Here is a 115343-nt window from a genome sequence, read left to right as displayed (position 1 = left end):
CTCAACCATCTTAGCTTCCCCTCCTCCGACGTCGACGCGACCGCCGCATTCTTCGAACGTTACCTTGAATGCAGGATCACGACGTCGGGAAACGGCCGCTACCTGACACGACGCGATTTCGACATCGTGATCGAACAGGCGGAAGGCCGTCACGACGAATGGCCGAAAAATTTCCACATTGGAATCGAGCTTCCGACGGTACAGGAAGTCGAGGCAATGTATGAGCGTCTGGTGGCGGACGGGATAAAAATGCAAACCAAAATGATCAAACATCCACGCGGCTCGCGGTTCTTCTGCTGGATTCCCGGCAGCTTCATGCTGGAGGTCAACACGCGCGTGGACGTCGAGGAGCGTTACCGCCCGATGTTCGCCGGCGAGACAAAGCTGAGCGCGGACACCGCGCAATAACCGGCAAGCCACGGGCGCGCCATCGCGTCCGCTAGTCCGGATAACGCCCGTGGTTTCGCATGCCGGAATGCATGAACCTGGCCGGCTTGGAGTTCGCGCCGGGTTGAGTCTATGCTTGTTTCACCGCCGCGCCGCCCAGCGCGCCGTGCTGCGTTTCGCGCTGGGCGCAACCGCCGACGGTGCTTGCAAGGTACACGCCTCGCAAGCCAAACCTCAGAACGGAGAAAACCAAATGACAGTTTCGATCTCGCGTCGCGCTCTCCTGCTTCTCGCCGGCCTCGCTCTCGCCGGCACCGTCTCGCTCGCGCAAGCGGCGCCGGTCGCCTTTACCGTCCCGCTCACCGGCGACCAGCAGGTGCCGCCGGTCCAGACGCCCGGCAGCGGCACGGCGAACCTTACCTACGACCCGAGCACACGGGTCGTCACCTGGAATATCACCTTCAGCGGCCTTTCCAGTGACGCCACCATGGCGCATTTCCACGGTCCCGCTCCGGCCGGTAAAAACGCCGGCGTAAAAGTGTGGATTTCGCAGAAAGGCACGATGTCGGTGACCAGCCCGCTGAGCGGTCAGGCCACTTTATCGCCTGAGGATGCGCAGGAATTCCTTGCCGGGGACATGTATATCAACGTGCATACCAAGACCAACCCCGGCGGCGAAATCCGTGGCCAGGTTGTGCCGCCCAAGTAAGACCGGGTTGCTCTGAAGGAATCCACTGCCGCAGGCTCATAGATAAGCGGCGAGCAGTATCACTACGACCGCGCCCGCGACCAGCATCAGCAGCGCCAGCCACGCTGGCGTCTGCCGCGGCGCGGCGACCGATGCCGGCAGCGGCTTGTAGCCGGTCAGCATCGGCCGGACCAGGTTGTGGCCTTTCACCAGCGCATAGAGCGTGATCACCAGCAAGTGCAGTGCGACCGCGGCGAGCAGCGCATCCCACACCAGCCCATGCAGCATCGAAATGGCATTGGCGATCCAGGCGGGCACCCATTCGCTCAACGGACCTTCATCGGCGACTTCGTTGTAGACGTAGAGTCCGCTCAGCGTCTCCAGCAACAGCAGGCTGAGCAGCAGCAGGACCATCCAGCCGCCCGCCGCATTGTGGCCCACCTGCACGTCCGGTTCGCGGCGAAACAGGTGGCGCAGATGCCGCAAGGCCGCTACGGGCGATGCCACGAAACTCCGGAAGCGCGCCGTCTCGCTGCCGAAGCAGCCCCACAGCACGCGAAACAGCAGTAACGCCAGCAGCGCTTCGCCGACGCGCACGTGCCAGTCGATCCAGTTGAGCTTGAGGGTCGCGTAAGCGGCGGCGACCAGCGCCACCACCAGCCAGTGGAACAGGCGGGTTGGCGCATCCCATACGAGCACGCGGCGGCGCACCGGTTGCTCCGCGGGAGGAGCGGGATCGTCAGCGTTCATACGTCGCGCCTCCGGGAACTGGATGGCTTTAACCAGACGAGGTCTGGAACAAGTCTAGAACAGATACAGACCCGCGATGAACACGACGCCCGAGAACAGCAGCGCCGTGACGCAATAGCCCATGATGTCGCGCACGCCAAGCCCGGCAATCGCCAGCGCCGGCAGCGCCCAGAACGGTTGCGCCATATTGGTCCAGGCCTCGCCGTAGGCGATCGCCATCGCCGACTTGCCGAGGTCGGCGTGCAGGGCTTGCGCCGCCGGCATCACGAACGGTCCCTGCACTACCCAGTGGCCGCCACCGCTCGGCACCGCGAAATTGATGACCGCCGAGCTGAGGAACGCGAGCAGCGGGAAGGTATGCACATTGGCGATCTCCACGAACCACGTAGTGATAATGCCGGCCAGCCCCGAATGATCCATCAGCGCCTGAATTCCGGCGTAAAACGGAAACTGGATCATGATCGAGGACGCGCCCTTCGCTGCCGCGCCGACGGCCCGTGCATACGCCATCGGTGTCTTGTGCAGCACCATGCCGGCAGCGAGGAATACAAGGTTCACGGTGTCGATATCGAGTGTGAATCCCTTCTGCACGGTACGCACCACCAGATACAGCGCGCACACCAGCGCCACCAGCAGCGCGAGAACGCGGCTCTCCTCGAGCCGCTCGGCGAGCGTCGCATTGGCCGGCAGCGTGCGTTCGACCGAAGGCGGGTCTTCGAGCAGCGCCGGGTCCACCGCCACCACCTCGTCAGGCTTGGGCATCATCAGGCGCGCGAGGATGGGCAGCAGCAGAATCAGTCCAAACGTGATGAAGGCGTTGTAACCGGTGAAAATCGTATGCGACACCGGGATCAGTCCAATGGTCTTTTCCATCGGATTGCCCTTGGTGGCGGCAACCAGCGGCACCGAGCCGGACAGCCCGCCATGCCACGTCAGAAAGCCCATATATGCGCAGGCCACCAGCAGACGGTAATCGGTGCCCTTGACGCGGCGCGCCACTTCACGTGCAAGCATCGCGCCGAGCACGAGACCGAAGCCCCAATTGACGGCGCATGCCACCGCCCCGCAAAACGCCACCAGCATCACGCCTTGCGCGGGCGTGCGGGCCGAACTGGCGAGCCCGACCAGCAGACGTTTGACCGGTCCCGAACTGGCAAGCGCATGACCGGTGACGAGAATCATGGCCATCTGCATCGAGAACGCCAGCAGATTCCAGAAGCCGCCGCCCCACATGACGACCAGCTCCGCGGGCGCTTTGGGCGTGAGCCCGAACGCAAGCGCGAAGGTCGCAATGGTCAGGAAAATCGCGAAAATTAAGGGGTCAGGCAGGACGCGATGCACCACCTGCGTGAAAAAGCCCGAGATACGCTGAATCAACTGTCTACTCCTCGTCACCAATGATATTTTTAATGGGCGCGGCGCGATGGCCGTGGTGCTGCCTCGGTGTGGTCCTGGTATGGCCTTCTGGTGGCGGCCCGCCCGTCATGCGCAGCCTTACCCATTGCTCCGGCCGCGATTTTTGCATGAACCCCGGGTTTTTGCTGCGACGCGGGCAAGCGCGCTCCGCGCGCCGTTCAATGGCACGTCACGCTGGAGCGAAATGGTGGAACGAAAAGGTGGAACGAAAAGGTGGAGCGAAAAGGCGGGCGGCTGTCTGTCTGGACAGGGGCCTGAATCGCGGTGCCTAGACAGAAGCCCCTTGCGCGCGCCGATAGTGAATATGCGCCGGCACCTGCAGCGACTCAGGATGCGCATTGCCCTCGAGCATCGCAAACACGGAACGCAAGCTATGCTCGGCCAGTTGCCGGCTGTCCTGCACGATGGCGTCAATGGCGAGCGGCAGGCAATCGAGCAGTTGATGATCGTCGAACGACATCAGCAGATCGGGCGCCTGAGCCAGCTTGTGCGCCTCGCTCATAAACGACAGGGCGCCTTCGAGCAAGGTGATCGAGCCGGCGAACAGCGCCTGCGGATAGCGCCCATGCGTGGCGAACCACTCCTGCATCAGCGCGCGGCCGGACTCGCGCTGGAAGTCGCGTTGATGCACCCAGTCGCCCTGCTCGGCCAGACCATGCGCCGCCAGCGCCTGACGGTAGCCGGCCAGGCGATCGCGGCTGGCCGACAGGTCCGGCCGGCCGCCGAAGTACACCACTTCGCTTGCGCCCTGCCGGAGCGCGTCGCCCACCAGGATGGCCACAATCTCTGTTGCATCCGTGACCACGTAGGGAATCTCGCTGTCCTCGACACGGCGGTCGGCGAACACGAGCGGCAGACGTTTCACCCACTTCTGATAGCGCTCCGCCTCGGTCGTGCACGGCACCACCACGAGGCCGTCGACCTGATGCGAAACGAGGTGGGCTATCCCTTCGGTTTCCCGCACCGGGTCTTCATCGCTCGTCACGACCACGAGCTGGCAGCGATACTGTTCGCGGCATTGCCACTCCATCGCCTGGGCGAACGCGGAGTGTACGGAATTGGTGATATCGGGAATAACGAGGCCGATCGTATTGCTGCGGCGCGAACGCAACGCCCGGGCCGATTGTGACGGCGTGAAATGATGCTCTTTGGCGACCTGCAGCACCCGTTCGACCGTGGCGGCGGAAATCCGGTAGCGTTCCGCATAGCCGTTCAGCACCATGCTCGCGGTCGTGCGCGAAACTTTCGCGAGACGTGCGATATCGTCAATGGTCAGGCGCTCGAACTTGGTCACGCTGGCTTCCTCGCTGCAGTAGGTCGATGCCCCTCGCTAACGCGGGCCGGGTAGGCCCGGTAACGGCGGCTGCCGCACGATGCCGGCAGCCCAGGGCCTATGCGGCATGCACCAGTCAGGTATTGGCGGGAGACGCCGCCACGCCGGTGCATACCGGGTGGCGGGCGGCACTGCATCGACATTGATTTCAGTGCCAGATGGTACTACGGGGATAAGCTGCTGAGAACTTGCAGTTTCTAGAGGTTATTGTTTATACAGGTTCAGCGGAACCGGGATGAACTTGTCCACGGGCTGGCCGTCGACCAGCTTCTTCGCGGTCTGCACGCCGTACTGGCCGATCAGTTCCGGCTGCTGCTGCACCGTGGCCGCCATCGTGCCGGCCTTGACGGCGGCAATCGCGTCGTCGGTAGCGTCGAAGCCCACCACGGCCACGTTCTTCAGACCCGCCGCCTGCAGCGCCTTGAGCGCGCCGAGCGCCATCTCGTCGTTCTGCGCGAACACGCCCTGGATGTCCTTGTTGCTCTGGATGATGTTTTCCATCACCGAGAGGCCCTTGGCGCGGTCGAAGTCAGCCGGCTGCTTGGTGACGATCTTCACGCCGCCCTTTGCTTCCACTTCGGTGTCGAAGCCGGCGCCGCGCTCATTCGCAGCCGACGAACCCGGAATGCCCTGCAGCTCGACCACATTGCCCTTGCCGCCCAGCTTGTCGACGAGGAAGTCCGCGGCCATCTTGCCGCCGGCCTTGTTGTCGGAAGCGATGTGCGAGCTGACCTCGGCGCCGTTCACGCTGCGGTCGAGCGAGACCACCTTGATGCCCTTGTCGGTGGCTTCCTTGACGACGTTGGCGACAGCCGACGAATCGGTCGGGTTGATCAGGATCACGCTAACCTTCTTCTGGATCAGGTCTTCGACGCTCGCCTGCTGCTTGGCCGGGTCGTTCTGCGCGTCGACGGTGATGAGCGTCACGCCTTCCTTCTTCGCCTCGTCTTCGGCGCCCTTGCGCAGCGAAACGAAGAACGGATTGTTGAGCGTCGAAATCGACAGACCCACCGTCACGGGGCCGCTCGCGGCCGGCGCGGAAGCGCCGCTCGCGGGCGCGGCGGCGGTGGTATCCGGGCCCTGCTTCGAACAGGCGGCAAGGCCGACCACCAGCAGGGCGGCAAACAGAGGTGAAAACAGCGGCGAGATCGATTTCGTAAGCATTTTCTTCATGGTCGTCTCCTGAGTCCTATAGATAGAGTGTGACGTTCATCATTTAGTCGTACTACACGGCTTGCGCCGCTTCTGCGGTAAAAAAATCCTTGCGGCCGCCTGGTTTCGGGTTCATGGCACGGGGGCGAGATTCGCCGGGGCGGCCGCGTCAATCGTCGTTACTTCTTGTTGCCCCGGTCGATCAGCACGGCGAGCAGGATCACCCCGCCCTTGATCACCTGCTGGTAGAACGACGACACGTCCATCAGGTTCAGGCCGTTGTTCAGCACGCCGATCAGCAACGCGCCCACCAGCGTGCCGAAAATCCAGCCGCGCCCGCCCGTCAGGCTGGTGCCGCCGAGCACCACGGCGGCGATGGCGTCGAGTTCGTAACCGGTGCCGGCGGTCGGCTGGGCGGAGTTCAGGCGCGAGGTCAGCACCACGCCGGCTATCGCCGCCATCACGCCGGAGATCGTGTACACCCACAACTGGACGCGATCCACCTTCACGCCGGAAAGCCTGGCCGACTCGGCGTTGCCGCCGGTCGCATAGACGTGACGGCCGAACACGGTCTTCTTCAGCACGAACCAGAAGACGGCGAACATCACCAGCATCAGCACCACCGGAATCGGCACGAGCCTCGCCACATAGCCGCCGCCCAGCATCGAGAAGAAATCGCTATTGAAGCTGCTGATCGGGCTGCCGTTGGAGACCACCAGCGCGAGGCCGCGCAGCACGGTCATCGAGCCGAGCGTGGCGATAAACGGCGCCACCTTGCCTTTGCTGATGACCAGCCCGTTGAAAAGGCCCATCACGCCGCCGGCGACAAGGCCGGCGAGCGTTGCGAGCGCCGCCGGCGTGCCGCTTTGCATGAGCGTTGCAATGATCACCGACGAGAGCGCCAGCACCGAACCGGCGGACAGGTCGATGCCGCCCAGCAGGATCACGAGCGTCATGCCAAAGGCGATCAGCGCATTGATCGACGCCTGGCGCATCACGTTGAGCAGGTTGTCGAGCGTGAGGAAGCTGGGGCTGATAATGGCAAGCCCCACCGCGATGATCAGAAGCGCGATAAACGGCCCGAGCTTTTGCAGCGTGGCCTTGGTACTGGGTGTCATGGTCAATTGCGCCATTTCGTTTCTCGTTCGGGTCTCGATTGCCGGTTGTCCGGGCCGTCGGCAAGCGGCTTGAACCAATGCGTTGCCGCTTGAGCCTTTTCTGGCGGTTTCAGGCCGCCTCGGGTCGTGTTAAGCCGTAGCCGCCTTGCCGCCGGTGGCGGCCGTCATCAGTACTTCCTGGGTGGCGCCGGCCGCCGCGAAGATGCCGTTCTGCCTGCCCTGATGCATCACCAGAATGCGATCGCTCATCGCCAGCACTTCCGGCAACTCGGAGGACACCATCACGATCGCCACGCCCTGCGAGGCCAACTGATTGATGATGGTGTAGATCTCGGCCTTGCCGCCCACGTCGACGCCGCGGGTCGGCTCGTCGAGCAGCAATACCTTGGGCGGCTCGGCCAGCCATTTGGCAAACACCACCTTCTGCTGGTTGCCGCCGGAAAGCGACTTCACGTCCAGCTCCGCATCGCGGGTGCGAATGCGCAACTGCCTGATCAGATCGGCGACCGCCGCGCGTTCGGCGCTGTCGCTCACCACGCCCAGGCGCGCGTAGCGGTCAAGGTGGACCAGCGTCGCGTTCTCGCGCACCGACATGCCGAGCACAAGGCCCTGGCTCTTGCGGTCTTCGGTGACAAAGCCGATGCCGGCCGCAATCGCGCCGGATGCATCGCGCACCTCGAGCGTGCGGCCGTCGAGCGTTACCGAGCCTGCCGTCCTGCGGTTCAGGCCGAACAGCGTGCGCAGAATTTCGCTGCGGCCCGCGCCCATCAAGCCGGCCACGCCGAGCACTTCGCCGGCGCGCACGTCGAATGAAATGCCGGAAATGTTGCCGTCGTCGGCGAGGCCCGACACAGCGAAGCGCACTTCGCCGGGCGCATGGTTGCGCTTCGGAAAGCGCTCGCCCAGCTCACGCCCCACCATCAGGCGCACCACCTCATCGAAATTCGTCTCTTTCACCGCGCGTTCACCGACAAAGTGGCCGTCGCGCAGCACGCTGACCTTGTCGCAGATGCGGAAGATTTCTTCCATCCGGTGCGAGACGTACACCAGCGCCACGCCGCGCGCCTTGAGCGCCAGCATGATCTCGAACAGCGTCTCGATCTCGCGATGCGTGAGCGCCGCGGTCGGCTCGTCCATCACCAGCACGCGCGCATCCAGCGAGAGCGCCTTGGCGATTTCCACCAGTTGCTGCTGGCCAATCGAGAGCTGCCCCGCTTCCGTCTGCGGATCGATGCTTTGCGCGCCGACCATGTCGAGCCATTTGCGCGACTGCCTGCGCATGGCGGCCGAATCGACCACGCCGAAACGGCTCGGCTCGCGGCCCAGAAAGAGGTTCTCCATCACCGATAGCTGCGCAATCAGGTTCAATTCCTGATGGATGATGGCAATGCCCGCGCGTTCGGCGTCGACGGTGTTGCGGATCTGCACGGCCTTGCCGTCGATCAGGATCTCGCCCGCATCGGCCTGATAAACGCCGCTCAGAATCTTCATGAGCGTCGACTTGCCGGCGCCGTTCTCGCCCATCAGCGCGTGAATTTCCCCCGCGCCGATCCTGAAGTCGACACCTTCGAGTACGCGCACCGGTCCGAACGCCTTGCCGATGCCCCGCATGGTCACTTGCATGACACGCCTCTTTCAGAAAACATCGCACCGCCAGCAGCCCGTGCGGTGCTCAAAAACGCCGTGCTCAAAAACGCGGTGCTCAAAAAATCACGCCCGAATGCAGGATCACATTCGCGTAGGGACTGCACTCGCCGGTGCGAATCACGGCCTTTGCCTGCTGGCAGAGGCGCTTGAACTGCTCATGCGGAACGTCCTCGACAACCACCTCTGCGGCACGCATCTGCGTCAGGCGCTGCGCCACGGCGGCGTTCTGCGTCAGGCTTTCGCTCGCGAACACCGCGCGCTCCACCTTGAAATCGGCCAGCACGCTGTCCAGCACGTCGAAAAAGCCCGGCACGCCGAGCGTGAGCGAGACGTCGATGCATTCCACGCCGTCGGGAACCGGCAGGCCGCAATCGGCAATCACGACGCTGTCGGTATGTCCCATGCCGGCCAGCACGCGGGCGATATCGCGGTTCAGGTGTCCGAGTCTTTTCATGCTTGAATCATCAAAAACTGTTCGAGTTCGGCAAGCGTGGGCATACCGCCCTGCGCACCCGCGCGGGTGACGGACAGTGCGCCTGCCGCATTGGCGCGGCGCATGGCCTGTGCCGCGCCCAGATGCCAGAAGGCGGCGAGCGCGCCGTTGAAGGTGTCGCCGGCGCCGGTGGTGTCCACGGCCTCGACTTCGAAGCCCGCCTCATGAACCAGTTCGCCATCCTCACCACTGGTGTAGGCGCCGTCCTTGCCATGGGTCATCGCAATGCGCCCCGGCATGCGCCGCAACACCTCGGCCCACGGCTCGCCCGCGGTTTGCAGCGCGGTGGCGAGTTCGTGCTCGTTCGGTGTGAGTAAGGTAGTCAGCGCGATCAGCTCGGCAGGCAACGCCACCGCGGGCGCCGGATTCAGGAAGAACGGCTTGCCGAAGCGCTTGGCGAGCCTTGCCGCATGCAGGACGGTGGCGAGCGGCACTTCGAGTTGTGCGAGGATCACGTCGGCGCGAGCGAACGCTTCGTGCGCAAGATCGAGATCCGCAGCGGACAGCTCGTGGTTGGCGCCGGGCACCACCACGATGGCGTTGTCGCCGCCGGTTAGCGTGATCGAAGCAATCCCGGTGGCGGCGCTCGCCGTGGAAACCCAGCGGGTGTCGATGCCCTCGCGCTCCAGGGTCGCTTTCAGTTGCGCACCGAACGCATCCGCGCCGACGCGGCCGATCATCGTCACATCGGCGCCCAGGCGTGCCGCGGCGACCGCCTGGTTGGCGCCCTTGCCGCCCGGCCAGGTGGCGAAATGCGTACCGGACAGCGTTTCGCCCAGACGCGGAAACACCTCGGTCGTGACCACCATGTCCATGTTGATGCTGCCCACCACTACCACGCGCGCCATACCGCTCCTTCGCATTGCCCGGTCCGCGCCGTTGACGCGAAACTGAATTTTTGCCGTGCTAAAACGTAATCAGCTTTGGAGCGGAGTTATACCAGAGCCGTCCGTCGAACGGAAGGCATCCCAGGGTATAACCCGATAAAAGGCAGATGGCTTACATCTGCCTTCATCTGACTTCACCTGCACGTGTGGGCAGGAAGCCGGTTTAGCTGCGCCGGTGTTCCGGCCGCTGTTCGAGGCGCCGCGCGATCAGCACGGGCAGGCGCAGGAGGAAGCCGCAGAAAAGCCGCAGATGCATCCACGACAACAGCAGGTTGTCGCGCAGGTAATTGAAATGCGACACACCGCCCTCGTCGGCGCGGAAATAACGCACGGGGGCTTCGATGTTGATGGGCCGCACACCTTCCCAGCACAAACGCACGGCGGCTTCCGGATCGAAATCGAAGCGCCGCATCCACACGTGGCGGCTCATCACCTTGCGCAACGGCTCGACCGGATACACGCGAAAGCCGTACAGCGAATCGCCGATACCGGCCCACAAGGTCTCGAGGTGGGCGCAGCCGTTGGACAGGCGCCGGCCGTAGACGCGCGCTCTCGGCGCCTTGGCGTCGAACTTCGGCATGCCGAGCACCATTGCGCCCGGTTGTGCCAGCGAGGCGCTCATGAAGCCGGGGATCAGGTTGGCCGGATGCTGGCCATCGGAGTCCATCGTCAGGACGTGCGTGAAACCGAGGCCGGCGGCTTCGTCGAGACCGTGCAGCACCGCCGCGCCCTTGCCCTGGTTGTGCGGCAGCACGATCACGCGCAGGCCGGCATCCTGCTCGGCCAGCGCCTGCAGACGCGCAGCACTGCCATCCGTGCTGCCGTCGACCACCACCCACACGGGGTTCCAGTGTTCGCGCGCGCTGCGCACGGTTTCATAGACTTTTTCACCGGGGTTGTAGCTCGGAATCAGAACCAGGTGAGTCGGCGAGGGGCTCGTTGTGCGCATGAAATACAGCAAATCAAATGAAGGTTTGTTATGGCCGGGCCCGTTGTATGGGCTGTCTTTTCGTCCGTCTTGTCGTCCGCTTTGTCGTTCGTGTTGTCCGCTTATGGCTTAGGGCCCGTCCTGTGGGCCGTCCGTCACCCGCAGATTGCGGCGCCGGCCGCGCCATGCATGCCAGGTGCGCGGCGCATTCAGCAGCACCGACACGTAGTACACGCCCTTGAACAGGCCCAGCGAACGCCAGATCGGCGTGTTCTCGAAGATATCGCCGGCCAGCAGCGACAGCAGCGCCTCTTTCATGCGCAGCACGTTGCGCGGCGCCATGAAAAGCTCGCGCATCGCCGGCGAGGTCATCCGGTAGATAAACCAGGAGAACGCTTTCGGCCCATGCCGCAGACGCCTGTCGAAGCGCGCCAGCGCCGCATCGGCACGGGCCGGGTCGCGCAGGCAGACGTCGATCGCCTCGGCGCCGGCAAACGCGCTTTGCATGGCCAGCATCACGCCGGACGAGAACACCGGATCGATGAACGCAAACGCGTCGCCGAGCAGCAGAAAATTGCGGCCGTGCGTGAGCTCGCCGGTGTACGAGTAGTTGCCGGTGGCGGTCACGTCGTTCAGGCGCTCGGCCTGCCTCAGACGCTCGGCGAGCGGCGCACACAAGGCGATCGTGTCGGCGAAAAACACTTCGAGCGAGCGGCCCTTCGGCCGGCTTTTCAGGTAGTGCGGCCACACCACCGCCCCAACGCTGGTGGTGCCGTCGGCAAGCGGAATGAACCAGAACCAGCCGTGCTCGAACCAGTACACCGTGATGTTGCCTTCGTGCTCGCCGGCGTTGCGCTGCGCGCCGCGAAAGTGTGCGTAGAGCGCGGAGCTGTTGTGCCGGTTGTTGCGGCGCTTGCTCCTGAACTGGTTCGCGAGCAGCGTGTCGCGGCCCGAGGCGTCCACCACGAAGCGCGCGCGGCACTGCTCTTCACGGCCGTCCTCATGCTGCGCGCGGATCACAGCGCCGGAGCCGTCGGGCAGAAACGCCACATCGCGCGCCTGACAGCCTTCCACCACCTCCACGCCATGCGCCGACGCATTGCGCAGCAGCAGATGATCGAGTTCCGAGCGCAGCACCTGGTAGGCGCCGGGCATCGACTTGTCCCACGCCTCGGCGAACAGGAAGCGCTCCATGCGGTTGCCGTGCTGCGGCGAGACGAATTCGGCGCCAAGCTTGACCATGCCGATCGCCCTCACCTGCTCGCCTACGCCCAGGCGCTCGAACAGGCGCAGATTGGCCGGCAGCAGCGATTCGCCGATATGAAAACGCGGATGCCGGGCTTTTTCCAGCAGGCGCACGCGGTAGCCACGCCCGGCGAGCAAGGTGCCGGCGCTCGAACCCGCCGGCCCGCCGCCGATCACGACGACATCCCAGGGCGTTGCGTCAGGTTGGCTTGCATGCGTCATCGTTTTCCTCTGGATGCTGATGTTGCCGCCTCAGGCTAGGCCCCCGTCGATCGACAGCACCTGGCCCGTCACATAAGCCGCTGCGTCGGACACGAGGTAGGCCACCATCGCCGCGACCTCCTCAGGTCGACCCGCGCGCTGCGCCGGCACCAGTTGCCTGATCCGCTCAGGCGGAAAGGCGGCGGCCGCCATGGGCGACTCGATCATGCCGGGCGCCACCGCATTCACCGTAATGCCGCGCGAGGCCAGTTCGAGCGAGAGCGATTTCGTCGCGCCGATCAAGCCGGCCTTGGCCGCTGCATAGTTCACCTGGCCGCGATTTCCCAGCAGGCCCGCTATTGACGCCATGTTGACGATGCGCCCCCAGCGGGTGCGGATCATCGGCAGCAGGAGCGGCTGCGTGACATTGAAAAAGCCGTTCAGCGTGACGTCGATCACGCTGTGCCATTGCCTGTGCGTCATGCCGGGCATGGGCGCGTCGTCGTGAATCCCGGCGTTGTTGACGAGTATCTGCACGGGCGCCTGCGCGAGCAGCGCTTCGAGGGCGAGCCGCGTGGCCTCGGCGTCGGTGACATCGAACGCAATAGCACGGGCCGTGCCGCCAGCCGCGACGATCTGCGCGGCCGTGGCCTCGGCCTGCGCGAGACCGCGGTTCGCGTGCACCCAGACTTCGTGGCCCGCCTGCGCCAGGGCCACGCTGATGGCCTGCCCCAGCGCGCCGCTACCGCCTGTCACAAGCGCTCGCATCGACTCTCCATTACTCTTCGCTTTCAAGCAGTGCCAGGGACGCGCGGCGCGGCATTTCCAGAGGCCGCCCGTCAGCGGATCCGATGCGCCGCCACGTATGCAGCCAGCGCGCCGAGCGTGGCGAAAATCTTCTGGTTGTCCGGATTGTCCGAACGCAGTTCGAAGCCGTACTTCTTCGAAATCAGCAGTGCGATTTCGAGGATATCGATCGAGTCGAGTCCCAGGCCTTCGCCGTATAGCTGGGTATCGGCAGTCACCGCATCGAGCTGCACGTCTTCGAGATTCAGTTCGCCGATAATGAGCGCGGCGAGTTCTTGTTCCAGTTTATTCATTGCGTTGTATGCCGGGATCGATGCCAATGGAAGGGGTGCCCACAGGCCGTGATGCAAACCCTGTGCCGCCTCCTGGACGGCGCCCGGGAGCAGCGGGCCCTGGTTACCCCGTCGGACCGCCACGCTGCCCGCCATATATATGAGATTGTAAGTCTGGGGCGATTCTAGAGGAGCCGTAGAGGCTCGTATAGCGCGAAAGGGTTACACGACGTTTTCTGCCGGCGCCGCCTTCCCGTAAGGGTCTGAAAGGCGAAAGCCCGTCTGCGCCTGGCCCTGGACAGTACGCTAGAATTGCGCCCGCCGCGTGCGATGCGCGCGATCACACAAACAGTTACAAAACCGCCAGCGAACCCGGGACGCTCAGGCCGGTCTTTAATCAGGTTCCGGGTAGGAACGAAAAATGCGTGGCAAGCGGTATCGTCGCAGACGGCCGTCGTGTCATTCATGTGATGAAAGAACCGGCGGTGGACGGTCAGAGTTCAGACGTCCGCACCGGCTTTTAAAGATCCCCATCCATGCAGCGTATTGACCTTATTCCCGATGGACAGACGCGCCCGCCGAAGACGCGCATGTCGCCAGGCCGCCCGTTGCGCGGCGCCGGCACCGTGGGTGTCGTCGTGGCCTGCGAGGTCGGCACGCACTACGCGGCCAGCACGCCAGGCGCGCGAGGCTTCGGCCTCATCGTAGTGGTCGCGCCGCTGCTGTTGATCGCGCTTGCCGCTGCCGCCCGCGCGCCGCAGCGCAGATGGCTGCTGCCGCTGTGGGCCTGCCTCTGTGCCGCGCTGTGGCTGGCGCGCGAACCGCTCATGCGTCACTTCGAATGGAGCGCCTATCTCGAACATCTGGGCTTCACGCTGCTGATGGCGTCGGTATTCGGCCGTACCCTCGCGGCGGGCCGCCAGCCGCTGTGCAGCCGCTTCGCCGCTATGGTCCACGGCACGCTCACGCCGGCCGTCGCGCACTACACGCGCCAGATTACCGTAGCGTGGACGGCATTCTTCCTGTTTGTCGCAGGCATCTCGACACTGCTGTTCGTCACGGCGCCGCTGGTTGCGTGGTCCACCTTCGCCAACTACATGACGCTGCCGCTGGTTGCCGTCATGTTCGTCGGCGAACATGCCTGGCGGCGCGTCGCCCTGCCCGACGTCAAACGCTCCAGCCTGCTCGCCGCCGCCCGCGCCTACCGGCATACCATGCAAGGCGGCGCCGAACGCGCACAATGAAGGCGGGCTCAATGCCCGCGCGGCAGCGCAGCGCTGCCGCGCAGAACCACGATCACTGTTTTGACTGACGTTATGCCGAGCTTTCCTCTGCTGTTCCACTCGTCGTCCACCGGGACGATTGCCTGGCGCGACGGCACGCCGGTCTCGGTGCGCGAGTTTCTCGGTGACGTGACGCGCCTTGCCGGGATGCTGCCGGCCGGTGGCCATGTCTTCAACATGTGCACCGATCGCTACCGGTTTGCCGTCGGCCTGTGCGCGACGCTCGTGGCCGGCAAGATCAGCCTGCTGCCCTCGGCGCACACGCCCGAGGCGGTGCGGCAACTGGCGGCGTTCGCGCCGGACACCTTCTGCCTGCACGACAGCGCGCACTGCAGCGTGGCGTTGCCGCGTTTTCGCTTTCCTTCGGAGTCCGGTGTGGATGCGGCGCATGGCGGTGCCGGGGCGAGCGTCGGCCCGGGCGCTGAAGATCGGCGCGCCGAAGTTGCCGTGCCGCAGATCGACGCCGAGCAGGTGATGGCATACCTGTTCACCTCCGGGTCGACTGGCGTGCCGGTGCCGCACGGCAAGAAGTGGGGCTATCTGGTGCGCTGCCTGCGCACGTCAGCCGCGCGTCTCGGCCTGCCCGAGATGGGCGCATGCACGCTGGTCGGCACGGTGCCGCCGCAGCATATGTACGGCTTCGAAACCACCGTGCTGCTGGCGTTGATCGGCGGTGTCGCGTTCAGCAACCGGCAACCGTTCTATCCGGGCGATGTCGCCGCCGAACTCGCCGCGCTCCCTCAACCGCGCGTGCTGGTCACCTCACCGGTCCATCTGCGCGCGCTGATGATGTCGAGCCAGGCGTTGCCGCCCGTCGCGCTGATGCTGTCCGCGACCGCACCGCTTGCCCAGGATCTGGCGCGCACCGCCGAGGCGCGGCTCGGTGCGCCCTTGCTGGAAATCTATGGCAGTACTGAAAGCGGCCAGATCGCCACGCGCCGCACGGCGCTGCGCGACGCCTGGCAGCTCTACCCTGAACTGCGGCTGGAGACGCGGCATGACGATGGTGCTGAAAGCGGCAGCGCGGATGATGCGACCGTCTGGGTATCCGGCGGCCATGTCGAGACGCCGGTGCCGCTGGGCGATACACTGGAACTCCTCGACGATGGCCAGTTCCTGTTGCATGGCCGCAAGGGCGATCTCATCAATATCGCGGGCAAGCGCACCTCGCTCGGCTATCTGAATCATCAGTTGAACGAGATAACCGGTGTGGTGGACGGCGTGTTCTTTATGCCCGACGCCGCTCCCGCGGCAGGTCCTGCGTCGTCCGTGCCTGCGGTCGGCTCCAGTGCTGTCTGCGGCGCCGCGGCAAGCGCTGTGGGCCGCGGCGAACCGGTCACGCGTCTGCTTGCTCTCGTCGTTGCGCCCGATCTCACACCCGCCGATCTGCAGCGCGCCTTGCGCGAGCGCATCGACGCGGCGTTCATGCCACGCCCGCTGATCTTCGTCGCCTCGCTGCCGCGCAATGCGACCGGCAAACTGCCGCGCGACGTGCTGACGGCACTGGTGGCACAACATACGCGCCAGCCACGCGGCGCGGCGGCGAACGCAGCCACACTCGGCTTCACGATCGCCGCCGATCACGCTTCCATCGCGGGCCACTTCCCCGGCCAGCCTGTCGTGCCGGGTGTCGTGCTGCTCGATCATGCCATCAGCGCGATCGGTCGCGCGCTAGGCCGCCCGCTCGACGCCTGGCGCCTGAATTCAGCCAAATTCCTGAGCCCGGCCGCACCCGGCACGCCGCTCGATCTCGCGTTCGAAACCAGCGCCAGCGGCACGATCCGTTTCACGATCCGCGCCGGCTCGCGCACGGTAGCGAGCGGCGTGCTGGCGGCGCCCGCAGCCGTCGAAACAGCGCCTGAAGAAGCGGTGACGTCATGAAACGCCCCGCCTGGACCCAACGCAAGGAGCGCAGCAACCGGTCGCTGATGCGCGCGATGAGCTGGCTCTCGCTGCGCCTCGGCCGGCGCCTGAGCCGCATTGTGCTAAAACCGGCAGCGGTCTATTTTCTGCTGTTTTCACCGGCGGCATGCAAGGCGTCGCGCGACTACCTTGCGCGCGCCCTTGGCCGGCCGGCCGGCTGGCTCGACGTCTTGCGCCATCTGACAGTGTTCGGCTCGACGATCCACGACCGCATCTATCTGCTGAACGACCGCTTCGATCTGTTCGATCTGCGTGTGCACGGCCAACCCGTGATGGCGGACACGCTGGCCGAAGGACGCGGCGCGTTCCTGATCGGCGCGCATCTGGGCAGCTTCGAAGTGATCCGTGCAATCGGCCGCACGCAACCGGACCTGCGGGTCGCGATAACGATGTACGAGGAAAACGCGCGCCGCATCAGTGAAATTCTCGCCTCCATCAATCCGGCGGCGAAGCCGGATGTGATCGCGCTCGGCCAGGTGGATTCGATGCTGAAAGTGCGCGAGCATCTCGACGCCGGCAGCCTGATCGGCATCCTCGCCGACCGCACCCTGCTCGGCGACGCGCGCGACTCGATGCGCTGGCTCGAGTTCCTCGGCACACCGGCGGCGTTTCCGCTCGGGCCGCTGCATATGGCCGCCATGTTGCGGCGCCCGGTGATCTTTATGACCGGGCTCTACCGTGGCGGCAACCGCTACGATATTCACTTCGAAAAGCTGGCCGATTTCTCGCAGCTCGAACGCGGCGAACGCAGCGCCGAGGTACAGGCCGCGCTCGCCCGCTATGTCGCGCTGCTCGAAAAATATTGCTGCGCGGCGCCGTATAACTGGTTCAACTACTTCGACTTCTGGCACGCTGAACCGGCTGCTCCACATGCGGATCAAACGGCCAATGCAAAGACCGGTCAGCAGGGCAATGAGAGCGCCGCTGAATCCGCCACCGGAAGCGCCGCGAAACCCACCTCCGGATTTGCCACGAGCGTGGCGGCCGAATCGACTGCGGCACCGCTCGCGCACAACACCAATCTGACGACTACCCGGAGCAGGAACGCCTGACATGACCGCAACTCGCCCCGTGTTCCGTGTTGCGCTGCATCGCCGGGTGCGGGCGCTGGCCTGCGCGGCTGCATTCTCCGCGTGGGCGGCAACGGCCCTCCTCACCTGCGCCCACGCAGCCAGTCCCGACACTTCAGGCTGGACACTCGAGCGACTGATGTCCACGCTCGGCCAGAAAAAATCCGGCCATGCGAGCTTTGTCGAAACCAAGTACCTCTCGATTGCCACCGAGCCTGTAAAGTCCTCAGGGGAACTGATGTTCACCGCGCCGGACCATCTGGAAAAGCGCACGGAATCACCCACGCCGGAAGACCTCATGGTCGACGGCGACAAGCTGACGATCGCGCGCAACGGCCACCGCTACACGCTCGCGCTGACGCAGTATCCGGACCTGTCGGCCTTTATCGACAGCATTCGCGCGACGCTCGCCGGCAATCGCTTTGCGCTCGAACAGGTCTATAAGGTGGCCGTCACAGGCGCGGGCGACGACTGGACGCTCACGCTCACGCCGCTCGATACGCGCATGCTGAAAAAGATCAGCACGATCACGCTGACCGGTACGCGCGACCAGTTGAATACGGTCGCCATCCAGCAGGCCGACGGCGACCATTCGCTGATGCGTCTGCAAAACGACGCCGCCAACTGATGCGCGAACCGCTCTCCACCGCCACGCCCGCGCAGGGCCTCGGCCATGCGCTGCGGCAACGCGCGGTGCTGCTGTGGTTGCTGTTCCTGCTTGCCTGTGCGGTCGTGATCAGCCGCACCACGTTTACCGCCGACCTGTCCGCCTTCCTGCCGCGCTCGCCAAGCGCCGGGCAACGCGTGCTGGTCGACCAGTTGCGCGACGGCCTGGTATCGCGGCTGATTCTGGTGGGCATAGAGGGCGGCGATTCTGCGGCACCCGTTGCCCCATCTGCCGGAACACCCGTCACCCCTTCTGTTGCCTCATCCGCGGCCGCCCGGGCGGCCATATCGCGCCGCATGGCGGCCGCCTTGCGAGGCGATGCGCAGTTCGCTTCGGTCAACAACGGCGAGCCGGTGAGCGAAGCGCGCGATCAGCGCTTTATCTTCGAGCACCGCTATCAGCTCAGCCCGGCGGTCACGCCGCAGCGCTTCTCCGCTGACGGACTGCATCAGGCGCTCGGCGACAGTCTGGATCTGCTTGCCTCGTCGGCGGGCATGTTCACCAAGGACCTGCTGCCGCACGATCCAACCGGCGAAGTCGCCACGCTCGTCAGCCGGCTCGACAGCGGCGCGCAACCGGCTTCGCAGGACGGCGTCTGGGCTTCGCGCGACGGCCGGCGCGCGGTGCTGGTCGTGCAGACCGCGGGCGCCGGTTCCGACACCGATGCGCAGGCTCGCGCGATCGCCGCGGTCAAGCGCGCCTTCGACGCCGCCACCGGCGGCATACCGGATCCCGCCTCATACCGTCTGCTGATGACCGGACCCGGCGTGTTCTCCGTCGAGACCCGCGACAACATCAAGCACGACGTGGCGCGCCTGTCAGCTGTCAGCCTCGTGCTGATCGTCGCGCTGCTGCTGGTCGTGTACCGCTCGCCGCTCGCGCTCCTGCTCGGCTTGCTGCCGGTGCTGTCGGGGGTTGCGGCAGGGCTCGCCGCGGTCAGTCTTGCGTTCGGCACGGTACATGGCCTGACGCTCGGCTTCGGCACGACGCTGATCGGCGAAGCGGTGGACTACTCGATCTATCTGTTCGTGCAATCCTCGCGGGTGCAGGCGCGCGGCGCTAATGTAGCGACGGCCGCGATGGCAACGGCAGCAAACCCGGCAGCGGGCAGCGATCCGGCGCTGCGCGAGTGGATTGCCACCTACTGGCCCACTATCCGCCTGGGCGTGCTGACCTCGGTGTGCGGCTTCGCCTCGATGCTGTTCTCCGGTTTTCCCGGCCTTGTCCAACTGGGGCTGTATTCGATTGCCGGTCTGACGAGTGCCGCGCTCGTCACGCGCTTTGTCTTGCCGCATCTGCGCGGCTCACGCTTTGCGATCCGCAATGTCGTGCCGCTCGGCGCCGCCCTTGCGCGCTTCACGGCCGCGGCGCCGCGCTTGCGCTGGCCGCTGGTTGTGTTGCTGGCGGCGTCGGTGGCGGCGCTCGCCTTGCATCGCCAGCAGATCTGGAGTCACGAACTCTCTGCGCTTAGCCCGGTGTCGCAGCAAAGCCAGGCGCTCGACGAAAGCCTGCGTGACGATGTCGGCGCGCCCGATGTGCGCTACCTGGTGGTGATCTCAGGGGCGAGCGAGGAAGCGGTGCTGGAAGGCGCCGAGCAGGTCGCCGTGCAACTGCAGCCGCTGGTGGACCAGGGCGTGCTGGCCGGCTACGAGAGCCCGGCGCTGTATCTGCCGAGCGTCGCCGCACAGCGCGCGCGCCTCGCCAGCCTGCCGCCCGCCGACGAGCTGACGGCCAGAATGCGCGCGGCCGTCGCCAACCAGGCGATCAGCGTGAAACCCGAAACGTTCGCACCGTTCATCGCCGAGGTTCAGGCCGCGCGCCAGCAGCCGCTGCTGACGCGGGCGGATCTGCAAGGCACGTCGATGGCGCTGGCCGTCGATGCGCTGCTGACCGAGCGCGATGGCCGCTGGAGCGCGATGCTGTCGCTGCGCGCGCCGGCTCAGGCGGCCGCCGTTGCAAGTTCAGGTAGCCTAGGCGGTCCAGGAAAAGCCGTCACCGGCGGCGCCGGCGACGACACACCGAGCCTCGATGCCGCGACAATCCGCGCCGCCGTGGCGCAGGCGCACGTACCCGACGCGCTGTTCGTCGACATGAAGGCCGAGGCCGACCGGCTCTACATCAACTATGTGCGCGAAGACATTCATCTCTCGCTTGCCGGGCTCGCCGCGATTGTCGTGTTGCTGCTGATTGCGCTGCGCTCGCCGCAGGCCGTCGCGCGCACCCTCGCCCCGCTGCTTGCCGCCGTGCTGGTGGTCAGCGCGGGTCTCACGCTGGCGGGTGAACAACTGACCATCCTGCACCTGATCGGCATGCTGCTGATCGTCGCGGTGGGGTCCAACTACGCGCTCTTTTTCAACCAGGCGCGCCACGCGGCAAACGGTGTAGCCGCCATCGCGCCGCAAACCCTGGTTTCGCTCTTGATCGCCAATCTCGCCACCGTGGCCGGCTTCGGCCTGCTGGCGCTCGCCCGTGTGCCGCTTCTCAAGGCATTCGGCCTGACGGTGGGGCCCGGTGCGATTCTGGCGCTGCTGTTCTCCGCGATTCTCGCCCCTGCTATTGCCACGCACGCGGCACAACGTTCCAGCGCGGCCGTGCCCGACGAGCCACGCGGTGGAGAGCGCGTATGAACTCCACGAAGCCCGGCCCGCAAACGCAGGCACAACATGCGCAGCAAGCGCCGCAGGGTTTCAGCGCTCGCGCTACGCCAGCAACTCCCGGCGCACCGCGGCGCTGGAAACCGTCCCCGTTCATCACCGGCTCGGCGGCGCTGCATGCCGGCGCCGCGGCGGCCGTCGTGTTGCAGCCGGCGCTGTGGCCGTGGGCGCTGGGCAGTGTCGTCACCTCGCACCTGGCGTTGACCGCGGCCGGACTCTGGCCGCGCAGCACCCTGCTCGGTCTGAACTGGACAAGCCTGCCGGCAAGCGCGCAGCGGCAGATTGCGCTGACCATCGACGACGGGCCGAACCCCGAAGTGACGCCGCGCGTGCTCGACCTGCTCGATCGCTACGATGCACGCGCAACCTTCTTCTGCATCGGCGAGGTGGCGCGCCGCCATCCGCAGATTGTGGAAGCGATCGTTGCACGCGGGCATGCCGTCGAAAATCACAGTCAACGGCACCGGCACAATTTTTCGCTGCTCGGACCGCGCGCGCTCGAACGGGAGATTGCAGCAGCGCAACAGACGCTCACGGAGCTCAGCGGGTCGCGGCCATGGTTCTTTCGTGCCCCCGCCGGCCTGCGCAATCCGTTTCTCGAACCGGTGCTGTGCCGGCTCGGGCTGCATCTGGCAAGCTGGACCCGGCGCGGTTACGACACCCGCACGCGCGATGCCGCCGTGGTGACGGAGCGCCTGCTGCACGGACTGGCGCCACGCGACATTCTGCTCGTACATGACGGCCATCCGGCGCGCGACGCACGCAATCAGCCGGTCGTCCTCGACGTGCTGCCTGCGGTGCTCGCTGCAGCCGCCGCCGCGCAGTTGCGCTGCACCACATTGCGCGCGGCGATTGCCCCGGGGTCCGAGGATGCGTGAGAAATTCCGCGAGCGCGCGCCCTGCGCGTCTGCTTATCTGCCGCATGCCATGCCGCCCGGCGCGCTTCTGACGCAGCGCAGCAGCCTGGCGCGTGCACGCCGTTTGCTACCATTGTTTATCAGGCTTGGTTTGTCAGGCTCGGGCGTCCCTTGCCGGAGTACATCTTGCGCCATGTCGGCGGCAATGGAAGCTCCCCGCCGGCCGGCGCCGCCGCATCGAACCCGTAACAGGACCGTACTGTCGTGAAACCTCTCCTGCTCTCGCACTTCACCGCCACGAGTTGCATCGGCCGCGGACTCGACGCCACGCTCGACGCGCTGCGCGCCGGGCGCGGCGGCCTCGCGCCATGCCGCTTCGAACGCGCGAGTCTGGAGACGTGGATCGGCGAGGTCGAGGGCGTCGATGCCGAACCCGTGCGCGCCGGCCTGAGCGAGTTCGACTGCCGCAACAACCGGCTCGCGCAACTGGGCCTGACGCAGGACGGTTTTGCGCAAGCCGTCGCAGCGGCGGCGCAGCGCTATGGCGCACGACGGGTCGGCGTGTTTATCGGCACCAGTACCGCGGGCATTCTGGAAACCGAACGGGCCTACCAGCAACGCGATCCGCAGACCGGCGCCCTGCCCGCCAGTTTTCGCTATGCCGAGACTCACACCCCCTATTCGGCGGCGGCTTTCGTACGCGCTTATTGCGGGCTGCAAGGACCCGCCATGGTGGTGTCGTCGGCCTGTTCGTCCGGCGCCAAGGTGTTCGGTTCGGCGCGGCGCATGCTGACCGCCGGGCTGATCGATGCCGCGGTAGTGGGTGGCGTCGATTCGCTGTGTCTCACGACGCTTTACGGTTTCAACTCGCTCGAATTGCTATCCCCGAGTTCCTGCCGGCCGTTCGACGTCAATCGCAGCGGAATTTCGATCGGTGAGGCGGCCGCTTTCGCGCTGCTCGAACGCCCGCAGGAAACGCACGGCACGCTGGCCGGCGCACCACTCGACGATGGCGCAATCCTGCTTGCGGGCATTGGCGAATCGAGCGACGCGTATCACATGTCCTCGCCGCATCCCGACGGCCTGGGGGCGCGTCTCGCGATGGAACAGGCGCTTGCGAGCAGCGGACTCGGTGCGCGCGAGATCGACTACATCAACCTGCATGGCACCGCCACGCCGAGCAACGACGCAGCGGAGAGCCGCGCGGTCACGGCCCTCTTCGACGGCACGCCGTGCAGTTCGACCAAGGGGGCGACCGGCCACACGCTCGGCGCAGCCGGAGCGCTCGAAGCGGTGATCGCCGCGCTCGCCTTGCGCGAGCAATGGCTGCCCGCCGGCATCAACACCACCGAGGCCGACTCCGCGCTTGGGATCAACTATCTGCTGACAGGCCGGCCGGCTGCGCTGCGCACGGCGCTCAGCAATTCGTTCGGCTTCGGCGGCACGAATTGCAGCCTGCTGTTGGCACGCGCCGACGCAGCGCGTAACGCAGGGGCCGCCGCATGATCGCGCTGACTGCCTTTATCGAAAGCGTCGGGTTGCTTGGACCTGGCCTGAACAACTGGCCCGAAGGCGCAGACGTGCTCGCGGGCCGCAGCGCCTATGTGCCGGCGCGCACCGCCATCCCGGCGCCCGCCAGCCTGCCCTCCGCCGAGCGCCGCCGCACCGGCGCGGGCGTCAAGCTGGCGCTCGCCGTCGGCCTGGAAGCCGCGACGGCAAGCGGCCGCGACGCGGCGTCGCTGGCGACGGTGTTTGCCGCCTCGGGCGGCGACGGCCAGAACTGTCACGTGATCTGCGAGACGCTCGCAAGCGACGACCGGGCGCTCTCGCCGACGCGCTTTCACAACTCCGTGCACAATGCCCCGGCCGGCTACTGGAGCATCGCCACGCGGGCGATGGCGCCGTCGAACGTGTTGTCCGCGTATGACGGCAGCTTTGCCGCGGGTCTGCTGGAAAGCGTCTGCCAGGTGGCGGTCGACGGCGTGCCCACGCTGCTGATCGCCTTCGATACCGACTACCCGGCGCCGATGCGCGAAGTGCGGCCGATTCCCGATGCCTTCGGCGTGGCGCTGGTGCTCGCGCCGGCGGCCGGTGCAAACACGCTGGCGCGCATCGACGTGCAACTCACCGATGCGCCCGCAACGGTGCTCGCCGCTGCCGGGCTCGAAGCGCTGCGCCTGGGCAATCCCGCGGCGCGGGCGCTGCCGTTGCTCGCGGCGCTCGCGGGCGAGCAACGGCCAGGCGTGGTGCTCGATTACCTGCAGGACACGCAGTTGCAAGTCGACATCACGCTGTCGAAGCGTTCCGGCGAGGGCATGCCATGAACCTGGGTTTTCCGCTGACCCCGCCGCTCGACCATGCGTGGATTGCCGCGCATATCCCGCATAGCGGCTCGATGTGCCTGCTCGACGAGGTCGCCGAGTGGGACGCCGAGCGCATTCGCTGTACCGCGACGAGCCATCTCGACGCGCACAATCCGCTACGCGCGAACGGACGGCTTGCCGCCATCTGCGGCGTCGAATACGCGGCCCAGGCAATGGCGGTGCATGGCGCGCTGCTGGACGCCGGAGACGAGCGTCCGCGCGCCGGGTTTCTTGCCAGCGTGCGCGATGTCGAGGCACAGGTTGCGCGGCTGGATACGCTCGAGGGGCCGTTGAGCATCGAAGCCGAACGCCTGAGCGGCAATGGCAATAATATTCTGTACCGCTTCACATTGAGCTGCGGCGCGCGCGTGCTGCTGACCGGCCGCGCCGCCGTCATGCTCGATGCCGGCGGCGTCACCCTAACAGCCGGGCTCGCGTTGAGCACCGGCGCCACTTCAGGACCCGAGTTATGACGAAGTTCAGGCTGCTGTCCACTGCGCTTGCCGCACTCACGTTCACGACGCTCGCGCCGCTGGCGCATGCGGACCTCTCCGAAGGCGCGCATCAGTTCAAGAGCGACGTGAAGACCGCCGGCAAGGAAACCGGGCACGCGATTGCCAATGGAGCACGTGCGGTTGGGCATGGGGCGAAGCGCGCCGGTCACGCGGTGGCGCACGGCGCGAAATCCGCCGGCCATGCCATTGCGCACACCACCAGCAACGGGTACCACGCCACCAAGCAGTGGGTGAAGGACAAGACGTAACACGCCTGGCGGTGCAGGTTTGCGCCATCGCTTGCACCATCGCTCGCACCAGCGCCTCCACCAGACAGCGCAGCGGCGCAGCGCCTTCCTCCGCTACCGCTCAATGCCTGACCAGTTCCTGCCCGACCGCATAAAGCTCGCAGTGCGCCCCGCCGATCCGGGCGCACTCGGCAAGCGCCTGCTGCCCGGCGTTTTCGCCGAAACGGTAGGCCCAGTGCCCATCCGGAGAGAGTGCGAATGCGCGCGGCGGCGCATACCACAGGAAGCGCCGGTAACCTTCGCGGCCCGCCGGTTTCAGATACGGCACCGCGTCGACATCCTCGATGTCCGGGCCATCCGTATGGGCGCGCAGATCGTAGCGAACCTCGAACGGCAGTCCTAACGAAGTCAGAAAGCGGCTCACGGCCGGCAACCAGATTGGCATGCCGTTGTACTGGCTGAACATGATGTGGCCGTCGCTGCCGAACGTGCCGTAATCGATGAATTGGGCGTGGCCCCCTGCATCCTCGTAGGCGGTGAGCATGCGTTTGACGAGCGGTGGCGGAAACAGCGAATCGTTGTCGCCGTACATCCACAGCGACGGCATGCGCGCAGTCTTGCCATACGCGCCGAAAGCCTCCACCAGGCTGCGCTCCGAGCCCGGACAGTTGAGAAAATGCAGGCCGCCGGCGAAGTTGATCAGCGCCACCACCCCGGGTGGATTCAGCGAGCCCAGCGCCATGGTGGCGAGGCCGCCGTGCGACTGGCCGATCACGACGATGCGCGTGGGGTCCACGTAGGGCAAGTGTTTCGCGTAGTCGATCGCGGCCAACACGTCCGCGGCCCCGGTGAGGCCGTCGTCTTCGTCGTTGCAACTGTCGGAGCGGTACGTGCCGCCCGATTTCGCGAAACCTTCCCGCATCGGCACGATTACCGCATAGCCACGGCGCACGAACTCGAGCGCCTGACCGTAGTAGTCCGCGCTTTGCTGAAAATGCGGATCGCCAAACTCCTTGCCGTGATTGATGACGACAAGCGGAAACGGCCCGTCGCCGGGCGGCGCGTAGATGTGCGTTTCGAGTTCGACATGAAAAAGGCCGTGGCCCTTCGGCACCATCACCGATTCGTCGCGCAGCGTGGCCGCCCCTGCTGCCTGCGCGAGGCAAGCGCCCAGTACCAGCAGCAGGCGGAGCAGTTTCACGAGTGCCCCCGGCGCGCCTTAGCGCATATTGCCCGTATGCCCGAGCGAATAGCGTCCCGGCTGCGGCCACACTGTCAGGCCGTGCGGTTCCATGCCGACCGGAATCGACTGGATGTTACCGGTCGTCGTATCGATCGCATACACCACGTCGTCGAAGCGGCCCGAGAGCCACAGCATCTTGCCGTCGGCACTGACGTTGCCCATGTCCGGACTGCCGCCGCCGGGAATCGGCCAGGTGACCAGCACCTTGCGGGTGGCGAAGTCGAGCACCGACACGCTGCCCTTGCCGTGCTTCGGCCCGTGCACGCGGTTCGAGCCACGGTTCGAGATATACAGCTTCGTGCCGTCGCGGCTCGGATAGAGCCCATGCGTGCCGACGCCGGTATGAATGAAGCCGATCTTGGTGAAGCTGTCGCCGTCGACGAGGAACACGCCGTCGGCCATCATGTCCGCCACGTAGAACACCTTGCCGTCCGGCGAGATGCGGATGTCCTGCGGCATGCCCTTGGCTTCGAGTTGCAGATAGCCGACCACCTTGCGGTTCACCATATCGATCTTGGCCAGCTTGCCGCCGAATTCGCAGGTGAAGAGCGCGTATTTGCCGTCAATCGAAAAGTCCGCGTGGTTGATGCCCTTGCACTCCGGCACATCGAGGCTGGTCTTCAACGCCATCGTGTGGGCGTCACGAAAGTCGAGGCGTGCGCGGGCCTCGGCGACCACGATTGCTTCCTTGCCGTCCGGCGTGAAATACATGTTGTACGGATCGTCGACCTTCACCTCCGTGCCAGGCTTGCCGGTCTTCGGGTCGATCGGCGTCAGGCTGCCGTCGGGCCGGCCTTCCGCGTTATTCGCCACCCACAGCGTCTGCAGATCCCAGGATGGCACGACATGCTGCGGGCTGTAGCCGACCTTGAACCTGTCCACCACCTTGAGGGTGGCAGGATCGATCACATAGACGTCGTTCGAGCGCAGGTTGGGCACATAGACCCGCTGCAACGCCCCGGCTACCGCCGGACTCAGATGATTGACGCCGGCCTCGCTGTACAGGTTGGCGGCGTTGACCACCGGCGGCATGCCGGCAACGGTGGTCACACTGGAGGCAGCCGCGGCGCAATCCGCCATCCACAAACCCGAAAGCACGGCGCCGACCGACGATGCGAGCCGCACCCAGCGGCTGGAACGAAAAGCCATAGCGATGAACTCCATGAATGAGTGAAGCAAACCGGCTGGAAGCGGACTACAGACGAACGACAAACGGAACTACAAGCGGACCACTCAGCGCCCGGCGGTATCCCGCTTGATGGCGTCGATGGTGCGCGCGACGATCGCGTCGACGCCCAACTGGCCAAGATCCGCCGTCGCCCGGCGCGGATCGCCGCCGTAGACGCCATCGACCGGGCCGAGTTTCGGCCCGCTGCGCAGCCGGTCAAGGCGCACCATCTGCGGCGCGACCGCCAGCAGCAGCGAGGTGTCCGCGAGGCCCGCATGGGTGCCGATTTCGTCGTCGTGAAAGCCGTGCTCGCGCAGGATCGCGTTGAACCCGTCCGAACTCGTGCCGTAGTACTCGGGCGGCACGAACGCGCGCGCCGGCGTGCCGGCCCACGATTTGTTCAGTTGCGCCACCACTCGTTTGACGTCGTTCTGATAGCCACCGTGGTCGCCGAGAAACACGATGTTCTTGAAGCCATGCACAGCAAAGCTGTTGGCGGCGGACTCGAGCAGCTTCTCGAACACGTCGTCCGGAATCGTGATGGTGCCGGGAAAGCGCATATGCGAAGTCGGCGGCGCGTAGCCGCCTTCCGGCACATAGGCGATGATCGGTGCGACCAGCGCATTGCCGAGCCCCTGCGCGATGCGCTGCGAGAGCACCGCGACACGTGCGTTGTGCTTGCCGAGTGCGACATCCGGGCCGCTTTGCTCGGTGCCGCCGATCGGAATGATGATGGTGGTCTTGCCCGCCAGAACTTCGTCGCGGACTTCGGTCCAGGTGAGATTTTCGAGGAACACGGTTTTCGGCGTTTGCGCGAAAACGGTCTGTGTAGCGGACTGTGAGGCGATCAGCAGGACGATCGACGCCAAGATTCGCCGCAGTGACAAGCGCATGAGGAGTCCCATTCCGGAGCATTGACAACGCTTGTGAGTATATCCGCGGCTACCGGTCGCGCAGGGGCGTTTGTGCGGCATTTGCGAGGTGTTTGCGCGGTCTTTGTTCTCCGTGCCCGACCCGCGGCAAGCGCAGGCGTTGCGGGTTATCCCTGACATCGGGTAGCCCGCAAAACCTTTCTTTTTACTTTCAATATTCTTTCTGTTGCTGTTAAATGAGACTCCTCGTTAAACGTCTGGAGACCTCTTCATGTCGCATTTCATGCAAGGCGCAGTGACGCTCGGTGGCTGCATCGGCGTATTCACGCTGGTCGTAGCGGTGATCGAGATGCTGGCGGGATAACAACCGCGGAGCCGCGCAGCCGCGAGCGCCCTGCGCCTGAACCTCAAACCGGCGCCGGATTGCGCTCGGCAAACCCTTCCTGATGCCAGTACGGGTAAGCGGGCCGCACCGCGCTCGCCGCATCGAGCTTCGCGATCTGCTCGGGCGAGAGATTCCAGCCGACTGCACCGAGGTTCTGCCGCAACTGCTCCTCATTGCGCGCGCCGATCAGCACAGTGGCAACCGTGGGCCGTTGCAGCAGCCAGTTCAAGGCAATCTGCGGCACCGTCTTGCCGGTCTCGGCCGCCACTTCGTCGATCGCGTCGAGCACGCGGTACAGATATTCTTCCGGCACCGGCGGCCCCATGTCGGCGGTCTTGTGCAGGCGGCTCGTTTCCGGCAGCGGCTGGCCGCGTTTGATCTTGCCGGTCAGCCGTCCCCAGCCGAGCGGGCTCCACACCACCGCGCCCACGCCCTGGTCGAGGCCGAGCGGCATCAGCTCCCACTCGTAGTCGCGGCCCACCAGCGAGTAATACGCCTGATTGGCGACGTAACGCGGATAGCCATAGCGGTCCGCGACATCCTGCGATTTCATCAGGTGCCAGCCCGAGAAATTCGACACACCGGTGTAGCGGATCTTGCCGGCCCGCACCAGGTCGTCGAGCGTCGAGAGGACTTCGGCGACCGGCGTTCTGGCGTCGAAACCGTGCAACTGGAACAGGTCGATATAGTCGGTTTGCAGCCGCTTCAAGGCGGCATCGACGGCCTGGATCAGGTGAAAGCGCGATGAGCCGACATTGTTCGGTCCGTCGTCGAAGCGAAAGGTCGCCTTGGTCGAGAGGATGACCTTGTCACGCTTGCCCTTGATGGCCTCGCCGAGCACCGCTTCGGAGGCGCCGCTCGAATAGATGTCGGCGCTGTCGAACATCGTTACGCCCGCGTCGAGGCAGATATCGATCAGGCGGCGTGCGTCGGCGACATCGGTGGCGCCCCACTCCTGGAAGAATTCACCCTTGCCGCCAAACGTGGCGGTGCCGAAACTCAGCACCGGCACCTTGAAACCGGATGCGCCCAAATGTCTGTATTCCATCGAATGTCCTCCATGAGGTTGTCGTCGCGTTGTTTCAGGTTGTCATCGGGTTGCCACGGAATTACCGCGGCTTTTTGACAAGACGTGTTGCGAATGGCCTGCGCGGGCCTAGTCTACGCGGGTCGTGCGAATCGCGTCGGCAGCCCGCCGCGCCGTCACGGTCGAGGTGTGCCGCCCGGCCGGCCGCGCTAGCAGGTCACGAGCGCATGCAGTTCATCGATATCGAACGGCTTGGCCAGAATCGCGACGCCGATATGCTTGGCGCGTTCGAGCTCGTCGGCATAGCCGGTCATCAGGGCGATCTTCTGCGCCGGCCACTCGCTGCGTACCCGTTCGGCAAGGTCGACGCCGTTCAGCTTGCCGGGCATCTGGATGTCGGAGAGCACCAGCTCGAACCGTTCGCCGGCGTTGAGCACGTCGAGCGCCCGGTCGGCGGTGGCCTCGTGATGCACCTCGCAGCCGAAGGTATGCAGCACCGCGGCGATGCCCGCCGCGACGTCCTCGTTGTCCTCCACCAGCAGCACCACGCCCTGGGCGCCGGCATGCTCGTCGAACGACGCGTCCGCGCTCACCGCCGAGACTGCGCGGGCTTCACGCAGGTGCGGCAGATAGAGCCGCACGGTGGTGCCGCTGCCCACCACGCTGTCGATCTTGGCCGTGCCGCCCGACTGCTCGCACATGGCGAGAACCTGGGCGAGCCCGAGCCCGGTGCCCGAGCCCTTCAGCTTGGTGGTGAAGAGCGGTTCGAAGGCGCGCCGCGCGACCGCCTCGGCCATGCCCTCGCCGTCGTCGGAACAGGAGATCAACACGTATTCGCCGTCCGGCAGCAGCGTGTCGCTCGAGACCAGCCGCACGTTCTGGCAGCGAATCACGAAGCGCCCGCCGCGCGGCATCGCATCGCGCGAGTTGACCGCGAGATTCATGATGGCGAATTCGAGTTCGGTCGGATCGACCAGCACCCGCCAGATATCCGCGACCAGATTGACGCTCACCTGCACCTTGTCGCCCACCGCCGAATCGATCAGCGTGGCGGCGCCCGGCAGCCATTTCGCGAGATCGACCGGTTCCTGCTTGAGCGGCTGCTTGCGCGCCACGCTCAGGAGGCGCCGCGTCAGCGCTTCGGCCGTGGCGGTGGCGCGCTCCACCGCTTTGACCTCGTCTTCGAGATTCCTGAAGCCCTTGTGGCGCGCCATCTGCATGTTCGACGACACCACCATCAGCAGGTTGTTGAAGTCGTGCGCGACGTTGGCGACCAGGTTGCCGAGCGCACCCATGCGCTGCAACTGCCGGCTCGATGCTTCAGCCGACAGGCGCATGGCCACTTCGCCCTGCCAGCGCTCCCAGGCAAGCCGCTCCGTGTCGAGCTGGCGCAGCGAGAAGAACACCAGCAGCCAGACGGCAATGCACGGCGCGACCGTGATGACGCCGATCAGCAGGAAGTGATTCCACCATTGCTGGAAAATCGCCTGCGTGGCATAGGCGCTCATGACATAGAGCGGATAGTCGCCGACCCGCCTGAACGCCAGCAGCCGCTCGATGCCGTCGATGCTCGAGGTCATGCGCACATGGCCGAACAGCTCCCTGTCGCGCAGCGCATCGGTAAACGGCGTGCGGGCCGACAGCAAGGTGCCGCGCGGCCAGCCCGGATAACGCACCAGCAATTGGCCGTCCTGACGGTACAGGCCGAGCGCGAGCGAGGGGTCGCCGCCCGTCAGGTCGCGGTAAAAATTGGCGAAATAGGCGCTGCGCAGCGCGATGGTCACCGCGCCGAGAAAGCGGCCGTCGGCCGCCGAGCGGCCTATCGTCGTGGTGAACACATCGGTCTGCGAGACCGGGCCGTACATCGGCAAGGAGAAGTAAGGCTCGGGGCGAATCGCCCGCGCCGCAATGAAATCGTCGCGCTGGCCGATCGAGAGCGCCGGTGCCGGATAGGCGCGGCTATTGACCAGCAGCTTGCCGTCCGCACCGAAGACCGCAATGGTCGCCACCTGCGGGAAGTCGCCGCCGATCACACGCAAGCGCTGATGCAACGCGCCCTCGCGGGCGTGAATCGCGGCCTCGTCCTCGTCGTCGAGCAGCTCGAGAATGCGGGCGCCGATCTGCTGGTTGAGGTCGAGCACCTTGACGGCCTGCTCTTCGGTCACGCGCACGAGGCGGTCGATCGCGTTGTCCGAATCGGCCACCCGGCGCTGATAGTCGAGGTAGCCATAGCCCGCGAGGCAGGCAAGCGGAAACACGATGGATACGACGAGCACCACGAGCAGGATGCGCCGCGTCGCAGCGAAGTTGCGCAACGGCAGCGGCAGGTCGACGGCGGCACGCTCCGCATGTTGCACGTGGCGATCTCCTGGGAGGGAAGATGAATTCAGTGTAGGCCGAACCGGACGGGTTTGGTTCCGCCTGACTGTACGACAGCCCGTGCAGCAACACAAACATCTGGCGTGATCGGCAGGCTCAATGGCGCTGCCTTGCGAGGCGAGCTGTGGCGTGGCGCCCTATGCAAAGCGCTTAAATCAGATGTTTAGCTTTCAACGCATAAGGAATGCTTACGGATTTTCCCTGGCGGCAGCGAGCCGTGCTAACCTCGGGCACGCGGATTGCTCCCACACGGGGTCATCGCTCACTCGGAACGAATCGTAATGTCTGACTCGACCGCTTCTTCCCAAGGTGATCAATCTCAGCAAGGCACGGCCGGCGATTCCGGCCGCGCACCCGGCGGCAATCACAGCCCAGACGGTAAAAACAGCAATCCTGCAAGAAACGGCGGTAATTCCGGGGCCCGCAAGCCTCCGGGCAAGAAGCCGCTGGTCATCCTCGTGGTGGTCAGTCTTGTGCTGCTGATCGGCGCGCTGCTCTGGTGGTTCTCAACGCGCAACCAGGAGAGCACCGACGACGCCTACACCGACGGCAACGCCATCACCATCGCCCCGCAGGTCTCGGGCTACGTGGTCCAGCTTGCGATCAACGACAACGTCTACGTCCACAAAGGCGACCTGCTGCTCGTGATCGACAAGCGCGACTACCAGGCGCAGGTGGACGCCGCCCAGGCGCAACTGGGTCTCGCGCAGGCGCAGTTGAATGCGGCGCAGGTGCAGCTCGACATTGCCCGCGTGCAGTATCCGGCGCAGTACCTGCAAGCGAAAGCGCAGACCTCCTCGGCCGAGGCCACGCTCAAGCAGGCGCAAGCGGCCTACGTGCGCCAGCACGCGGTGGACCAGCGCGCCACCTCGCAGCAGAACATCGACACCGCCGACGCCCAGCAGCAAACCGCCCGCGCCAATGTGCAGCAGGCCCAGGCCCAGTTGCAGACGGCCAGCCTCGTGCCGCAGCAGATCAGGCAAACGGCCGCCACGGTCGAAGAACGCCGCCAGCAGGTCCAGCAGGCCGAAGCCCAGCTTGAACAGGCGCGGCTCAATCTGTCCTATTGCGAGGTGCGGGCGCCGTCCGACGGCTGGATCACGCGCCGCAACGTGCAATACGGCAGCTTCCTGCAGGCCGGCGTGTCGCTCTTCTCGATCGTTACGCCACAGGTCTGGGTGACCGCCAATTTCAAGGAGTCGCAACTCGAACGGATGCGCCCCGGCGACAAGGTCGATATCGAAGTCGATGCCTATCCGAAGCTCGACCTGCACGGACATATCGACAGCGTGCAGCTTGGCAGCGGCTCGCGCTTCTCGGCCTTTCCGGCTGAGAATGCCACCGGCAATTTCGTCAAGATCGTGCAGCGGGTGCCGGTCAAGATCGTGATCGACGATGCCCTGCCGCACGACCAGCCGCTCGGCCTCGGGCTCTCCGTGACGCCCAAGGTCTTTCTGAAATGACGGACGCTGCCTGGAAGCCCGCGGCCAATCCATGGCTGATCGCGATCGTCGTCACGCTGGCGGCGTTCATGGAGGTGCTCGACACCACCATCGTGAACGTGGCGCTGCCGCATATTGCCGGCACCATGTCGGCGAGCTACGACGAGGCCACGTGGACCCTCACCTCGTATCTGGTGGCCAACGGCATCGTGCTGCCGATCTCCGGCTTTTTCGGCCGGGTGCTCGGCCGCAAGCGCTATTTCATGGTGTGCATCGTCGCGTTTACGATCTGCTCGCTGCTGTGCGGGATCGCCACCAACCTGATGCAGCTGATCGTGTTCCGGCTGCTGCAGGGCTTCTTCGGCGGCGGCCTGCAGCCGAACCAGCAGTCGATCATTCTCGACACCTTTCCGCCCGAGCAGCGCAGCCGCGCCTTCTCGATCTCGGCCATCGCGATCGTCGTGGCGCCCGTGATGGGCCCCACGCTCGGCGGCTGGATCACCGACAATTTTTCGTGGCGCTGGGTCTTCCTGCTCAACGTGCCGGTGGGCATCGTGACCTCGCTGGCGGTGATGCAACTGGTCGAAGACCCGCCGTGGCGCAACCAGAACGGCGGCAAGGTATCCATCGACTATATCGGCATCACGCTGATCGCGGTCGGCCTCGGCTGCCTGCAGGTGATGCTCGATCGCGGCGAGGACGACGACTGGTTTTCCTCGCCGGTGATCCGCACCTTCGGGGTACTGGCGGTAGCGGGCATAGTGGGAGCGATTTACTGGCTGCTCTATACGAAGAAGCCGGTGGTCAACCTGGCCTGCATGAAGGACCGCAATTTCGCGCTCGGTTGCCTGACCATGGCCGGCTTCGCGATGATGCTCTATGGCAGCGCGGTGCTGGTGCCGCAACTGGCGCAGCAGCAGCTCGGCTATACGGCGACGCTGGCGGGGCTCGTGCTGTCGCCGGGCGCGGTGCTGATCGTCATGGAAATTCCGCTGATCAGCCGCGCCATGCCGCACGTGCAAACGCGTTTTCTGGTGGCAACCGGCTTCCTGCTGCTGACCTTCGCCCTCGTCTATTCGCATAGGCTGGTGCCGGATATCAACTACGGCACGCTCGTCAAGATGCGCAGCGCGCAGTCGCTCGCGATCGGTTTTCTGTTCGTGCCGATCACGACGCTCGCGTATCTGACCGTGCCACGCGAACTCAATGACGATGCATCGGCGCTCTTTACGATGTTCCGTAACGTTGCGGGGTCGATCGGCATTTCCTTGTCTACCGCGTTGATCCGCGAGCGTACCCAGGCGCGCATGGCCCAACTTTCCGGGCATATGTCGACACTCTCGCAAAACTACAACGACACGCTGCAGAGCACGGCCCACACGATTACCAGCCTCACCGGCCAGCCGCTCGCGCAAGCCCTGCAAACGGCCACCGGACGGCTCTATGAAACCTTCATCTCACAGGCGACGATCCTCGCTTACGTGGATGTATTCGGCTACCTCGCGGTGTTCAGCTTCCTGTTCATTCCCGTGACGTTCTTCTTCTCTCCGACCAGAGCCGCCGGCGGCGCGGGAGGACATTGATATGAGCGAGCTTCGCCGCGCTTTCGTTTCCGGTTGCTCGGCGCTGCTGCTTGGCGCCTGCACGGTCGGTCCGAATTTTCACGCGCCGCAGGCCGAGGTGCCGGCGCAGTGGCACGATCCCCAGCAGGCCAAACCCGCCGCCGCTGCCACGGCTGCCGCGCCGTCCGCGGCATCGGCGGCCGCGGCGCCGGTTGCCTCGGTGCCGGCCATGGACTCCGATCCCGATCCGCAGTGGTGGCACAGCTTCGCGGACCCGACGCTCGACAGCCTGATCGAACGCGCAGCCGGCAACAACCTCGATCTGCAAGAGGCTGTCCTGCGCATCGTCGAAGCCCGCACCCAGGAACAGAGCGCGGCGGCGCAGGGCTTGCCGAATGTGCGTGCAAGCGGCAGCTATCAGCGCGAGCAACTGGGCGCCAAGGGCTTTCTGGAATCGGCGGGCGTGTATAACAAGGTCGATCAACTGGGCGCACCGAACTCGCTGGTCAACTCGGTCTCCCCCGGTGCGGGCGCCGCGCTGCAAAGCGGCGCCAACAATGTGCTCAACGAGCTGACCTCGCCGCTCAACCTGTGGCAAGCCGGCTTCGACGCGTCGTGGGAGCTGGATCTGTTCGGCAGCGTGCGCCGCTCGGTCGAGGCCGCGCATGCGCAAACCCAGCAGGCCGTGGAAAGCCGCAACGATGCACTGGTCTCGCTCGAAGCGGAGGTTGCACAAACCTATATGCAGTTGCGCGGCGCGCAGGCGTTGCTGCAGATTACCCAAAGCCTCGTCGATCAGCAGCGCGACATTGTCGCCTTGACGCAAAGCCAGGCGAAGGTGGGGCTCGCGAGCCAGTTGGACGTGAAGAGCGCGACAGCCGAGTTCGCGCAGACCCAGGCGCAACTGCCGCAGTACCAGCAGCAGATCGCCCAGGCGCTGAACGGTCTCGCCTATCTGCTTGGCGAGCCGCCGGGCGCGCTCGATGCCGAACTGTCCGCGCCCGCGGCGGTGCCACCTGTGCCGCCGGTCGTGCCGGTCGGCTTGCCCTCGACGCTGGCGCGCCGGCGCCCCGACATTCGCCGCGCCGAGGAGAGCCTGCATGCGGCGACCGCCCAGGTCGGCGTGGCCGTCGCACAGTTTTACCCGGATATCTCCCTGACCGGCCAGGTCGGCACGCGCGCCTTCACCGCCAACGGACTCACGCACTGGGCGAGTCTGTTCTACGCGTTCGGGCCGAGCATCTCGCTGCCGGTCTTCGAGGGCGGCGCGCTGGTGGCCAACCTGCATCTGTCGCAGGCGCAGCAGCAGCAGGCCGCGCTCGATTATCGCAAGGCGGTGCTGATGGCCTTGCGCGACGTCGACAATGCGCTCGCCGTGTACCGCACCGATCAGGCGCGCCGCGCCTCGCTCGGCGACAGCGTCGCGGCGCAGCAGGCCGCCTTCGAGCTGGCCCGCGACAGTTATCGCAAGGGCCTTGTGACCTTTATCAACGTGCTCGATGCCGAGCGCCAGCTCAGCGATGCCCAGCAGCAGTATGCGCAAGGCACGATGCAGGTCAGCACCGATCTGGTGGCGCTCTACAAGGCTCTGGGTGGCGGCTGGCAAGCGGGCGCGAGCGCTTCGGGCAATCCGGGCGCCGCGGGGACGGCGCCACTAAAAACGCCGGGCGGCTGACGGGACTGCCGGCGGTAGCAGCGGTTGACATCAATAGCCGCCACTCGCCGCTTGCCGCTCGAACGCGCAACGGCAAGCGGCGCGCCTCGCCACCTAGGGCTTTTCCTGCGCCGTCGGTGTCGGCAAAACCCCCTTCTTCTGTGCACCGGCCTGTTTCGGCGCCTCCTCTTCGATCTCGTTACGCGCCTGCTCCCAGTATTCGTCCGGGGTGCCCTTGGGGTCGGTTGCCCGTTCCCACAGGTAATACGCGCGGGTGCGAATCCTTTCTTCGGTGCTGACCGGCAGGTCTCTCTGTTCGTTCATATCTTTGCTTCCCTGGTGCTGTTGCTGATCCTGTGGCATCTTGCCCTCCTGGTGTCGTGTCTCGATCGGAGCAACCGCTGGCGCAAGCGTCGGCGCCCCGCTCAGGCAAATGCGACGGCAAACCCGTACAAGCGCAGAAGAAGCGCAGAACAAGCGGCAGCGGCTACACCCACACCTTCAGCAAGCGTTATACCTGGGGGCAGCCGTGCCCTCAGCCGGACTTCCCTGGGTCATCCGTGGTCAGTTGCTGCTCGAGCCCGTCCAGCACCCGTTGGGTAGCGCGGCTCGCGGCATCCAGCGCAAACAGCAGCAGCGAGCGGCCGGTGACCTGGTACGCAGCCCCGGCGGGAAACGCCGGCAGTTCATCGCGCACCGGCATATTCGTATCAAGCAGGCAGGTCCACAGATCGCCGTCCGGAATTTCCGGCAAGGTGAAATTGACCACGTCGTGGTGCGCGTTGAGCACCAGCAGCAAGGTTGCATCGGAGGCCGGCCGGCGGATGCCGCTCGCCTGGGCGCGGCCGTCGATCACAAGGCCGAAGCAGCGCATCGTTGCATCGTCCCATTGCTCCTGGGTGAGGTCGGTGCCGGCCGGCGATAGCCAGCGCGTGTCGGTCACCTCCAGCGCGGGGTTGTATTCGCCGGTCAGAAAGCGTCCGCGCCGCAGCACGGGCAAGCGGTGCCGCAACGTGGTCAGGTTCCTGACGAACTCGGTAAGCGCGCGCCCTTCGTCGTCGATGCCTTTCCAGTCGAGCCAGCTAATTTCGTTATCCTGACAATATGCATTGTTGTTGCCCTGCTGGGTGCGGCCGAATTCGTCGCCGGCGAGAATCATCGGCGTGCCCTGCGAGAGCAGCAAGGTGGCGAGCAGATTGCGCTTCTGGCGCTCGCGCTGCTGACGGATCTGCGCATCGCCGCTCGGCCCTTCGACGCCGAAATTCCACGACCTGTTGTCCGAGTGGCCGTCCTGGTTATCCTCACCGTTGGCCTCGTTGTGCTTGTCGTTGTACGAGACGAGATCGTTGATGGTAAAGCCGTCGTGCGCGGCGATGAAGTTCACGCTCGCCCATGGGCGGCGGCCGCGCCGGTTGAACTTGTCGCCGGAGCCGGTGAGCCGTTTGGCGAGATCCGGCGCCATGCCTTCGTCGCCCTTCCAGAAAGCGCGGGTGGTATCGCGAAAGCGATCGTTCCATTCGGCCCAGCCGGGCGGAAAGCCGCCCACCTGATAGCCGCCGGGGCCGCAGTCCCACGGCTCGGCGACGAGGCGCACGCTCGAGAGCACCGGGTCCTGCCGGCAACTGTCGAGAAAGCCGCCGCCTTCGTCGAAGCCATGCGGCTCGCGGCCGAGGATCGTGGCGAGGTCGAAGCGAAAGCCGTCGACCTTCATCTCGCTTACCCAGTAGCGCAGGCTGTCGGTCACCATCTGCAGCACGCGGGGATGCGACAGGTTCAGCGTGTTGCCGGTGCCGGTGTCGTTGATGTAATAGCGTGGTTGATCCGGCATGAGACGGTAGTACGAGGCGTTATCGAGCCCCTTGAACGACAGCGTCGGGCCGCGTTCGTTACCCTCGGCCGTGTGGTTGTAGACCACGTCGAGGATCACTTCGAGATTGGCGTTGTGAAAGCGGTCCACCATCTCCTTGAACTCTTCCACTGACGCGTTGGCTCCCGCGAAGTAGCGCGGGTCCGCGGCAAAAAAGCCGATCGTGTTGTAGCCCCAGTAGTTCGTCAGACCTTTGTCGAGCAGATGGCTGTCGTTGACGAACATGTGGATCGGCAGCAGTTCGACGGTCGTGACGCCCAGCCCCTTGATGTAATCGATCACCGCTTGCTGGCCGAGGCCGGCGAAGGTGCCGCGCAGGTTCTCTGGCACTGCGGGGTGACGCTGGGTGAAGCCGCGCACATGCGTCTCGTAGAAAATCACCCGCTCCCACGGCAGCGCGTTGCGCTCGGGATGGATCCACGAGAAGGTCGTGTCGACCACCTTGCACTTCGGCACGAACGGCGCGCTATCGCGCTCGTCGAAGGACAGGTCGGCGTCCTCGTGATCGAGCGTGTAGCCGAAGATTTCGGGCGCCCATTTCAGCTCGCCGATATGCGCTTTGGCATAGGGGTCGAGCAGCAGTTTGTTGGGATTGAAGCGGTGCCCTTCCTCGGGTGCATAGGGGCCATGCACGCGATAGCCGTACACCGCGCCCGGCTTCAGATCCGGGACGAAAACGTGCCACACCTCATCGGTAAATTCGGGCAGTTCTATGCGCTCGATTTCCTCCTTGCCGCTCGCATCGAACAGGCACAGTTCCACCTTGGTGGCATGCGCTGAAAACAGCGCGAAATTGACGCCTACGCCGTTCCATGTCGCGCCCAGCGGGAAAGGCACGCCTTCGGAGATGCGGGCCGCATAGCGCGTATGAGGGGCGTGAGAAGACTCGCTCGACATGTTGGTCCCTTTGACGGTGGAAGGTTTTCGCGCGGAAGCCGCTGCAAGAGGTTTGCTCAAGCAAGTTACGGTCCTGGCTGGACTTCACCGGCGTGTCGGCGATGCGCCCCCTTGATGCGCCCCTTGATGCCCCTAAGGCCCCTTAAGGCGCCTGATGCGCCCGGCGCGCTGTCGCGGCTTCGAGAATGCGCAGCAGGCGCTGCGGCGTGAGCGGCTTCGCGCAATGCGCGTCAAAGCCCACTGCTTTTGCGCGGGCGCGATCGTCCGCTGAAGAAAACGCCGTGCACGCGACCAGCAGCATATGCGCGGTAGAAGGATGGGCGCGCAGCCGCCTGGCCAGTTCGAAACCGTCGAGCCCCGGCATCTTGATGTCCAGCACGACGGCAAAGGGCTGCCACTCGCGTGCCATTGCGCAGACCGCCAACGGGTCTTCCAGTGCGCGGCATTCGAAGCCATCCGCAATGAGCAGCAACTGCAGGGCCTCGGCCGCCTCGCGATAGTCGTCGACCACCAGCACACGGCGATGCGACACGCTGGCGTGAGCGATCGGCCGCCACACCACCACATCGTCGTTATCGTTCATCCCGTAGTCTGCGGTCACTGTTTTCTCCCCGGCGGCAACACTTGCGTCGCCACCGAAGATAGAAGAAGTATCAAAATGCGCCAGGCCTGACCACCCTCGGAAAACCCTTGTGTGCACAAGTAAAGCCCGTGGCTATGCAATCGGCACGAGGATCAGGGAAAGTCCCGAGTCGTGCCGCTTCAGGGGGGCGTATGTGCATTCAGGCGGCCTCACATGAACAGCACCCGCAGCCGGTCGCCACACATCCGTGTGACGACCTGAATGCCTTCGCAACGAGCGCGCAGTGCTACGTCTTCTGCACGCGGGCAAGCTGCTGCTTTGCCGCGTCGTAGACATGCTCCGGCGTAAATCCAAACTTGCGTTTCAAATCGGCGAGCGGCGCGGACGCACCGAACGTATGCATTACCACTTTCGCGCCGAGACGGCCCACATAGCGATCCCAGCCGAGTTCCGCAGCCTGTTCGACGCAAACCCGCGCATGCACCTCCGGTGGCAGCACCGCGTTCTTATACGCCTCGTCCTGGGTCTCGAAGATGTCCCATGCAGGCATTGACACGACCCGTGCCGCAATGCCCTCGCCTTTCAGCTTTTCGTAGACATCGACGCAGATCGATACCTCGCTGCCGGTTGCGAGCAGCAGCACCTGCGGCTGCTGGCCGGCGGGAGCATCGGCCAGCACATACGCCCCTTTGCGCACGCCTTCGGCCGACGCGTATTGGTTGCGGTCGAAAGTGGGTAACGGCTGGCGCGTCAGCACGATGCACGACGGATGACGCGGCCTCGACAAGGCAACGCGCCACGCATAGGCGACCTCGTTGGCATCCGCGGGACGCAGCACCGTTAGCCCCGGCACGCCGCGCAGCGACGCGAGCTGTTCAATCGGCTGGTGGGTCGGACCGTCCTCGCCGACGCCGATCGAATCGTGCGTGAACACGTAGACCGCGGGCACTTCCATGATGGCCGACAGGCGGATCGGCGGCTTCATGTAGTCGCTGAAAATCAGGAACGTCGAACCGTAGGCGCGCAGGTTCGAGAGCGCGAGGCCGTTCACGACCGCACCCATGCCGTGTTCGCGAATCCCGAAGTGCAGGTTGCGCCCGCCATAGCTGTCGTGCTCGAAGCTGCCCGCGCCTTCGAACTTCAGATTGGTCTTGGTGGACGGCGAGAGATCGGCTGCGCCGCCAAGCAGCCAGGGCACGCGTGCGGCAATCGCGTTGAGCACCTTGCCTGAGGCATCGCGCGAAGCGACACCCTTGGCGTCTGCATCGAAGATGGGGATATCGGCGTCCCACCCGTCCGGCAATTCGTGCGCTTCGATCTGTGCGAACTCGCGCGCGAGGTCCGGGTATTTGTGCCGGTAGGTGTCGAGCCTCGCCAGCCATTCGTTGCGCGCCGCCTTGCCGCGCGCGCCGATGCCCTCGGCAAAGCGCGCCATCACGCCGTCGGGCACATAGAACTTCTTGTCCTCGGGCCAGCCGTAAAAGCGCTTGGCCGCCGCCACTTCTTCGTCGCCAAGCGGCTCGCCGTGCGCCGCCGAGGTGTCCTGCTTCTTCGGTGCGCCCCAACCGATGATGCTGTTGACCACGATCAGCGTCGGCTTGCCGGTGACGCTTTTTGCTTCGGTGAAGGCGGCTTCCAGGGCGGCGGCATCGTTCGCGTCGGCGACGTGGATGGTGTGCCAGTGGTAGCCGCGAAAACGGGTCTCTACGTCGTCGCTATAGGCGAGATCGGTGTGTCCTTCGATCGTCACGCGATTGCTGTCGTAGATCCACGTCAGGTTCGACAACTGCAGGTGGCCCGCAAGTGAAGCCGCTTCGTGCGAAATGCCTTCCATCATGTCGCCGTCGCCGCAGAGCGCGTAGACGTGGTAATCGAACAGCGGCGCGTCGCTCCGGTTAAAACGCGCCTCGTACCAGCGCCCGGCCATCGCCATGCCCACGCTATTGCCCAGACCCTGGCCGAGCGGGCCGGTCGTGGTTTCGACCCCGGTCGTCAGGCGGTATTCGGGGTGGCCCGGCGTCTTGCTGTCGAGCTGGCGAAACTGTTTGATATCGTCCAGCGACAAGGCCGGCGCACCGGTCGGCTTGCCATGCTCGTCGACGGCCTTCACGCCCGCCAGATGCAACATCGAATACAGCAGCATCGACGCGTGCCCCACCGACAGTACGAAGCGGTCGCGATTGGGCCATAGCGGCTCGTCGGGGTCGTAGCGCAAATGGTTCTGCCACAGATGATAGGCAACGGGCGCCAGCGCCATCGGCGTGCCCGGGTGGCCGGAATTCGCCTTTTGCACGGCATCCATCGATAGCGTACGGATCGTGTTGATGCATAGCTGATCGAGGGAGGGATTGTTTTGCATGGGAAGCTCCTGTTCAACGGATGACAACGTCACGCTGCACTGAGAGGCGCGGGAGTGAAGCGCGCTGCAATGAACATTCCTGCGGAAACGGGCGACCGGCTGCGGGCGACCGGAAACTAGCGACCGGATACGGGCGACCGGCAGCGGATACCGGTCCGGAACCGCGCGACCGGCACCGCTTGCACGCCGACCGTCCGATCATGCGCCGATGCGCGGCAATAGCCAACTGGCTGGCGCGCAATGACTAGCCATTCACCGTAAAACAACCGGCGGGCGCCGTACCACGCCACGCTGAGATGACGCAGCTTTCAAAGCTTGCGCCAGGCTGCGGTTCAAGCCCCGTGCAGCCAGTGCTCGACCACCGGACCGTGAGTGCCGTCCAGCGGATCGCGCGGCGGAAACGGCAAGGCCTGCATCGCGGCGTACTCTTCCGGGCTCAGGGCCTCGCGCCGGATATCCCACTGCTGCCCCGCCGGATAGCCCGCCACCACCTGAAAGTACCCCGCGAACGACTGCAGACAATGGCCGGTGCCTGCCGGCAGCAGCAACGCGTCGCCCGCGGCGATCCGCACCACGCGCCCGCCGGGGCCGCCGACAATCACCTCCGCTACGCCCGACACCACGCCTAGCACCTCATGGGCGGTGGCGTGGAAATGGTGGTAATCGAAAATGCCGTCACGCCACTGCAGCGGCCAGTCATTGCGTTCGAAGAGAATCTCAAAGGCGGCCGCGAGGTCGCCGCTATCGGCACGCAGCGCATGCCGGTAGATCACCACGGGCAGACGGGGGTGATTAGGCACCCATTCGTGCGGCCCCAGCATAAAGACTTCGTATCGCTCATTTGCGGCCGGACGCGCGTATTCGGCATCGTTGTACATGATCGGCTCCTGAGGGTGTTCCACAACCCAAGGTGTCACGCACAATTCGCGCCCGCCCGCGGGTGCGGGTATCCATCTGCCGGGATGCAGCGAGGTTCGGCACGGCCACGGTGGCCACGGTGAGCGCAGCGATTTTCTTCAGCCACTGCCCGCTCCACGATCACGGCCGTGCGGCATGGCGTACCGCATGCGGTTTGAGATTCGGTTTGTAAAAAGGAGCACGGCGTTACCGGCCGTCGCCACAGCATCAAGGCTCCGGCGCGGCCCGGTCCGCGGCGACGATCGCGCGGCCATACTCCACCGCGGCGCGGCGTGCTTCGTGCGCGCTTTCATGCGGGCCGATCTGCGGCGCGCCCTCGAACGGAAACAGGACTCGCCGGTCCGCTTTGCGGATAACCTTCAGGTCACCGATATATCGACCGTCTCCCGTACTGTGATAGCTCGCGTAGATCTCGAACTCATCATCGGCCAGGTCGGCTTTGTGTCGCGCCATTCTGCATGCTTCCGGGATAAGGCGTTGCTTCGCCGCGCCCCTCTGCGCTTACCGCATGGCCTGGCGCACAAGGGGGTGTTACGAGCGGCGAGCAACCCCTGTTCCTGAGCATGCCGAACGACTGCGCCCCGTGGCGGGTGCCTCCGGGACAGCCTCTTCAGCTCCTTCAGCTCATCGCGCCCACCACAATGCGCGCCGCTGCCGCGATGACGTCGTCGCGCGCCTTCGCGTCCTGCTGCGCTTGCGTGTGGTAGATGCCGAGCAGAATCGGCGCACGGGACGGCGGCCAGATCAGGCCGAGATCGTTGGCGGTGCCGTAATCGCCCGTGCCGGTCTTGTCGCCACTCGTCCAGCCTGCGGGCAGCGCCGCGCGAATGCGCTGTGCCCCCATCCGGTTGCCGCGCAGCCAGTCGAGCAATTGCGTGCGCTGCGCGAGCGGCAACGCCTCGCCGAGCGTCAGCGCCTGCAGACTGCGCGCCATCGCGGCGGGCGACGCGGTGTCGCGCGGATCGCCCGGCACCGCATCGTTCAGCGCGGTCTCCAGCCGGTCCAGACGGAACACCGGGTTGCCGAGCGAGCGTGCATAGGCTGTGACGGCATCCGGGCCGCCGAGCAGCCTGATCAGCAGATTGGCGGCCGTGTTGTCGCTGCGCTGGATCGCCGCGGCACAGAGCTCCGCTACCGTCATGCCGTCGCTCACGTGTTCGGCCGTGACGGCCGAGTAATGCACGACCTCGCCCGCCGTGTAATGAATGCGTTGCTGCATGAGCCCCGCAGCCTGCGCGCTGCGCGCGAGGATCGCGCCGATCAGGATCACCTTGAAGGTGCTGCAGAACGGAAAACGCTCGTCGGCGCGGTGGCCGATCTGCGTGCCGTCGGCGGTATTCAGCGCAAACACACCGAGGCGTCCACCGGCGCTTTGTTCGAGTTGCGCAAGCCGCGCTTCCGGCGAGTCAGGCGAACCCGGCGAATCCGGCGCCGGCGTTTGCGCGGCCCGGGCGCCGATGGCAACGGTCAGCGGAAGGGTCGCGGCAATCCGCAACCATGCACGGCGGTGTTCAAAACGGGTCATCGGGATCCTCTGGCGGCGTCTGGTCGTGACAACTGGTCGGGAGAACTGCGGGACTGACTCAAAGACGAACTCAAAGACGAACTCGAGCGTCCCGGGAAGACGCGACTATCGTCCCTTTGCAGGCCGCTGGCAAACGAGGATAATTTGACGCAGGGTAAAGAAAATCTTTTAGCTGGTTCCCATGCGTCCACATCTGCCGCTCAACGCCTTACGCGCCTTCGAATCGTCGGCACGCCACCTGAGCTTTACGCGCGCCGCGCTCGAACTGAACGTGACCCAGGCGGCTGTCAGCCAGCAGGTTCGCATGCTGGAAGATCGGCTCGGTGCCACCCTGTTCAAGCGGCTGCCGCGCGGGCTGGGCATCACCGACGAAGGCCGTGCGTTGCTGCCGGTTCTGAGCGACGCGTTTGGCCGCATCGAAAGCGTGCTCAAGCAGTTCGAAGGCGGCCATTTTCATGAGGTGCTGAGCGTGGGCGTGGTCGGCACGTTTGCGGTCGGCTGGCTGATGCCGCGGCTCAAATCGTTTCGCGAGGCACATCCGTTCGTGGAGTTGCGGCTCCTGACCCATAACAATCTTGTGGATCTTGCCGCGGAAGGACTGGACTTTGCGATTCGCTTCGGCGAGGGCATCTGGCCCGGCACGCACAACGAGTTGCTGCTCGACGCGCCGCTCAGCGTGCTGTGTGCGCCGGAGATTGCCCGCAGACTGGCGGCGCCGGCAGAACTTGCGCGGGAAACCCTGTTGCGCTCGTATCGCGCCGACGAATGGAGCCTCTGGCTCGCCGCCGCGGGGCTCGAGCCGTGGAGCGTCAACGGTCCGGTGTTCGATTCGTCGCGCCTGATGGTCGAGGCAGCCGTGCAAGGCGCCGGTGTCGCGCTGGCGCCGCCGCGCATGTTCGAGCGCGAGTTGCAAAGCGGCGCGCTGGTGTGCCCGTTCGGAACCGAAGTGAAAACCGGCAGCTACTGGCTCACGCGTCTGAAATCGCGGCGCATGGCGCCCGCGATGGAGCTGTTCCGCAACTGGATACTGACGCAGGCAAACGGCCAGCTCAGCGAGTAGGCAACGCGTCGCCCGCGACCTTGAAGGCCGCGGTCAAGGCGCTCAACTGCTGGGCCTGATCCGCGAGCGAGCTCGCCGTCGCCGCACTTTCCTCGACCAGCGCCGCATTGTGCTGCGTCACTTCGTCCATCTGCGTGACGGCGAGACTAACCTGTTTGATCCCCTCGCTCTGCTCGCGCGAGGCCGCCGCAATCTCGCCGACAATCCCCGCCACCCGCCCGATCGCCGCCTCGACTTCCTGCATCGTGCCGCCGGTTTCGTTGACGAGGCCCGCGCCGTTCTCGACGCGAGAGGTCGATTCCGCGATCAGCGCGCCGATCTCTTTGGCCGCGGTCGCCGAGCGCTGCGCGAGGCTGCGCACCTCGCCCGCCACCACCGCGAAACCGCGCCCTTCTTCGCCGGCACGGGCCGCTTCGACCGCGGCGTTCAAGGCGAGGATGTTGGTCTGAAAGGCAATCGCTTCGATGGCCGTGATGATGCCGGTCATCTTCGACGAGCCGGCATGAATCGAGCGCATCGTCTCGACCATGCTGCCCACCGACGCGCGTCCGCGCGCCGCCAGCTCCGAGGCGCGCACGGCCAGTTCGCTCGCGTGATGGGCATTTTCCGCGTTCAGTTGCACGGTCGCGCTCAGTTGCTCCATGGCCGAGGCGGTTTGTTCCAGCGAGGCCGCCTGTTCCTCGGTACGCTGCGACAGATCGAGATTGCCCGCGGCGATCTGCTGGGTCGACGAGGCAATCGAATGCGAACCGGCCCGCACGGTCGTGACGGTGACGCCGAGCCTGGCCTGCATCGCTGCAAGGCCGCGCAGCAGCAGCGCCATTTCGTCGTTGGAGCGGATCGGCACCTGGGTGGTCAGCTCGCCGGCCGCGATCGCGTCGAACTGGCGCAGCGCGTCGCGCAACGGCGTCATGATGGCGCGGCGCAAGCTGCGCCAGCTCAGAAAAGCCACCGTCAGACCCAACGCAATGCTGGCGAGGCTCGCCCACAGCAGCAGGTGAAAGCGCGCCGCCGAGCGCTGGTCCGCCTCCTGCGCCTGCTGGTTCAGATACTGTTCGAGCGCCCCCTGGCTCGTGTTCATCGCGGTGTAGAGGCCGATCAGATGGTTGGCGCGGCTCTCGTCCATCCAGTTGATGTTGCCGCTGCGGATTGCCGCAATCAGTTGATCGATGGCGTCGCGCCTCACGGCCGTGCGCTTCGCGTCGAGATCGTCGGTCAGCTTTTGCAGTTCGGGCGTCTTCGGCAGTTCGCGGAAACTGTTCCACCCTTTGTCCGACTCGGCGAGCAGCGCGTCTGCGCGGTCGAGCTGCGCGGCAAGCTGCGGCGAATGCGGGTTGCTCATCGCCCAGTCGAGTCCGAAGCGGGCGCGCGACATGGCCGTTCCCGACTTGCCCAATGCCACCACCGAGGCGAAATGCACCGCGTAGGCGTCATGCTGTGCGTCGTTGCTTTCCGACATCCCCGCCATGCCCAGCACGCCGGTCCCGATCAGCAAGGCCGCGAGGAAAGCGATCGTGATCGCAATCCGCAGATTGATGGTGAGGTTTTTCGTCATCGTAGTCGGTGGTCTTTCCGGGCGGGATGTGCGTCTCTGCGCAGGGTCGGGATGAAAACCTTGCTGCTTATGTTTGTTCCATATATGGAACTATGTATCGTATTTGGAAAGTATAGCGATTTGCCCAACCCGGCAAAAACAATTTTTGAAAATCTGTGGCGCGAATTCGACGCCGCCTCACGCCGGTCACGCTGCGGCTTGGTAGCCGCTTCGATGAAACCCTGTTGCGCGCGGTTTGTCGAAAAGGCCGTTCGTCGCGGCAGGCGCCCGGAGAAGCGCGGCAAGCGCGTGAGGGGCCAGCGAACAGCAAGGCCAGCTTCGTGCATGCAGGCGAACGGCCCTGCCGAAGCGACGCGCAGGCAGACCATTTACCGCTACGGGAGTTGCAATCACCATGGGCCAACCAATCGAGAAACGTTTCTTTCTGGGCACGGCGCGCGTCGTCTGCCTGACACTGCTTGTCGCGGCACTGGCGGTAGTCGCCATCGACGTGACCGAAATTTCCGTGGATGCGCGCAGCAACCCGGCGGCGATCGACCCCGGCGTCGCCGCTGCCGAGGTGCTGGCGCGCATTCCCGGCTCCGAGAACGCCAACGACCTGCTCTCCGGTTCGCCCGACAACGGCTTGCAGGTGCCCAATACCGAAGGCCTCGTGATTCCGCCGCCCTTGAAGGCCGCCTTGCAGAGCGACGGGGCCAGTCAGCCGGTGCTCGGCACGTGGCTCGGCAACGTGCCGGCGGCCGAGCGCCAGGGGTTTCTGAACGAGCTGTCCGTGGTGGTCGCGCAGGCGGCCCGGCACGCCGCGTCATGGGAATGGGACAACCGCCAGCGTTATGTCGCGGCGGCGATGACCGAATATGCGCGCCTGAAAATCGACCGCATCGACGCGCTGCAAAACGAAGCCGCCAGTCTCGCCGGGCGCGACCAGCGCTACATGATTTCGGCTGCGGTGCTGGTGGCGGTGATCGGCCTGCTGACGTTGCTGCTTATCCTGCTGGCGATCGAGCGCAATACCCGGCCGCGCGTCGCCGCCGGGGCGTGATGGGATGTAATGCGCGATCTAATGCGGGAGGTGATGCGGAATGTAATGCCGGACGTGATGCGGGATGTGCCGCGGCGTAATGCGAAGCTGCGCGGTGCGAAGCTGCGCGGTGCGGCCCATGCCCTTCGTCCGCGCCGCGCTACTCGCCGATCCACGAGCCCCGCAGATCGCTGTCGTGCAGCAGTTGCAGCAAGGTGCCCGCCGGACGGCTAAGCCGTTTCGCGGCGAGCGCGATGAATTCCACCACCGGCAGCACCGGCAGGCTGGCGTTGTTGACCGGCGGCGCGAGCCCGCGTGCGGCCAGGTACTGCGGCCGCACGGTGATGCCCAGCCCGCCGCGCGCCGCGGCAATGCAGCCCGAGTGACTGCTGCTCGTGCACACCACCTGCCAGCTATAGCCCGCTTCGGCGAGCGCATCCAGCACCACTGCCCGCGTCACGCTCGGCTCGGCCACGAGAATCAGCGGTAGCGGCTGCGTCATGTCCACCAGCGTGCCGGTGCGCGCCAGCCACTCGAGCCGCCCCGTGAAGAGCGCGACGCCGCGCCGGTCGCCCAGACGGCGCTTGCCGACCAGCAGGTCGATCGAGCCGGCATCCAGCAGTTCGTAGAGCTTGCCGGTCATGCCGATGGTGATCTCCAGTTCCACATCGGGATGCGCGTTGCGAAACGCCGCGAGCACAGTGGGCAGCGGCCCGAGCGCGACGTCGTCCGAGGAGCCGAGGCGCACCCGGCCTTTCAGGCGCGGCGCGCGAAACTGCGACTCGGCACGCTTGATGGCCTGCAGGATCACGCTGGCATGGGCCAGCATCGCCTCGCCGTCGGGCGTCAGGGCGAGCGAATGGGTATCGCGCACGAACACGCGCCGGCCGATCTCGTGTTCCAGACGGCGGATGTGCTCGCTCACGCTCGACTGCGTGAGGCCGAGCTGCCGCCCCGCCTCCGTAAAGCTATGGCATGCGGCGACAGTGGCAAAGGTCTTGAGCCAGATGGGATTGAGCATGCCTCATTGTTATCGGCAATGCCGATAACAGTCAATGCCCCTAGTGGGGTTCCCGATTGACCCGCATGTCAATATCATGTCGGCATACCCCACGATTGCCTTGCGTATTGCTTTGCGTAATGCCTGTCCGGCCTGCCCGGCCCTGCTGTCATGCTGCAGTGCAAGACGTCGAGGCAGCTCCGCTTGCCGAGAAGTTCACATGAGTAAGGATTCAAATCTAAGCGCGTTGCTCTGGATCGTCGCTGCCGGTTTTTTCATGCAGTCGCTCGATACCACGATCGTCAACACGGCCTTGCCGTCCATCGCCCACAGCCTGCACGAAAGGCCGCTGGCGATGCAGCCGGTGATCGTCGCCTACACGCTCACCATGGCCATGCTCACGCCCGCTTCGGGCTGGCTCGCCGACCGCTTCGGCACGCGCCGGGTCTATTTCGCAGCAATCCTGATCTTCGTGCTCGGCTCGCTATGCTGCTCGAGCGCCCACACACTGGGACAACTGGTGATCGCGCGGGTGCTGCAAGGCGTCGGCGGTTCGATGCTGCTGCCCATCGGGCGTCTCGCGGTGCTGCGCAGCGTGTCCGGCGAGCAGTATGTGTCGGCGCTGGCGTTCGTCTCCGTGGCCGGACAGATCGGGCCGATCGTCGGGCCGACGCTCGGCGGCTGGTTCGTCCAGGCGATCTCCTGGCACTGGATTTTCCTGATCAATGTGCCGATCGGCGCCATTGGCCTGTTCGCCGTGCATCGCTACCTGCCGCGCAGCACCACCTCGGCCGCGCCGCCCTTCGATCTGGCCGGTTGCGCGCTGCTCTCGCTGTGCATGATCGCCTTCTCGCTCGCCGTGGATACGCCGGTGCAGACGCATCGCGCCGCCTGGGCCACGGGCCTGTTCGTGCTCGGTCTCGCCGCCGCGTTCGCCTACGTGCCCTATGCAAAGCGCCGCGCCAACCCGCTCTTCAAGCTCAAACTGTTTAGTGAGCCTAACTTCAGCGTCGGGCTGATCGGCAATCTGGTGTGCCGGATCGGTTCGAGCGCCGTGCCGTTCCTGCTGCCCTTGCTGATGCAATTGCAGCTCGGCTACACGCCGCTGCACTCCGGCATGATGATGTTGCCGGCGGCGCTTGCAGGCACCGTCTCCAAGCGCTGGATCGCACCGCTTATCCGGCGCTACGGCTACGACACGTTCCTGCTCGTCAACACCGTGGTGGTGGGCTCGGCGATTGTCGCGTTCGCGCTGATCTCGCGGGGCACGCCGCTCGCCGTGGAAATTGCCGTGCTCGCGGTGTTCGGCGCAGCCAATTCGATGCAGTTCGCGGCCATGAACAGCGTGACGCTCAAAGGGCTCTCGCATGAGGATGCCGGCAGCGGCAACAGCCTGTTCTCGATGGTGCAGATGCTGGCCATGGGGCTTGGCGTGTCGATTGGCGGCGGGCTGGTCAATCTGTTCTCCGCGCAACTCGGCTCGGCGGCGCTCGGCTTCCGCTTGAGCTTCGTGTGCGTCGGGGTGATTACGCTGGTGTCGGCGCTGGTGTTTCGCCGGCTTGAAGAAGCGCCGCCGGCCCCGGCCGGGGTGGGACACGCGGCGCCCAGCGCGGGGCGCTGAGGCCGCGATCGTCCCGGCGTGTGGCCCGCGGGGCTTCGCCCCAGGCGTTAACGGATGTGATCGCCGAACAGGCCGAGCAAGCCGATGATGATCAGGTACAGCGCCACGATGAAGTTGAGCAGGCGTGGCACCGCGAGAATCAGAATGCCGGCGATCAGCGCCGCGAGCGGGCCTACGTTCGTCACGATATGCATGTTTTTTTCTCCTGGATCGACAGCGAAAAATGCCGCACGGATGCAGCGTGTTCGCCCGCATGGCGGCGAACGTGGCGTGAACGGCTGCTGGAGCCGCCTGGCTCGCATGTAGCACGCATGCAGTAAATCAGGCAGCAATCCGCGTGCCTGTGAGCCCTTCGCCGGGGAGTGTAACCTCGGCCTGCCCCCGGCCGCAAAAGCGGGGTGATTGAGCGGGCGCAGCACGCAAGCGCCGCCCATCTGCTAACCTGACTGCTCTCCCACTAGAGCGTCCTCAGGCGCGTTTCTCATGCCTATCCGGCCCACTGTTGCGCGTCAACTCGCCACCCGTGCCACGCTTGCCGCAGTCCTTGCTTTTCCCTGCGCCGCCTTCTCCCAGGTGCAGGCAGTCACCAACGAACCGGTCAACCTGATGGCCGGCCCCGGCGACGATTATCCGGTCGTGGCCGGCCTCGCGCCCAATCAGCCGGTCGAAGTAATGGGCTGCGTGAGCACCTATGAATGGTGCGACGTGGCGCTCGACGACGTGCGCGGCTGGATCTACGGCGGCGCCCTCACCTATCCGTATGAAGGCAACTATGTGCCGCTGCTCGGCTACGGCGCGGTAATCGGCTTGCCGGTGGTGGTGTTCTCGTTCGACACCTACTGGGACCGCTACTATCGCGGCCGCCCGTGGTACGGCGATCGCGATCGCTGGCGCCATGTCGGCCCGCCCGGCTATCAGGGCCGTCCTTATCAGGCGCCGCCGCAACAGGCGCAGCCATACCGCCCGCCTGGCCAGCCCTATCCGAACGGCGGCGGTTCGTATGCGCCGCCGGTGCAGGGACAGGCACAGTCACAGGGCCAGCCGGTGTACCGGCCGAATGCCGGTCCGATACCGCCGCGCGGCGCACAACCGCAGGCTCAAGGGCAACCGCAGGGACAACCACAAGGACAACCGCAGCAACAGTTCGGCGGCCGTCCGCCGGTTCAGGAGCGTGCGCAGCCACAGCAACAACCGCAGGGACGCGGGCAGCAGAACGAGGGGCGCCGCGAGCCGCAACAGTCGCAATGATCGCGTGGCCGTGCGGCCACCTCCATGCCCGCGGCCGGGATGCAGTCACGCCCGCGGGCGGCAGTGAGCCCCGGCGCGTGTGACGAAGATTCGGTATGCTGGCCGGTGTATTGCGGCGTGTGTGGCAGCGTATGTGGCAGCATGTGCGGCCTGCACGCGCTCGTGCCTGTCACACGGCTGATCTTCTCATTGCATGGAGTCCATCTTGTCCAACGAACCCAACCCATCCCCGGCGCACGCCCAAAACGACATCGATCCGGACGTGCTCGACCTCGCGCACGAGGTCTTCGAAGCGGCGCGGCGCGGCGATTCGGCCGTGCTCGCCGCGGTCATCCAGAAAGGCGTGCCGCCGAATCTGCGCAACGAGAAAGGCGACAGCCTGCTGATGCTGGCGAGCTATCACGGCCATGCCGATGCGGTGCGCACACTGATCGAACACGGCGCGGACCCGGACCTGCGCAACGACAACGGGCAGAGCCCAATTGCCGGCGCAGCGTTCAAGGGCTTCAGGGACGTGGTCGCTGCCTTGCTCGCGGCAGGCGCGGACGTCGAAGGGGCGTCGCCCGACGGCCGCACTGCCCTGATGATTGCGGCAATGTTCAACCGCACCGAGATCGTCGAGCTGCTGATCGCGCATGGCGCCAATCCACAGGCGCGCGACGCGTCCGGTGTTACGCCGCTCGACGCCGCCACGCGTATGGGCGCGCCCGATACGCCGGCGCAGTTGTCGAAGGCGCGGTCCTGAGGCAAGAGGCGAACACCCGTGGCCAGGCTGCGCGATGACCAGATCGCCGCGCAGGCGCTCATGCGCCTTGCGTGGGACGCATGGGTGCCGCGCGAAAGGCTCAGGGTGACGGTGCAACAGGGGCGAATCACGCTAGCCGGTCAGGTGGAGCGGGACGAGCAGAAAGCCGCGGCGCTGGAGGATGTCGGGCGCTTGTTCGGGGTACGCTCGGTGTCCGACCGCATTACCGTCGGGCGCGGCGGCAAGGGGACTAAAGGCTTTAAAGATCCGAAAGAAGTTAAGTCTCCTAAGGGTAATAAACGCCTCCAATAAATGCCCCAAGCCAGATAAGCCGGCACGCACGATATGAGCCGCTGGATAGCGCGCGCAGTCCGGCCGCTGGTGCGCAATCACGCGCGGGCGCGAGCGGCCTTCTCGAACACCTCGACCCACTTGCGATACTGCCCGCCAATCCGCTGTGCGGCCTCCGCGCGGCTCACCTTGCCGGCTTCATAGTCGGCGACGGCATCGAAAAAGCTGGTCCGGCCGACCGCGAAACCGATGAAACCGTCGACCTGTGCCGCCGTTTCGAGCCAGTCGATCACCTTCTGCTCGTCCGCTCCACGGCCCAGCACGATGCAACTGACGTGAGCGCGCCCGCCGCGCCGGGTGGCCGCAACGACGCGCTCGCAGTCCTCGCGGCGGTCGAGCCCCTCGATTTTCCACACCGCCGGCTCGACACCGGCATCCTGCAACGCGGTGATGGCGTCGCACATCAGTTGCGGGCGCAGTTGCAGGTCGTAGGCCGCGCCGTCGCCCTTGACGCTTTTCAGTTGCTCATCGGTGGCCGGCACCAGCAGCTCGAACATCAGGAGCCGCCCCTTGCCGAGGCAATAGTCCGACAAACGCTCCAGACGCTCGGCCTGACGGCGGTTCATCTCGGCGTCGTCAGCCGGGTTGTAGCGGACCAGCACCTTGACGAAGGTCGCATCGACCGCCTCGATATGCGCGGCGAATTCCTCGCCGTATTCGAAGTGGAATTCATGCGAACCGCTCTGCTCGACCGAGGCCGCGGTGACGTAACCGCGCTCGCGTGCGTCGCGCAAGATTCGTGCCCCGAACGCCTCGTCCACCAGCACACCGGCGCTTTGCTTCGGAATGCCCTGCAGGGCGGCGGCGAGAAAGCCTTCGTAGATCAGTTGCTTGCTGTCTTCCACCTTGGCCTGTTGCGCGGCGTCGAGCGGAAACTTGAAGTGGAACATGCTGCTCACGTAGGAGTTGCGGTGATCGAACGGCAGCAGATAGAGTGGTTGATCGTAACCCGATGGCATGACGAGATCCTCCGTTGGGCGCTTGCGCACGGGTTGCGTCTGCGCCAGTCAATAATCATAGTGCGCAGCGGTTGTGGCGGCCAGATGAGAGGCGCCGCTGCCTGGCTGCTGCCTCGCCGCTGCCTGCACCGGTCCGCCAGGCGCCGCGGACGCCGGGACCCGCGGCGGCCTCGCCGCGTGGCCTGCCGCCAACGGCTACGCGAAATGCGTACCAGGCGGCGCCCAGAGCGGAGCGCCGGACGGAAAACACTCCGCGCACGCCGCGTCCTACACGCCCGACACGGAAAGGGCCCCCATATCCATGCTGGCCAGCTCGCCGATATGCTCGATCGTCACATCGGCGGGCGGGTAGTTGGCAAGCGCGGCCGGATCGTGCGCGTAATGCCCCTGGCGTGGAAAGACCGTTGTCAAACGCTCCCCCCAGATCCGCTTCATGGCGGCGAGGATGCGCAGCTTGTCGTCGATCATCACGTAGCGCCGCGCCGGGTAGCGCTGCGCGACCTCGTCGAGCATCTGCTCCTTGTGGATGTAGATCAGCACCCGCCCTTCCACCGCATCCCAGAGCCCCGCCTGCTTGATCTTGCGGGGCTGGAATACCACGTCGCCGTCGGAAAGGATCACGGTGGGGCCAAGCGTGCGCAAGCGCGCCAAGGCCTCGAGCGCGCCGGGATACAGGCGGGTGGCGAACGGATAATCGATCAGGAACGACGACATCAGCATCAGCCGCGTGTCGCACTGACGCTCAGTTCGATAGCGTTGCAGCGCGCCGAGGTAATCGGCGTAGCCCAGCTCGCTGCGCAGGGTTTCGAAGATTTCCCAGTAACGGTCGCTGCTCGCGGCGCCGAACTCCTCAGTCAGGTGGGCGCGCAGATCCGCCACCACCAGATCGTTCTCCAGCAAGGTGTTGTCGCAGTCGAGCAGGAATACGACTTCTTCAGACGCGCTCATACGAAAGATCCCTCCGCCATAAAGGTGTCCGGTAGCTTCAGCCGCTATCGATCATACTCGCGCCCACTTCGCAGCGCCGTAGACGCTCGCATGGGCGTTCACCGGGCGCCGCGCGCCGCGGGCTTGCCTCGGTATTCCCACGCATTGCGCCGCCGCGGCCTGTCGTGCGACATTGCCTTGAGCCAATCACGCGCTCAGCCGTCAATCCAACAAAACCTTTAAAACAAGAGGCGCTCATGTCCACACAGAAGGCGGCCGAAATCGCCGCCCGGTTCGACCGGCTGCCCCCCTCGCGCACGGTCTGGACCATGGTGATCCTGATCTCGCTGGGCGGCGTATTCGAGTTCTACGACCTGTTCTTCACCGGCTATGTCGCCCCCGGCATGGTCGAATCGGGGCTCTTCAAGCCCGAATCACTCGGCTTCTTCGCGGCGCTCAAGCCGCTCGCGGTGGCCGGTTTCGGCACTTTCGTGTTTGCCACCTTCGCGGGACTGTGGATCGGTACGGTCGCGTTCGGCTTCGTGGCGGACCGCTTCGGGCGCCGTATGGTGTTCACCTGGTCGCTGATCTGGTACATGGTCTGCACGATCATCATGGCGTTTCAGACCTCGGGCTTTGCGCTCGATATCTGGCGCCTGATTGCCGGGATCGGCATCGGCGTGGAGCTGGTCACCATCGACACCTACATTTCCGAGCTGATCCCCAGCGGCGAGCGCGGCCGCGCGTATGCGGTCAACCAGTTCATCACCTTTTCGGTCGTGCCGGTGGTGGCGTTCCTCGCCTATGTGTTGAAGGGCACCCAGCCACTCGGCCTCGAATACTGGCGGGTGGTGATCCTGATCGGCTCGGTTGGCGCGGTGATTGTCTGGATTCTGCGCCGCAAGATCCCCGAGAGCCCGCGCTGGCTCGCCCGCCACGGCCGGATCGAGGAGGCTGAGCGGATTGTCGCCGACATCGAGCGCCGGGTTGCGGCCGAGAAAGGCGTGGTGCTCGCCGCGCCCCAGCCGGTTGTGGCGGAACAGGCCGGCACCGGTTCATACCGCGAGATTTTCGGGCCGGGCTATCGCACCCGCACGCTGATTCTGTCGATCTTCAACATGGCCCAGGTGATCGGCTTTTATGGCTTCGCCGCCTGGGTGCCGACCCTGCTGATCCATCGCGGCATTCACGTGACGGCGAGCCTCGGCTACGCCTTTGTGATCGCCATCGCCAATCCGTTCGGACCGCTGCTCGGCGTCTGGTTTGCCGACAAGCTCGAACGCAAGACGCAGATCTGCGGCGGGCTGATCACCATGGCGGTGGTGATTGCCGTGTTCGCCCAGGCCTCCGAGCCGTGGCTCCTGATCGTGCTCGGCGTGCTCTTCACGCTCGCCGCCAACATCATGTCCTACGCCTACCACGGCTACCAGGCCGAGCTGTTTCCGACTCGCGTTCGCGCCCGGGCCATCGGCTTCGTGTACTCGTGGAGCCGCATCTCCGCGGCGTTCGCGGGGCTTGCCATCGGCATCCTGCTGCATGGCTATGGCGTGCCGGGGGTGGCGGTGTTCATCGGTGTCTCGATGCTGGTGGGGATCTGCATGATCCTGCTCGGACCGTCGACGCGCGGCCGCTCGCTGGAGTCGATCAGTCATTGAGGCTTTGAGCCCAAAAAAGAAAGGCCCGGTAACGTGCCGGGCCTGCAAAGGTCGCCCACCGCAAAGGGCAAGGGGCAACTGGACGTGACTCGTGAAGCAGTCAGGGTTCAGACCAGAGGCTTCAAACTACAGGCTTCAATGTATTCACTGCGCCTTAAAGGCAGCTTAAGCGCGTAGCTTAAATGTGCAACACAAGCGCGCAACACAAGCGCACAGCATAAGCGCGCGCCGTATTCCTGCGTGACCTGCGCTTCGCCGCCTCATCCCCTTCATCGCCCTTATCACCCTCATGCGCGCCACCTGCGGCTTAAGCGATGTTTAAGCCTGACTTCCTACGCTGTTCATGTGCCGGCGCCACGACGCGCAACGCAAGTGAAGCGCAAGCGAGTGCCGGACGCCGCCGGCCTGGGTCAGACGCATACAGCGGCTGCCCCGCTCTCGTGAACTGTACGAAGGAGATCATCATGAACAGGAAAACCATGTGGCAAGTGACGGCGGGCGTGCTCGCGACAGTCTGCAGCCTGCAATTTGCCTGGGCCGCGCAACCCGGCCTGCCGCCGAACCAGCATGCCGGCGCGATTACGTATTTGTCAGGCGGCGTCGGCAGCGATCAGTCTGCGGCAATCAAGGAAGCCATGCATAATTATCCCCTCACGCTCGAATTCGTCGGTATGACGCATGACGGCAACGAGTACCTGGCGGACATCCCCGTACGGATCGCCGACACGCACGGCAACAACGTTCTGAAGGCCAACGCAAACGGTCCGTTCATGTTGTTGTCGCTGCCGCAGGGGCACTACACGATTACTGCCACGCATGACGGCAAAACTGAACAGCGGGCTGTGAACATTGCATCGGCAACCCACGCCCGCGAGATGTTTACATGGCCAATGTAGAGGGGACCACTACGCGTCCCGGCCGTTGCCTCGCAGCCGTCACGGGCTGACGCCGCAACGGCATGAACCAGGGGACGCGCAGTCATGACCGAACGTGAAAACTCCAGCACCCTCGCGGGCGAAAGCCAGGTGTCCCCAGCCTCAACCACGAACCACGCCCCGGCCACGCAGCGCCGCGCGGGATCGATGCGTACGCTGTGGGTCGTGCTGCTGACGCTGCCGGTGACGATCGCGGCCCTTGCGATCGCCATCGAGGTGTTTGGCCTTCTGTTGCGCCTGGGCGGGCAGTAAGCGGTCGCGCGTACCGAAGCACTCTCAGGCGCCACCAGGCAACCCAAAGCACCATCAGCCACTCTGCGGCGCCCCGGCGCACGCCGAAGCAGCTCATCGCGCCGCCGCGCCACCCCACCGCGCTCAAAAAATAAAGCCCGTATTGATGAATTTCGACGTGTGGTCCGAGACGATCGCATCGAGCAGCGCCTTGCTGCTGTCGGTCTGCTTCGCGGCCACCATCGAGCGGATCGAGAAGGCCCGCAGCGCGTCCGTGACGGACAAGGTGCCCTCGGCCGAATCCTTGCGGCCGGCAAACGGAAACACATCGGGCCCGCGCTGGCACTGGCAGTTGATATTCACGCGGCACACCTGGTTGACGAGCGGGTCGACCAGTTCGCCGATCACCACCGGGTCCGAGCCGAAGATGCTGACCTGCTGGCCGTGGTCCGAGGTGGTCACATAGTCGAGTGCGGTTTCGAGGTCGTCGAATGGCGTCACCGGAATGATCGGCCCGAACTGCTCCTCGCGGTACAGCATCATGCCTTCGGTCACCGGATACACCACCGCCGGGTAGAACAGCGTCTTGCAGAACACCCCGCCGTCCGCGTTGACGACCTGCGCCCCCTTGGCTTTCGCATCGTCGATCGCCTCGGTCATGTAGGCGGTGCGGTGCAGGCCCGGCAGCGGCGTGATCGACACGCCCGGCTCCCACGGCATGCCCACTTTCAGCCTGGCCAGTTCCGCCGAAAAGCGTTCGAGAAACGCGTCGACGATCGAGCGGTGCACGATCAGCATTTTCAGCGCCGTGCAGCGCTGGCCGTTAAACGACAGTGCGCCGAGCAGGCACTCCTTGACGGCCAGATCGAGGTCCGCATCGGGCAGGACGATGGCCGCGTTCTTGGCGTCGAGGCCGAGCACCGCGCGCAGCCGGTGCGACTTCGGATGCTGCTTCTTCAGATGGTCGGCCACCTTGCTGGAGCCGATCAGCGCGAGCACATTGATCTTGCCGGAGGCGAGCATATGCGGCACGACCACCGCGCCCGGCGCATAGATGGTGTTGATCACGCCCTTCGGGAACGCGTCGCGAAACGCTTCGAGCAGCGGGTAGAACAGCAGCGTGCCGTACTGGGGCGGCTTGAACACCACCGTGTTGCCCATCAGCAGCGCCGGGATCAAGGTGGCGAAAGTCTCGTTGAGCGGATAGTTGTACGGCCCCATGCACAGCACGACACCCAGAGGGGTGCGGCGAATCTGCCCAATCGTGCCTTCGGCGATCACAAAGCGCGAATTGCCGTTGTCGAGTTCCTTGAGGGCGTCGATGGTGGCCAGCATGTAGGTGATGGTCCGGTCGAACTCCTTTTGCGAGTCCGCGAGGCTCTTGCCGATCTCCCACATGATGAGGTTCACGATCAGGCTGCGCTGCGCCGCCATGCGTTTGATGAAATCCTGCATGCAGGCAATGCGCTGCGCGACCGTCATGGTCGGCCATTCGCCGCGGCCAGAATCGTAAGCCTGCACGGCTGCGTCGAGCGCGGCGTCGCTCTCCACCTCGCCCATCACCGGGTAGCTGCCGATCTCCATCTGCTCGACGCCGCCATCGGCCTGCTGCACGCACACCGGCGACAGCACGGTCTTGCAGGCGCCGTCCCAGCTGCGCAGCTCGCCGTTCACGAGCGAGACGCGCTGGTGAATCGGCGCGGCGAGACGTGCCGGCTCGGGAATCGCGTCGGCGGTGGGAAACAGATGCTGGAGGCTTTCAACAGAGATCGTCGACATGGGCTGGCCTTCGGTGGTTGGGCGTCATGGCATGAACGCGCTACTTCGCGTGGAGCGTCGGGGCCGCGGTTCGAACGCTGCGGCCCTCCCAGTCTAGCGAAACATCCGCCATCCTGTGGCGGAGCTGGAGCAGCGCTCACGTGCCCGCCGGACCTGCGCCGGGCTGGACATCAGGCTGGACACAAGACCGCACGCCGGGCCGCCCGGGCGCAGATCCGCCGCAGGCCCGGTGCGGTCCTAGTCGAAAGCGAGTTCGGCGTCGATCTGCTGGCCGAGCGCCAGCACCGAGCCGAAGCCCGCCAGCACGATCGCATTCTGGCCGAAGGTCAGCGCACCGCCGACCCGCGCATCGGCGCGGTACGCGCTCATGGTGTCGAGCGGCTCGTTCGGCCAATCGGGATCGGGCATGCCGCTCGCCTGGTCGAGCGTGGGAATCGGGCAGCGCGCGCAAGGCTTGACGAGCTGAAGCTGCACCGTTTCGTCGCGCGCCCAGACGGTCAGATTCTCTACGTAGTCTTCTTCGTAGGCGTCGAGACCCGCTACCACGAGGTTGGGCCGGAAGCGGTTCATCGGCACCGGCGGCGCGCCCTTGCCGGTGATGCGCCGGTTCAGGTCGACGAGCGAGGCCTCGCCGATCACGAGCAGCGGAAAACCGTCGGCAAACTGCGTGATGGCCGGCGTATCGCCGGTCCAGCGCGGGTCCACCACGCGCCGCCCGGCCGGATCGAAGCGCGCGAGCCGCGCGGGTTCGCCAAGGAACGTGGAAAACCAGGCCGCCGTGTGCTCACCCGTGTCCCACGCCGACGTGCGGTCTTTCCAGACGGTGGCGGTGAGCGCCGCGGGCCGCTCGAGCGCCGTCACGGCGAGCGGAGTGCGCAACTCGGGCATGCCGGGCGCCGTGATCAGCAGTTCGTCATCGCCCAGCGTGACCCGGATCAAGGCGAGCCGCCCGTGGCTGCGCTGCGTCAGCATCATTCCGCCCGGGTCGGTCACCATCCAGTTGCGGTCGTATTCGAGACCCGTGGGCATCAGCCGGGCTTCTTGCAGCGCGATCCCGGCGCAGGATTTGATGGGGTAGACGTATAGGCTGCTGACGGCTGGCATGGCTGGTCTGAGGATCTGTTATTTATATCTGACGATTGTAATGCGCTGGCTCGCATTGCGCTGCCGGCCGCAAGGCATGATCCGCCCTCGCCCCTTTCCGGTCGTTGCGGCTGTCGTTGTGACTATGGCTGCCACTGTCACCGGCTTGCAACACCGTGCAATATATTGCCCCGCTGAGGCCCGGACCTTTGTTTCCGCCGTTACACGAAGACGCGCCTGGACGTAAAATTCCCCGGCGCGGCGTCGCCGCGCAATCACGGCGGGCATAGCGGCATGCCCCCGGGCTGCCGATATCTGCTTGCGCGGCCCCTACCTCGCCCATAAGGCGCAGCGGGTCCGCGCACTGGCACGCGTTTGCGGCGGAAAGCCTCGCCGCCGAACCACCCGACACACTCGAAGCGCTGCCGCCCCATGCGGCGCAGCGCCTCGCGCCGCGCGGTTCATGCACCTTACAGCATGCGCATCGGCACGGCGGAGGGTCGAGGGCGTGCGTCACTGGATAGCTCTTGTAGAAGAATCCTTACCATCACCGAAACAGGAAATTCATTATGCTGACGAAATCCGTACTGACCGTTGCCGAAACGACGCAGATTCTCGACGCCGCACGCGCCGAGGCCGAGAAGAACAAGTGGGCCGTCGCGATCGCGGTGGTCGACGACGGCGGGCATCCGCTCAGCCTGCTGCGTCTGGACGGCTGCGCGCCGATCGGCGCGTACATCGCCACCGAGAAAGCCCGCACCGCCGCGCTCGGCCGCCGCGAATCGAAGGTCTACGAAGACATGATCAACGGCGGGCGCACGGCATTCCTGAGCGCGCCGCTCGTCGGCACGCTGGAAGGCGGCGTGCCGGTGATCGTCGATGGCCAGGTGATAGGTGCAGTGGGTGTGTCCGGCGTGAAGGCCGATCAGGATGCACAGGTGGCCAAGGCGGGCGCCGCCGTGCTGGCCGGATAAAACTGCGGAGAAACCCAGCGCATAAAGCCTGGCCGCGCTACACGAGGCAGCCCCCTCGGTGTCACGCGCTATCCCGGCACATGCCCAGCCAGGATTGATCGGCAGGCAGCAGCGGAACTCAGCAAGAGGCAGCAAGAGGCACCACCACGCAGCACCCAGCAGCACAAGGCCTCGAGCCTTACAGGAACAGGCCGGTGGCCCCACACCGGCCCAGCCAATTCAGATGGAGCAGTCCATGACTCAAATGACCAAGCGAAGCGGACTGCAGGTAGCCGCGAATCTCGACCAGTTTGTCGAACAGGAAGCCCTGCCGGGCACCGGTGTCGACAGCGCCGCCTTCTGGGCAGGTTTCGACGCGCTGGTGCACGACCTCGCGCCGAAGAACCGTGCGCTGCTGGCCGAGCGCGATCGCCTGCAGAGCGAACTCGATCAGTGGCATCGCGCCCATCCGGGCCCGGTGCGCGATCTGCGCGCTTACCGCAGCTTCCTCGAAAGCATCGGCTATATCGTGCCGGTGCCCGCCAGCGTCAGCGCCACGACCGACCACGTGGACCGCGAAATCGCCGAACAGGCCGGCCCGCAACTGGTCGTGCCGCTATCGAACCAGCGCTATGCCCTGAACGCCGCCAATGCGCGCTGGGGCAGCCTGTACGACGCGCTGTACGGCACCGACGCGATTCCCGAGACCGATGGCGCCGAAAAGCAGGCCGCCTTCAACCCGGTGCGCGGCGCGCGCGTGATCGCCCGCGCCCGCGCGTTCCTCGACGAAGCCGCGCCGCTCGCGCAAGGCTCGCATGTGGACGCCACCGGCTATCGGGTCGAAAACGGCGCGCTCGTGGTTGCCCTGAAGAACGGCAGCACCGCCCTGAAGACGCCCACGCAGTTCATCGGCTATCAGGGCGAGGCCGCCGCGCCCTCCGCCGTGCTGCTCAAGCACAATGGCCTGCACTTCGAGATCCAGATCGACGCCGGCGATGCGATCGGCAAGACCGACGCGGCGCACGTCAAGGACGTGCTGATGGAAGCGGCGGTAAGCACGATCATCGACTGCGAAGACTCGGTGGCGGCCGTCGATGCCGACGACAAGGTCCAGCTCTACCGCAACTGGCTCGGCCTGATGAACGGCGATCTCGCCGAACAGGTGACGAAGAACGGCAAGACCTTCACGCGCCGCCTGAACGCCGATCGCGAATACACCGGCGCGGACGGCTCGCAGATCAAGCTGCATGGCCGCTCGCTGCTGTTTATCCGCAATGTCGGCCATCTGATGACCAACCCGGCCGTGCTCGATCGAGACGGCAACGAGATTCCCGAAGGCATTCTCGACGCGGTGCTGACCACGCTGTGCGCGCTGCACGACCGCCAGCACAAGCTCAATTCGCGCACCGGCTCGATCTATATCGTCAAGCCGAAAATGCACGGCCCGGCTGAAGTGGCGTTTGCGAGCGAACTGTTCGCGCGCGTCGAGGACCTGCTCGGCCTTGCCCGCAACACGATCAAGATGGGCATCATGGACGAGGAGCGCCGCACCAGCGTCAACCTCGCCGCGTGTATCGCCGAAGCGTCGGCGCGGGTGGCGTTCATCAACACGGGCTTCCTCGACCGCACCGGCGACGAGATGCATACCGCCATGGAAGCCGGCCCGATGCTGCGCAAGGGCGAGATGAAATCGACCGCGTGGATCGGCGCTTACGAGCGCAGCAACGTGCTGGTGGGGCTGGCTGCCGGCCTGCGCGGCCGCGCGCAGATCGGCAAAGGCATGTGGGCAATGCCGGACCTGATGCATGCGATGCTCGAACAGAAGATCGCGCATCCGAAGGCCGGCGCCAATACCGCCTGGGTGCCCTCGCCGACCGCAGCCACGCTGCACGCGCTGCACTATCACCAGGTGGACGTGCAGGCGGTCCAGAAAGAACTCGAAAAGATCGATCTGGCGAGCGTGCGCGACGAACTGCTGGATGGACTGCTGACGATTCCGGTCGTCGAAAAGGCCGGCTGGAATGCCGACGAGATTCGCCAGGAAGTCGAGAACAACGCGCAAGGCATTCTCGGCTATGTGGTGCGCTGGGTCGACCAGGGCGTGGGCTGCTCGAAGGTGCCGGACATCAACAACATCGGCCTGATGGAAGACCGCGCGACGCTGCGCATTTCCAGCCAGCATATCGCCAACTGGCTGTATCACGGCGTGGTGACGCGCGAACTGGTGGAGGAAACGTTCGCACGGATGGCCAAGGTGGTGGACCAGCAGAATGCCGGCGATCCGCACTACAAGCCGATGGCGCCGGATTTCGACAGATCGCTCGCGTTCAAGGCGGCCTGTGCGCTGGTGTTCGAAGGACGGGCGCAGCCGAGCGGCTACACCGAGCCGCTGCTGCACAAATTCCGGCTTGAGGTGAAGAAGGTTTGACGAAGGTCTGACGCCGGCCGTGGTTTAGCCGAAGCGTGAAGAATCCGACGGGCGCCGTTTCGACACGGCGCCCGTTTTTCATGGGAACGCATGTATCCCGCCACCCGCGCGTGGCACACTATCAGCGTTATCCGTGAGGTGGCCCATCATGGAACGCATCTTCCTGAACCGCGCGGCAGCCGGCCGCGCGCTCGCCCGCTCCCTGCAAGCCTATGCGCAGCGGCCCGGCGTGGTCGTGCTCGCGCTGCCGCGCGGCGGGGTTCCGGTCGGTTTCGAAGTCGCCATGGCACTGCATGCGCCGCTCGACGTGCTGATGGTGCGCAAGCTCGGCGTGCCGTGGCAAAGCGAGCTCGCCATGGGCGCGATCGCCTCCGGCGGCGCACTGCATGTCGACCGGCGACTCATGCGCGAAGCAGGCGTGAGCGACGTCCAGTTCGAATCCGTGCTCGCCGAGGCGCAGCGTGAACTGGCGAGGCGCGAGGCGCTATACCGCGAGTACCGGCCGGCGGCTGATGTCGCGGGCCGGATCGCGATTGTGGTCGACGACGGCATGGCGACCGGCGCCACCCTGCTTGCCGCGCTGCGCGCCTTGCGCGCACTGGGCGAGCAGGCACCGGCGAAGCTCGTCGCCGCGCTTCCGGTGGCGCCGGTGGATGCCGGACGCCGCCTCGGCGACGCCGCCGACGAGTTCGTCTGTGCCATGACGCCGCAAGTCTTCTTCAGCGTCGGTCAGTTCTACCAGGATTTCGGCGAAACCACCGACGACGACGTGCGGGCCCTGCTCGGCGCTGCTTTCACGCCGCCGCTGCCGTGAGGTGCAGCGGCAGATAGGCCTGCAGATACTCCTCGAACTCCGCCTGCACTTCCGGATGGCGCAGCGCGAACTCGACGGTCGCCTTCAGATAGCCGAGCTTGCTGCCGCAATCGAAACGCGTGCCGAAGTAACGGTAAGCCAGCACCTGCTCTTCGGCGAGCAGCGACTGCACCGCATCGGTCAACTGCAGCTCGCCGCCCGCGCCCGGCTTCAGCGCGCGGATATGCTTGAAGATCGTCGGCATCAGCACGTAGCGGCCTACCACGCCGAGATTCGACGGCGCCTTGTCCGGCGCCGGCTTTTCGACGATGCCCGACAGCTTGATCACGTCCTCTTCCCACTCGCGGCCGTCGACCACGCCGTATGAACGGCTGTCTTCGCGCGCGATGGTTTCCACGCCGATCACCGAGCTGTGATAGTGGTTGAACACGTCGACCAGTTGCTTCATCACCGGCTGCGTGCTGTGCAGCAGGTCGTCAGCGAGAATCACGGCAAACGGGCTGTCGCCCACCAGTTTCTCCGCGCACAGCACCGCGTGGCCGAGGCCCAGCGCCGTCGCCTGGCGCACGTAGAAGCAGTCGACATTGGCCGGCTTGATGCTGCGCACCAGTTCCAGCAATTGCTCCTTGCCGCGTGCCTCGAGTTCGGCTTCGATCTCGTAGGACTTGTCGAAGTGGTCTTCAATGGCGCGCTTGCTGCGGCCCGTCACGAAGATCATCTCGGTGATGCCGGCCGCAATGGCTTCTTCCACGGCGTACTGGATCAGCGGCTTATCGACGATGGGCAGCATTTCCTTGGGGCTCGCCTTGGTGGCCGGCAAGAACCGGGTCCCGAGACCTGCCACAGGAAACACGGCTTTGGTGACTTTCAGCATGGTATGCGTTCCCACGTCAGTTGATGAATGTATGCGGCTTGCCGACGCGCTTTGCCTGGCAGGCGCCGAATCAATTTCATCGAAATCATCAGTGAAATCTAATTCACGTTTCGACAAAATTAAAGCTATTCGTATGAAAAAATACTCGCTGGACTGATTTATTGGTGACGCATGGAATTTCAGGAAACAATTACGCAAAAAATGAACCGCCTGGCGTAATTTTTACGGGCATTCCGGCGCTTCGGTGCTGCCGGAATGCCATTTAAGATGCCGCACTAGACGGCGCGTTCCTCGTTCTCGTCGACCGGCGGCAGTTTGCCCGGATTGATCCGGAAGCGGCCGATCGGTTCATTGCGCAGCGCCTCGCGGTAGGCCGACGCGGCGACAAGGATCAGGAGCACGGCAATGCCGGCGAGCAGATGCAGGTTCATGACTCCACCTCTGGTCAGAAGAATCTGGGTGTCAAATTATCATGAAAAAATCAACAAATAATTCACTAATAAAACCGTTCCGTCGCGAATTACAAGTAGAAACATATTTAATTTGTTTACGACCTTATCCGTGATTTTTTTATGCATTTCTTACTTCTGCCCTGCTCTAGCATGTGCATGCGGCTGCCGGCGCGCGTGACCCTCATGGCGCACGCGCAGCAGCACACCCACCCATCATGAAAAGGACCGCGCATGAGCGATTCAGCATTCGATGCCAGCGGCGCATCCCTGCCCGCCGCCCTCTCTCGCGAGGCCCGGGCGCAGCGCGAGGCGCGCGTGGACGGCGCCGGCAAGGAGCACGTGATCGATGCGATGCGCGGTTTCGCTGCCCTGCTGGTCGCCTACTTTCATTGCCGCCAGGTCGCCTGGGTCGGCATGGAGAGCTTTCACCATAGCGTCGGACATGCATTGAGCCTGAGCACGATCGCGGCGTACCTGACCTTTCCGATTGCGTGGGGTTCGGCCGGCGTGCCGATCTTTTTCGTCATCAGCGGGTATTGCATTCATCGCGGCGGCGCGTTACGGCTCGCGCAAAACCCGAACTTCCGGCTCGATACGCCCAATTTCTGGGCACGCCGCTTTGCCCGCATCTATCCGGTGCTGCTGGCCGCGCTGCTGCTGACCTGCGCGCTCGACTGGGTCAGCCTGCAGTTGCCGCCCGTCAGTCACAAAGTGCGCGAGATCGGCCTGCATGCGTTCCTCGTCAACCTGTTTTCGCTGCAAGGGGTGGCCGGCAAGACCTATGGGTCCAACGGTGCGCTTTGGACGCTCTCGCTCGAAGTGCAGTTCTATGCGATCTATCCGTTGCTGTTTGCGCTGCGGCGCCGGCTCGGCATGACGCCGGTGCTTGCGCTGGTGGCGCTCGTCAATATCGTCTCGGCGTATGCGCTGGAGCGGCACGATATCCAGTTCTTCACCTCATACTGGTTCTCGTGGACGCTCGGCGCGTGGATCGCTGACGCGCGGGCCCAGGCGGACACCGGGGGCAACGCAGGCAATGCAGGTAATGTGAGGCCAGCCTCCAACTGGCTGTACGCCGCTGCGGCAGCGCTGATTGCGCTGGGCTGCGTGGCGTTCCATTTCGGCCAGTACGGCGCGTTCCAGTTCTGGGCGCTGGGTTTCGCTTGCTACCTCTATCGGGCGCTCGAGCGGCCGCGTGCAGGTCGGGCGCGTGTCTCCGCGCTTTCCCCTGTTGCGCGGGTGCTGTCGCGCTTCGGCGATTTCAGCTTTTCGCTCTACCTGATCCATCTGCCGATTTTCGTGCTGCTGTCGTCGCTGCTGTATCGCTCGGCGCTGCAGATGTCAATCTGGCCGTCGTTCGGCTTCATGCTGGTGGCCGTGCCGGTTGCCTGTGTGTTCTACCGGCTGGTCGAGCTGCCGGCGATGAAGTGGTCCGCGAGCCTCAAGCCGAAGAAGCGCGCCTCTACAGGCGCGGCGCGGGCGTCGTAAGAGGTCGTAAGAGCCGTCAGTCAAAAGGCAAAAGGGCCGCAGTTGTCCGGACTGCGGCCCTTTTGCTGACCACGCATTACATCCTGTTTTCAAACCACCCGATGCCCGCCCCCTGACGCCCGCGTTACCGGCCTGCCACGTCCTTCAGAATGCGGTCCACGCCTTCGACATAGGCCTTCGTACCGAACCGGCCAATCGCGCTCTGATAGCCGTTTCTGACGAGCCGCTCGCGCAGGGCGGTATCGCTGCGCAGCTCGGCCAGCGCATCGGCCAGCGCATGCGCGTCGCCTGGCGTGCACAACACGCCGTTCACGCCGTCTTCGACGATTTCCAGCACGCCGCCGGCGCGCGCCGCGACCACCGGACGCTGCGCCAGCATCCCTTCGACGATCACGCGGCCAAACGGCTCCGGCGTAATCGAGGTATGCGCAATCGCGTCGACCGCGCACATGCATGCTGCGATGTCGTGCTGGAAGCCCAGAAAATGTACGCGCCCGGCCAAGCCGTGCCTGGCAACCAGCTCGCGCAATTCCAGCTCGTAGGAATCTTCGCCGAACAGCGGCGCGCCCACCAGCACCGCGTGCATATGCGGATTGAGCACCATCGCTTCGAGCAGCACGTGCTGGCCCTTCCAGCGCGCGAGGCGGCTGAACGAACCGACGAGGAAGGCATCCTGCGGAAGCCGCAGGCGGGCGCGCAGCGTCGCGGCCGGCACCTCGCGCAGCGCGTCGAACGGGGCTGCTGAAATACCGTTGAAGACCACGTCGATATGCTTTTCCTTGAACCCGGTCAGCTCGGCAAAGGCGCGCGCCGATGCAGCGGAATTGGCAATCACGTGCGCAAGGCCGAATTTCGCGCACCACTTGATGATCCGCAGTTGCTTGCCGCCGAAATGCTCAGGGCTCACGATATCGCGCAGGTGCCACACCACCGGGCGCCGCGCGAGACGCCCGGCGAGCGCGCCGATTACCATCGCGCGCTGGGTGTTCGCATAGATCACCTCGGCATGCCGGGCACGTGCGACGGTCGCGCGCACGAGTGCCGCCACGCCCTTGAGCGCCTGGCCGAGCGGCGGCGTGCGGCCCTGCTTGCGCACCTCGCGCAGGGCGCCCGAGTCGAGTACGCGCACGTTCACGCCGGCCGTATCGAGCGCCGTGCGGAACGGTCCGTCGTCGAACAGCACGACTTCGATGCGCGCGCGCAGCGCCTTGACGATTTCGAGCAGCGACAGCTCCGCGCCGCCGAGCACGCCGCTCTGGTCGAGCGCCAGCACACGTGGCGCGCCGGCGCTTGACCCGGCTGCGGCAGGCGGCGCCACATACGGCTCATAAGCCGGCAGCGTTGCACCCTGCAAGGCCGGCACGGCGGCCCGCACATGCGCGAAGAAGCGCTCGCGGAAATGCGCCGCCGAGAAACGCTCGGCGTTGGCGCGGCAATCGGCAGCGGCGAAGCGGCTCGCGTGGGTGTCGAAATCCTCGACCGCGGCGATGATCGACTCGGCGCGCTGCTCATCGAAGAACATCCCCGTCGGACGCGGGCCCGACAGGTCGCGCACGGTTTCGAGCGCCCCACCCTTGCCGTAGGCGATCACGGGCGTGCCGCAGGCCTGCGCCTCGACCACCGAGATGCCGAAGTCCTCTTCAGCCGCAAACACAAACGCCTTGGCGCGCTGCATCTTTTCCTGCAGCACCTTGAACGGCTGATAGCCCATGATCTCGACATTCGGCGTCGCCCTGGCGCGAACCTTCTGCATGTCGGGACCATCGCCGATCACCACGAGGCGCCGCTCCGGCATACGCGCAAACGCTTCGACGATCAGGTCGATCTTCTTGTACGGCACCATCCGCGAGGCGGTCAGATAGAAATCTTCCTTCTGCTCGTGCAGCACAAACGCGTCGACGTCCACCGGCGGAAAGATCACGTGCGCGTCGCGCTGATACACCTTGCGGATGCGCCGGGCGATGAATTGCGAGTTGGCAACAAAAGTGTCCACCGAGTTGGCAGTACGAATATCCCAGTTGCGGATGTAATGAAGAATCATCCGCGCCAGCGCGGACTTCGGCCCGTTGGTCAGCTTCGACTGTTGCAGATACTGATGCTGCAGATCCCACGCATAACGGATCGGCGAATGCACATAGCTGATATGCACCTGGTCGGGCCCGGTCAGCACGCCTTTGGCAACGGCGTGACTGCTCGAAATCACCACGTCGTATGCCGACACGTCGAGCTGCTCGATGGCAATCGGCATCAAGGGCAGATAGGCGCGGTACTTGCTGCGGGCCTTCGGCAGCTTCTGGATAAACGAGGTCGTCGCCCGCTTGCCGCGCAGAAAGCTGCGGTCGTCGAGAAAATCGACCACGCTGAACAGGTCCGCATCCGGAAAGCATGCAACGATCTGTTCGAGCACCCGCTCGGCGCCCGCATAGGTGACGAGCCAGTCGTGCACGATCGCCACCCGCACATTCCTGTCCAGTCGCGGCGCACGCCGGGGCGGTGCGAGCGGTGCTGGCGGCGTGGTGAGTTCGGCCAGCGCGCTGCGCTGGCTGGGCCGCAATACGGCCTCATCAAGGACATCCTGGTTCATGCGCTTTTCCTCGGATTCAGTCGCAACTTCAGTCGCAACAGCAGCGAACGCGCAAGATCGCGCAAAGCGGGCGTCATCGTGATCGACCACGCCACATTGGCGGCCACTACCACCGCGCCTGCAGCGATCGCCAGCGAAAAACTGGGCAGGAAACCGGCAAGCCACAGGCTCACCAGCAAAAACGCGAGATGCGCGAACATGTCGAGCGCAATCGGCCGGGCGCGAATCGCCGACAGCCACAGCAGCACGCCGTAGTCGAACAGCGCGCGGCCTGCGACCGCCACCGCCGCGCCAGTCAGGCCGAAATACTTGATGCCGAACCACAGCGCGGCGGCAAAGAGCGGCAATTCGAACAGGCCGACGCGTGCGGCAACCGCCGGATTGACCTGCGACTGGATCATGATGCGCGACACATTGGCCTGCCCGATCAGCCACACGGAGACGATCAGGATGCGGCCCACGGGCGCGGCCACCGTCGCGATCTCGCTGCCGACCCACACATGCAGGAACGGTCCGAGCACGAACATCGCCACCAGCGCCACCGGTGTGAATGCGCCATTGAGAAATTCGAGCGACTGCTGCACGATCAGGTCCGCATGATCGCGGCCTACCGCGGACAGGCGCGGAAACAGCGTGCGCGCGAGCGCGGTCGGCACGATATTCAGGCGCGTGACAAGGTTCTGCGGCACCGTGTAGAAGGTCACGAAGCGCGCGCCGAGGCCGGTGCCGAGAAACACCTTGTCGAGCGAGTCGGCAACCATCGAGGTCACGCTCGCAATCAGCATCCAGCCGCCGAAGTTGAAGAGCCCCACGGCGACGCCGAGCTGCGGCGGCAGGATGCGGCGCAGATTGAGCACCTTGAGCGCCGAGCGTCCCAGCAGCCCTGCTGCAATCAGCCGCGCCACCACCGCCGCGGCCAGCACGTTCTGCAGGCTCGGTCCCATCAGCCAGGCCGCGCCGAGCGGCAGCAACTGAAACAGGAAGGTGCCGAGGGTCTGATTGGTGTTGTAAATGCCAAAGCGCTCGGCGCCGTTGATCGCCCCCGCGAACACCCACGAAACGTTGGCAATTGGAATCGCAATCGCCAGCCACGGCAGCGCCATATACACCTCGTGCTGCAATTCGGGTGACACCTTGGTGAAATACGCGGTGTAAAGAAAAGCGCCGAAATAAATCACCAGGCCGCCAATGACGCCCGTCACCAGATTGAGCCAGGTCGCGCTCCAGAACACGCGGGCGCTCTCATCGGCATCATTCGAGGCGAGCGCCTTCGAAATATGGTTTTGCGCCGCCATGCTCATGCCGAGATCCAGGATCGAGAAATAGCCGATCAGGGTCCAGACGAGCGCAATCACGCCATAGCGTTCGACGCCCAGCAGCCGGATATAGGACGGCACTGTGACGAGCGAAACGAAGGTCGGCAGCACCAGACCAAAGAAATTGATGGCTACGTTCTTGAGAATGCCTTTGTCCATCGGATGCCTTTTGATTCAGCGATGCGGATTCAGCGATGCGGCGCGCAACGCGATGCACGCCCCGTAGCAACGCCGGGTGATGCGATGCGATGAGGTGAAGTCCACTGCGAGTAAAGCACGTAAAAAATGGGCGCCGCTCGCCATAAATCGACAGAAAAATAATTCGCGGCACGATGCATGTCATGCATCGAAATATCCAGCCGCGAAAAATAAATCAAATTGCCATTAAGCCGGCTTCCAGCGGTACATCATCACTTTGCCGCGGGCGTCCTCTTCCACGAATACGAGGTATTCGCCGTTGCTGCGGCGGTAGGCGCTCACGCCGTTCGGCACGTCGACCCAGCCCGAGGCCTTGCCCACCTCGGGCCCCGGCCGGATCACACCGACTTCCTTGCCGCTGTCCTTGTCGAACACATGCACGGCGCCGACCGGCTCGACCGCGAACACGTATTGCCCCTCCACGGTGAGCCCGATGATGGTGACGACCGGCTTGGCCTGGGTTTCCCACGGCAGCGTGATCGAGTAACGCAGGACCGGCTTGCCGCTCGACCAGTTGTCGTAGCGCACCAGCACGCGGCCCACCTCTTTCCAGAAGGCACGATCGACCGGCATGTCGGCCGTATAACCTGTCACATAGAGCGAGTCGGTCTGCGGCACGTACACCGCGCGGCGCAGTTCGGTGAAGGGCTGCGGGACCGGATAGGTGGTCATGTCCGAGTAGGCGTAGACCGGGTTGCCCTTTGCGTCGAGGCCGCCAAAATGCAGCCGGTAGATGCCCTTGTTCACGTTGGTGCGCCAGATATCGCCGTTGCTGTCGATCCACCAGCCCCAGCCGCCGGCGATGCGCGCGCCGCTCGTGTTCGGCGTGAACCCGTCGCTCGTGAATTTTCCGTCGCCGTTCACGTCGCGCCAGATCCATTCGCCGCCGGGCGGCGCGTTCGGCACCCCCGCCACGCCGCGCTCGCGCCCCGCAATGAGGCCCGAAGGGATCGCCGTCTCGCCGTCATGCGCGGCGTCGAAACGATAGATCTTCAGATGGTCCGCATACATGTCAGTCAGATAGAGAAACGTATGCCCCTTCAGTTGCCGGGCAATCGGCAAACCGGGCCACATGTCGGTATGAAATACCGGATCGTCGGGATACCTGAAACGGTTCGAGAGGAACCCTACGTATTTCCAGTCCTGTCCCGCCGGTTTCGACAGATCGAGCTGAAAGCGCTTGTTGCCGGTGTAGACGCTGTCCGGGCGCGCCGGGTCCATCCACGCGCCATCGACGAACAGCAGCCCTTGCACCTGCCAGAGCCGCTTGCCATCCGGGGCGTAGCTTTCGAGCGTAGCGCCGAGTCCCGCGCCGATGGGCGCGTAATGCGGGCCGATGCCGTTGGTGGCGACATAGACGTTGTCGTGCGCGTCGACGCCGACGCCGGTCAGTCCGTTAAAGCGCTGCGGCCCCGGCTGGCCGGCCACGCCCGCGAAGATGCCGCCGCGTTCGCCGAGCGTGCCCGACGCCACGTAACGCCCACCGTCCTTGCTGAAGAACAGCACCTGCTGGCGCGGGCCGTTGTCGGCAACCAGCACGCGGCCGTGCGCGTCTAGCGCGATGTCCACCGGCACCGAATCGGCCGGTAACGGCAGCGTGTCGGCGAGAAGCTGGCCGCTCGCCGAATAATGCGCGACGTGCGGCGTGGCGTCGGTGAGCGCGCCGGTGATGACCCATAACGTGCCGTCGGCGGCGAGCGCCATCTTCCCCGGCTCGTGCACGGTCCACTGCGCCTTATGTTGCATCGATTCCGCGTCATAGACCTCAATACGGTTTTGCGCGGTGTTCGACACGTAGAGCGTCGTGTCGCTGGCCGCGAGACCCTGGATGTCCGCGTGGGCGCCCGCGGGCACCTCGTTCACCATCAGGAAGCCTGCCGCCAGTTGCGCGTGCGGGTCGAGCGCGCCATTGGGCAGCGTGAGCGCAGGTTGGAACAGCGCGCTCAGTTTCGGATCTTCAATCTTGCGCCGCGAGACGCCGAACCACTGCTTGCCCTTTTGCGGCCAGATGCCCGGCCCGACCAGATGCCCCCGCTCGTTGCCCATCGCAATGGCGAGGAAAACATAATGCCGGTTCACCGCAACCGCATTGCCGCCGCCCGCGCCCCAGCCATGCGTGCCGCCCGCGAAGCCGAGCATCTTGCCGTTTTCATAGGTGCTCGCCTCGGCGCCGCTCTCGTCCCATGGTGCATTGGTGTAGACCTTGCCGTCCGGCGACACGGCAATCGCCGTGATATTGATCTGCGTCCATGAGCCGTCGCCGAAACCGAAGGTGTTACCGATCCATGAGGTCTGCGCATTCAGCGCCGTTTCCGCCGAGGCAGCGCAGGCTGCAAAAGAAAGACAGACGCCCAGCAGTTTCGCGAAGCTAAAACGGGCCAAGGTGTTCCTCCAGTCAAGGGTTACCGGGCCACCTTACCTGCGAAAAGTGTCATGAAGAAAATCGAAAATAATTCAGAAAATATTCGCCGGATATCGGTGAATCAACATTTTGATTTTTGAAAATCGCGTCCTGATTTTTCAATCTACCGGTTCTTTTCATTCGCGTTTTTTCATCAATTTCTTTTCCTTAGAATGAATCCCACTTCCGCTGCCTCCGCGATTTGCACTTGCTCACCATGGATGGTTCATGACAGTTAGCGCCTTGCCTGCCTCGCCTTCTCACTCACGCCGCATCCTGCAGCTCGACGGCTTGCGCGCCATTGCCGTGCTGGCAGTATTCGCGCAGCATGCGCTGAAGGCGCCGCTATGGATGGGCGTCGATCTGTTTTTCGTCTTGAGCGGCTTTCTGATCAGCGGCATCCTGCTGGAACGCAAGGCCCGTCAGCAATCCTATTTCGGCTATTTCTATGCACGCCGGATTCGCCGCATTCTGCCGCCGTATCTGCTGCTGATGGCGGTGTCCTCGCTGCTGTTCGGATTCGGCTGGGCGCAGCACTGGGAGTGGTATGCGTTCTTTGCGACCAACATCGGCGATGCGCTCGGCCAGAGCGGGCATGACAGCCTGAATGTGCTGTGGTCGCTCGCCGTCGAAGAGCAGTTCTACATAGTCTGGCCGTTCGTGATCCTGCTGCTGCCCGAGCGCGCCCTGGCGTGGGTCGCCGCTGCGTTGATCGTCGCGGTGCCCGTGCTGCGTGCCGTGGCGACGCCGTGGTTCGACACGTTCTGGCCGATCTACTACCTCACACCGTTCCGCATGGATCTGCTGGCGGCCGGCGCGCTGCTCGCCGTGGCCCTGCGGCGCAACCCCAACGCACTGCAACCGTTCAGGCCGCTTGCGATACTCGGTTTTTTCGCGGCGCTGGCCGTGCTGGCCTGGCTGCATATTCACTACCCGCGCTTTCGCGCCGAGAACACGCCGCTTTCGAATGCGGCGCTGTATAGCGTTTCGCTGGTGCTGTGCACCTCGATCGTCGTCATCGCCTTGCAAAGCCAGGGCATCGTCAAGCGCCTGTTGTGCAATCCGGTGCTGGTCTATATCGGCACGATCAGCTACACGATCTATCTGATCCATCTGAGCATCCTGTACACGCTGTGGCCGCTGCATATGAACCGCTTTGCAACCGCCGCGCTTGCGCTGGCTATCACGCTTGCCTACGCCAGCGCGACGTGGTTCGCTTTCGAGCGGCGTCTGATCCACGGGCCGGCCTCCGGTGCGCGACGCAGTGCCGTGCCCCTGGGCCGCGCGTCGCAGGCGCCGCAGTCGCGCGCATGAAGCTCGCGCACAGGCTTCGCGGCGCCGCGGGCGCCCTGCTGATCGCTGCGGCATGCGGCCCCGCCGGCGCGGAGGCGCCGCCGACGCAGCGGGCCAGCGAGCCGCCTCATGCCGCAACCGCCGCGGCGCAGGTCGTGATCGAAGCCTACGGCGACTCGACGACGCTCGGCATTTCCTGCAGCGAGGGGCATTGCGGCCCACGCCCGCAGAACGCGGTCGCTTATCTGCAGGACGCCTTGCATGCCAGCTTCGGCGAGCGCGTGAGTGTGGTCAACCTCGGCGTGGGCGGCACGATGGCCTACCAGTTGCGCGACGGCACGGACCGCGCCCACAGTCTGCCGTGGGCACAACGGCTGGCGGCATCGGACGCGCAGATCGTGACGATCAACTACGGCATCAACGAGGTGATGCATAACCAGACGCCCGAGCAGTTTTATGAGGCGGAAACCGCACTGGTGAAAACCGCGCTCGCGCTCGGCAAACAGCCGGTGCTGCAGACTTCGAACCCCATGCCCGACGGCAGGCTCAATGCGCGCCTGGCGGCGATGGTGGCGATGACCCGCCGGGTTGCCGCCGAACAGCACGTGCCGCTGGTCGATCAGTACGCGTACATCGCGGGGTTGCCGGACTGGCAAACCATGATGTCCGACGGAGCGCATCCGAAGCCTGAGTTGTACCGGCTCAAGGCCGGACAGGATTTCCGCGTGGTCGATCCGCTGGTGCGGCGGCTGCTTGCCGCTTCGTCGTAACCGATCGTGCTTTTCCCTTATCTCCTGACTCTTTTTACCGTCACTTTTACCGTTACCCAAGGCGACCTATGAGCAACCAACGCAAAGCGATTATCACCGGCGTATCCGGCCAGGACGGCGCGTATCTGGCGAAACTGCTGCTCGACAAGGGCTACCAGGTGACCGGCACCTATCGGCGCACCAGCTCCGTCAACTTCTGGCGCATGAATGAGCTGGGGATTGCCGGGCATCCCAGCTTGCGGCTGGTCGAGCACGATCTGACCGATTTCGGGTCGACCTTGAGGCTGCTTGAAGGGTCGCAGGCCGACGAGCTGTATAACCTGGCGGCCCAGAGCTTTGTGGGCGTGTCGTTCGATCAGCCGGTTACGACGGCCGAGGTGACCGGTATCGGGGCGCTGAACCTGCTTGAAGGGATTCGCATTCTGAGCCCGAAGACGCGCTACTACCAGGCCTCGACCTCCGAAATGTTCGGCAAGGTGCAGGCTGTGCCGCAGCGCGAAGATACGCCGTTCTATCCGCGCAGCCCCTATGGCGTCGCCAAGCTGTTTGCTCACTGGACGACGATCAATTATCGCGAGTCGTATGGAATCTTTGCCAGTAGCGGGATTCTGTTCAATCACGAGTCGCCGCTGCGCGGGCGTGAGTTCGTGACCCGCAAGATCACGGATACCGTGGCCAAGATCAAGCTTGGCAAGCAGGATGCGCTCGAGCTGGGCAATCTCGACGCCAAGCGGGATTGGGGCTTTGCGCTCGAATATGTCGAGGGGATGTGGCGCATGCTGCAGGTCGATGAGCCCGATACCTTCGTGCTTGCGACCAACCGGACCGAGACTGTGCGGGACTTTGTGCGGATGGCGTTTTCGGCGGCCGGCTATCAGCTTGAATGGTCCGGCAAGGAACAGCGGGAAATCGGCATTGACGTCGCTACCGGCAAGACGCTTGTTCGTGTGAACCCGAAGTTTTATCGGCCTGCTGAGGTGGACCTTCTGATCGGCTGTGCGGACAAGGCCAAGGCCAAGCTCGGGTGGGAGCCGCAGACCGGGCTCGAACAGCTTTGCAAGATGATGGTGGCTGCCGATCTTACGCGCAACCAGGAGCATGAGACGTTTTAACGTTCCTCGTTTTGATGTTCCTCGCTTTAATGTTCCTGTCTTCCGCCCGCGCGGCGCTTTCTTGAGGAGGCGCCGCGCGGGCCTTTGTTGAGCCCCCGTTTGACTTCGACTCTGCCCGGCTCCTCATTCGATGCTGACATGAAACACGGTCGCATGGACATCCTTCAACAGTGCCCGGTGCCCCAGGCCTCCCTTGGGCACGGGCCGATAAGCCCCGGAAGCGAGCAGCCCGAGCACGGTGCCGGCGCGACTGAGCCTCGCCGTGGCGGCGCTGTAGAGATTGGCGCGGCGCAGTAGCCGATCTCCAAGCTTTCGATAGTAAACGGTTGCAACGGCGGCGCGTTGCTGGATCTGCGTGGGCGCCTCCCGCAACACCTCGCGCAACTTGTCCGCCCGCGCCAATGCCGAGGTTCCCATCCTGCGATAGTGCGTCTGGCCGGCGGCTTTGGCCATCTTGACCTGCTCTCCCATGTCCCTGTCAGGCGACACGCCGCAAGCGTTGGCGTCATGTTGACGGTAAAGCGCGAGTTGGTCCTCGATCGCCACCATTTTCCCTAGCGACGTCGCGACAAACCAGGCCCAGGTATCGTGCGACATCGGATAGCCCGGGTCGACCGGATGCTCGGGCCGGTCGTGCCAGTCGATATAGTCGTAGATCGAGCGCCGCACGACGGTCGACATGCCGAACAGAACGTACCAGGGATTGGTGGTCAGCGGGTCATAGACGCCGCGATGGGACCAGTGGTTAGCGGTGTTGTCGGCGCGCGCCTTGAGATCCGCATCAACCACTTGCACCGCGTGAACCACCAGCATCACTTCGGGGTCCGCGAACTCTCTTGCGACTCGCTCCAGCTTGTCGTCCGCCCATACGTCGTCCTGATCGCAAAACGCAACGAAATCGCCACGGCAAAGCGATATGGCCTTGAAGAAATTCTCGTGAAATCCCAAACGCCGTTCGTTGCGCACCACGCGGACTGGAAACGGGACGCGGCGCGAAAACTCGACCACGATATCGTACGTGCCGCTGTCCGGGCTGTCGTCGCTGATCACCAGTTCGAACGGGGGGAGCGTCTGCCGGGCGATACTGTCCAGTTGCTCGCGGATAAAGCGCTCGCCCTTATAGGCGGCCATCGCGATCGAAATTTTCATGGTAGTCCGTCTCCTGAAAGGCGCCGGATTGCGGAAATTGCCGCCCGTTTCGAACCACACATGGACGGCATATCGCCGCAGCGCTGACTAAAGAAACTAAAGAACCGTTTCCGTCGGCGCTCACTTGCGGGCGGGTCGTGCCGTGAGCGCTTCTGTCTGCCGCCCGGCGCGACTGGAAAATATCGATCTGGCAATCAGCATCAGATGATAGTAGAAGCGCACACTGAAGCCGTACTGATACGCGGACAGGTGCCTGAATGCGATCCCCAGTCCCTTGAGCGGCGCGGCATTCTTCGAATAGACCGAAACGACAATCGGCACGAGCCGGCGCAACGCGAGTGCGCGAGCAGGCTCAACCTGGCGCTCGAGCACGAGGCTCGTGACGAACGCATAGGCCGAAACCGATGCCGCATTCGTCGAGCCGCGGGTGCTCGCCGATATCGATACATTCGTCTTGCGGTAGTACGACACGTATTCGTTCAGGTAGTAAACCTGCTTCGCCGCAAGGCACAGCTCGACGCCAAAGACGAAGTCGCAACACGTCCCGTAATGTTCCTTGTAGCTGATCCGCTTGACGAGATCGGCATTCGCGAGCCAGCCGTTGTTCGGGAACATCTGGATCAAACCGGTCCGGCCCGGCACCTGCTGCAGACCCTCCGTGCTTTTCGTTCTATGAAAATCGGCGTTGAGCCTGTCGCTGACAGCACGGTCGACATGCCCCGCGTGATCGACTTCATACTGATCGGCGAAGGCAACGTCCAGACCGGGATGACGCTCCCATAGCGAAACCAGCCGCTCGACACCGTCTTCAGCGAGGTAATCGTCGTCGTGGATCAACAGGATCTTGTCGCCGCTCGCGCGCGCGAACAGGCTGGCGACGTTGCGCGCCTGGCCGAGCGGCGGTTCGTTTTTCAGGTAGCGGATGCGCGGGTCGTGCTGGTATTGCGCTGCCATCAGCCGCTGGGTCCGGTCGTCCTTCGAATCGTCGCCAATCACGATCTCGATGTTCGCGTGCGTCTGCGCGAGGCACGAATCGATGCATTGGACGATCAACTCCGGGCGATTGCACGTCGGCAGGCAGATGGAGACTTTGAAGGGGGACGTCATGGCTTCACCTTGATTTTCAGAAGAGGCACGGCAGCCGGTTCTCTCTGCGTATGCATTCACACACGGTGGTATCTAGCAAGCTAGGCTAAAAAAACTCAAAAAAAACTGCTTTATAAATCGAAAAATCGACCGTGTTCGCAACCAGGGTGTCGCCGGCATTTCCCGTCTGGATGCCGGTACGTCAATGCACCTCGCCCGAGGCGATCGCTTCGCTATAGACCGCTGCTACCCGCTTCGCGATCACCGAATTGTCGAAATTCGCCCGCGCATAAGCGCGGCAGGCCTGCGCATCCGGCAGCTTCAAGGTGCCGTCAAGCGCAGCCCCCAGGCCTTCGGCAATCGCCGCGGCACCCGTGGCCGGCAGCACCAGATCCGGCGACAAGCCCGCGACGGCTTCCGGCAGGCCGCCCACCGGCGTCACCAGCACCGGCGTGCCCGAGGCCAGCGATTCCACCGTAATCAGCCCGAATCCCTCCAGCGCCACGGTCGGCACCACGCTAATCGTCGCCGCGCGATACAGCGCCGCCAGATGCTGATCCGGCACGAAGCCCAGCAACTTGACGTTGTTGTCGAGGCCAGCCTCGCTGATGCGCGCCTGCAACTCTTCCTGCAAGCGCCCCTTCCCCGCTATCAGCAGCAGCACGTCCGGCACCCGCTTTTTCAGCAGCTTCACCGCATCGATCAGATCCTCCAGCCCCATGCGCCGCACCAGACGCCGCACCGCCAGCACGATTGGACGCCCCTGCGGCAACTGCAGCTTCAGCCGCGCTTCGGCCGGTGTGATCGGCAGGTTGAACTGGTCCACATTCACGCAGCCAGGCACCACACGTACCCGCTCCGGCGAAATCCCATAACGCGACGTCAGGATCTTGCCGAATGCGTCGGACAACACAATCAGCCGCGACGAACGCGCGTAGACCGACTGCTCCAGATAACGCTTGGCGCGCTGGCCGAACGAGTCCGCGCCTTCGACGTGGCTCTCATCGGCCCACGGCCCCTGGAAATGCGACACCTGCGGGATGCCGCGCGTCACATCGAGGCCCGGAAAGGTATAGAGTGCAAAGTGCGAGGAAATCACATCGGGGCGCTGCCGCGTAATCTCGCGGCGCAGGGCGCGGCGGGCTGCCATCAGGCGCAGCGGCAGCGATTGCGCCGCCGAGCCGAAACCCTGGATCGCGCCGTCCGTGTCCTGTGCGACGCGCGCCGAGCCGGCGACCACGCCACGTACCGCCACGCCCGCGCCCGGCAATGCGCCCACCAGCGAGTAGTACATGCGGTCCAGGCCGCCCGCGCGCTCGGGGAACCAGTGCATGCCGATTTGCAACGATTTGATGGAGCTGGCTTTCATGGCGGTTTCTCTCGTGTGGCGTGAAGTTTCGGTTGAACCAATATGGGTGGCGGCGTTCATTTGGCCACCGTGTAGTCGGCCGCACTGGTGGCGCCGGCCCGCTGGCGGTCTTTGCGCTGCCCCGCCAGTTGCCGGTACAGCGCAATGTACTGTGCCGCCATGCGCGCCCAGCCGAAGCCGGTTGCAAGCTCCTTGGCGGCGATGCCCATCGCGCGGCGTACATCGCCGGAGTCCGCGAGCCGCGCAATGGCGCCCGCCAATGCCTTCGGATCGTCCGGATCGTCGAGCACGATGCCGCACTCGGGCGTGATGATCTCCGCCCCGCCCGCCGTGCGCGCCGTGACGACCGGCAGGCCCGCTGCCATCGCTTCGAGCAGCGACAGGCTCATTGCTTCGTAGCGCGAAGGAAACACGAAGGCGTCGACCGAGTGCATCAGCACCGGCATCTCCTTTACCAGCCCGAGGAAATGCACCCGGTCGGCAATGCCCAGTGCGCGCGCCTGTTCCGGGTAGGGACTCCCCGGCAGGTAGCCCGCTACCGCGATATGCACGTTGGGCGGCAAATGGCGCAAAGCCTCCAGAACCGTGCCGAGATTCTTGCGCGGCGTGCGCAGATCGCCCACGAACAGCAGCAGAAACGCGTCGGCGGGAAGATTGAATTTCGCGCGGTCGCCTTGCGCGGCAGAAAAACCCCGCGTATCGACGCCGTTATAGATCACGTCGACGCGGTTGTCCGGCGTCAGGCCGATCGCGCGGATCTCGTCAGCCACCTTTTGCGACACCGCCGTAATCACCCGCGAGCGGCGGTATGCCCAGCGCTCGAGCGTCGCATTCGTCCGCGTATAGACGAACTGATAGGCCGACCACAACCCCTTCGTCAGACCGAACGGGTAGTACTTGCTGCCGAACCAGCCGCTATGCACGAAGTGCGCGGTATTCACATCGGCCGGCACCCATGTGATAAAGCCGTTGACGTGCAGCACGTCGTAATCGCTGCGGTGGGTGCGCAACCACAGCGCGCTTTTGAAGGCGAATACCTGCTGGCGCAACAGGTTGGTCGGCCACCAGCGGCCGATTTTCATCGGCACCCAGCGCACGTTCGGATGGGCGAGCAACTCAGGGGCCACGTGCGAGGCGACGAGCGTGACAGCGATATTCTCGTCGAGGGCCGCACGCGCGATCTCGTGGTTGACGCGACCCTGGCCGTCGTTATGGCGCACGACATGCGTGACAATGGCGACTCTCAATCAGGTGCCTCCGTGCAGAATAAGCTCTCGCCTGCGCTGCTGTTTCTGCCAGTGCGCGGCGGAGAGGATCGAAAAAAGGCTGATGAAAAGCAGGAGCCCGCCCGTGCCCACCAGCGAATTGGTGAACACCAGCATCGCGAAGATCGCGAGCGCGAGGCTCACCGAGGAGGACACGAATTTGTCGTCGCGCAGCTTGAACGAGGCGAGCATCGCCCGCACCATCAGCCACAGGATGCCGGAGAGGTACAGCAGCGTGCCCGGCCAGCCGAGCACGAACGGGATGTTCATCACGCCGCTATCGAAGTTGCCGTATTGGCCAAGCTGGCCGCCGTCGTTCGACAGCTTCGTCGAGGTGCCGGTCGCGCCCATGCCCTCGCCCGAGACGTCCGTAAACGCCTTCTTCGCAAAGGTTGCGTAGAACTGGTTGCGCGCGGCGTAGCTCTGGTCGTCCTTGAGATTGACGATACTGTTCAGGCGCGCCTGCATCCGCTCGGCCACCGGCCCCACCGCCAGCAACGGCACACACAGGCCGGCCAGCAGGATCGCACTGCCGATAATGCGCAGACGTATGCGGTTGTTGGATTTGGCCAGTTGCACCAGCATGGCGACCACCCAGCCGCCCCACGTCGAGCGCACGAGGCTCAGGCCGAAGGCAAAGAAGCCCAGCACGGCGGCAATCCAGCGCACGCGGTGATTCGCGGCCATCACGTAGACCATGGCGCCCATCATCGCGAAGGCAAACGGGCCCGACGAGTTCATCGTGCTGAACACGCGTACGCCCATCGGTACGGGATCGCCTTGCGAGTTCATCTGCGAGCCGAGCATCCAGAGCGCATCCCACGGCGGCATGATCACAAACTGCACCAGCCCGTAAGCGCCCATCACCAGCATGCCCCAGATGAAGGTATTGACGATGGTGTCGCGATACTCGGGATAGTTGCGCGTATTCGCCATGATGTGAAAGCCGATCAGGATCGGATAGAGCCAGTTGGCGAGGTCATAGGTCGCGGCGAGCGGTCCGCTCGAAACGACGCCGACCATGTATGCGTAGGCCAGCCCCGCCAGAATCAGCAGCACCGGCAAGCCGCGCCGCTGCCCCAGCAACGGGTAGTGGCGGATCAGGCCGAGGCCGCTGATCATCGTCACCGCGAGCGGCGCAATCTGGATCAGGCTGGTGGGCGTAAAGCCGCCCTTCGACCAGTCGGCGAGCCGCCGCACTTCGGGGCTCAGGAACCATAGCCACCACATGAAGCCGACATAACGCGCTGGACTTCTGAAATACAGCCACAGCCCGGTCATGGTGGCGAGTACCGGGAAGGCGAGCGTCAGCACCGAGCCCTGATGCGCCGCCACCAGCAGCGCGGTGATGAACCACAGCAGCGCGGGCGGCCCCCATTCCAGCGGATCGCCCTTGGGACGGCGCAGAGCGCCGCTTGCGGCTCGCGTAATCGTCGACATCGCTTAGAGGCCCCCGCGGGACTGGCCCGAAGTCTGCACCCCGGTCCGCACTTCGGCGAGCGCCTCCGTGCGTCCGTGCGGCGCCATGCGCCGGCGCAACAGGTCTTCGGTGATGCGCACGTGCTGCATGGCGAAATGGCGCGTCGTCAGGTCGCGTGAGAGCAGTTGTTCCGTAGCCGCCTGTGCCTGGCGCAACGCTTCGTGTGGCGCGGCAACCAGGCGGTCGACCGCCTCGCGCATGGCTTGCGGATCGAACGGCTGCACGTACGACACAGCCCGGCGCGAGAAGTAGTCGTCGAGCGCGCCCACGTTGGTGACGACCATCGGCTTGCCGAGCGCCGCGGCTTCGAGCATGACCGTGATGCCGGAGGCGTGCGAGTTCGGCCGCAGCGGCACCAGCACCAGATCGGCCCAGTCGTATAGCTCGCGGGCTTTCTTCAGGCCCGTGGCGGGCGCGATATCCACATTCGGTGCGTGCAACTGCGCAGGGATCTTGCGCCGCGTTGCGAGCCTGACGTGGTAGCGCGGATCGTTGCCGAACGCCTTGATGAGCGTTTCCCAGTCGCGATCGCGGTCATTGCCGATGGCGGCAATCCGCACCGGCGTATGAGCCTGCCATTCGCCCGGCGTCTGCACCGGGAAATCGATAGTGTTCAGGCCGTAGTACACATGGGTCGCCTTGCGGCCCAGATAGCGCAGGCACAGCGCGGCGTTTTCGCTTGCCAGCGTGGTCAGCACGTCGGCGCGCGCAATCAGCTTGCGATACAGCCAGCGCCGCAGCATTCCGTAGCCGGGCCACTTGTCGAGCAGCCACACGCTTTGTGCAAGCAGCAACGGCGGCGCCTTGCGGCGGCCGCTCAGCAGCAGCACCAGCGCAACCGACAGATACTCGTGCTCGGTATGCGTCCAGATCACGTCCGAGCGCAGAATCTCGGCGCGGTTGCGCCACGTGTGGATCAGGTCGAAACCGAGCACGGCCTTCAGGCCGCGGCGCAGCAGCCGCACCGGCGCGCTTTCGCGCGCATCCTGCGAATAGGTCAGCGCGAACTCGTCCGATTCGGCATGGTGATAGCCGTACAGGCAGCCGATATTCTCGCCCTTGCGATAAAAGCGCGGATCGGCGCCGTAAAACAGATGCACGTGGACTTTTGTGCTCATTCAGACTCCGGCCTGCAAAGTGACGCGGGTTGAAAAGGTCCCGGCGCAAGCGGCCCGCCGCCGGTGCAATCACCGGGGCAACCGCCTGGCGAGCGCTGCGCGGTCACGTCACGGCGCTTCATGAGGCCGCCGCGCGGCGCGCCTCGTTGGCGCCCGTGCGCACCGCACGCCAGCGCGAAAGCCGCGTGCGGCCCTGCTTCGAGAGGAGCGCGAGCACCACGTGCGCGAAGCCGGGATAGGCCCGTGTGCCGACCAGCGTGTACCACCACCAGGCAGCCTCGCGCCGCAGCGGCGGCAACTGGTCGCGCAGGATCAGATGCAGGTTGTAGGCGGCATTGCGCACGGCCATCATGGTCTGCGCGTCGCGGCGGTCTTCGTCGAAGCGCTCGGCGGGGTAATGATCGACCGCCACGCGCGGATCGTAGACGAGCTTCCAGCCGGCATGCTTCACGCTCATGCTGAACGCCATGTCGTTATGCGCCTGGGCGCCGGCGCCGCGCAGCCGCGCGTCGAAACGGATAGCGCCGATCGCCGCGCGCCGGTAGCTCATGTTGGCGCCCTTGAGCAGATCCACCTCGCGGGCGCCGCCCACGCCCAGATGGTGGTTGCCGATGATCTTGCCCGATGCCTGAACCTTGCCGACCAGCGGCCGTTCGCCGTCGAGCACGCGGCCTTTCTCGTGCACCCAGTCCCGGCCGCCGAGCGCACCCAGGCGTGGATCGTTCCCGAACGCGGCGGCGATCCGCTCCAGCCAGTCGGGGCGCGGCGCGGCATCGTCGTCGGTGATGGCGACCACGTCGCCGTTTGCCGCGTCGAGTCCGCGATTGAGCGCGGCAACCTGCCCCGGCGCTTCGACCAGCGCCACGGAAAGCCGCAGCGCGCCCTTGACCGCCGGGTCGCGCAGGCAGGCATGGGTCGCGCTATCGTCGGGACGCGCCACCACCACCACTTCGTCCGGCGCGCGCGACTGGCGTTGCAGGGCGCCGAGGCAGCGCGTCAGATCGGCTGGGCGGCGAAAGGTGGGAACCAGTACCGTTACTTTCATCGCATCATGCTCCGTTGTCGGGTCGTGGCTGCTTGCCGGGTTGCTCATGCACTGAGGTATTCCTGCACGGCCGCGTAGCTACGGTCGTAGCCGCCGCGTGCGCGTTGCGGAATCGCATTGAAAATCCCGCCCTGCACATGCACGCCGGCCGCCTTCAGCCGCTTGAGGGAATCGGCGATCTCCGCTTCGCTATGCACACCTGAGCGAATCACGAAGAAGGTCGAGCCTGCGTATCCGCCGATAATCGACGCGTCGGTCACGGCCAGCACCGGCGGCGTGTCGATCAGGATCACGTCGTAACGCTTGGCAAGACCTTCGAGGTATTGCGGCAGGCGCGGCGACATCAGCAGTTCCGACGGATTGGGCGGACGGTGGCCACACGAGATGAAGCTCAGGCCTTCGATATCGGTGGCGCGGATCGCTTCCTCCAGCGAGATCTGGCCGCTCAGCAGCTCGGACAGTCCGTTGATCTGGGTGCCGCCTAGGTAGCGCTCAAGCGCACCGCGCCGCATATCGCCGTCGATCATCAGCACACGCTTGCCCGAATGCGCGAGCAGCACAGCGAGGTTGACGGTCAGAAAGCTCTTGCCGACGCCGGGCATCGGCCCGGTGAGCATGACGATGCGGTTGCGCGCATCCATCATCGTGAACTGCATGGACGTGCGCAGCCCGCGCAGGCTTTCGATACAGACGTCCTTGGGGCGCGCGTCGGCCAGCACCGAGCTGAGGCGGTTGCCGCCACGCTCGACGGCATGCTCCAGCACGGCCTGCTCCGAGGAGAGCGGCACGAGCCCGAAGATCGGCAGATGGAACATGCGCTCGACGCGCTCCGGATCGTCGATGCCCTTGAACATATTGCGGCGCAGGAACACGAAGCCGGTCCCGACGATCAGGCCCAGCATCACGGCCGCCGACAGGATCATCGCCTTCTTGGGCTTGACCGGCGTGCCCGGACGCAGCGCGAGGTCGACGATATGCACATTGCCACCGGTGCCGGCCCGCTGCACCGACAACTCCTGAATCCGGTTGAGCAGCAGCACGTAGATGTCTTCGGCCACCTTGGCGTCACGCTGCAACTGCACGGCCTTCACTTCGGTGGCCGGCAGATTGCGGAAGCGGTCGCTGTACTTGTCGCGCTGCGCCTGAAGGTCGGCCATCTGCTCGCGGGCCGCCTTGATGAGCGGATGCTCGTCGCCGTAGCGCTCTTCGAGCGAAGCGATCTGCAGGCGCTGGGCGGCGACCTGCTGTTCATACTGGATACTGCCCTCCAGGTAGACCTTCGCCTCGTCGCTCGCATCGATCGAACCGGACTCGCGCTGGTATGCGGTGAGCGCCGCTTCCGCGCGTTCGAGGTCGCTCTTCAGGCGCGGCTCCTCGGTCCTGAGGAACTCGAGCATATTCGTCGCATCGGTCTGCTTGGCGGCGATGTGCTGGCGCAGATACGACTGGGCCAGTGCGTTAGCGATAAAAGCCGCATGCGCCGGGTCCTTGTCCTCCAGCGAAATCTCGATCACGCCGGTCTGCTTGCCCTGCTCCTCGACCTTGATGGCCGACTGGAAGCCGCTGATGGCGTCGAGCTCATTGGCGCGCGTCACAATGAATTCCGTGCCCGGCCGCGCGACCAGCTTCTTGACCAGAATCGTCACGCCGCCGCCCTGCTCGGTCTGGCCCGTCACGCCGCGCAGCAACAGCCTGCCGTCCGGGTCGCGCAGTTCGTATGTCGTATCGGACAGCGCGGTCATCACCATCTTCTTGCCTTCGAGCGCCGGCGTGACCTCGACCGAGTCGACGTCGGCCACTTCGCCGCCCCATGCGTAATCCTTGAGGCCGAGCCACGGACGGCCCGGCACGCCAGGCGTGGCGAGGCGTGCTGCGAGACTGCCCAGCACCGGGAAGGTCTTCGGCGTGACCGAGAAGTCCAGCTTGCAGTCGCGCACCACCGGGCCGATCACCGCGCGGCTCTGGATCATCGCAATCTCGGCGTCGGTGGGCAGCGAAGTCTGGCCGCTCGAAATCACCGCACCCGTCTGCGTTTGCGTGAGGGCCTGCGAGTTGTTGTCGGACTCCTCCACCCGTATGTACGCATCGGCCGAGTAGATCGGCTTGGCGATGAAGCAGTAAAGGCCGGCAATCGCCACGATCGTCACCGCGATGGCAAGCAGCCACCAGATGTCGTCGAGAATCACCTGCAGTAGTTGACCGAGGACGACGTCCTCTTCTTCGGTCTTGGCCGGTACGGCCATATATGACGGATTCAGTTGAGTGCTCACAATTCGATCCCGGTTGGGTCGCCTCGGACCCCGCGCTGTGCAGTGCTTCGCATCGCGCAGGGCCGTCGGCGGGTTCACGCGACTAGTTCGTCAGTTCCTTGATATAGAACACCGACTGGATCGCCGGCAGCACCTGCTGGATGACGCGGTTGAAAGTCGTCGAAAGCGCCGTGCCGACGTAGACCACGTCCAGCGGCTGCAGTTGGAACTTCGACGACAGCATGATGGCGTTCGGCTGGGTCATATCGAGGCGATAGACTTCCGGCGTGGTCGGATGGTCTTTCATGCCGCGCAGCACGTAGATCTGGCGCGGGTTCGCGTCGGTGTCGAGAATCCCGGTGGCCTGGGTCAGCGCATCGGCAATCGTCAGGCGGCCTCTTAGCATCGACACCGCCTGCGGCGTCTTCACCTCGCCCATCACGAACACGCGGCTGTCCACACGGTCCGGCACATTGACAATGTCGCCGGCCTGCAGCATCACGTTCTGCCGCACGTCGCCGCGGTCGAGCACGCTATCGGCGTCAAGCACATAAAGCTGGTTGTTGCGGGTGAGGCGCACGCGCTGGATATCCGCAATCGAGGTGCTGCCGCCCGAGCGCGTGATCGCGTCCAGCAGCGTGAGCGGGACGTCGCTGATCGCGAGCGGCCCCGGCGTCTTCACTTCGCCCGTGACCTGTACCTTCTGGCTGCGGAACGACAGCACCCGCACATCCACCTGCGGATTGCGGATATACGGCACCAGACGCGTCGCCAGTTCGTTGCGGATATCCGCCACCGTCTTGCCAGCCGCCTGCACGCGTCCGACGAACGGGAAGTAAATCGTGCCGTCGGGTCCAACCGTCTGGCCGTAGGGGTCGGCCTGACCCGGCAACGCCGTGGTATATGGCTGCTGCACGGCGCCTGCCAGCGTCTGCGTCGTGTTGTCGCCAGTCGACAGCGTGCTGCCGTTCGGCGTCGTCAATTCGGGGTGGTCCCATACGGTGATGCCGAGAATGTCCTGCGGCGCCACGCGATAGACGTACTGGGACGGGTCGGCGTATTTGGCGGGCGGCAGCGGACGCTGCTCCGCGGCAGCCTGCTGCGCCGCGTTCTGCGCCGCGACCAGATCGCCGTCGATCAGATGGACCTGATACGTCTGGGCCGGCTTGTTCGACGAATCCTCTTTCAGGCTCGAGGTGTCGAGATAGTTACCGGGAGCGGTGGCGCAGGCCGACAGAAAAGCCGTCAGCAAAAGAGCAACAGTAAAATTTCGATTCAGCATATTTTGTTCAGCCATCCCGTGACCAGGTCTTCAATGAGCACAAGGCTCGCGCGATACTCGTTTTCCGCCCTGCCATACGGGTCGATGACGTCGGCCTCGGTGGCGAGCGGAAAGACCTTGCCGCACGAGGTCGGCTCAAGCGCCTCGACATCTTTCACCTGGCGGTGCTCCGTGACGAGGATCAGGTCCGCATCGCGCACGATCTGACGATCGAGGCGCCGCGACTGGTGCATGCCCGGCGTGATGCCGCGCTCGGCAAGCAGGCGCCGCATCATCGGGTCCATGCCCCAGCCGTCGACCGCGCGAATGCCCGCCGAATGAAAGCGGATTGCTCGCCGCGCGTGCCCTTCGGACTCCACAGCGCTGCGTTGACGCGCCCTGAAAAGCCACTCGGCTGCGGGCGAACGGCACACATTGGCACGACACACAATCAGTACGTTGGCTAACATAGGCAGACTCCTTATGGAGGTCACTGCGCGGCAGCGGCACCGGCAGAACGGGCCGCGTGACTGGGGTGCTGCGGGTGATTCAGGGCGTGCGCGGCGGCTGCGTGCCTCGCGCCCTGCGCGTACTGGCGGCCAATCGCGTGATACTCGATGGCGAGTTCCTGCATGGCTTCCGGCTCGTACAGGTTGCGGCCGTCGAAGATCAGCGGTGTTCTCAGGTGCTGCTTGAGGCTGTCGAAATCGGGGCTCTTGAAGACCTTCCATTCGGTGAGGATCACAAGCGCGTCGGCGCCGCGCGCCACGTCCATCTCTTCGCTCTCGAAGGTCAGCCGTGCGTGCTGTTGCGGCGCGTGCTGCAGGTCGAGCGCGAAAACGCGCTTGGCCTCGTCGACCGCGACCGGGTCATAAGCCTTCACACGCGCGCCGCGCTTGAGCAGCTCGGCGATCAGCGGCCGGCTCGGCGCTTCGCGCATGTCGTCGGTATTGGGCTTGAACGCCAGGCCCCATACGCCGAACGTGCGGCCGGACAGATCCTCGCCGAGGCGCTCGACGATCTTGTGCGCGAGAATCTTCTTCTGCGTTTCGTTCACGGCTTCCACCGCCTCCAGAATCCGCAGGCCCTGGTCGTGCTCGACGGCCGTGTTGATCAGCGCCTGCACATCTTTCGGGAAGCACGAGCCGCCATAGCCGCAGCCCGCATAGAGAAAGTCGTAGCCGATGCGCGGGTCCGAGCCGATGCCGCGCCGCACTGCTTCGATATCCGCGCCGACCCGGTCGGCCAGATTCGCCAGCTCGTTCATGAACGAAATGCGCGTGGCGAGCATCGCATTGGCGGCGTACTTGGTGAACTCCGCGGAGCGCACGTCCATGTACAGCGTGCGTTCGCGGTTGCGGTTGAACGGCGCGTAGACGCGCTTCATCAGCTCGCGGGCCTTCTCGCCGGGCACGTCCTCGTCGCAGCCGAGCACGATGCGGTCGGGCCGCGTAAAGTCTTCGACGGCCGCGCCTTCCTTGAGGAACTCGGGATTGGACACCACCGAGAACATATGCTGCGCGCCGCGCGCCGCCAGTTCTTCGGCAATCACGCCGTGCACCCGCACGGCGGTGCCCACCGGCACGGTCGACTTGTCGACGATCACCTTGAAGCCGTTCATATGGCGGCCAATGTTGCGCGCGGCCGCCAGCACGTATTGCAGGTCGGCCGAGCCGTCTTCGTCGGAGGGCGTACCCACCGCGATGAACTGGATATCGCCGTGCGCCACGGCAGCGGCCACGTCGGTGGAAAACGTCAGGCGCCCGGCCTTGCGGTTGCGCGCGATGATCTCCTGCAGGCCCGGCTCGTGGATCGGTACGCCGCCATTGTTCAGCACGTCGATCTTGCGCTGGTCGAGGTCGAGACAGAACACGTCGTTGCCGATGTCGGCAAGACACGCGCCCGTCACGAGACCCACATAGCCGCTACCAATGATCGTCACGTTCATGAATTACACCTCGGAGAGTTGAATGTTTCAGTAGGCGTTGCTGCCGACAAAGCCCTTCCACAGCGTCAGCACGACGATCTTGATGTCGAGCCAGAAGGTCCAGTTCTGCATGTAGTACAGGTCGAGCTTGACGCGTCCCATCATCTTCTCGATGCGGTCGGTCTCGCCGCGAAAGCCGTTGATCTGGGCCCAGCCGGTGATGCCGGGCTTGATGCGGTAGCGGTGCATGTAGCCCTTCACCAGATCCTTGTAGATGTCGTCGTGTTCGAGCGCATGCGGACGCGGCCCCACCACCGACATCTCGCCGCGCAGCACGTTGATGAACTGCGGCAGCTCGTCGAGACTCGTGCGGCGCAGGAAAGCGCCCACGGCCGTGATGCGCGGATCGCGCCGCGTCGCCTGGGTGACCTTGCCGGCCGTCTCGGCATGCACCTTCATCGAGCGGAACTTGTAGATCTCGAACTGGTTGCCGTCGATGCCCTTGCGCTTCTGGCGAAAGAACACCGGTCCCGGCGAGGACAGCTTCACCGCCACCGCGATCACCAGCATCAGCGGCGCCAGCGCCGTCAACGCACCGAACGCGAACAGGCGGTCGAACACGCGCTTGGGCAGCACCCGCAGATCGGTGATCGGCGAGGCCGCGAGATTGATGGCCGGCACGCCGAGCAGATCGACCATCGGCTGGTTGAACAGCGTCAGGCTGCGCACGTCGGGGATGAAGCGGATGTTCACGAAGTCGTTGCGCAGCTCCATCACGAAGCGGTGAATCGTCTTCTCCTTCGAGATCGGCAAGGCGAGCCACAGCTCCTTGATGGCGCGGGCGCGCACCGACTGGATCATCGCGGCGAAGTCGCGCTCCACCGGCACGCCTTCGACGGTCTGGGCCGCATCCGGGTCCTGGTACGGATCGATGAGCGTGTCCTCGTCGTACACCATCACCGGGCTGAAACCGGCTTCCGGACGGTTGCGCATCGTCTCGATCAGGAACTTGCCGTAGGGCGCGCCGCCGACAATCGCCACCGCCTTGTGATTGAAGCCCTCGCGGCGCAGCCCCTTGAGGACCGTGTAGACCAGTGTCTTGGTGACGATCAGCAGCACGATCGTGGCGGCGGCCCAATACAGCAGCCACAGCCGCGACAGCAGGTCCGAGCGGTGCAGGCTGAAGCTGATCAGCACGCCGGTGGTTTCCACCATCACCCAGCCGCCGCAGACGCGAAACAGCAGGTCCATCAGCGGCTTGCCGCGCCACGACTGATAGATGCCCAGCGCGGGAAAGAACACCACCACCAGCAGACAGTCGAACGCCAGCGAAATGCTCTGCATGTCGTCCAGCCACAGCCACTTGCCGTTATGCAGCGCGGCTGCGAGCACGGCGCCGAAAGCGACCATGGCGATGTCGATGATTCTCGATAGAACGCTCAGCATGCTCGGCACCCCAGTTCGTCAGTCAAGTTCTATCCATGAAGTAAGCGGGCATCTGCACCGCGAATAACGCATCGGCAACCGGCATTCAGATTGCGCGCACCACGCAACTGGCCATTAACGGTTGCTTCGCCTGTGGCTCCCGCTTTCCGGTCAATTCAAAAAGCACGAACCCGAATGAGTGAATACCCGTACAAGCCTAGATAAGGCGGCATTAAAATTCGCACTGCAAGATCGCAAAAAATCTCAAAATGTATCGGTCAAAAGTGCCTGGTTTTTTGCAGATTTTTTCGGCACTTTTTCCCTGTTCAATCCACTCGTGGAGCCCATTGCGGGATGGCAATCCCGCGTCGCGCATGCTTTTTAGGCAAAGTTTGCACGCGACGGGATCTATGCGTGCGGCCCCTTTTTTTCGCATATCGCCCGCCGGAATGATTTCGGATATTTTTTTCGCGATTATTTTTCTATTTTTCTGCTGCGCTGCAATAAAACAGAAATTATTCAGACGTTTTTTATTCCGGTCTTTGAATACTTTTTTAGAACTTCTATTTAACGCGCTTTTATTGGCTATTTACGCCGTGATACAAATCGATGCACTCACCCAGCCCCGAGGAGTACATCACCATGACAGCAACGGTCACGGCTTCCGTCGCCGACACCCGGCCCGGCGCCGCCGCATCCCTGAAGGTCAAGCTGAAGGTTCATCCCGTCATCCTGGCGGGCGGCTCCGGCACCCGTCTGTGGCCGATGTCGCGTGAGCAATATCCGAAGCAGCTGATCGGCTTGCTGGGCGCCGAGTCACTGCTACAGTCCACGACTCGGCGCCTCGATGCGCTGGAGACCGGGCATCCGCTCGCCGATCAACTGATCGTGGTCGCCAATGAAGAACACCGCTTCACCACCGCCGAACAACTGCGCACGAGCGGCAAGGCGAGCCGGCTGATCCTCGAACCCGCCGGCCGCGACACCGCGCCGGCCTTGACGGTGGCGGCGCTCTCGATTGCCGCGCAGGACGAGGACGGCATCATGGTGGTGATGCCCGCCGACCATGCCGTGACCGACACCGAAGCGTTCCACGCCGCGGTTTCCGCCGGCGTGCAGCACGCCTATGAAGGCCATATCGTCACCATGGGCATCGTGCCGACCCATGCGGAAACCGGCTACGGCTATATCCGCCTGGGCGCCCCGCTCGGCCGCGACGGCGGGCTTGCGGCGCACCGGCTCGACCGCTTCGTCGAAAAGCCGCACCTAGAGCTCGCGCAGCGCTATGTGGAATCTCAGGAGTACTGGTGGAACAGCGGCATCTTCATCATGCGCGCCTCGACCTGGCTCAAGGCGATCCGGCATTTTCAGCCCGGCATCCTCGACGCCTGCGAAGCCGCCTATGCGGGCGGCAAGGCGGACGGCGATTTCTTCCGCCTGCATCGCGAGTCCTTTAGCGCCTCGCCCTCGAACTCGATCGACTACGCGGTGATGGAACAGCTCGGCAGCGCGCCGTCGATCGCCACCGGCGTGGTGGTGCCGCTGCGTGCCGGCTGGTCGGACGTGGGCTCGTGGGACGCGATATGGCAGATCCTGCCAAAGGACGAAGAAGACAACGTGGCGCGCGGCAACGTGATGTTCGAAGGCTCCGCGTCTACCTTCGCGCATTCGGAAGGCCGCCTGATCGCCTGCGTCGGCACCCAGGACCTGGTGATTGTCGAAACCGCCGATGCCGTGCTGGTGGCCGACAAATCACGGGTCCAGGACGTGAAAAAGATCGTCGGCCGGATTCGCGCCCAGGGCGGCGCGCAGGCGGCGAACCACCGCAAGGTGCACCGCCCGTGGGGCCACTACGACTCCGTGGACAGCGGCGAGCGCTTCCAGGTGAAACGCATTGTCGTCAATCCGGGAGCGCGGCTCTCGTTGCAGATGCATCATCACCGCGCGGAACACTGGATCGTCGTGCGCGGCACGGCGCTCGTCACACGGGGTGAAGAGCGCTTTATCGTCTCCGAAAACGAGTCAGCTTATATACCGCTTGGGACAACTCACCGTCTCGAGAATCCCGGCAAGATGCCGCTGGAGATGATCGAGGTGCAGTCCGGCTCCTATCTCGGCGAAGACGACATCGTGCGCTTCGACGATACCTACGGACGGCAATGATCCCAACGGGGACACACATGCTGGCGTTGCTGGCCCTGCGGCGGGTGCTCCTGCCGGCCGCGGGCGGCTCGCTGGCTCACCCTGCGTGGGAAATGAGCTCTGGCGAGAACGGGAAGCGTTCCGAACGATCGGCATTGGCATCGGCCGTGTCGCCCGGATAACGGCGCAGCGGCGCGCGCAGTGCGCCGACCGGGCCGTGCATCGGTCCGTGCAGCTGCGTATTCACCGGCCCCGTCAAGGGATGCCCCGCCAGCTGGCCGCCAGGATGAGCCGCTGCGCTCACCGGCGCATCCGCGCGCACCCCGGCCGAACTGACCGTGGGCGTGCCCGGCATGCTGCGCGCAGCCGGCAGGGGCCGTGCGTAGCCATGCGGCGCTGCTGCGCTTGCGGCTGTGCTTGTGACTGCACCCGCGGCTGAATTCGCGGCCGCACTCACGGTGAGGCACTGGCGATCGATCCATTGGCGCGCCCACTCCAGCGCATAGTCCTGCGCCGTATCGGGGTTCACGAAGCGCGGGCCGACGAGGCCCGAGCGCTCGACACGCCGGCCGTCTTTCTCGATCTCCGCCCAGGCGCGATACATCGAGTTCGGCACACGCTCCGCCGCGACATAGATGACATAGCCGCGCCGGTCGGCAATCTGCATGCCGGGCACCGAATAGCTCATGGGCAGCGGCCGTTGCGGATGATCGTAGTGCCGGTGCCTGACGTTGCCGAGTTCGGCCGCACGGCGCACGGCCGGTTCCGTGCGCACGGCATCGTGCGGTACCGGCGCCGTGCCGGACAACTGGCGCGTCATGTCCGCAAGCGGATCGAGCGAGCGCCAGCCTTGCATGACGCCGGCCGGCGTTTGCCACGACTCGGGACTCTTCCACGACACGCCGCGCACGCTGTCGTCGCGCGCGCTGACCGTCTCCGGCTGCGCAGCGGGCCTGGCCGGCGCCGGCGGCGTGGCCTGCGGCACGTAGACAAAGGTGCGGCCCGTCTGCGACAGCAGGCGGACCATTTCGTTGAGCGTACCGTTCAGTTGCCATTCCTCGAAACGGCGACGGCAGGTTGGACCCGACGGATAGCGTCCTGGCAGCTTCGACCAGGGCTCACCCGTGCTCAGGATCCACAGGACAGCATTTGCCACGATGCGTGGCTCGGCGCGCGGCCGGCCTCGTCGATTTAGACGGACCGCCGGCTCATCGGAAACGAGCGCCGCGAGTAGCACCCATTCGTCATTGCTTAGCTCATCGAAAAACATGCGGTTCTCCACGCAGCCTGGCCAGGCTGCGGCTTTGGGCGACTCACGAATTCAGCGTGCACGATTCGTGTAGCGCCCCCGGTTGCACAAATATGTATTTACGTTCCGGCCAGATCGCGTTTGCCGCACTGCGTTAGTGCGAACCTTCCCCACCGCGAAGCACAAAACGTGGTCTCACTCGTGCATTGGAGAAATTGTGCAGGAAGCATACCACCACCAGGGTTTGCATGAATATGACAAAGACAAGTGTTACTGACGGAAACAAACTGGTACTTTTCGTAGCGTTGAATTTCCAATAGCCGCGGCAGAAATTCCTGCAGTGGCGGCAGCATATCCGGCCATCGCACAGACCATGCGGGTGAAATGGCCGCGTTATTTCAGAAAAATGAAACCAAAAAAGTTTTTATGGCCTTTTGATACCCTTCTGATTCCCTTCCGATGCGCCGCTGTTGCCCTTCCGATGACCGGACGAACCGCTCAACGCACCGGATTCGCAGCCTGCTCGCCCACTACCGTGAGCCACGGACGCACCCGCCAGCGGGTCACCAGACCCTCCCGCACATAAGGATCGGCGTTTGCAAACGCTTCAGCCGCGGCCGGCGAATCGCCTGTAAAGAGCAGCACCGCGTTGTCGGTCGGCTCGCCGAGCGCGCCGCCCAGTTGCAGCTCGCCACGGCCGGCCGCCGCCCACGCCAGCTTCAGATGCTCCTCGCGCCAGGCAGGACGACGTTCGAGATAGTCATTGGTCAGATCATAGATCAGTAAGTAGTGCATGGTTATGCCTCGTGAGTTTGAGAACAACAAATTCTGATTTTAGTCAATAGCGTCAATATTGCGGCATTACATTAGCTGCGGAATTTTGTGCCGATTTATTATTCGTATCCGATCAAATTCCCGTTATAAGAATGAATGCATTTTCCTATGGCTTCGAAGCGGCATGAGGCCATTGAAAGGTTGCGATGGTGCCCGGTCATTCATTATGGATTCCATACTATTTATGCGCTTTGCCGTGTCCTGCCGCGCCCTGCCGCACGCTGCCGGGAATCGACGCATGCCTTTAAGCGGCCCCCAACCCAGGGAAGGCCCTGCCTGCCGGCTGTCAACCAGCCAACGCCGCCATCCGTTTTACCTGACAGTTTTGCCATAATAACGGCGGCGATGGGCAAACGGATGCCTAAGACGCCACTAAGACGCCCCTGAGACGCCACTAAGACGCCCGGTTGTACGACTCCCAACAACAGTTTTCACCACAGATGGAGTGTCCCATGAAGATCCAGTCCGCTCTCGCTGCCCTCGTCCTCGGCGCCGTGCTGGCCGCACCGGCTTACGCCCAGAACAGCCAGCAGTCGAAGATGACCGCCTGTAACCAGCAGGCCGGCGACAAGAAAGGCGACGACCGCAAGGCCTTCATGAAGTCGTGCCTGTCCGGGTCCGCACCCGCCGCTGCGCCCATGACCCAGCAAGAAAAGATGAAGGCCTGCAACACGCAGGCCGCCGGCAAGAAGGGCGACGATCGCAAGGCCTTCATGTCGACCTGCCTGAGCAACAAGAGCTAGGCGGCCCGCCGCAGATGCCGGGCGCTGCCGCCCGGCATCCACCGCCCCGCCCGTTTCCCACCTTTCAGCCTCCGTTCGACGAAGCGCAGCATTTTCTTCTATGATGGCTGCGGAGACGGCCCATCTATAAAACCATGCGCCATCGGGCCGCCATCTTGTCGTTGATGCCATTGCGCATCGAACGGAGGCAAGAATGGTATGGAGACATAAAAACCGCTGGTTCAGGCGGTGGCTGGTCGTCATCGTCTTTTGGGCGGTGCCGGTCGCGATCGTCGCGGTGCGCGAGATTCAGGAGGAGATGGCCTATAACGCCGTCGACCTCGAGCGCGCGCTGACCACATGGGAATTCACCGACGCCCAACGCGCCGCCGGCGCCCCGGCCCGCTGCCACGGCGAGCCCGATGAGGCCCGCGCGGCCGGCTGCCCGGCCGCGGTGCTGGCCGCCAACGCGCCCCGTCAGCAGGAAGCGCGCGACGAATATGCGTTGCGCCGTACCACCCTGTTCGCCTATCTGTGGCACGCGTTCGTCGGCTACTGGGTCGTGCCGGCCATCACGCTGTTTCTCATTGGCGCGCTGATCGGCGGCATTCGCCGTGCGCTGCGGCGGCCGCCCACCGTCAAGAGCACGCCCAATCAGTAGATCATCCATGCCGGCCGCGGCGCGCGCCTCGCGTCTCGCGCTGCCGGCAGGCCCTGGACCCTTAGGCCTTTAGGCCTTTAGCCCCTTAGACCGCGCCTGCTGCAGCCCATGCGCCGGCTCGCCGCAAGGCTGCGGCATCTGCGCAACACATGCGCACAATTCTTTCAAATTATTTTCAATTGCGCCGCGCCCGCAGAAAATCGGTAAAAAACGCCCGATGGAACGCCCGTTGGGTATCGTTGCACGCTTGCGCAGCGCTGCCCCTTTTGTTGCAAAAAACCACCGCACTGGCGGCTCGCACGCCAGCTCAACGAGCGGGTGAAAATCGGTCAAAGTTACCCCGGCGAGTTCGGACAATCAGCCTCAAACGCCCGCCCCACAAGGCTTTCGCGTTGCCTCCGAGCGCCCTCTCGGTGCGAGCCTGTGATATAACCTGCTGGCAGCCCGGTCATTCACAACGAGGTTGCGCCCAGGAACCATGACGGAGAAAAACGATGCAAAGACGAAACTTCATGCTGAAGACCACCGCCGCGCTCGCTTTCGGGGGCCTTGCACTCGCGGGATGCACTACTTCGTCGGGCACCCCCGATAACGCCTCAACCAACGCGTCCAAACGCCAGTCGATCGATGCCAGCGTCGACGGCACGATGTCGCGCCTCTTCCAGACGGTGCCCGGTTCGCGTGAGCTCGTGTCGAAGGCGCGTGGCCTGCTCGTGTTCCCGTCGGTGCTGCAAGCCGGGTTTATCGTCGGCGGCCAGTATGGCGAGGGCTCGCTGCGGGTCGGCGACGCTACCGTCGGCTACTACAGCACGGTCTCAGGGTCGTTCGGCCTGCAGGCCGGCGCGCAGTCCAAGGCCATCATCTTCCTGTTCATGACACAGGACTCACTCGACAAATTCCGCAATACCGACGGCTGGTCGGCCGGTGGCGACGCCTCGGTGGCCCTCGTCAAGATGGGCGCCAACGGCGCAATCGACACCACCACCGCCACCGCGCCGGTCGAAGTGTTCGTATTGACCAACGCCGGCCTGATGGGCGACATCTCGATCAACGGTACGAAGGTCTCGCGCCTGAATATCTAGGCACTGGCCCGGGGCGGGGCTCCGCATGCGGATCTGCGTGGGGGTTTGCATGCGGGCCTGAAGGCCCGCGCCAGCCTGTTCGCCCGTGCGGCTTAACGCGGCGTAGTCGTATCGATCACCTTGAAGCGCGAACGCTTCTGCGCCCGGATCACCGACTGATAAGCGTCGACATACTGCTGAGCCATCCGGTGCGAAGTGAAGCGCTCCTCGAAGCGCTCGCGCACGCCTGCACGCGGAACCTTGTGCAGCCGGTTCACGGCCGCGACTGCACCGATCTCGTCTTCGACGATATAGCCCGTCACACCGTCCTCCAGCACCTCCGGCACGGCGCCGCGGTTGAAGCCGATCACGGGCGTGCCGCAGGCCATGGCCTCGATCATGACGAGGCCGAACGGTTCCGGCCAGTCGATCGGGAACAGCAACGCGTGTGCGCCCGAGAGGAATTCGGCCTTCTGGTTGTCGGCAATCTCGCCGATGAATTCGACATACGGCAGATCGAGCAGCGGCTTGATCTCGCGTTCGAAGTATTCGAGGTCCGCGGAATCGACCTTCGCCGCGATGCGGATCGGCAGGCCGCAGCGGCCGGCGATGCGAATCGCCGTATCGACGCGTTTCTCCGGCGAGATGCGGCCGAGAAATGCCAGATACTTCTGCTCGACCGGCTGCGGCGTGTACAGCTTCTCAGGCAGCCCGTGATAAACCGTGGTCAGCCATTTGGCCTGCGGCAGCGGCTGGCGCTGCGAGTTCGAAATCGAAATCACCGGCGCGGTGTTGAAGGTGTCGAATACCGGCTGTTGCTCGGGCAAATCGAGCCGGCCATGCAGCGTGGTGACGAACGGCGTGTCCTGGCGCTTGAACACCGAAAACGAGTAGTAGTCCATGTGAAAATGGAGCACGTCGAACGAGTCGGCCTGGCGGCGCACCAGTTCCATCAGCAGCATATGCGGTGCGATCCGGTCGCGAATGCCGGGGTCGAGGCGCAGCGCCCGTGGCCACACGGCCTCCAGTTTCGCGGTGGTAACCGAGTCGCCGCTGGCGAACAGCGTCACATCGTGCCCAAGGTCGACCAGCGCCTCGGTGATATACGACACGACCCGCTCGGTGCCACCGTAAAGCTTGGGTGGCACCGATTCGGTCAAGGGGGCGATCTGAGCAATTCTCATTGTTTGTCTCCGTATTGACGGCGTGACATCGCGCGGCGCGGTGGCCGCCGCGCGGCCCGCCGACGCTTTGGGCCGGCCAGCCTGGTTAGCCGGCCTGCCTGGCTGACCCGCCTGGCCAGCTCGGCCAGCTCGGCTAGCTTGGTTGGCCAGCTTACGTAGCTTACTAACCGTCGATTATGGCCTGGTTATTGCCTCGGTTGTTCTGCCGATTGTGAGTCCGATTCTTCCTCAATACGCGCGAAAAATCCTCAAGCCTTGCAATTCCTGCTCGCTGTTACAGTCAGGAAACATCCCCGCCGGCCGCTACGCCTCAGCGTGCCGGCCATTTCCAGGGCGGCAGATCGAACTGGTCCGCATCGGCAATGCGGGTCGCACCGAGTTCCTTCTCGAGCACGATGGAATGACTGCCGTCCTCCCGCTCGAGCGCTGCAATCAGGCGCGCCGCGTGCGACACCACCAGCACCTGCGAATGGCGCGAGGCGTGCGCAATCAGCCGGGCCAGCGCCGGCAACAGGTCGGGATGCAGGCTGGTTTCCGGTTCGTTCAGCACCAGCACGGCGGGCGGGCGCGGCGTCAGCAAGGCGGCCACCAGCAACAGATAACGCAAGGTGCCGTCGGAGAGTTCCGCGCCCTTTAGCGGGCGGAGCAGCCCGTGCTGATGCATCGTCACCTCGAAGCGGCCGTCGAGGTTGACGATGTCGACGCTCGCGCCAGGGAACGCGTCGTCGATGGCGGCGTCGAGCGCGGCCGGATTGCCGATCTCGCGGATCGTCTGCAGCGCCGCCGCCAGATCGGCGCCGTCGTCGCTCAGCACCGGCGTATGCGTGCCGATCTGCGGCAGCCGCACAGGCGACTCGGTATCGGTGCGGAAGTGATCGTAGAAGCGCCACGAGCGAATCTGTTCGCGCACCGCGATCATTTCCGGCGCGCCGCGCGGGTCGGAGAACTCCGTCATCATGCTGTCGAAGCTGGCCACCGGCTGCGGGATGGTCTGCCACTCGCCGCTTTCGTCGCGCGTGCGGATCGATGCGCCCTGGCGGTCCACCAGCAGCGCCGAAGGCCGCAGCAACGGACCGTTCCAGATGCATTCGCGCTTGATAACCGGGTCGAGCATGAAGGCCGAGGTGCCCGGCGCGATCAGCGGCAGGCCGAGGTCGATCGCATAGCCGAACTGGTCCCCGGCGAAGCCGAGCCGCAGGCTGACCGGCTCTTTGCGGCGCCCGCCTTGCACCGGCTCATCGCCCGTCAGCATGCCGCGCGAGAAACGTTCGGGGCCGGCCCAGAGCGTCGACGGCAGGCCGCCTTCGCGCGCCAGCGTGGCAATCACGCCGCCGCGCGCCGTCAGCGCGAGCAGCCGCAAGGCGCGGTAGACGCTCGACTTGCCGCTGCCGTTGGGCCCGGTGACGATATTCAGTTGCGCGAGCGGCACGATCAGTTCGCGCAACGAACGGTAGTTGGCAATCGCAAGCGTCGTCAGCATCAGGACGACCGCCCCGCATCGTCCGCGCCATGCGGCGGCACACTGCGCAAGTCGCCGAGGAACGAGTCGCGCCACACGCCCAGATCGTTCTTGCGCAAGGCCTCCATATTGATCTCGTGGCGGCGCTGGCGAGCCTCCAGCGGCATTGACAGCGCGCGTTGCAAGGCTTCGCACATGCCCACCGCATCGTGCGGATTCACCAGCAGCGCGCCCGTCAGTTCCGCCGCCGCGCCGGCGAAGACCGAGAGCACCAGTACGCCCGGATCGTCCGGGTTCTGGGCGGCCACATACTCCTTGGCGACCAGATTCATGCCGTCGTGCAAGGGCGTGACAAAGCCGATCTGCGACTCGCGGAACAACGACATCAGCTTCCAGCGGTCATAGCGTTGATTCAGATAGCGGATCGGCGTGTAGTCGAGGCCCGAATAGCGGCCATTGATGCGCCCTGCCTCGTATTCGAGATCCTGGCGGATCTGCTGGTAGGTGGCGACGTCCGAGCGCGTCGGCGGCGCAATCTGCACCAGCGTGACATTGCCGCGCCATTCCGGCGAGCGCTCCAGCAGATGTTCGAAGGCGCGAAACCGTTCGACGAGACCCTTCGAGTAGTCGAGCCGGTCGACGCTCATGATCAGCTTGCGGCCTTCAAGGCTCTGCTTCAGGTCCAGCACATGCTGGCGGCTCTCGTAGCGCTGCGCCTGCTCGGCGATTTCGTCGGGAAACACCCCGATCCGGTAGACGCCCGTGCGCAGTTTGCGGCCAAAAGCCTCGGCATGACCGTCAGGGCTGACGCTGCCGCGCGCGTGGCGCACCACGTAGTCGTGAAATGCGAGCTGGTCGGTAGCGGTCTGGAAACCCAGCAGGTCGTAGCAGCACAGTGACTTCACCAGCTCTTCGTGCGGTGGGATATTCAGCAGGATCTGCGGGGCGGGAAACGGGATATGCAGAAAGAAGCCGATGCGGTTCGTCACGCCTTCGGAGCGCAGCGCTTCGGCGAATGGAATCAGGTGGTAGTCGTGCACCCAGATCACGTCGTCCGGTTCGAGCAGCTTGATGAGCCGGTGCGCAAGCCATGCGTTGACGCGCCGGTAGCCGGCGTATTCGTCGCGCTCGTAGCGCGCGAGATCGTTGCGATAGTGGAAGACCGGCCATAGCGTGGCGTTTGAAAAACCACGGTAGTACTGATCGTAGTCCTTGCGCGTGAGTCCGACGGTGGCGAAGGTCACCGCGCCTTCCTGTTCCAGTGTGGGGCCGGCATTGGCGACGGTCTCGCTAACCACGTCGCCGCTCCAGCCGAACCACACGCCGCCCGCGTCCTTCAGGGCGCCGAATACACCGACGGCCAGCCCGCCGGCCGACCCTTTCGTCTCCGTCGGCGTGGCCACGCGATTCGACACGACGACCAGTCTGCCCATGTCCGTTGTCCTCCTCGGTTCAAGCGGCGCCAGCGCGGGCGCGCCGCGCTGGTTCGCTGTACACAATGACAGTTCGACCGGCGGCGGGGAGGATCAGTTGCAGGCCCGATGCAAGCCAGACCTTAAGGCGAACAATCCGCAGCGAACCTACTCGCCGCTCCTACACGGAAACGCCTTGCCGAGTCCCAACGAAATGGCGGTGCTGGCGTTATAGCCCGCCACGTTCGGATTCTCGGCAATGTACTTGCGCACCGCATCCGTCAACTGCTGCGAACGGGCGTCCTGCGGCAGGCAGAAATACTGGCCGACCCTTGGACCGGTGGTGCCGCCGATCGCGTCGATCGTGTTGAAGACGCCGTCGGCCGCGCCTTCGATATACGCAGCGCATGCACTGCGCGACGCCACATCCGTTTTCTCGCACAGCTTGTTGAGGTCGCCTCCCGTAAACGCGGCTGCCGTTAGCGGTACGGCAAGCGCGCTGGCGCAAATCAAGGCCCGCAGCATGGTGATCCTTCCAGGGTGATGATCGAGCGGTCTGATGCCGCATAGAAACGGCGCGCCCCAAAGCGCGCCGTAGTCGTTATTCTGCACTGTTTTGCCACAAGATGCGGCATGCCCGGCTGCTTACTTCTGCTGCATCTGCTGCATGCGCGCCGTCAGCCCTTCGACGACGTCCGGTTCCTTGTACTGTTTGGCAAAGTCGAGCGCGTTCATGCCGATCTGGTTCTTCACGTTCAGGTCCGCGCCGTTGTCGAGCAGCAGTTTTACGGTCGACACGTGGCCGCCGCGTGCCGCCATCATCAGCGGCGTGGTGCCGTTCGGCGAGCCGGCGTCGACATAAGCCGAATGGTCGAGCAGCAGTTTCACGATGTCGTCGTGACCGTTGGCAGCCGCGTAGTGCAGCGGCGCCCAGCCCTTCTTGTTGACCTCGGCGTCCTTCGAGATCAACAGTTGCACCATCTCGATGTCGCCGTTGAGCGAGGCCAGCATCATGGCGTTCTCGCCGGCCTTGTCCGTGATCTCGATGTTGGTCTTCGGGTTGGCGACCAGCGCGGCCGCCACCTTGTCCGACTTCTCACGCGCGGCCAGCACCAGCAGCGGCATGCCCTGGTCGTCGGTCGAATTCGGGTCCATGCCGTTCGCGATCTGCTTGTTGACCTCTTTCACATCGTCGAACTTGACTGCCTTGATCAGCGTGTCAATCGGCGCCGCATGGGCCGGCAGCGCGGCAAACGCCGTGCAGGCGAAGCCGCCGGCCAGTGCGAGGCGCGAGATCCGGGCGGCGGCGCGCCGCAGGGACACGAGCGCATGCGTGCGCTCGCCAGCGGAGGAAAACGCGCTCTGAACGTGGCCTTGCGTGGGAATCTGGGTCAGGTATTTATTCATATTTAACTTGAGGAATCGTCCCTATCCTATTGATAATATTCAATTTCAACATTCAGGCGCCGCTGGGTGCGGGAATCCTGAAGAGCCGGAAGAAGTTTTCCGTGGTGGCGGCGGCCAGCGCCGCATCCGGCATCTCGCGTTGTTGCGCGATGAAGCGTCCGACATAACTTACGTACGCAGGTTCATTCGGCTTGCCGCGATACGGCACCGGCGCGAGGTACGGCGAGTCGGTTTCGATCAGCAGACGTTCGAGCGGCACGCGCCGCGCCACGTCCTGCACGTCGGTAGCGCTCTTGAACGTGACGATGCCCGAGAGCGAAATATGGAAATTCTGCGCCAGCGCCTGCTCGGCGATCGCCCACGGCTCAGTGAAGCAATGCATCACGCCGCCCGGCTCGCCCGCGCGCTCCTCGGCCATGATCCGCAGCGTGTCCTCGGCGGAAGAACGGGTATGGATGATCAGCGGCTTGCCGGTGGCATGCGCGGCGCGGATATGGGTGCGGAAACGCTCGCGCTGCCATTCCATGTCGGCAATGGTGCGGCCTTCGAGACGGTAGTAGTCGAGGCCCGTCTCACCAATGGCTACCACCTTCGGATGCCGGGCCAGCTCGACCAGTTGCGCGACGCTCGGCTCCTGCGCGTCTTCATGATCCGGGTGCACCCCGACCGAGGCGTAGACGTTCTCGTAGGCCTCGGCCACCGCTAGCACGGACGGCAGGCTTTCGAGGTCGACGGACACGCACAGCGCATGCGTGACCGAGTGGGTGCGCATGTTTTCGATGACCTGCGGCAGGCGCTCGGCGAGTCCTTCGAAGTTGATATGACAGTGCGAATCGACAAACATGATGATGTCCTGCGGTGAATCCGGTAAGTGTCTAGGGGTTGGCGTGATCGAGCCGGCGGCCGAGGATCAGCAGGTCGCGCTCGACGCCGTCCAGCACGGCGACGCGCGGCAGCGCGCCCCAGTCGGCAAAGCCGAAGCCGCGGAACAGGCGCAGGCTCGCTTCATTGTGGCCGAAAATGAAGCCGAGCACGGTATCGATGGCGAGCTTCGGCGCGACGGCCAGCGCCGCGGCCAGCAACTGCTTGCCGAGCCCTTTGCCGCGCGCCGCCTCGTCCAGATAGATGCTGACTTCGGCGGTGTGCTGATAAGCCGGCCGGCCGTAGAAATCCGAAAAACTCAGCCAGGCGATCACCCGGCCGCCCTCTTCAACCACCCACAGCGGGCGCTTTTGCGGACCGTGCGCGTGAAACCAGCCCAGCCGGCTGTCGACGCTCACCGGCTCCAGGTCCGCCGTCACCAGGCGCGACGGCACGGTCGAGTTGTAGATGGCGACGATGGCGGGCAGATCGTCGAGCGTGGCATCGCGGTATGAAAGACTCATGGTGGCGGGTGTGTCAGGTGTCGGGTCTGAAAGGTCAGGCTTGGGGCCGGTGAAATGACGAAACGGCGAACGAAAAACGAACGAAACTGCGAGGGACGCGGCACAGTGGCGCTGCGGCACGCCGTTGCGGTTGCCGCCCGCCAGCAGTCGCCACGGGCGAAACGCAGACGCACGCCACGCTTGCTGTGCGGCAGCGGCAGCGGCAGCGGCAGCGGCAGCGGCAGCGGCAGCGAGCTTAGGCGAACAGGTCGCGATAGCCGATAAACAGCTCCTCGAAGACCAGCCGGGCGTTCAGCGGATGGTTTTCCACCGCCCGCTGGCGGGTCACGGTCTTGATGAAGCGGGCGAACGCGGTGGCGTCCGCCTGAGCGGCGCAGCGGTCCAGCGCGGCCGCGGCCTGCGGAAAGTAGCGCGGCGCGCCGGCCGTGCGCTGCGCCAGCAGATCGTACAGCCAGCGCTGCAGCCAGCCCAGCACCAGCGGCACCGGCAGCTTCTGCAGCGCCTCGGCGCAGGCAAACGCGTCGCAGCCGGGGCCGGCGGCGAGCTGCTTGAGGGTCCAGTCGCGCAGCGTGCGGTTCTCGTCGCTCGCCAGCGCCAGCGCTGTGAGCGGCGCGCCGCCCGCCTCGGCGAGCAACGCGGCGGCATCGGCGACGCCCTGCGCGGCAAGCCATGGCGTGGCCACCTCGGGCGTAGGCGCCGTCATCGGCCACTGGCGGCAGCGGCTGATGATGGTGGGCAGCAGACGGTCGATGCGCGCCGACACCAGCAGAAACACCACGCCGGCCGGTGGTTCCTCGAGCGTTTTCAGCAGCGCATTGGAGGCCGCGACGTTGAGCGCCTCGGCCGGCGCCAGCACCACGACGCGTGCGCCGCCGCGATGCGAGCCGACGCCGCAAAAATCCAGCAGCGCACGCACCTGTTCGATCTTGATTTCCTTGCTGGGTGTGCGGGTCTTTTTGGCGTCGTCGGCGTCGGCCTTGTCGGCTTTCTCGTCCGCGGCCGCCGCGTTGGCGAGGCCCGCTTCGGCGGCCAGCGCCTCCGGCACGACGATCCGGTAGTCCGGATGGTTGCCCTGTACGAACCAGTTGCAGGCGGCACAGGCGCCGCACGGCTCGCCGTTCGGCAATTGCGCCTCGCACAACAGGCCTTGCGCCAGATGCTGCGCAAAGCGCAGCTTGCCGATTCCCGCCTGCCCATGGAGCAGCAGCGCGTGCGGCCAATGCTCACGCAGTTGCTGAAGGCGGTTCCAGTCATCGGCTTGCCACGGATACATCATCGTTTCTCTTTGAATTCAATCGGTTGAGCGCGCCTGCTCAAGCATGAAACGAGCTGGCGCGTCGTTATAATGACTGTTTATATTTATTTAAAATCAGAGCGTTGCAATCAACTCTTCAAGTTTTTTCTGAATCTGCGCGATGCTCTGCGAAGAGTCGATGATAGCGAACCGGTACGGCGCCTCTTCGGCACGGCGCAGATATTCGGCGCGCGTGCGGGTGAAAAACGCGTCCGATTCGCTCTCGAAGCGGTCCGGCTCGCGCGCCGAGCTGCGGCGCTCGCTGGCGGTGTCCGGCGGGATGTCGAACAGCAGCGTCAGGTCCGGCTGGAAGCCGCCCTGCACCCAGCGCTCGAGCGTCTCCAGCTTGTCGCGCGGCAGGCCACGGCCGCCCCCCTGATAGGCAAAGGTCGCGTCGCTGAAGCGGTCCGAGAGCACCCAGTCGCCGCGCGCCAGCGCCGGCTCGATCACCTCGGCCAAGTGCTCGCGGCGCGCCGCGAACATCAGCAGCGCCTCGGTTTCGAGGTCCATTTTCTGGTGCAGCAGGATCTCGCGCAGCGACTCGCCGAGCCTGGTGCCGCCCGGCTCGCGCGTCATGACGACCGTGCGGCCGCTCGCTGCAATGTGCGCTTCCAGGCGCTCGCGAAACCATGCGAGATGGGTGGTCTTGCCCGCTCCGTCAATGCCTTCGAACGTGATGAATTTGCCCCGCGCCATCATTGCCCTCGAATATATTTGTCGACGGCCTTGTTGTGATCGCCGAGTGTGTCAGAAAAGATACTGCTGCCGTCGCCGCGCGACACGAAGTACAGCGCGGTGGTCTGTGCCGGGTTGAGCGCCGCCTGTAGCGACGCAACGCCCGGCAGTGAAATTGGGGTCGGCGGTAAGCCCATTCGTGTATAGGTGTTGTAGGGTGTATCGGTCTGCAGGTCGCGCTTGTGCAAGTGGCCCGTGTAGCCGTCGCCCATTCCGTAGATCACGGTGGGGTCGGTCTGCAGCGGCATGCCCACGCGCAGCCGGTTGGCGAACACGGCCGCCACCATGGGCCGGTCCGACGCCTTGCCGGTTTCCTTTTCGATGATCGACGCCATCGTCAACGCATCGTAAGGGGTCTTGTACGGCAAGCCCGGCGCGCGCGCCATCCAGGCCTCGTCAAGGCGCTCGCGCATCAGATGATAAGCCCGGCGGTAAATATCGAGGTCGCTGGTGTTTTTGTCGAACAGGTAGGTGTCCGGGAAAAACAGCCCTTCGCCATTGCCGATCGAGGCTTCCGGCGCGCCGAGCGCGCTCAGAAGGTCGGCGTCGCTCATGCCGGCGGTATCGTGCTTGACCGCCGGATTGGCGTCCAGCTCGGCGCGCATGCGCTTGAAGGTCCAGCCTTCGATGATGGTGGCGACGTACTCGTTGACGTCGCCGCGGGCGATCTTCTGCAGCACTTCATACGGCGTCACGCCGCTCTTGAACTCGTAGTTGCCCGATTTGAGCTCGCTTTGCAGGCCGAGCAGCCGCGTCATGATGACGAACAGCTCCGGCTCGACCGGCACGCCGCCGCGATTCAACTGCAAGGTGACGCTGCGCAGGCTGCTATGCGGTTTGACGGTGACGTCGAGCTCCGGGGGTGTCAGGGTGATCGGGGTGTTGGCCCAGTGATATCCGCCGGCAACGGCAGCGGCTGCCAGCGCAACGACGATCGTGCTGGCAATGAGACATTTCTTCAGGAGGGACATGGAAACATGGCTGGGGTGAAGTCCATATAATACTTGCTTGCCCTAGCTAAAGTCAGAATTGACTGCTCTCCGAATCCATGAATGCACCGCTTGCTTCCGCTCCGGCCACCGTTGCTGCCGCTGCGCCGGTCACGCTTCCCCTGCTGCCGCGCCCCGCGCAAGAGGAGTTCGCTGCTGCTCTCGAGCATGGCGCCTACATGCCGCTCGCGCAGTTCGGCGTGATCGATGCGACCGGCGACGACGCGGCCAGCTTCCTGCACGGCCAGTTGACCAACGATACGCTGCATCTGGATGCGGCCAATGCGCGTCTGGCCGGCTACTGCTCGGCCAAGGGGCGTCTGCTGGCGTCGTTTCTGAGCTGGCGCAGCGGCGGGACGATCCGTCTGCTGGTGTCGAAAGACCTGCAGGCGGCCGTGCAGAAGCGCCTGTCGATGTTCGTGCTGCGCGCCAAGGCGAAGCTCGCGGACGCGACCGGCGAGACGGCCGTGGTGGGTCTTGCGGGCGATGTGCGCAAGGCCTTGTCGGGCGTGTTCGACGCACTGCCGGACGGCGTGCACGTGAAAGTGGACGGCCCCGCGGGTTCGCTGATCCGCGTGCCCGACGCGCTTGGGCGGCTGCGCTACCTGTGGGTCGGGCCGAAAGCCGAAGTCGAAGCGCGCCTCGCGCTGTTCGACGGCAAGCTCACGCGCGCCTCGGCGGCGGTGTGGGACTGGCTCGATATCCGCGCCGGTGAGCCGCGCATCACGCAGCCGGTCGTGGAGCAATTCGTGCCGCAGATGGTCAATTTCGACGTGCTCGGCGGCGTGAATTTTCGCAAGGGCTGCTATCCGGGGCAGGAGGTTGTCGCACGCAGCCAGTATCGCGGCACGATCAAGCGGCGTACGTCGCTCGCCAACGTGGCCGGCGAACTCGCTACGGTCACGCCCGGCGCGGAGCTGTTTCATTCGGACGATCCGGGCCAGCCCTGTGGCATGGTGGTGAACGCCGCGTCGGCGCCGGAGGGCGGCGTGGATGTGCTCATCGAGGTCAAGCTCACGGCGCTGGAGGCCGGATCGGTTCACCTCGGCGCGGCCGATGGCCCACTGCTGACCCTCCTCGCGTTGCCCTATACGCTGCCGACTGAGGTTTGAGGCGGCCTGGCGTTGGTCCGTCCACGCGGCAGGTAGGCATCGTGCGCAGTTCGATCTCCTCGAACGCCATGAGCGCCGACCGGAAGCTCGCAGCGTTGTGCGTTGCCGCTCGCCCTCACCCCACCGTGGGAGACTCCCCCCGATGTGCCTGATCGTCTTTGACTGGCGGCCCGACGCGGCCGACGGGCCGCTCTTCACGCTCGCCGCCAACCGCGACGAGTTCTTTCGCCGCACCGCCGAGCCGATGCACTGGTGGTCCGAGGCGCCGGGTCTGCTGGCTGGACGCGATCTGGTGGGCGGCGGCACATGGCTCGGCATGACGCGCGACGGCCGCTTCGCGGCGCTGACGAACTACCGGGCGCCGCACGAGATGCGCGCCGATGCGCCCACGCGCGGCACGCTGGTGAGCAACTGGCTGCTGGGCGAGCCGTCTGCCGAAAGCACGCCGCTCGCCTACCTGCAACGGGTTGCACAGGACGGCGAGATCTACAACGGCTTCAATCTGCTGGTCGGCGACTGGTCGCGGCGTGAACTCGGCTGGTACTGCAACCGCTCTGCCGCGGCGCCGGCCTTGCTCGCGGCGGGCACGCACGGCATCTCGAATGCCGTGCTCGATACGCCGTGGCCCAAACTCGCGCGCAAGCGGACCGAGTTGAGCGCACTGCTGGCAAACGACCCGCTCGCGCCGCTCGAACGGCTGATCGAACTGATGCGCGACCCTCGCCTTGCCCGTGACGGCGAATTGCCGTCCACCGGAATTCCACTGGAACGCGAACGGGTGCTGTCGGCGGCCTTTATCGAATCGCCCGATTACGGGACGCGCGGCACCACGGCCTTGCGAGTGGTGGCCAACGCCACGCATGGCGAGCATCTGAGCGCCGCCGTTGCAGAGCGTAGCGACGACAACGGCTCGCATCGCGTGGTCCGTCCCGGGGATTTCGAGCGTAGCTTCGCCTTTAATATCGAGCGCTGAGGCGTGGCGCTCGCGGCTGCGGTCTGCGTCTCGACGTAGGTCTGGGTCCGGCCCACATCCGGACCAGTCCGCCCTTCAGTCCGAACCGAGGCCGAACGCCGAGCGCAGCGCCCTCACCGCGTCGGCATGCGCCTGTGCGACCTCCGGGACAAAGCCGCCCATCTTGAAGAACTCGTGGATCATGCCGGCGTAGCGCATCAGCGTGACGTCATTGCCCGCCTCGCGCAGCTTCTCTGCGTACGCGATGCCTTCATCGCTGAGCGGATCGTATTGCGCCGTCGCAATCCAGGCCGGCGCCAGCCCGTCAAAGGCCGGTGCGCCGCGCCGGCCGTCGAGCGGCGCGAAACGCCAGTCTTCGCGGTCTCCCGGCTCGCGCAGGTACTGCCCAAAAAACCACTGGATCGTGTCGCCCGACAGCAGATAGCCGTCAGCAAGCCGGGCATGCGAGTCGGTCTGTTGATGCGCCGTCGTGCCCGGATAGATCAGCAGTTGCAGGGCCGGTTTGGGCAGGCCCGCGTCTCGCGCCAGCACCGCGCAGACCGCGGCGAGCGTGCCACCGGCACTGTCACCGCCGAGGGCGATCCGTCGCGTGTCGATGCCATGCTCGGCGGCGCTGGCGTGCAGCCAGCTCAGCGCATCGAAGGCGTCGTTCACGGCAGTGGGAAATTTATGCTCCGGTGCGAGCCGGTAATCGACCGACAGCACCGCGCATTGCGCGTCGCGCGCGAACATCCGGCACAACGCGTCATGGGTGTCGACGCTGCCGACCGTAAAGCCGCCCCCGTGGTAATAGACGAGTGCCGGCGCAGGCTGTGCCCAGCTCGGCTCGACCGGCTGGTAGAGCCGGGCACGGATTGAAGCGCCATCGCGCGCCGGCACCGGAAGATCCTCGACGCAGAACATCGGCGCGCTCGCCACTTCGAGAATCGGCGCGCTCTTCTCATAGGAGGCGCGCGCTTCCTGCGCGGTGAGTTCGTGATACGGCGGGCGCTTCGCCCGCGAGATCATGTCGAGCACCAGCTCGATCTTCGGATTCAGCGGCATCGTCAAGCAGTCGGCGCAGGTGCGCCGCCGGGTGGATCAAGCGCCGTATCATGCCATGAAGCCTGTGGGGTGCGGGCCGTCGCATTGCCTGCGGCCGGCCCCCTTGGCATTCTCACGTCCCCTTGCCGCCTGGCGCCGCTCACCCGGACTTCGTCCCGCGACTCACTTTCCCTCGCTCGCCGCCTTGACCTCGGGCTTGAGCGAGAGCGGATCGGTCGGATTGCGCTGCTGCTCGATGTCCTCATGACGCAGATGCACGGTCGGCAGGATCGCCGGATGCGTGAGAATGTAGAAGCGCCGTGCTCCGATTGCCTCGAACGTCAGCTCCGCGACGTCCTGCGCGCTTAGCTTACCCGACTGCACGGCCCGCTGCAGTTGCTTGCCGGCGGCCAGTTGCGAGCGGGTGGGCGCCGTGTCGTTGCGCAGGGCGTCGGGACGGGCTCGTTCGGCGTCGGCGATGCCGGTCGGGACGAACGCCGGGCACAGCAGCGAGCAGCCCACCTGGCCGCCCGCGTTCTGCAGGTCGTGGTACAGCGTCTCCGTCAGCGACACGACCGCGTGCTTCGAGGCGTTGTAGATTCCCATCGCCGGTGGCGACAGCAGCCCCGCCACCGACGCCGTATTGACGATATGCGCCGGCTCGTTCTGCCGCAGCATGATCGGCGTGAAAACACGCACGCCGTGCGCAACGCCCATCACGTTGACGCCGAACACCCATTCCCAGTCGTTGGCCGTGCTCTCCCAAAGAAAGCCGCCCGCGCCCACACCGGCGTTGTTGAACAGCAGATGGATCTTGCCGAAGGCATCGAGCGCCGCGAGCGCGAGCGCCTCGACCTGGCTTGCGTCCGATACGTCGGTCGGCACGCCGATCGCGTCCGCGCCGGCCGCACGCAGGGCCTCGATTGTCTGCGCGAGCGCCGTGTCGTCGACATCGGCCAGCACGAGCTTCATGCCAAGAGCCGCGCCCTTGTCCGCGAACGCGCGCCCGAAGCCGCTCGCCGCGCCGGTGATCACGGCCACTTTGCCTTCGAACTGGAACATCAGGTGTCTCCGCTGGTTGCTTGATATTTACAACGGCTGCCGACCGCGCGGCGTCAGATCAGCTTGACGAGCTGCTTGCCGAAGTTCTTGCCTTTGAGCAACCCGAGAAACGCCTCGGGTGCCTGCTCGAGTCCCTGTGCGATGGTTTCCCGGTAATGCAGTTTCTTTTGCGCCACCAGCGTGCCGAGCTGCGTCAGCGCTTCGGGCCACACATCCAGATGCTCGGTGACGATAAAGCCCTGCACCAGCAAGCGCTGCGTGAGCAGCAAGGCCGGGTGCCTGAGCGGCAACGGCTCGCCGTCATAGTTGGCGATCATCCCGCACAGCGCGATGCGCCCGAACGCGTTCATTCGCGCAAGCGCCGCGTCGAGCACCGCGCCGCCGACATTCTCAAAGTAGCCGTCGACCCCGTTCGGCGTGGCGGCTTTCAGGTCCTGATAGAGGTTGCCGGCCTTGTAGTCGACACAGGCATCGAAGCCGAGCGTCTCGACGACATAGCGGCACTTGTGCTCGCCGCCGGCAATGCCGACCGCACGCGCACCGGCCAGCTTCGCCAGTTGCCCGACGACGCTGCCGACCGCCCCGCTCGCCGCGCTGACCACCACGGTCTGGCCGGCCTGCGGCGCGATGATCCGGTTCAACCCATACCAGGCGGTGACGCCGGGCATGCCCACGGCGCCCAGGTAGGCGGAAAGCGGCACATGCGTGTCGTCGACCTTATGCACGCCGGTGCCGTCGGAAGTGCCGAACTCCTGCCAGCCGAACGCCGCGACAACCTTGTCGCCCAGCGCGAATTTCGGATGCTTCGACTCCACGACTTCGCCCACGGTGCCGCCGATCATCACTTCATTGAGCGGCTGCGGCGCGGCGTAGGATTTGCTGTCGTTCATGCGGCCGCGCATATACGGATCGAGCGACAGGTAGTGATTGCGCACGCGGAACTGGCCTTGCGCGAGCGGTTCCAGCGGTGTTTCGACGAGCCGGAAATTATCCTGTGTGGCGGCGCCTTGCGGGCGCGAGGCGAGCAGGAACTGGCGGTTGATCTGGGTCATGACGGGCGTCTCCATGCTTGTTGGTTAGGGCATGCCGGGGCGTGGCACTGCCGGACGCGCACGGCGGCACGTCCGGCGCTGCATTCAGCCATCGCTGGGACCGGGTTTGGCCGCGGGGTCGCTGCGCAAACGCTGATGCGTCACCTCGCGGCCCACGGCGAGGCGCCGCATGTACTTGAAGGTACCGAGCGCCTTGGCGACGAAATGGCCTTCGCTGTCGCGGATCTCGCCTTCGCAATAGGCCATCGTGGTCGAACGGTGCAGCACGCGTGCGGTGGCGCGCAGCTCGCCGCGTCCCGGCTGCATGAAGTTGACTTTCATCTCCACGGTGACCACACCCACGCCGTCGCCGGCAAGACTGCGGGCGGCCATCGCGAGGGCCACGTCGGCAAGCGTCATCGTCACGCCACCGTGGGCCACGGCCCAGGTGTTCAGATGGCCGGGAGCGAGCGGCAGCGCTACTTCGCTGGCGCCGTCCGCCGCCGAGACCAGTTGCACGCCGAGGTGGTCGACGAAGGGGCTTTCGAGCACGGGTAGCGCGTTGGGAGCAGCGGCGGCAGCGGGTGAGGCTGCGGCGGGTTGGCCCGCCCCAGGAT

The 115343-nt window shown here is 64.9% G+C and carries 103 protein-coding genes (1 of these 103 running past the window's edge); 38 read left to right on the top strand and 65 right to left on the bottom strand.

All coding sequences use genetic code 11. The features are described from left to right. Positions 1-408, top strand: partial view of a VOC family protein gene (locus FFS45_RS14320; RefSeq protein WP_137955301.1) — the 3' portion only. Its footprint begins 6 nt before the window's first position; the window shows 408 of its 414 coding nt (coding positions 7-414); the start codon falls outside the window, past its left edge; the stop codon is at positions 406-408. Positions 409-640: 232 nt separating this feature from the next. Then, complete coding sequence (locus tag FFS45_RS14315; RefSeq protein WP_137955300.1) at positions 641-1096, top strand: CHRD domain-containing protein; 456 nt, start codon at positions 641-643, stop codon at positions 1094-1096. 36 nt (positions 1097-1132) lie between these two features. Here the strand turns inward: FFS45_RS14315 and FFS45_RS14310 are convergent, their stop codons facing one another. The 12 genes from FFS45_RS14310 to FFS45_RS14255 all read right to left on the bottom strand — a co-directional run bounded on the left by FFS45_RS14310 (position 1133) and on the right by FFS45_RS14255 (position 13345). Further along, a complete protein-coding gene (locus FFS45_RS14310) occupies positions 1133-1825 on the bottom strand; it encodes a cytochrome b/b6 domain-containing protein (protein ID WP_137955299.1) in 693 nt (230 codons plus the stop codon). A gap of 54 nt (positions 1826-1879) precedes the next feature. Beyond that, positions 1880-3202 (bottom strand): TIGR00366 family protein, encoded by a 1323-nt coding sequence (locus FFS45_RS14305; RefSeq protein WP_137955298.1) that lies wholly within the window; start codon positions 3200-3202, stop codon positions 1880-1882. Positions 3203-3509: 307 nt separating this feature from the next. Next, positions 3510-4535, bottom strand: coding sequence for a LacI family DNA-binding transcriptional regulator (locus tag FFS45_RS14300; protein ID WP_137955297.1), 1026 nt, complete (start codon positions 4533-4535; stop codon positions 3510-3512). Positions 4536-4778: 243 nt separating this feature from the next. Further along, complete coding sequence (gene rbsB, locus FFS45_RS14295) at positions 4779-5747, bottom strand: ribose ABC transporter substrate-binding protein RbsB (protein ID WP_137955296.1); 969 nt, start codon at positions 5745-5747, stop codon at positions 4779-4781. Between the two features lie 158 nt (positions 5748-5905). Then, complete coding sequence (gene rbsC, locus FFS45_RS14290; RefSeq protein WP_137955295.1) at positions 5906-6859, bottom strand: ribose ABC transporter permease; 954 nt, start codon at positions 6857-6859, stop codon at positions 5906-5908. A 114-nt stretch (positions 6860-6973) separates the two neighbouring features. Beyond that, a complete protein-coding gene (locus tag FFS45_RS14285; RefSeq protein WP_137955294.1) occupies positions 6974-8467 on the bottom strand; it encodes a sugar ABC transporter ATP-binding protein in 1494 nt (497 codons plus the stop codon). 79 nt (positions 8468-8546) lie between these two features. After that, positions 8547-8945, bottom strand: coding sequence for a D-ribose pyranase (rbsD, locus tag FFS45_RS14280; protein ID WP_137955293.1), 399 nt, complete (start codon positions 8943-8945; stop codon positions 8547-8549). Beyond that, a complete protein-coding gene (gene rbsK / locus FFS45_RS14275; RefSeq protein ID WP_137955292.1) occupies positions 8942-9832 on the bottom strand; it encodes a ribokinase in 891 nt (296 codons plus the stop codon). Before rbsK ends, rbsD begins: the two co-directional genes overlap by 4 nt. 202 nt (positions 9833-10034) lie before the next feature. Then, positions 10035-10820, bottom strand: a complete 786-nt coding sequence (locus FFS45_RS14270; protein ID WP_137955291.1) for a glycosyltransferase family 2 protein — start codon at positions 10818-10820, stop codon at positions 10035-10037. A 108-nt stretch (positions 10821-10928) separates the two neighbouring features. Beyond that, positions 10929-12266, bottom strand: coding sequence for an NAD(P)/FAD-dependent oxidoreductase (locus FFS45_RS14265; protein WP_137955290.1), 1338 nt, complete (start codon positions 12264-12266; stop codon positions 10929-10931). 30 nt (positions 12267-12296) lie between these two features. Continuing rightward, positions 12297-13013, bottom strand: a complete 717-nt coding sequence (gene fabG / locus FFS45_RS14260) for a 3-oxoacyl-ACP reductase FabG (protein WP_137955289.1) — start codon at positions 13011-13013, stop codon at positions 12297-12299. Between the two features lie 71 nt (positions 13014-13084). Next, entirely contained in the window at positions 13085-13345 is a 261-nt protein-coding gene (locus tag FFS45_RS14255; RefSeq protein WP_137955288.1) for a phosphopantetheine-binding protein, read from the bottom strand. A 569-nt stretch (positions 13346-13914) separates the two neighbouring features. Between FFS45_RS14255 and FFS45_RS14250 the strand changes: the two genes are divergently transcribed. From FFS45_RS14250 to FFS45_RS14205, 10 genes are all read left to right on the top strand, one after another. Next, on the top strand, positions 13915-14568 hold the full coding sequence (locus FFS45_RS14250; RefSeq protein WP_137955344.1) for a hypothetical protein: 654 nt from the start codon (positions 13915-13917) through the stop codon (positions 14566-14568). Positions 14569-14640: 72 nt separating this feature from the next. After that, entirely contained in the window at positions 14641-16488 is a 1848-nt protein-coding gene (locus FFS45_RS14245; RefSeq protein WP_137955287.1) for an AMP-binding protein, read from the top strand. Continuing rightward, on the top strand, positions 16485-17582 hold the full coding sequence (locus FFS45_RS14240; RefSeq protein WP_249362779.1) for an acyl-CoA synthetase: 1098 nt from the start codon (positions 16485-16487) through the stop codon (positions 17580-17582). Before FFS45_RS14245 ends, FFS45_RS14240 begins: the two co-directional genes overlap by 4 nt. Before the next feature lies 1 nt (position 17583). After that, a complete protein-coding gene (locus FFS45_RS14235) occupies positions 17584-18228 on the top strand; it encodes a LolA-related protein (protein WP_137955286.1) in 645 nt (214 codons plus the stop codon). Further along, positions 18228-20894 (top strand): MMPL family transporter, encoded by a 2667-nt coding sequence (locus tag FFS45_RS14230; RefSeq protein ID WP_137955285.1) that lies wholly within the window; start codon positions 18228-18230, stop codon positions 20892-20894. Before FFS45_RS14235 ends, FFS45_RS14230 begins: the two co-directional genes overlap by 1 nt. Then, the gene (locus FFS45_RS14225; protein WP_137955284.1) at positions 20891-21799 is read left to right on the top strand and encodes a polysaccharide deacetylase family protein; all 909 of its coding nucleotides are present in this window, start codon (positions 20891-20893) and stop codon (positions 21797-21799) included. The genes FFS45_RS14230 and FFS45_RS14225 overlap by 4 nt, the downstream gene beginning before the upstream one ends. Before the next feature lie 243 nt (positions 21800-22042). Next, the gene (locus tag FFS45_RS14220) at positions 22043-23284 is read left to right on the top strand and encodes a beta-ketoacyl-[acyl-carrier-protein] synthase family protein (protein ID WP_137955283.1); all 1242 of its coding nucleotides are present in this window, start codon (positions 22043-22045) and stop codon (positions 23282-23284) included. After that, a complete protein-coding gene (locus tag FFS45_RS14215; RefSeq protein ID WP_137955282.1) occupies positions 23281-24102 on the top strand; it encodes a beta-ketoacyl synthase chain length factor in 822 nt (273 codons plus the stop codon). The genes FFS45_RS14220 and FFS45_RS14215 overlap by 4 nt, the downstream gene beginning before the upstream one ends. Beyond that, positions 24099-24614, top strand: a complete 516-nt coding sequence (locus FFS45_RS14210) for a hotdog family protein (RefSeq protein ID WP_137955281.1) — start codon at positions 24099-24101, stop codon at positions 24612-24614. The genes FFS45_RS14215 and FFS45_RS14210 overlap by 4 nt, the downstream gene beginning before the upstream one ends. After that, entirely contained in the window at positions 24611-24904 is a 294-nt protein-coding gene (locus FFS45_RS14205) for a hypothetical protein (RefSeq protein ID WP_137955280.1), read from the top strand. Before FFS45_RS14210 ends, FFS45_RS14205 begins: the two co-directional genes overlap by 4 nt. A 100-nt stretch (positions 24905-25004) precedes the next feature. On the opposite strand, the gene FFS45_RS14200 is transcribed toward FFS45_RS14205, so the two are convergent. The 5 genes from FFS45_RS14200 to FFS45_RS14180 form a co-directional block, all read right to left on the bottom strand. Continuing rightward, positions 25005-26084: a CocE/NonD family hydrolase gene (locus FFS45_RS14200; RefSeq protein WP_249362778.1), complete on the bottom strand. Its 1080-nt coding sequence runs from the start codon at positions 26082-26084 to the stop codon at positions 25005-25007. A gap of 18 nt (positions 26085-26102) precedes the next feature. Beyond that, a complete protein-coding gene (locus FFS45_RS14195) occupies positions 26103-27206 on the bottom strand; it encodes a YncE family protein (protein WP_137955342.1) in 1104 nt (367 codons plus the stop codon). A gap of 153 nt (positions 27207-27359) precedes the next feature. Beyond that, the gene (locus FFS45_RS14190) at positions 27360-28187 is read right to left on the bottom strand and encodes a creatininase family protein (protein WP_137955279.1); all 828 of its coding nucleotides are present in this window, start codon (positions 28185-28187) and stop codon (positions 27360-27362) included. Between the two features lie 386 nt (positions 28188-28573). Next, positions 28574-29599, bottom strand: a complete 1026-nt coding sequence (locus FFS45_RS14185) for an aldo/keto reductase (RefSeq protein WP_137955278.1) — start codon at positions 29597-29599, stop codon at positions 28574-28576. A 188-nt stretch (positions 29600-29787) separates the two neighbouring features. Beyond that, a complete protein-coding gene (locus FFS45_RS14180) occupies positions 29788-31935 on the bottom strand; it encodes a hybrid sensor histidine kinase/response regulator (RefSeq protein WP_137955277.1) in 2148 nt (715 codons plus the stop codon). 303 nt (positions 31936-32238) lie between these two features. Between FFS45_RS14180 and FFS45_RS14175 the strand changes: the two genes are divergently transcribed. From FFS45_RS14175 to FFS45_RS14165, 3 genes are read left to right on the top strand one after another with little or no spacing between them, the layout of a single operon-like run. Further along, positions 32239-33420 carry an HlyD family secretion protein gene (locus FFS45_RS14175; protein WP_137955276.1) on the top strand — a complete coding sequence of 394 codons (1182 nt, stop codon included), beginning with the start codon at positions 32239-32241 and terminating at the stop codon, positions 33418-33420. Further along, on the top strand, positions 33417-34982 hold the full coding sequence (locus FFS45_RS14170) for a DHA2 family efflux MFS transporter permease subunit (RefSeq protein ID WP_137955275.1): 1566 nt from the start codon (positions 33417-33419) through the stop codon (positions 34980-34982). Before FFS45_RS14175 ends, FFS45_RS14170 begins: the two co-directional genes overlap by 4 nt. 1 nt (position 34983) lies before the next feature. Then, a complete protein-coding gene (locus FFS45_RS14165; protein ID WP_137955274.1) occupies positions 34984-36636 on the top strand; it encodes an efflux transporter outer membrane subunit in 1653 nt (550 codons plus the stop codon). Positions 36637-36729: 93 nt separating this feature from the next. Here FFS45_RS14165 and FFS45_RS14160 read toward each other — a convergent pair whose 3' ends face one another. The 7 genes from FFS45_RS14160 to bla all read right to left on the bottom strand — a co-directional run bounded on the left by FFS45_RS14160 (position 36730) and on the right by bla (position 44764). Continuing rightward, positions 36730-36939 carry a DUF2934 domain-containing protein gene (locus tag FFS45_RS14160; RefSeq protein ID WP_137955273.1) on the bottom strand — a complete coding sequence of 70 codons (210 nt, stop codon included), beginning with the start codon at positions 36937-36939 and terminating at the stop codon, positions 36730-36732. Between the two features lie 211 nt (positions 36940-37150). Then, the gene (gene glgX, locus FFS45_RS14155) at positions 37151-39379 is read right to left on the bottom strand and encodes a glycogen debranching protein GlgX (protein WP_137955341.1); all 2229 of its coding nucleotides are present in this window, start codon (positions 39377-39379) and stop codon (positions 37151-37153) included. 142 nt (positions 39380-39521) lie between these two features. After that, positions 39522-39962, bottom strand: coding sequence for a response regulator (locus tag FFS45_RS14150; protein ID WP_137955340.1), 441 nt, complete (start codon positions 39960-39962; stop codon positions 39522-39524). A gap of 286 nt (positions 39963-40248) precedes the next feature. After that, complete coding sequence (gene tkt / locus FFS45_RS14145; RefSeq protein WP_137955272.1) at positions 40249-42321, bottom strand: transketolase; 2073 nt, start codon at positions 42319-42321, stop codon at positions 40249-40251. Between the two features lie 332 nt (positions 42322-42653). Then, positions 42654-43199: a cupin domain-containing protein gene (locus FFS45_RS14140; RefSeq protein WP_137955271.1), complete on the bottom strand. Its 546-nt coding sequence runs from the start codon at positions 43197-43199 to the stop codon at positions 42654-42656. A gap of 247 nt (positions 43200-43446) precedes the next feature. Continuing rightward, a complete protein-coding gene (locus FFS45_RS14135) occupies positions 43447-43692 on the bottom strand; it encodes a DUF6723 family protein (RefSeq protein WP_137955270.1) in 246 nt (81 codons plus the stop codon). A gap of 166 nt (positions 43693-43858) precedes the next feature. Further along, a complete protein-coding gene (bla, locus tag FFS45_RS14130) occupies positions 43859-44764 on the bottom strand; it encodes a class A beta-lactamase (protein WP_137955269.1) in 906 nt (301 codons plus the stop codon). Positions 44765-44936: 172 nt separating this feature from the next. Between bla and FFS45_RS14125 the strand changes: the two genes are divergently transcribed. Further along, positions 44937-45824 (top strand): LysR family transcriptional regulator, encoded by an 888-nt coding sequence (locus FFS45_RS14125; RefSeq protein WP_137955268.1) that lies wholly within the window; start codon positions 44937-44939, stop codon positions 45822-45824. Here the strand turns inward: FFS45_RS14125 and FFS45_RS14120 are convergent. Continuing rightward, the gene (locus tag FFS45_RS14120) at positions 45814-47379 is read right to left on the bottom strand and encodes a methyl-accepting chemotaxis protein (RefSeq protein ID WP_137955267.1); all 1566 of its coding nucleotides are present in this window, start codon (positions 47377-47379) and stop codon (positions 45814-45816) included. The two genes, FFS45_RS14125 and FFS45_RS14120, sit on opposite strands and share 11 nt — an antisense overlap. Before the next feature lie 394 nt (positions 47380-47773). Here FFS45_RS14120 and FFS45_RS14115 point away from each other — a divergent pair, with 394 nt between their 5' ends. Next, entirely contained in the window at positions 47774-48421 is a 648-nt protein-coding gene (locus FFS45_RS14115; protein WP_137955266.1) for a hypothetical protein, read from the top strand. Positions 48422-48560: 139 nt separating this feature from the next. Here FFS45_RS14115 and FFS45_RS14110 read toward each other — a convergent pair whose 3' ends face one another. After that, positions 48561-49421: a LysR family transcriptional regulator gene (locus FFS45_RS14110; protein ID WP_137955265.1), complete on the bottom strand. Its 861-nt coding sequence runs from the start codon at positions 49419-49421 to the stop codon at positions 48561-48563. A 145-nt stretch (positions 49422-49566) separates the two neighbouring features. On the opposite strand from FFS45_RS14110, the gene mdtD reads away from it, so the two are divergent. Next, positions 49567-51021 (top strand): multidrug transporter subunit MdtD, encoded by a 1455-nt coding sequence (gene mdtD / locus FFS45_RS14105; protein ID WP_283204755.1) that lies wholly within the window; start codon positions 49567-49569, stop codon positions 51019-51021. A 47-nt stretch (positions 51022-51068) separates the two neighbouring features. On the opposite strand, the gene FFS45_RS14100 is transcribed toward mdtD, so the two are convergent. Further along, positions 51069-51215, bottom strand: a complete 147-nt coding sequence (locus FFS45_RS14100) for a DUF3096 domain-containing protein (RefSeq protein ID WP_137955263.1) — start codon at positions 51213-51215, stop codon at positions 51069-51071. A gap of 289 nt (positions 51216-51504) precedes the next feature. Here FFS45_RS14100 and FFS45_RS14095 point away from each other — a divergent pair, with 289 nt between their 5' ends. The 3 genes from FFS45_RS14095 to FFS45_RS14085 all read left to right on the top strand — a co-directional run bounded on the left by FFS45_RS14095 (position 51505) and on the right by FFS45_RS14085 (position 53326). Then, complete coding sequence (locus FFS45_RS14095; RefSeq protein ID WP_137955262.1) at positions 51505-52269, top strand: SH3 domain-containing protein; 765 nt, start codon at positions 51505-51507, stop codon at positions 52267-52269. 193 nt (positions 52270-52462) lie between these two features. After that, positions 52463-53014 (top strand): ankyrin repeat domain-containing protein, encoded by a 552-nt coding sequence (locus FFS45_RS14090; RefSeq protein WP_137955261.1) that lies wholly within the window; start codon positions 52463-52465, stop codon positions 53012-53014. Positions 53015-53032: 18 nt separating this feature from the next. Then, on the top strand, positions 53033-53326 hold the full coding sequence (locus FFS45_RS14085) for a BON domain-containing protein (RefSeq protein WP_249362776.1): 294 nt from the start codon (positions 53033-53035) through the stop codon (positions 53324-53326). A 77-nt stretch (positions 53327-53403) separates the two neighbouring features. Here the strand turns inward: FFS45_RS14085 and FFS45_RS14080 are convergent, their stop codons facing one another. Both FFS45_RS14080 and FFS45_RS14075 read right to left on the bottom strand, forming a co-directional pair. Continuing rightward, complete coding sequence (locus FFS45_RS14080) at positions 53404-54324, bottom strand: 2-deoxy-5-keto-D-gluconate 6-phosphate aldolase domain-containing protein (RefSeq protein WP_137955260.1); 921 nt, start codon at positions 54322-54324, stop codon at positions 53404-53406. A 267-nt stretch (positions 54325-54591) separates the two neighbouring features. Next, positions 54592-55272, bottom strand: coding sequence for an HAD family hydrolase (locus tag FFS45_RS14075; protein ID WP_137955259.1), 681 nt, complete (start codon positions 55270-55272; stop codon positions 54592-54594). Between the two features lie 236 nt (positions 55273-55508). Between FFS45_RS14075 and FFS45_RS14070 the strand changes: the two genes are divergently transcribed. The 3 genes from FFS45_RS14070 (at position 55509) to FFS45_RS14060 (ending at position 58093) form a co-directional block, all read left to right on the top strand. Then, entirely contained in the window at positions 55509-56906 is a 1398-nt protein-coding gene (locus FFS45_RS14070) for an MFS transporter (protein WP_137955258.1), read from the top strand. 464 nt (positions 56907-57370) lie between these two features. Beyond that, complete coding sequence (locus tag FFS45_RS14065; protein WP_137955257.1) at positions 57371-57802, top strand: carboxypeptidase-like regulatory domain-containing protein; 432 nt, start codon at positions 57371-57373, stop codon at positions 57800-57802. A gap of 84 nt (positions 57803-57886) precedes the next feature. After that, positions 57887-58093: a hypothetical protein gene (locus FFS45_RS14060; RefSeq protein ID WP_137955256.1), complete on the top strand. Its 207-nt coding sequence runs from the start codon at positions 57887-57889 to the stop codon at positions 58091-58093. Between the two features lie 123 nt (positions 58094-58216). Here the strand turns inward: FFS45_RS14060 and FFS45_RS14055 are convergent, their stop codons facing one another. Together FFS45_RS14055 and FFS45_RS14050 are read right to left on the bottom strand one after the other, a co-directional pair. Next, a complete protein-coding gene (locus FFS45_RS14055; protein ID WP_137955255.1) occupies positions 58217-59851 on the bottom strand; it encodes an NADP-dependent glyceraldehyde-3-phosphate dehydrogenase in 1635 nt (544 codons plus the stop codon). A 237-nt stretch (positions 59852-60088) separates the two neighbouring features. Next, a complete protein-coding gene (locus FFS45_RS14050; RefSeq protein ID WP_137955254.1) occupies positions 60089-60955 on the bottom strand; it encodes an MOSC N-terminal beta barrel domain-containing protein in 867 nt (288 codons plus the stop codon). 548 nt (positions 60956-61503) lie between these two features. Between FFS45_RS14050 and FFS45_RS14045 the strand changes: the two genes are divergently transcribed. The 3 genes from FFS45_RS14045 (at position 61504) to FFS45_RS14035 (ending at position 65129) form a co-directional block, all read left to right on the top strand. Further along, complete coding sequence (locus FFS45_RS14045) at positions 61504-61908, top strand: heme-binding protein (protein ID WP_137955253.1); 405 nt, start codon at positions 61504-61506, stop codon at positions 61906-61908. Between the two features lie 235 nt (positions 61909-62143). Then, positions 62144-64315 carry a malate synthase G gene (locus tag FFS45_RS14040; RefSeq protein ID WP_137955252.1) on the top strand — a complete coding sequence of 724 codons (2172 nt, stop codon included), beginning with the start codon at positions 62144-62146 and terminating at the stop codon, positions 64313-64315. A 148-nt stretch (positions 64316-64463) separates the two neighbouring features. Continuing rightward, positions 64464-65129, top strand: coding sequence for a phosphoribosyltransferase family protein (locus FFS45_RS14035; protein ID WP_137955251.1), 666 nt, complete (start codon positions 64464-64466; stop codon positions 65127-65129). Here the strand turns inward: FFS45_RS14035 and galU are convergent. Continuing rightward, complete coding sequence (galU, locus tag FFS45_RS14030; protein WP_137955250.1) at positions 65110-66003, bottom strand: UTP--glucose-1-phosphate uridylyltransferase GalU; 894 nt, start codon at positions 66001-66003, stop codon at positions 65110-65112. The two genes, FFS45_RS14035 and galU, sit on opposite strands and share 20 nt — an antisense overlap. 275 nt (positions 66004-66278) lie before the next feature. Further along, a complete protein-coding gene (locus FFS45_RS41725; protein WP_171029651.1) occupies positions 66279-66434 on the bottom strand; it encodes a hypothetical protein in 156 nt (51 codons plus the stop codon). Between the two features lie 252 nt (positions 66435-66686). Between FFS45_RS41725 and FFS45_RS14025 the strand changes: the two genes are divergently transcribed. Further along, complete coding sequence (locus FFS45_RS14025) at positions 66687-67943, top strand: acyltransferase (protein WP_137955249.1); 1257 nt, start codon at positions 66687-66689, stop codon at positions 67941-67943. Between the two features lie 124 nt (positions 67944-68067). Here FFS45_RS14025 and FFS45_RS14020 read toward each other — a convergent pair whose 3' ends face one another. From FFS45_RS14020 to FFS45_RS14010, 3 genes are all read right to left on the bottom strand, one after another. After that, positions 68068-70527: a glycosyltransferase family 4 protein gene (locus tag FFS45_RS14020; RefSeq protein ID WP_137955248.1), complete on the bottom strand. Its 2460-nt coding sequence runs from the start codon at positions 70525-70527 to the stop codon at positions 68068-68070. Beyond that, positions 70524-72002 carry an oligosaccharide flippase family protein gene (locus FFS45_RS14015; protein WP_137955247.1) on the bottom strand — a complete coding sequence of 493 codons (1479 nt, stop codon included), beginning with the start codon at positions 72000-72002 and terminating at the stop codon, positions 70524-70526. Before FFS45_RS14015 ends, FFS45_RS14020 begins: the two co-directional genes overlap by 4 nt. 225 nt (positions 72003-72227) lie before the next feature. Continuing rightward, positions 72228-74399: a hypothetical protein gene (locus tag FFS45_RS14010; RefSeq protein WP_249362783.1), complete on the bottom strand. Its 2172-nt coding sequence runs from the start codon at positions 74397-74399 to the stop codon at positions 72228-72230. Positions 74400-74670: 271 nt separating this feature from the next. Here FFS45_RS14010 and FFS45_RS14005 point away from each other — a divergent pair, with 271 nt between their 5' ends. From FFS45_RS14005 to gmd, 3 genes are all read left to right on the top strand, one after another. Further along, on the top strand, positions 74671-75756 hold the full coding sequence (locus tag FFS45_RS14005; protein ID WP_137955246.1) for an acyltransferase: 1086 nt from the start codon (positions 74671-74673) through the stop codon (positions 75754-75756). Beyond that, the gene (locus tag FFS45_RS14000; RefSeq protein WP_137955245.1) at positions 75753-76505 is read left to right on the top strand and encodes an SGNH/GDSL hydrolase family protein; all 753 of its coding nucleotides are present in this window, start codon (positions 75753-75755) and stop codon (positions 76503-76505) included. Before FFS45_RS14005 ends, FFS45_RS14000 begins: the two co-directional genes overlap by 4 nt. Before the next feature lie 68 nt (positions 76506-76573). After that, positions 76574-77617 (top strand): GDP-mannose 4,6-dehydratase, encoded by a 1044-nt coding sequence (gene gmd / locus FFS45_RS13995; RefSeq protein ID WP_137955244.1) that lies wholly within the window; start codon positions 76574-76576, stop codon positions 77615-77617. A gap of 123 nt (positions 77618-77740) precedes the next feature. Here the strand turns inward: gmd and FFS45_RS13990 are convergent, their stop codons facing one another. The 12 genes from FFS45_RS13990 to FFS45_RS13935 form a co-directional block, all read right to left on the bottom strand. Then, the gene (locus FFS45_RS13990; protein ID WP_137955243.1) at positions 77741-78766 is read right to left on the bottom strand and encodes a glycosyltransferase; all 1026 of its coding nucleotides are present in this window, start codon (positions 78764-78766) and stop codon (positions 77741-77743) included. A 120-nt stretch (positions 78767-78886) separates the two neighbouring features. Further along, entirely contained in the window at positions 78887-79873 is a 987-nt protein-coding gene (locus tag FFS45_RS13985; RefSeq protein ID WP_137955242.1) for a glycosyltransferase family 2 protein, read from the bottom strand. A 181-nt stretch (positions 79874-80054) separates the two neighbouring features. Continuing rightward, positions 80055-81221, bottom strand: a complete 1167-nt coding sequence (locus FFS45_RS13980) for a glycosyltransferase family 4 protein (protein ID WP_137955241.1) — start codon at positions 81219-81221, stop codon at positions 80055-80057. A gap of 56 nt (positions 81222-81277) precedes the next feature. After that, positions 81278-82468: a glycosyltransferase family 4 protein gene (locus FFS45_RS13975; protein WP_137955240.1), complete on the bottom strand. Its 1191-nt coding sequence runs from the start codon at positions 82466-82468 to the stop codon at positions 81278-81280. After that, positions 82469-83926, bottom strand: coding sequence for a glucose-6-phosphate isomerase (locus FFS45_RS13970; RefSeq protein ID WP_137955239.1), 1458 nt, complete (start codon positions 83924-83926; stop codon positions 82469-82471). Between the two features lie 3 nt (positions 83927-83929). Then, positions 83930-85084, bottom strand: coding sequence for a glycosyltransferase family 4 protein (locus tag FFS45_RS13965; RefSeq protein WP_137955238.1), 1155 nt, complete (start codon positions 85082-85084; stop codon positions 83930-83932). A gap of 118 nt (positions 85085-85202) precedes the next feature. After that, entirely contained in the window at positions 85203-86129 is a 927-nt protein-coding gene (locus FFS45_RS13960; RefSeq protein ID WP_137955338.1) for a glycosyltransferase family 2 protein, read from the bottom strand. A gap of 44 nt (positions 86130-86173) precedes the next feature. Continuing rightward, entirely contained in the window at positions 86174-88372 is a 2199-nt protein-coding gene (locus tag FFS45_RS13955) for a polysaccharide biosynthesis tyrosine autokinase (RefSeq protein ID WP_137955337.1), read from the bottom strand. A 109-nt stretch (positions 88373-88481) separates the two neighbouring features. Continuing rightward, on the bottom strand, positions 88482-89660 hold the full coding sequence (locus tag FFS45_RS13950; RefSeq protein WP_137955237.1) for a polysaccharide biosynthesis/export family protein: 1179 nt from the start codon (positions 89658-89660) through the stop codon (positions 88482-88484). Then, on the bottom strand, positions 89654-90109 hold the full coding sequence (locus FFS45_RS13945; RefSeq protein ID WP_137955236.1) for a low molecular weight phosphotyrosine protein phosphatase: 456 nt from the start codon (positions 90107-90109) through the stop codon (positions 89654-89656). Before FFS45_RS13945 ends, FFS45_RS13950 begins: the two co-directional genes overlap by 7 nt. Positions 90110-90129: 20 nt before the next feature. Then, a complete protein-coding gene (locus FFS45_RS13940) occupies positions 90130-91587 on the bottom strand; it encodes a UDP-glucose/GDP-mannose dehydrogenase family protein (RefSeq protein WP_137955235.1) in 1458 nt (485 codons plus the stop codon). A gap of 27 nt (positions 91588-91614) precedes the next feature. After that, positions 91615-93012 carry an undecaprenyl-phosphate glucose phosphotransferase gene (locus FFS45_RS13935; RefSeq protein ID WP_137955234.1) on the bottom strand — a complete coding sequence of 466 codons (1398 nt, stop codon included), beginning with the start codon at positions 93010-93012 and terminating at the stop codon, positions 91615-91617. Between the two features lie 178 nt (positions 93013-93190). Between FFS45_RS13935 and FFS45_RS13930 the strand changes: the two genes are divergently transcribed. Both FFS45_RS13930 and FFS45_RS13925 read left to right on the top strand, forming a co-directional pair. Continuing rightward, on the top strand, positions 93191-93376 hold the full coding sequence (locus FFS45_RS13930) for a hypothetical protein (RefSeq protein WP_137955233.1): 186 nt from the start codon (positions 93191-93193) through the stop codon (positions 93374-93376). 257 nt (positions 93377-93633) lie between these two features. Continuing rightward, complete coding sequence (locus tag FFS45_RS13925; RefSeq protein ID WP_137955232.1) at positions 93634-95154, top strand: mannose-1-phosphate guanylyltransferase/mannose-6-phosphate isomerase; 1521 nt, start codon at positions 93634-93636, stop codon at positions 95152-95154. Between the two features lie 76 nt (positions 95155-95230). On the opposite strand, the gene FFS45_RS13920 is transcribed toward FFS45_RS13925, so the two are convergent. Further along, positions 95231-96403: a DUF6566 family protein gene (locus FFS45_RS13920; protein WP_137955231.1), complete on the bottom strand. Its 1173-nt coding sequence runs from the start codon at positions 96401-96403 to the stop codon at positions 95231-95233. Between the two features lie 477 nt (positions 96404-96880). Next, on the bottom strand, positions 96881-97177 hold the full coding sequence (locus FFS45_RS13915; RefSeq protein ID WP_137955230.1) for a YciI-like protein: 297 nt from the start codon (positions 97175-97177) through the stop codon (positions 96881-96883). Between the two features lie 491 nt (positions 97178-97668). On the opposite strand from FFS45_RS13915, the gene FFS45_RS13910 reads away from it, so the two are divergent. Both FFS45_RS13910 and FFS45_RS13905 read left to right on the top strand, forming a co-directional pair. After that, positions 97669-97959 (top strand): PsiF family protein, encoded by a 291-nt coding sequence (locus FFS45_RS13910; protein WP_137955229.1) that lies wholly within the window; start codon positions 97669-97671, stop codon positions 97957-97959. A gap of 193 nt (positions 97960-98152) precedes the next feature. Next, on the top strand, positions 98153-98599 hold the full coding sequence (locus FFS45_RS13905; protein ID WP_137955228.1) for a hypothetical protein: 447 nt from the start codon (positions 98153-98155) through the stop codon (positions 98597-98599). Between the two features lie 69 nt (positions 98600-98668). Here FFS45_RS13905 and FFS45_RS13900 read toward each other — a convergent pair whose 3' ends face one another. Beyond that, on the bottom strand, positions 98669-98956 hold the full coding sequence (locus FFS45_RS13900; RefSeq protein WP_137955227.1) for a hypothetical protein: 288 nt from the start codon (positions 98954-98956) through the stop codon (positions 98669-98671). A 137-nt stretch (positions 98957-99093) separates the two neighbouring features. Between FFS45_RS13900 and FFS45_RS13895 the strand changes: the two genes are divergently transcribed. Continuing rightward, positions 99094-99681, top strand: a complete 588-nt coding sequence (locus FFS45_RS13895; protein WP_137955226.1) for a YSC84-related protein — start codon at positions 99094-99096, stop codon at positions 99679-99681. Positions 99682-99773: 92 nt separating this feature from the next. On the opposite strand, the gene FFS45_RS13890 is transcribed toward FFS45_RS13895, so the two are convergent. The 10 genes from FFS45_RS13890 to mltG form a co-directional block, all read right to left on the bottom strand. After that, positions 99774-100844: a glycosyltransferase family 4 protein gene (locus FFS45_RS13890; protein WP_137955225.1), complete on the bottom strand. Its 1071-nt coding sequence runs from the start codon at positions 100842-100844 to the stop codon at positions 99774-99776. 310 nt (positions 100845-101154) lie between these two features. Further along, entirely contained in the window at positions 101155-102324 is a 1170-nt protein-coding gene (locus tag FFS45_RS13885) for an AAA family ATPase (protein ID WP_137955224.1), read from the bottom strand. Further along, a complete protein-coding gene (gene otsA, locus FFS45_RS13880; protein WP_137955223.1) occupies positions 102324-103736 on the bottom strand; it encodes an alpha,alpha-trehalose-phosphate synthase (UDP-forming) in 1413 nt (470 codons plus the stop codon). The genes FFS45_RS13885 and otsA overlap by 1 nt, the downstream gene beginning before the upstream one ends. Before the next feature lie 147 nt (positions 103737-103883). Continuing rightward, a complete protein-coding gene (locus FFS45_RS13875) occupies positions 103884-104240 on the bottom strand; it encodes a Rap1a/Tai family immunity protein (RefSeq protein ID WP_137955336.1) in 357 nt (118 codons plus the stop codon). A 120-nt stretch (positions 104241-104360) separates the two neighbouring features. Then, on the bottom strand, positions 104361-105122 hold the full coding sequence (locus FFS45_RS13870; protein ID WP_137955222.1) for an ankyrin repeat domain-containing protein: 762 nt from the start codon (positions 105120-105122) through the stop codon (positions 104361-104363). Positions 105123-105174: 52 nt separating this feature from the next. After that, on the bottom strand, positions 105175-105966 hold the full coding sequence (locus FFS45_RS13865) for a TatD family hydrolase (RefSeq protein ID WP_137955221.1): 792 nt from the start codon (positions 105964-105966) through the stop codon (positions 105175-105177). A 31-nt stretch (positions 105967-105997) separates the two neighbouring features. Continuing rightward, complete coding sequence (locus FFS45_RS13860; RefSeq protein WP_137955220.1) at positions 105998-106507, bottom strand: GNAT family N-acetyltransferase; 510 nt, start codon at positions 106505-106507, stop codon at positions 105998-106000. Between the two features lie 235 nt (positions 106508-106742). Beyond that, positions 106743-107783, bottom strand: coding sequence for a DNA polymerase III subunit delta' (locus FFS45_RS13855; protein WP_137955219.1), 1041 nt, complete (start codon positions 107781-107783; stop codon positions 106743-106745). Positions 107784-107876: 93 nt separating this feature from the next. Then, complete coding sequence (gene tmk, locus FFS45_RS13850) at positions 107877-108497, bottom strand: dTMP kinase (protein ID WP_137955335.1); 621 nt, start codon at positions 108495-108497, stop codon at positions 107877-107879. Beyond that, the gene (gene mltG / locus FFS45_RS13845; protein ID WP_137955218.1) at positions 108497-109507 is read right to left on the bottom strand and encodes an endolytic transglycosylase MltG; all 1011 of its coding nucleotides are present in this window, start codon (positions 109505-109507) and stop codon (positions 108497-108499) included. Before mltG ends, tmk begins: the two co-directional genes overlap by 1 nt. A gap of 77 nt (positions 109508-109584) precedes the next feature. Between mltG and FFS45_RS13840 the strand changes: the two genes are divergently transcribed. Together FFS45_RS13840 and FFS45_RS13835 are read left to right on the top strand one after the other, a co-directional pair. Continuing rightward, positions 109585-110637, top strand: a complete 1053-nt coding sequence (locus tag FFS45_RS13840) for a folate-binding protein YgfZ (RefSeq protein WP_137955217.1) — start codon at positions 109585-109587, stop codon at positions 110635-110637. Between the two features lie 142 nt (positions 110638-110779). Then, the gene (locus FFS45_RS13835) at positions 110780-111610 is read left to right on the top strand and encodes an NRDE family protein (RefSeq protein WP_137955216.1); all 831 of its coding nucleotides are present in this window, start codon (positions 110780-110782) and stop codon (positions 111608-111610) included. Between the two features lie 75 nt (positions 111611-111685). On the opposite strand, the gene FFS45_RS13830 is transcribed toward FFS45_RS13835, so the two are convergent. The 4 genes from FFS45_RS13830 to FFS45_RS13815 all read right to left on the bottom strand — a co-directional run bounded on the left by FFS45_RS13830 (position 111686) and on the right by FFS45_RS13815 (position 115278). Continuing rightward, the gene (locus FFS45_RS13830; protein WP_137955215.1) at positions 111686-112654 is read right to left on the bottom strand and encodes an alpha/beta hydrolase; all 969 of its coding nucleotides are present in this window, start codon (positions 112652-112654) and stop codon (positions 111686-111688) included. A 162-nt stretch (positions 112655-112816) separates the two neighbouring features. Then, positions 112817-113695 (bottom strand): SDR family oxidoreductase, encoded by an 879-nt coding sequence (locus FFS45_RS13825; protein ID WP_137955214.1) that lies wholly within the window; start codon positions 113693-113695, stop codon positions 112817-112819. A 53-nt stretch (positions 113696-113748) separates the two neighbouring features. Continuing rightward, entirely contained in the window at positions 113749-114747 is a 999-nt protein-coding gene (locus FFS45_RS13820; protein WP_137955213.1) for an NADP-dependent oxidoreductase, read from the bottom strand. A gap of 84 nt (positions 114748-114831) precedes the next feature. Next, positions 114832-115278: a PaaI family thioesterase gene (locus FFS45_RS13815; protein WP_137955212.1), complete on the bottom strand. Its 447-nt coding sequence runs from the start codon at positions 115276-115278 to the stop codon at positions 114832-114834. Positions 115279-115343 lie beyond the last annotated feature (65 nt).

Source organism: Burkholderia sp. 4M9327F10, assembly GCF_005503145.1.
Taxonomy (GTDB): domain Bacteria; phylum Pseudomonadota; class Gammaproteobacteria; order Burkholderiales; family Burkholderiaceae; genus Paraburkholderia.
Note: the sequence above shows the minus strand (reverse complement) of the source record. Positions and strands in the feature narration are given on the sequence as shown.

Bases quoted from the DNA above. Each gene is read 5' to 3' on its own strand.
- FFS45_RS14315 (WP_137955300.1), top strand. From the start codon at position 641: ATGACAGTTTCGATCTCGCGTCGCGCTCTCCTGCTTCTCGCCGGCCTC.
- FFS45_RS14310 (WP_137955299.1), bottom strand. From the start codon at position 1,825: ATGAACGCTGACGATCCCGCTCCTCCCGCGGAGCAACCGGTGCGCCGC.
- rbsB (WP_137955296.1), bottom strand. From the start codon at position 5,747: ATGAAGAAAATGCTTACGAAATCGATCTCGCCGCTGTTTTCACCTCTG.
- rbsC (WP_137955295.1), bottom strand. From the start codon at position 6,859: ATGGCGCAATTGACCATGACACCCAGTACCAAGGCCACGCTGCAAAAG.
- FFS45_RS14285 (WP_137955294.1), bottom strand. From the start codon at position 8,467: ATGCAAGTGACCATGCGGGGCATCGGCAAGGCGTTCGGACCGGTGCGC.
- rbsD (WP_137955293.1), bottom strand. From the start codon at position 8,945: ATGAAAAGACTCGGACACCTGAACCGCGATATCGCCCGCGTGCTGGCC.
- rbsK (WP_137955292.1), bottom strand. From the start codon at position 9,832: ATGGCGCGCGTGGTAGTGGTGGGCAGCATCAACATGGACATGGTGGTC.
- FFS45_RS14270 (WP_137955291.1), bottom strand. From the start codon at position 10,820: ATGCGCACAACGAGCCCCTCGCCGACTCACCTGGTTCTGATTCCGAGC.
- FFS45_RS14265 (WP_137955290.1), bottom strand. From the start codon at position 12,266: ATGACGCATGCAAGCCAACCTGACGCAACGCCCTGGGATGTCGTCGTG.
- fabG (WP_137955289.1), bottom strand. From the start codon at position 13,013: ATGCGAGCGCTTGTGACAGGCGGTAGCGGCGCGCTGGGGCAGGCCATC.
- FFS45_RS14255 (WP_137955288.1), bottom strand. From the start codon at position 13,345: ATGAATAAACTGGAACAAGAACTCGCCGCGCTCATTATCGGCGAACTG.
- FFS45_RS14250 (WP_137955344.1), top strand. From the start codon at position 13,915: ATGTCGCCAGGCCGCCCGTTGCGCGGCGCCGGCACCGTGGGTGTCGTC.
- FFS45_RS14245 (WP_137955287.1), top strand. From the start codon at position 14,641: ATGCCGAGCTTTCCTCTGCTGTTCCACTCGTCGTCCACCGGGACGATT.
- FFS45_RS14240 (WP_249362779.1), top strand. From the start codon at position 16,485: ATGAAACGCCCCGCCTGGACCCAACGCAAGGAGCGCAGCAACCGGTCG.
- FFS45_RS14235 (WP_137955286.1), top strand. From the start codon at position 17,584: ATGACCGCAACTCGCCCCGTGTTCCGTGTTGCGCTGCATCGCCGGGTG.
- FFS45_RS14230 (WP_137955285.1), top strand. From the start codon at position 18,228: ATGCGCGAACCGCTCTCCACCGCCACGCCCGCGCAGGGCCTCGGCCAT.
- FFS45_RS14225 (WP_137955284.1), top strand. From the start codon at position 20,891: ATGAACTCCACGAAGCCCGGCCCGCAAACGCAGGCACAACATGCGCAG.
- FFS45_RS14215 (WP_137955282.1), top strand. From the start codon at position 23,281: ATGATCGCGCTGACTGCCTTTATCGAAAGCGTCGGGTTGCTTGGACCT.
- FFS45_RS14210 (WP_137955281.1), top strand. From the start codon at position 24,099: ATGAACCTGGGTTTTCCGCTGACCCCGCCGCTCGACCATGCGTGGATT.
- FFS45_RS14205 (WP_137955280.1), top strand. From the start codon at position 24,611: ATGACGAAGTTCAGGCTGCTGTCCACTGCGCTTGCCGCACTCACGTTC.
- FFS45_RS14195 (WP_137955342.1), bottom strand. From the start codon at position 27,206: ATGGCGGATTGCGCCGCGGCTGCCTCCAGTGTGACCACCGTTGCCGGC.
- FFS45_RS14190 (WP_137955279.1), bottom strand. From the start codon at position 28,187: ATGCGCTTGTCACTGCGGCGAATCTTGGCGTCGATCGTCCTGCTGATC.
- FFS45_RS14185 (WP_137955278.1), bottom strand. From the start codon at position 29,599: ATGGAATACAGACATTTGGGCGCATCCGGTTTCAAGGTGCCGGTGCTG.
- FFS45_RS14175 (WP_137955276.1), top strand. From the start codon at position 32,239: ATGTCTGACTCGACCGCTTCTTCCCAAGGTGATCAATCTCAGCAAGGC.
- FFS45_RS14170 (WP_137955275.1), top strand. From the start codon at position 33,417: ATGACGGACGCTGCCTGGAAGCCCGCGGCCAATCCATGGCTGATCGCG.
- FFS45_RS14165 (WP_137955274.1), top strand. From the start codon at position 34,984: ATGAGCGAGCTTCGCCGCGCTTTCGTTTCCGGTTGCTCGGCGCTGCTG.
- FFS45_RS14160 (WP_137955273.1), bottom strand. From the start codon at position 36,939: ATGAACGAACAGAGAGACCTGCCGGTCAGCACCGAAGAAAGGATTCGC.
- glgX (WP_137955341.1), bottom strand. From the start codon at position 39,379: ATGTCGAGCGAGTCTTCTCACGCCCCTCATACGCGCTATGCGGCCCGC.
- FFS45_RS14150 (WP_137955340.1), bottom strand. From the start codon at position 39,962: ATGAACGATAACGACGATGTGGTGGTGTGGCGGCCGATCGCTCACGCC.
- tkt (WP_137955272.1), bottom strand. From the start codon at position 42,321: ATGCAAAACAATCCCTCCCTCGATCAGCTATGCATCAACACGATCCGT.
- FFS45_RS14140 (WP_137955271.1), bottom strand. From the start codon at position 43,199: ATGTACAACGATGCCGAATACGCGCGTCCGGCCGCAAATGAGCGATAC.
- FFS45_RS14135 (WP_137955270.1), bottom strand. From the start codon at position 43,692: ATGGCGCGACACAAAGCCGACCTGGCCGATGATGAGTTCGAGATCTAC.
- bla (WP_137955269.1), bottom strand. From the start codon at position 44,764: ATGACCCGTTTTGAACACCGCCGTGCATGGTTGCGGATTGCCGCGACC.
- FFS45_RS14120 (WP_137955267.1), bottom strand. From the start codon at position 47,379: ATGACGAAAAACCTCACCATCAATCTGCGGATTGCGATCACGATCGCT.
- FFS45_RS14115 (WP_137955266.1), top strand. From the start codon at position 47,774: ATGGGCCAACCAATCGAGAAACGTTTCTTTCTGGGCACGGCGCGCGTC.
- FFS45_RS14110 (WP_137955265.1), bottom strand. From the start codon at position 49,421: ATGCTCAATCCCATCTGGCTCAAGACCTTTGCCACTGTCGCCGCATGC.
- FFS45_RS14100 (WP_137955263.1), bottom strand. From the start codon at position 51,215: ATGCATATCGTGACGAACGTAGGCCCGCTCGCGGCGCTGATCGCCGGC.
- FFS45_RS14095 (WP_137955262.1), top strand. From the start codon at position 51,505: ATGCCTATCCGGCCCACTGTTGCGCGTCAACTCGCCACCCGTGCCACG.
- FFS45_RS14090 (WP_137955261.1), top strand. From the start codon at position 52,463: ATGGAGTCCATCTTGTCCAACGAACCCAACCCATCCCCGGCGCACGCC.
- FFS45_RS14080 (WP_137955260.1), bottom strand. From the start codon at position 54,324: ATGCCATCGGGTTACGATCAACCACTCTATCTGCTGCCGTTCGATCAC.
- FFS45_RS14075 (WP_137955259.1), bottom strand. From the start codon at position 55,272: ATGAGCGCGTCTGAAGAAGTCGTATTCCTGCTCGACTGCGACAACACC.
- FFS45_RS14070 (WP_137955258.1), top strand. From the start codon at position 55,509: ATGTCCACACAGAAGGCGGCCGAAATCGCCGCCCGGTTCGACCGGCTG.
- FFS45_RS14065 (WP_137955257.1), top strand. From the start codon at position 57,371: ATGAACAGGAAAACCATGTGGCAAGTGACGGCGGGCGTGCTCGCGACA.
- FFS45_RS14060 (WP_137955256.1), top strand. From the start codon at position 57,887: ATGACCGAACGTGAAAACTCCAGCACCCTCGCGGGCGAAAGCCAGGTG.
- FFS45_RS14055 (WP_137955255.1), bottom strand. From the start codon at position 59,851: ATGTCGACGATCTCTGTTGAAAGCCTCCAGCATCTGTTTCCCACCGCC.
- FFS45_RS14050 (WP_137955254.1), bottom strand. From the start codon at position 60,955: ATGCCAGCCGTCAGCAGCCTATACGTCTACCCCATCAAATCCTGCGCC.
- FFS45_RS14045 (WP_137955253.1), top strand. From the start codon at position 61,504: ATGCTGACGAAATCCGTACTGACCGTTGCCGAAACGACGCAGATTCTC.
- FFS45_RS14040 (WP_137955252.1), top strand. From the start codon at position 62,144: ATGACTCAAATGACCAAGCGAAGCGGACTGCAGGTAGCCGCGAATCTC.
- FFS45_RS14035 (WP_137955251.1), top strand. From the start codon at position 64,464: ATGGAACGCATCTTCCTGAACCGCGCGGCAGCCGGCCGCGCGCTCGCC.
- galU (WP_137955250.1), bottom strand. From the start codon at position 66,003: ATGCTGAAAGTCACCAAAGCCGTGTTTCCTGTGGCAGGTCTCGGGACC.
- FFS45_RS41725 (WP_171029651.1), bottom strand. From the start codon at position 66,434: ATGAACCTGCATCTGCTCGCCGGCATTGCCGTGCTCCTGATCCTTGTC.
- FFS45_RS14025 (WP_137955249.1), top strand. From the start codon at position 66,687: ATGAGCGATTCAGCATTCGATGCCAGCGGCGCATCCCTGCCCGCCGCC.
- FFS45_RS14020 (WP_137955248.1), bottom strand. From the start codon at position 70,527: ATGAACCAGGATGTCCTTGATGAGGCCGTATTGCGGCCCAGCCAGCGC.
- FFS45_RS14015 (WP_137955247.1), bottom strand. From the start codon at position 72,002: ATGGACAAAGGCATTCTCAAGAACGTAGCCATCAATTTCTTTGGTCTG.
- FFS45_RS14005 (WP_137955246.1), top strand. From the start codon at position 74,671: ATGACAGTTAGCGCCTTGCCTGCCTCGCCTTCTCACTCACGCCGCATC.
- FFS45_RS14000 (WP_137955245.1), top strand. From the start codon at position 75,753: ATGAAGCTCGCGCACAGGCTTCGCGGCGCCGCGGGCGCCCTGCTGATC.
- gmd (WP_137955244.1), top strand. From the start codon at position 76,574: ATGAGCAACCAACGCAAAGCGATTATCACCGGCGTATCCGGCCAGGAC.
- FFS45_RS13990 (WP_137955243.1), bottom strand. From the start codon at position 78,766: ATGAAAATTTCGATCGCGATGGCCGCCTATAAGGGCGAGCGCTTTATC.
- FFS45_RS13985 (WP_137955242.1), bottom strand. From the start codon at position 79,873: ATGACGTCCCCCTTCAAAGTCTCCATCTGCCTGCCGACGTGCAATCGC.
- FFS45_RS13980 (WP_137955241.1), bottom strand. From the start codon at position 81,221: ATGAAAGCCAGCTCCATCAAATCGTTGCAAATCGGCATGCACTGGTTC.
- FFS45_RS13970 (WP_137955239.1), bottom strand. From the start codon at position 83,926: ATGTCGACGATTACGCGAGCCGCAAGCGGCGCTCTGCGCCGTCCCAAG.
- FFS45_RS13965 (WP_137955238.1), bottom strand. From the start codon at position 85,084: ATGAGCACAAAAGTCCACGTGCATCTGTTTTACGGCGCCGATCCGCGC.
- FFS45_RS13960 (WP_137955338.1), bottom strand. From the start codon at position 86,129: ATGAAAGTAACGGTACTGGTTCCCACCTTTCGCCGCCCAGCCGATCTG.
- FFS45_RS13955 (WP_137955337.1), bottom strand. From the start codon at position 88,372: ATGGCCGTACCGGCCAAGACCGAAGAAGAGGACGTCGTCCTCGGTCAA.
- FFS45_RS13950 (WP_137955237.1), bottom strand. From the start codon at position 89,660: ATGCTGAATCGAAATTTTACTGTTGCTCTTTTGCTGACGGCTTTTCTG.
- FFS45_RS13945 (WP_137955236.1), bottom strand. From the start codon at position 90,109: ATGTTAGCCAACGTACTGATTGTGTGTCGTGCCAATGTGTGCCGTTCG.
- FFS45_RS13940 (WP_137955235.1), bottom strand. From the start codon at position 91,587: ATGAACGTGACGATCATTGGTAGCGGCTATGTGGGTCTCGTGACGGGC.
- FFS45_RS13935 (WP_137955234.1), bottom strand. From the start codon at position 93,012: ATGCTGAGCGTTCTATCGAGAATCATCGACATCGCCATGGTCGCTTTC.
- FFS45_RS13925 (WP_137955232.1), top strand. From the start codon at position 93,634: ATGACAGCAACGGTCACGGCTTCCGTCGCCGACACCCGGCCCGGCGCC.
- FFS45_RS13920 (WP_137955231.1), bottom strand. From the start codon at position 96,403: ATGTTTTTCGATGAGCTAAGCAATGACGAATGGGTGCTACTCGCGGCG.
- FFS45_RS13915 (WP_137955230.1), bottom strand. From the start codon at position 97,177: ATGCACTACTTACTGATCTATGATCTGACCAATGACTATCTCGAACGT.
- FFS45_RS13910 (WP_137955229.1), top strand. From the start codon at position 97,669: ATGAAGATCCAGTCCGCTCTCGCTGCCCTCGTCCTCGGCGCCGTGCTG.
- FFS45_RS13905 (WP_137955228.1), top strand. From the start codon at position 98,153: ATGGTATGGAGACATAAAAACCGCTGGTTCAGGCGGTGGCTGGTCGTC.
- FFS45_RS13895 (WP_137955226.1), top strand. From the start codon at position 99,094: ATGCAAAGACGAAACTTCATGCTGAAGACCACCGCCGCGCTCGCTTTC.
- FFS45_RS13890 (WP_137955225.1), bottom strand. From the start codon at position 100,844: ATGAGAATTGCTCAGATCGCCCCCTTGACCGAATCGGTGCCACCCAAG.
- FFS45_RS13885 (WP_137955224.1), bottom strand. From the start codon at position 102,324: ATGCTGACGACGCTTGCGATTGCCAACTACCGTTCGTTGCGCGAACTG.
- otsA (WP_137955223.1), bottom strand. From the start codon at position 103,736: ATGGGCAGACTGGTCGTCGTGTCGAATCGCGTGGCCACGCCGACGGAG.
- FFS45_RS13875 (WP_137955336.1), bottom strand. From the start codon at position 104,240: ATGCTGCGGGCCTTGATTTGCGCCAGCGCGCTTGCCGTACCGCTAACG.
- FFS45_RS13870 (WP_137955222.1), bottom strand. From the start codon at position 105,122: ATGAATAAATACCTGACCCAGATTCCCACGCAAGGCCACGTTCAGAGC.
- FFS45_RS13865 (WP_137955221.1), bottom strand. From the start codon at position 105,966: ATGTTTGTCGATTCGCACTGTCATATCAACTTCGAAGGACTCGCCGAG.
- FFS45_RS13860 (WP_137955220.1), bottom strand. From the start codon at position 106,507: ATGAGTCTTTCATACCGCGATGCCACGCTCGACGATCTGCCCGCCATC.
- FFS45_RS13855 (WP_137955219.1), bottom strand. From the start codon at position 107,783: ATGATGTATCCGTGGCAAGCCGATGACTGGAACCGCCTTCAGCAACTG.
- tmk (WP_137955335.1), bottom strand. From the start codon at position 108,497: ATGGCGCGGGGCAAATTCATCACGTTCGAAGGCATTGACGGAGCGGGC.
- mltG (WP_137955218.1), bottom strand. From the start codon at position 109,507: ATGTCCCTCCTGAAGAAATGTCTCATTGCCAGCACGATCGTCGTTGCG.
- FFS45_RS13840 (WP_137955217.1), top strand. From the start codon at position 109,585: ATGAATGCACCGCTTGCTTCCGCTCCGGCCACCGTTGCTGCCGCTGCG.
- FFS45_RS13835 (WP_137955216.1), top strand. From the start codon at position 110,780: ATGTGCCTGATCGTCTTTGACTGGCGGCCCGACGCGGCCGACGGGCCG.
- FFS45_RS13830 (WP_137955215.1), bottom strand. From the start codon at position 112,654: ATGCCGCTGAATCCGAAGATCGAGCTGGTGCTCGACATGATCTCGCGG.
- FFS45_RS13825 (WP_137955214.1), bottom strand. From the start codon at position 113,695: ATGTTCCAGTTCGAAGGCAAAGTGGCCGTGATCACCGGCGCGGCGAGC.
- FFS45_RS13820 (WP_137955213.1), bottom strand. From the start codon at position 114,747: ATGACCCAGATCAACCGCCAGTTCCTGCTCGCCTCGCGCCCGCAAGGC.